96 protein-coding genes, 10 pseudogenes and 1 CRISPR repeat array (1 of these 107 running past the window's edge) are annotated in these 113,428 nt (G+C 71.0%); of the genes and pseudogenes, 48 read left to right on the forward strand and 58 right to left on the reverse strand.

Translation table 11 applies throughout. The features are described 5' to 3' along the window. Positions 1 to 806 precede the first annotated feature (806 nt). Positions 807 to 1,013 (reverse strand): hypothetical protein, encoded by a 207-nt coding sequence (locus ACIO1C_RS22090; RefSeq protein WP_401866081.1) that lies wholly within the window; start codon positions 1,011 to 1,013, stop codon positions 807 to 809. Between the two features lie 200 nt (positions 1,014 to 1,213). Continuing rightward, a complete protein-coding gene (locus ACIO1C_RS22095; protein ID WP_401866083.1) occupies positions 1,214 to 1,489 on the reverse strand; it encodes a hypothetical protein in 276 nt (91 codons plus the stop codon). 197 nt (positions 1,490 to 1,686) lie between these two features. Between ACIO1C_RS22095 and ACIO1C_RS22100 the strand changes: the two genes are divergently transcribed. Beyond that, positions 1,687 to 3,003, forward strand: coding sequence for a protein kinase (locus ACIO1C_RS22100; protein WP_401866356.1), 1,317 nt, complete (start codon positions 1,687 to 1,689; stop codon positions 3,001 to 3,003). Positions 3,004 to 3,033: 30 nt separating this feature from the next. On the opposite strand, the gene ACIO1C_RS22105 is transcribed toward ACIO1C_RS22100, so the two are convergent. The 11 genes from ACIO1C_RS22105 to ACIO1C_RS22155 form a co-directional block, all read right to left on the reverse strand. Beyond that, positions 3,034 to 3,852: a TrmH family RNA methyltransferase gene (locus tag ACIO1C_RS22105; protein ID WP_401866085.1), complete on the reverse strand. Its 819-nt coding sequence runs from the start codon at positions 3,850 to 3,852 to the stop codon at positions 3,034 to 3,036. A 112-nt stretch (positions 3,853 to 3,964) separates the two neighbouring features. Further along, positions 3,965 to 4,780 carry a polysaccharide deacetylase family protein gene (locus tag ACIO1C_RS22110; protein ID WP_401866087.1) on the reverse strand — a complete coding sequence of 272 codons (816 nt, stop codon included), beginning with the start codon at positions 4,778 to 4,780 and terminating at the stop codon, positions 3,965 to 3,967. A gap of 173 nt (positions 4,781 to 4,953) precedes the next feature. Continuing rightward, positions 4,954 to 6,168 (reverse strand): uroporphyrinogen-III C-methyltransferase, encoded by a 1,215-nt coding sequence (gene cobA, locus ACIO1C_RS22115; RefSeq protein ID WP_401866089.1) that lies wholly within the window; start codon positions 6,166 to 6,168, stop codon positions 4,954 to 4,956. A 754-nt stretch (positions 6,169 to 6,922) separates the two neighbouring features. Beyond that, on the reverse strand, positions 6,923 to 7,417 hold the full coding sequence (locus tag ACIO1C_RS22120; RefSeq protein WP_401866090.1) for a MarR family winged helix-turn-helix transcriptional regulator: 495 nt from the start codon (positions 7,415 to 7,417) through the stop codon (positions 6,923 to 6,925). 22 nt (positions 7,418 to 7,439) lie between these two features. Then, a complete protein-coding gene (gene cobT / locus ACIO1C_RS22125) occupies positions 7,440 to 11,006 on the reverse strand; it encodes a nicotinate-nucleotide--dimethylbenzimidazole phosphoribosyltransferase (RefSeq protein ID WP_401866092.1) in 3,567 nt (1,188 codons plus the stop codon). Between the two features lie 320 nt (positions 11,007 to 11,326). Beyond that, positions 11,327 to 12,547, reverse strand: a complete 1,221-nt coding sequence (cbiE, locus tag ACIO1C_RS22130) for a precorrin-6y C5,15-methyltransferase (decarboxylating) subunit CbiE (protein ID WP_401866094.1) — start codon at positions 12,545 to 12,547, stop codon at positions 11,327 to 11,329. 81 nt (positions 12,548 to 12,628) lie between these two features. Further along, entirely contained in the window at positions 12,629 to 13,273 is a 645-nt protein-coding gene (locus ACIO1C_RS22135; RefSeq protein WP_401866096.1) for a GNAT family N-acetyltransferase, read from the reverse strand. A 111-nt stretch (positions 13,274 to 13,384) separates the two neighbouring features. Further along, on the reverse strand, positions 13,385 to 14,245 hold the full coding sequence (locus ACIO1C_RS22140) for a MetQ/NlpA family ABC transporter substrate-binding protein (protein WP_401866098.1): 861 nt from the start codon (positions 14,243 to 14,245) through the stop codon (positions 13,385 to 13,387). A gap of 85 nt (positions 14,246 to 14,330) precedes the next feature. Next, positions 14,331 to 14,999: a methionine ABC transporter permease gene (locus tag ACIO1C_RS22145; protein WP_167034196.1), complete on the reverse strand. Its 669-nt coding sequence runs from the start codon at positions 14,997 to 14,999 to the stop codon at positions 14,331 to 14,333. Beyond that, positions 14,996 to 16,069, reverse strand: a complete 1,074-nt coding sequence (locus ACIO1C_RS22150) for a methionine ABC transporter ATP-binding protein (protein ID WP_401866100.1) — start codon at positions 16,067 to 16,069, stop codon at positions 14,996 to 14,998. Before ACIO1C_RS22150 ends, ACIO1C_RS22145 begins: the two co-directional genes overlap by 4 nt. Positions 16,070 to 16,528: 459 nt before the next feature. Beyond that, the gene (locus tag ACIO1C_RS22155) at positions 16,529 to 17,176 is read right to left on the reverse strand and encodes an HAD-IA family hydrolase (protein ID WP_401866358.1); all 648 of its coding nucleotides are present in this window, start codon (positions 17,174 to 17,176) and stop codon (positions 16,529 to 16,531) included. A 116-nt stretch (positions 17,177 to 17,292) separates the two neighbouring features. Between ACIO1C_RS22155 and ACIO1C_RS22160 the strand changes: the two genes are divergently transcribed. Together ACIO1C_RS22160 and ACIO1C_RS22165 are read left to right on the forward strand one after the other, a co-directional pair. After that, positions 17,293 to 17,652, forward strand: coding sequence for a hypothetical protein (locus ACIO1C_RS22160; protein WP_401866102.1), 360 nt, complete (start codon positions 17,293 to 17,295; stop codon positions 17,650 to 17,652). 93 nt (positions 17,653 to 17,745) lie between these two features. Continuing rightward, positions 17,746 to 18,120, forward strand: coding sequence for a hypothetical protein (locus ACIO1C_RS22165; RefSeq protein WP_401866360.1), 375 nt, complete (start codon positions 17,746 to 17,748; stop codon positions 18,118 to 18,120). Between the two features lie 73 nt (positions 18,121 to 18,193). Here the strand turns inward: ACIO1C_RS22165 and ACIO1C_RS22170 are convergent, their stop codons facing one another. Both ACIO1C_RS22170 and ACIO1C_RS22175 read right to left on the reverse strand, forming a co-directional pair. After that, entirely contained in the window at positions 18,194 to 18,697 is a 504-nt protein-coding gene (locus ACIO1C_RS22170; protein ID WP_327237484.1) for a GNAT family N-acetyltransferase, read from the reverse strand. Positions 18,698 to 18,734: 37 nt separating this feature from the next. Further along, positions 18,735 to 19,277, reverse strand: a complete 543-nt coding sequence (locus ACIO1C_RS22175; protein ID WP_401866104.1) for a sigma-70 family RNA polymerase sigma factor — start codon at positions 19,275 to 19,277, stop codon at positions 18,735 to 18,737. A gap of 490 nt (positions 19,278 to 19,767) precedes the next feature. On the opposite strand from ACIO1C_RS22175, the gene ACIO1C_RS22180 reads away from it, so the two are divergent. After that, the gene (locus ACIO1C_RS22180) at positions 19,768 to 21,042 is read left to right on the forward strand and encodes a cytochrome P450 (protein ID WP_401866106.1); all 1,275 of its coding nucleotides are present in this window, start codon (positions 19,768 to 19,770) and stop codon (positions 21,040 to 21,042) included. Positions 21,043 to 21,078: 36 nt separating this feature from the next. Here ACIO1C_RS22180 and ACIO1C_RS22185 read toward each other — a convergent pair whose 3' ends face one another. Further along, positions 21,079 to 22,230 (reverse strand): glycerophosphodiester phosphodiesterase, encoded by a 1,152-nt coding sequence (locus ACIO1C_RS22185; protein WP_401866108.1) that lies wholly within the window; start codon positions 22,228 to 22,230, stop codon positions 21,079 to 21,081. 251 nt (positions 22,231 to 22,481) lie between these two features. Here ACIO1C_RS22185 and ACIO1C_RS22190 point away from each other — a divergent pair, with 251 nt between their 5' ends. Beyond that, positions 22,482 to 23,153: a 1-acyl-sn-glycerol-3-phosphate acyltransferase gene (locus ACIO1C_RS22190; protein WP_167034189.1), complete on the forward strand. Its 672-nt coding sequence runs from the start codon at positions 22,482 to 22,484 to the stop codon at positions 23,151 to 23,153. Positions 23,154 to 23,381: 228 nt separating this feature from the next. Here ACIO1C_RS22190 and ACIO1C_RS22195 read toward each other — a convergent pair whose 3' ends face one another. Both ACIO1C_RS22195 and ACIO1C_RS22200 read right to left on the reverse strand, forming a co-directional pair. Next, positions 23,382 to 24,932 carry an MFS transporter gene (locus ACIO1C_RS22195; RefSeq protein WP_401866110.1) on the reverse strand — a complete coding sequence of 517 codons (1,551 nt, stop codon included), beginning with the start codon at positions 24,930 to 24,932 and terminating at the stop codon, positions 23,382 to 23,384. After that, positions 24,929 to 25,477, reverse strand: a complete 549-nt coding sequence (locus ACIO1C_RS22200) for a TetR/AcrR family transcriptional regulator (RefSeq protein ID WP_401866112.1) — start codon at positions 25,475 to 25,477, stop codon at positions 24,929 to 24,931. The genes ACIO1C_RS22195 and ACIO1C_RS22200 overlap by 4 nt, the downstream gene beginning before the upstream one ends. 88 nt (positions 25,478 to 25,565) lie before the next feature. Here ACIO1C_RS22200 and ACIO1C_RS22205 point away from each other — a divergent pair, with 88 nt between their 5' ends. Further along, positions 25,566 to 26,072, forward strand: coding sequence for an HAD domain-containing protein (locus ACIO1C_RS22205; protein WP_401866113.1), 507 nt, complete (start codon positions 25,566 to 25,568; stop codon positions 26,070 to 26,072). A 20-nt stretch (positions 26,073 to 26,092) separates the two neighbouring features. Here ACIO1C_RS22205 and argH read toward each other — a convergent pair whose 3' ends face one another. Together argH and ACIO1C_RS22215 are read right to left on the reverse strand one after the other, a co-directional pair. Next, positions 26,093 to 27,520 (reverse strand): argininosuccinate lyase, encoded by a 1,428-nt coding sequence (gene argH / locus ACIO1C_RS22210; protein ID WP_401866115.1) that lies wholly within the window; start codon positions 27,518 to 27,520, stop codon positions 26,093 to 26,095. Between the two features lie 104 nt (positions 27,521 to 27,624). Next, positions 27,625 to 28,818 (reverse strand): argininosuccinate synthase, encoded by a 1,194-nt coding sequence (locus tag ACIO1C_RS22215; RefSeq protein ID WP_327237475.1) that lies wholly within the window; start codon positions 28,816 to 28,818, stop codon positions 27,625 to 27,627. Positions 28,819 to 28,951: 133 nt separating this feature from the next. Here ACIO1C_RS22215 and ACIO1C_RS22220 point away from each other — a divergent pair, with 133 nt between their 5' ends. From ACIO1C_RS22220 to ACIO1C_RS22240, 5 genes are all read left to right on the forward strand, one after another. Continuing rightward, positions 28,952 to 29,533 (forward strand): pyridoxamine 5'-phosphate oxidase family protein, encoded by a 582-nt coding sequence (locus ACIO1C_RS22220; RefSeq protein ID WP_401866117.1) that lies wholly within the window; start codon positions 28,952 to 28,954, stop codon positions 29,531 to 29,533. 92 nt (positions 29,534 to 29,625) lie between these two features. Beyond that, entirely contained in the window at positions 29,626 to 30,363 is a 738-nt protein-coding gene (locus ACIO1C_RS22225) for a L,D-transpeptidase (RefSeq protein ID WP_401866119.1), read from the forward strand. An 84-nt stretch (positions 30,364 to 30,447) separates the two neighbouring features. Beyond that, positions 30,448 to 31,167, forward strand: a complete 720-nt coding sequence (locus ACIO1C_RS22230) for a GntR family transcriptional regulator (protein WP_401866121.1) — start codon at positions 30,448 to 30,450, stop codon at positions 31,165 to 31,167. A 37-nt stretch (positions 31,168 to 31,204) separates the two neighbouring features. Further along, positions 31,205 to 32,221 carry an ADP-ribosylglycohydrolase family protein gene (locus ACIO1C_RS22235; protein ID WP_401866123.1) on the forward strand — a complete coding sequence of 339 codons (1,017 nt, stop codon included), beginning with the start codon at positions 31,205 to 31,207 and terminating at the stop codon, positions 32,219 to 32,221. Beyond that, positions 32,218 to 33,273: a PfkB family carbohydrate kinase gene (locus ACIO1C_RS22240; RefSeq protein WP_401866125.1), complete on the forward strand. Its 1,056-nt coding sequence runs from the start codon at positions 32,218 to 32,220 to the stop codon at positions 33,271 to 33,273. Before ACIO1C_RS22235 ends, ACIO1C_RS22240 begins: the two co-directional genes overlap by 4 nt. Before the next feature lie 46 nt (positions 33,274 to 33,319). Here ACIO1C_RS22240 and ACIO1C_RS22245 read toward each other — a convergent pair whose 3' ends face one another. The 7 genes and pseudogenes from ACIO1C_RS22245 to argC all read right to left on the reverse strand — a co-directional run bounded on the left by ACIO1C_RS22245 (position 33,320) and on the right by argC (position 39,094). Continuing rightward, positions 33,320 to 33,472, reverse strand: a complete 153-nt coding sequence (locus ACIO1C_RS22245) for a hypothetical protein (RefSeq protein WP_401866127.1) — start codon at positions 33,470 to 33,472, stop codon at positions 33,320 to 33,322. Between the two features lie 181 nt (positions 33,473 to 33,653). Further along, positions 33,654 to 34,114: pseudogene (locus tag ACIO1C_RS22250) on the reverse strand (glycerophosphodiester phosphodiesterase family protein); the annotation flags it as partial. 62 nt (positions 34,115 to 34,176) lie between these two features. Beyond that, on the reverse strand, positions 34,177 to 34,713 hold the full coding sequence (locus ACIO1C_RS22255; protein ID WP_161307278.1) for an arginine repressor: 537 nt from the start codon (positions 34,711 to 34,713) through the stop codon (positions 34,177 to 34,179). After that, positions 34,710 to 35,878, reverse strand: a pseudogene (locus tag ACIO1C_RS22260) (acetylornithine transaminase). The gene ACIO1C_RS22255 and the pseudogene ACIO1C_RS22260 overlap by 4 nt, the downstream one beginning before the upstream one ends. A gap of 47 nt (positions 35,879 to 35,925) precedes the next feature. After that, positions 35,926 to 36,894: an acetylglutamate kinase gene (gene argB, locus ACIO1C_RS22265; protein WP_401866128.1), complete on the reverse strand. Its 969-nt coding sequence runs from the start codon at positions 36,892 to 36,894 to the stop codon at positions 35,926 to 35,928. After that, entirely contained in the window at positions 36,891 to 38,060 is a 1,170-nt protein-coding gene (gene argJ, locus ACIO1C_RS22270) for a bifunctional glutamate N-acetyltransferase/amino-acid acetyltransferase ArgJ (protein WP_401866130.1), read from the reverse strand. Before argJ ends, argB begins: the two co-directional genes overlap by 4 nt. Then, complete coding sequence (gene argC, locus ACIO1C_RS22275; RefSeq protein ID WP_401866132.1) at positions 38,057 to 39,094, reverse strand: N-acetyl-gamma-glutamyl-phosphate reductase; 1,038 nt, start codon at positions 39,092 to 39,094, stop codon at positions 38,057 to 38,059. Before argC ends, argJ begins: the two co-directional genes overlap by 4 nt. A 216-nt stretch (positions 39,095 to 39,310) precedes the next feature. Between argC and ACIO1C_RS22280 the strand changes: the two genes are divergently transcribed. The 3 genes from ACIO1C_RS22280 (at position 39,311) to recQ (ending at position 43,043) form a co-directional block, all read left to right on the forward strand. Continuing rightward, complete coding sequence (locus ACIO1C_RS22280) at positions 39,311 to 40,084, forward strand: 2-phosphosulfolactate phosphatase (protein WP_401866134.1); 774 nt, start codon at positions 39,311 to 39,313, stop codon at positions 40,082 to 40,084. Between the two features lie 32 nt (positions 40,085 to 40,116). Next, complete coding sequence (locus ACIO1C_RS22285) at positions 40,117 to 41,040, forward strand: GyrI-like domain-containing protein (RefSeq protein ID WP_401866135.1); 924 nt, start codon at positions 40,117 to 40,119, stop codon at positions 41,038 to 41,040. Between the two features lie 110 nt (positions 41,041 to 41,150). After that, on the forward strand, positions 41,151 to 43,043 hold the full coding sequence (recQ, locus tag ACIO1C_RS22290; RefSeq protein ID WP_401866137.1) for a DNA helicase RecQ: 1,893 nt from the start codon (positions 41,151 to 41,153) through the stop codon (positions 43,041 to 43,043). Positions 43,044 to 43,172: 129 nt separating this feature from the next. On the opposite strand, the gene ACIO1C_RS22295 is transcribed toward recQ, so the two are convergent. Together ACIO1C_RS22295 and ACIO1C_RS22300 are read right to left on the reverse strand one after the other, a co-directional pair. Next, positions 43,173 to 43,748 carry a histidine phosphatase family protein gene (locus ACIO1C_RS22295; RefSeq protein WP_401866139.1) on the reverse strand — a complete coding sequence of 192 codons (576 nt, stop codon included), beginning with the start codon at positions 43,746 to 43,748 and terminating at the stop codon, positions 43,173 to 43,175. A 132-nt stretch (positions 43,749 to 43,880) separates the two neighbouring features. Then, entirely contained in the window at positions 43,881 to 45,329 is a 1,449-nt protein-coding gene (locus ACIO1C_RS22300; RefSeq protein ID WP_401866141.1) for a PLP-dependent aminotransferase family protein, read from the reverse strand. Between ACIO1C_RS22300 and ACIO1C_RS22305 the strand changes: the two genes are divergently transcribed. Continuing rightward, positions 45,328 to 46,266, forward strand: coding sequence for a DMT family transporter (locus ACIO1C_RS22305; RefSeq protein ID WP_401866143.1), 939 nt, complete (start codon positions 45,328 to 45,330; stop codon positions 46,264 to 46,266). The genes ACIO1C_RS22300 and ACIO1C_RS22305 overlap by 2 nt on opposite strands. An 18-nt stretch (positions 46,267 to 46,284) precedes the next feature. Here ACIO1C_RS22305 and ACIO1C_RS22310 read toward each other — a convergent pair whose 3' ends face one another. Then, on the reverse strand, positions 46,285 to 47,508 hold the full coding sequence (locus ACIO1C_RS22310; RefSeq protein WP_401866362.1) for a glycoside hydrolase family 10 protein: 1,224 nt from the start codon (positions 47,506 to 47,508) through the stop codon (positions 46,285 to 46,287). Positions 47,509 to 47,879: 371 nt separating this feature from the next. On the opposite strand from ACIO1C_RS22310, the gene ACIO1C_RS22315 reads away from it, so the two are divergent. Both ACIO1C_RS22315 and ACIO1C_RS22320 read left to right on the forward strand, forming a co-directional pair. Continuing rightward, a complete protein-coding gene (locus ACIO1C_RS22315) occupies positions 47,880 to 48,737 on the forward strand; it encodes a 3-hydroxybutyryl-CoA dehydrogenase (RefSeq protein WP_401866364.1) in 858 nt (285 codons plus the stop codon). A gap of 889 nt (positions 48,738 to 49,626) precedes the next feature. Then, positions 49,627 to 50,550 carry a DUF5655 domain-containing protein gene (locus tag ACIO1C_RS22320; RefSeq protein ID WP_401866145.1) on the forward strand — a complete coding sequence of 308 codons (924 nt, stop codon included), beginning with the start codon at positions 49,627 to 49,629 and terminating at the stop codon, positions 50,548 to 50,550. 54 nt (positions 50,551 to 50,604) lie between these two features. Here ACIO1C_RS22320 and ACIO1C_RS22325 read toward each other — a convergent pair. Further along, positions 50,605 to 50,865: pseudogene (locus tag ACIO1C_RS22325) on the reverse strand (Tn3 family transposase); the annotation flags it as partial. Positions 50,866 to 51,013: 148 nt separating this feature from the next. On the opposite strand from ACIO1C_RS22325, the gene ACIO1C_RS22330 reads away from it, so the two are divergent. The 3 genes from ACIO1C_RS22330 (at position 51,014) to ACIO1C_RS22340 (ending at position 53,080) form a co-directional block, all read left to right on the forward strand. Next, positions 51,014 to 51,661 (forward strand): SIMPL domain-containing protein, encoded by a 648-nt coding sequence (locus ACIO1C_RS22330; RefSeq protein ID WP_401866365.1) that lies wholly within the window; start codon positions 51,014 to 51,016, stop codon positions 51,659 to 51,661. 733 nt (positions 51,662 to 52,394) lie between these two features. After that, a complete protein-coding gene (locus ACIO1C_RS22335) occupies positions 52,395 to 52,526 on the forward strand; it encodes a hypothetical protein (RefSeq protein ID WP_401866147.1) in 132 nt (43 codons plus the stop codon). Between the two features lie 155 nt (positions 52,527 to 52,681). Next, positions 52,682 to 53,080, forward strand: a complete 399-nt coding sequence (locus tag ACIO1C_RS22340) for an SH3 domain-containing protein (RefSeq protein WP_401866149.1) — start codon at positions 52,682 to 52,684, stop codon at positions 53,078 to 53,080. 181 nt (positions 53,081 to 53,261) lie between these two features. Here ACIO1C_RS22340 and ACIO1C_RS22345 read toward each other — a convergent pair whose 3' ends face one another. Then, positions 53,262 to 53,399, reverse strand: coding sequence for a hypothetical protein (locus tag ACIO1C_RS22345; RefSeq protein ID WP_401866151.1), 138 nt, complete (start codon positions 53,397 to 53,399; stop codon positions 53,262 to 53,264). A 461-nt stretch (positions 53,400 to 53,860) separates the two neighbouring features. Between ACIO1C_RS22345 and ACIO1C_RS22350 the strand changes: the two genes are divergently transcribed. Continuing rightward, positions 53,861 to 54,133 carry an esterase gene (locus ACIO1C_RS22350; RefSeq protein ID WP_401866152.1) on the forward strand — a complete coding sequence of 91 codons (273 nt, stop codon included), beginning with the start codon at positions 53,861 to 53,863 and terminating at the stop codon, positions 54,131 to 54,133. Positions 54,134 to 54,941: 808 nt separating this feature from the next. On the opposite strand, the gene cas2e is transcribed toward ACIO1C_RS22350, so the two are convergent. The 8 genes from cas2e to cas3 form a co-directional block, all read right to left on the reverse strand. Beyond that, positions 54,942 to 55,220, reverse strand: coding sequence for a type I-E CRISPR-associated endoribonuclease Cas2e (gene cas2e, locus ACIO1C_RS22355; RefSeq protein WP_401866154.1), 279 nt, complete (start codon positions 55,218 to 55,220; stop codon positions 54,942 to 54,944). After that, positions 55,217 to 56,329, reverse strand: coding sequence for a type I-E CRISPR-associated endonuclease Cas1e (cas1e, locus tag ACIO1C_RS22360; protein ID WP_401866156.1), 1,113 nt, complete (start codon positions 56,327 to 56,329; stop codon positions 55,217 to 55,219). Before cas1e ends, cas2e begins: the two co-directional genes overlap by 4 nt. Before the next feature lie 2 nt (positions 56,330 to 56,331). Further along, complete coding sequence (gene cas6e, locus ACIO1C_RS22365; RefSeq protein WP_401866367.1) at positions 56,332 to 57,159, reverse strand: type I-E CRISPR-associated protein Cas6/Cse3/CasE; 828 nt, start codon at positions 57,157 to 57,159, stop codon at positions 56,332 to 56,334. 5 nt (positions 57,160 to 57,164) lie between these two features. Beyond that, positions 57,165 to 58,016 (reverse strand): type I-E CRISPR-associated protein Cas5/CasD, encoded by an 852-nt coding sequence (cas5e, locus tag ACIO1C_RS22370; RefSeq protein ID WP_401866158.1) that lies wholly within the window; start codon positions 58,014 to 58,016, stop codon positions 57,165 to 57,167. Continuing rightward, positions 58,013 to 59,164, reverse strand: a complete 1,152-nt coding sequence (gene cas7e, locus ACIO1C_RS22375; protein ID WP_327233880.1) for a type I-E CRISPR-associated protein Cas7/Cse4/CasC — start codon at positions 59,162 to 59,164, stop codon at positions 58,013 to 58,015. The genes cas5e and cas7e overlap by 4 nt, the downstream gene beginning before the upstream one ends. A 155-nt stretch (positions 59,165 to 59,319) precedes the next feature. Further along, positions 59,320 to 59,904 carry a type I-E CRISPR-associated protein Cse2/CasB gene (gene casB, locus ACIO1C_RS22380; protein WP_327233881.1) on the reverse strand — a complete coding sequence of 195 codons (585 nt, stop codon included), beginning with the start codon at positions 59,902 to 59,904 and terminating at the stop codon, positions 59,320 to 59,322. 78 nt (positions 59,905 to 59,982) lie between these two features. Further along, positions 59,983 to 61,704 (reverse strand): type I-E CRISPR-associated protein Cse1/CasA, encoded by a 1,722-nt coding sequence (gene casA / locus ACIO1C_RS22385; RefSeq protein ID WP_401866160.1) that lies wholly within the window; start codon positions 61,702 to 61,704, stop codon positions 59,983 to 59,985. A gap of 219 nt (positions 61,705 to 61,923) precedes the next feature. After that, entirely contained in the window at positions 61,924 to 64,911 is a 2,988-nt protein-coding gene (gene cas3 / locus ACIO1C_RS22390) for a CRISPR-associated helicase Cas3' (RefSeq protein WP_401866162.1), read from the reverse strand. Between the two features lie 181 nt (positions 64,912 to 65,092). After that, positions 65,093 to 70,070: direct repeats of the CRISPR family, unit length 28 nt; unit sequence GTCGGCCCCGCGCCTGCGGGGGTTGTCC. A gap of 457 nt (positions 70,071 to 70,527) precedes the next feature. Here cas3 and ACIO1C_RS22395 point away from each other — a divergent pair. Both ACIO1C_RS22395 and ACIO1C_RS22400 read left to right on the forward strand, forming a co-directional pair. After that, a pseudogene (locus ACIO1C_RS22395) lies at positions 70,528 to 70,891 on the forward strand (ISAzo13 family transposase); the annotation flags it as partial. A 382-nt stretch (positions 70,892 to 71,273) separates the two neighbouring features. Continuing rightward, positions 71,274 to 71,375 (forward strand): annotated as a pseudogene (locus tag ACIO1C_RS22400) (thioredoxin-disulfide reductase); the annotation flags it as partial. Positions 71,376 to 71,621: 246 nt separating this feature from the next. On the opposite strand, the gene ACIO1C_RS22405 reads toward ACIO1C_RS22400, so the two are convergent. Then, a complete protein-coding gene (locus ACIO1C_RS22405) occupies positions 71,622 to 72,368 on the reverse strand; it encodes a DNA-methyltransferase (RefSeq protein ID WP_401866164.1) in 747 nt (248 codons plus the stop codon). Between the two features lie 577 nt (positions 72,369 to 72,945). On the opposite strand from ACIO1C_RS22405, the gene ACIO1C_RS22410 reads away from it, so the two are divergent. From ACIO1C_RS22410 to ACIO1C_RS22485, 16 genes and pseudogenes are all read left to right on the forward strand, one after another. Next, positions 72,946 to 74,091 (forward strand): C40 family peptidase, encoded by a 1,146-nt coding sequence (locus tag ACIO1C_RS22410; protein WP_401866166.1) that lies wholly within the window; start codon positions 72,946 to 72,948, stop codon positions 74,089 to 74,091. An 88-nt stretch (positions 74,092 to 74,179) separates the two neighbouring features. Next, positions 74,180 to 74,488 carry a DUF6112 family protein gene (locus ACIO1C_RS22415; RefSeq protein WP_401866168.1) on the forward strand — a complete coding sequence of 103 codons (309 nt, stop codon included), beginning with the start codon at positions 74,180 to 74,182 and terminating at the stop codon, positions 74,486 to 74,488. Further along, a complete protein-coding gene (locus tag ACIO1C_RS22420) occupies positions 74,488 to 75,177 on the forward strand; it encodes a hypothetical protein (RefSeq protein ID WP_401866170.1) in 690 nt (229 codons plus the stop codon). Before ACIO1C_RS22415 ends, ACIO1C_RS22420 begins: the two co-directional genes overlap by 1 nt. Before the next feature lie 27 nt (positions 75,178 to 75,204). Further along, positions 75,205 to 76,646, forward strand: a pseudogene (locus ACIO1C_RS22425) (ATP-binding protein). A gap of 56 nt (positions 76,647 to 76,702) precedes the next feature. After that, positions 76,703 to 78,175, forward strand: a complete 1,473-nt coding sequence (locus ACIO1C_RS22430) for an SCO6880 family protein (RefSeq protein ID WP_401866172.1) — start codon at positions 76,703 to 76,705, stop codon at positions 78,173 to 78,175. A gap of 34 nt (positions 78,176 to 78,209) precedes the next feature. Continuing rightward, on the forward strand, positions 78,210 to 78,662 hold the full coding sequence (locus ACIO1C_RS22435; RefSeq protein ID WP_401866174.1) for a DUF6238 family protein: 453 nt from the start codon (positions 78,210 to 78,212) through the stop codon (positions 78,660 to 78,662). Between the two features lie 26 nt (positions 78,663 to 78,688). After that, a pseudogene (locus ACIO1C_RS22440) lies at positions 78,689 to 80,180 on the forward strand (ATP-binding protein). A gap of 106 nt (positions 80,181 to 80,286) precedes the next feature. Further along, the gene (locus ACIO1C_RS22445; RefSeq protein ID WP_401866176.1) at positions 80,287 to 80,523 is read left to right on the forward strand and encodes a hypothetical protein; all 237 of its coding nucleotides are present in this window, start codon (positions 80,287 to 80,289) and stop codon (positions 80,521 to 80,523) included. Between the two features lie 10 nt (positions 80,524 to 80,533). Beyond that, positions 80,534 to 81,157, forward strand: coding sequence for a hypothetical protein (locus tag ACIO1C_RS22450; protein WP_401866178.1), 624 nt, complete (start codon positions 80,534 to 80,536; stop codon positions 81,155 to 81,157). Between the two features lie 594 nt (positions 81,158 to 81,751). Beyond that, the gene (locus tag ACIO1C_RS22455; RefSeq protein ID WP_401866180.1) at positions 81,752 to 82,522 is read left to right on the forward strand and encodes a hypothetical protein; all 771 of its coding nucleotides are present in this window, start codon (positions 81,752 to 81,754) and stop codon (positions 82,520 to 82,522) included. 88 nt (positions 82,523 to 82,610) lie between these two features. Next, entirely contained in the window at positions 82,611 to 83,360 is a 750-nt protein-coding gene (locus tag ACIO1C_RS22460) for a hypothetical protein (protein ID WP_401866182.1), read from the forward strand. Between the two features lie 269 nt (positions 83,361 to 83,629). Then, positions 83,630 to 83,851, forward strand: coding sequence for a hypothetical protein (locus ACIO1C_RS22465; RefSeq protein WP_401866369.1), 222 nt, complete (start codon positions 83,630 to 83,632; stop codon positions 83,849 to 83,851). Between the two features lie 195 nt (positions 83,852 to 84,046). Then, entirely contained in the window at positions 84,047 to 85,189 is a 1,143-nt protein-coding gene (locus ACIO1C_RS22470) for an AAA family ATPase (RefSeq protein ID WP_401866371.1), read from the forward strand. Further along, positions 85,186 to 86,985, forward strand: a complete 1,800-nt coding sequence (locus ACIO1C_RS22475) for a hypothetical protein (protein WP_401866184.1) — start codon at positions 85,186 to 85,188, stop codon at positions 86,983 to 86,985. Before ACIO1C_RS22470 ends, ACIO1C_RS22475 begins: the two co-directional genes overlap by 4 nt. Before the next feature lie 439 nt (positions 86,986 to 87,424). Further along, on the forward strand, positions 87,425 to 87,646 hold the full coding sequence (locus ACIO1C_RS22480; RefSeq protein ID WP_401866185.1) for a hypothetical protein: 222 nt from the start codon (positions 87,425 to 87,427) through the stop codon (positions 87,644 to 87,646). Positions 87,647 to 87,740: 94 nt separating this feature from the next. Beyond that, the gene (locus tag ACIO1C_RS22485; protein WP_401866187.1) at positions 87,741 to 88,001 is read left to right on the forward strand and encodes a hypothetical protein; all 261 of its coding nucleotides are present in this window, start codon (positions 87,741 to 87,743) and stop codon (positions 87,999 to 88,001) included. Positions 88,002 to 88,598: 597 nt separating this feature from the next. Here the strand turns inward: ACIO1C_RS22485 and ACIO1C_RS22490 are convergent. From ACIO1C_RS22490 to ACIO1C_RS22505, 4 genes and pseudogenes are all read right to left on the reverse strand, one after another. Beyond that, positions 88,599 to 89,342, reverse strand: coding sequence for a hypothetical protein (locus tag ACIO1C_RS22490; protein WP_401866189.1), 744 nt, complete (start codon positions 89,340 to 89,342; stop codon positions 88,599 to 88,601). Positions 89,343 to 89,360: 18 nt separating this feature from the next. Beyond that, positions 89,361 to 89,429 (reverse strand): annotated as a pseudogene (locus ACIO1C_RS22495) (hypothetical protein); the annotation flags it as partial. Positions 89,430 to 89,502: 73 nt separating this feature from the next. After that, on the reverse strand, positions 89,503 to 89,934 hold the full coding sequence (locus tag ACIO1C_RS22500; RefSeq protein WP_401866191.1) for a UvrD-helicase domain-containing protein: 432 nt from the start codon (positions 89,932 to 89,934) through the stop codon (positions 89,503 to 89,505). Further along, positions 89,934 to 90,557, reverse strand: coding sequence for a hypothetical protein (locus ACIO1C_RS22505; protein WP_401866192.1), 624 nt, complete (start codon positions 90,555 to 90,557; stop codon positions 89,934 to 89,936). The genes ACIO1C_RS22500 and ACIO1C_RS22505 overlap by 1 nt, the downstream gene beginning before the upstream one ends. Positions 90,558 to 90,671: 114 nt before the next feature. Between ACIO1C_RS22505 and ACIO1C_RS22510 the strand changes: the two genes are divergently transcribed. The 6 genes and pseudogenes from ACIO1C_RS22510 to ACIO1C_RS22535 form a co-directional block, all read left to right on the forward strand. Then, positions 90,672 to 91,073, forward strand: a complete 402-nt coding sequence (locus ACIO1C_RS22510; protein WP_401866194.1) for a hypothetical protein — start codon at positions 90,672 to 90,674, stop codon at positions 91,071 to 91,073. 63 nt (positions 91,074 to 91,136) lie between these two features. Next, entirely contained in the window at positions 91,137 to 92,150 is a 1,014-nt protein-coding gene (locus tag ACIO1C_RS22515; protein WP_401866196.1) for a hypothetical protein, read from the forward strand. A gap of 15 nt (positions 92,151 to 92,165) precedes the next feature. Then, positions 92,166 to 93,020, forward strand: a pseudogene (locus ACIO1C_RS22520) (transposase); the annotation flags it as partial. A gap of 175 nt (positions 93,021 to 93,195) precedes the next feature. Further along, on the forward strand, positions 93,196 to 93,453 hold the full coding sequence (locus tag ACIO1C_RS22525; protein WP_401866198.1) for a helix-turn-helix transcriptional regulator: 258 nt from the start codon (positions 93,196 to 93,198) through the stop codon (positions 93,451 to 93,453). A gap of 142 nt (positions 93,454 to 93,595) precedes the next feature. Beyond that, on the forward strand, positions 93,596 to 94,876 hold the full coding sequence (locus ACIO1C_RS22530) for a tyrosine-type recombinase/integrase (RefSeq protein WP_401866200.1): 1,281 nt from the start codon (positions 93,596 to 93,598) through the stop codon (positions 94,874 to 94,876). A gap of 81 nt (positions 94,877 to 94,957) precedes the next feature. Beyond that, a pseudogene (locus ACIO1C_RS22535) lies at positions 94,958 to 95,089 on the forward strand (3-hydroxyacyl-CoA dehydrogenase family protein); the annotation flags it as partial. 57 nt (positions 95,090 to 95,146) lie between these two features. Here the strand turns inward: ACIO1C_RS22535 and ACIO1C_RS22540 are convergent. The 10 genes from ACIO1C_RS22540 to infC form a co-directional block, all read right to left on the reverse strand. After that, positions 95,147 to 95,677 carry an NUDIX hydrolase gene (locus tag ACIO1C_RS22540; protein WP_401866202.1) on the reverse strand — a complete coding sequence of 177 codons (531 nt, stop codon included), beginning with the start codon at positions 95,675 to 95,677 and terminating at the stop codon, positions 95,147 to 95,149. A gap of 99 nt (positions 95,678 to 95,776) precedes the next feature. Then, entirely contained in the window at positions 95,777 to 97,114 is a 1,338-nt protein-coding gene (locus ACIO1C_RS22545) for a transcriptional regulator (RefSeq protein WP_401866204.1), read from the reverse strand. 363 nt (positions 97,115 to 97,477) lie between these two features. Continuing rightward, on the reverse strand, positions 97,478 to 98,584 hold the full coding sequence (locus tag ACIO1C_RS22550; RefSeq protein WP_401866206.1) for a PP2C family protein-serine/threonine phosphatase: 1,107 nt from the start codon (positions 98,582 to 98,584) through the stop codon (positions 97,478 to 97,480). A 185-nt stretch (positions 98,585 to 98,769) separates the two neighbouring features. Next, the gene (gene pheT / locus ACIO1C_RS22555) at positions 98,770 to 101,298 is read right to left on the reverse strand and encodes a phenylalanine--tRNA ligase subunit beta (RefSeq protein ID WP_401866208.1); all 2,529 of its coding nucleotides are present in this window, start codon (positions 101,296 to 101,298) and stop codon (positions 98,770 to 98,772) included. Continuing rightward, positions 101,298 to 102,428: a phenylalanine--tRNA ligase subunit alpha gene (gene pheS, locus ACIO1C_RS22560; protein WP_401866210.1), complete on the reverse strand. Its 1,131-nt coding sequence runs from the start codon at positions 102,426 to 102,428 to the stop codon at positions 101,298 to 101,300. The genes pheT and pheS overlap by 1 nt, the downstream gene beginning before the upstream one ends. 196 nt (positions 102,429 to 102,624) lie before the next feature. Further along, complete coding sequence (locus ACIO1C_RS22565; protein ID WP_401866212.1) at positions 102,625 to 103,797, reverse strand: ATP-binding protein; 1,173 nt, start codon at positions 103,795 to 103,797, stop codon at positions 102,625 to 102,627. Positions 103,798 to 103,881: 84 nt separating this feature from the next. Then, entirely contained in the window at positions 103,882 to 104,733 is an 852-nt protein-coding gene (locus ACIO1C_RS22570; protein WP_401866213.1) for a TrmH family RNA methyltransferase, read from the reverse strand. A gap of 184 nt (positions 104,734 to 104,917) precedes the next feature. Then, entirely contained in the window at positions 104,918 to 105,304 is a 387-nt protein-coding gene (gene rplT, locus ACIO1C_RS22575; protein WP_161307754.1) for a 50S ribosomal protein L20, read from the reverse strand. Between the two features lie 103 nt (positions 105,305 to 105,407). After that, positions 105,408 to 105,602, reverse strand: coding sequence for a 50S ribosomal protein L35 (gene rpmI / locus ACIO1C_RS22580; RefSeq protein WP_161307755.1), 195 nt, complete (start codon positions 105,600 to 105,602; stop codon positions 105,408 to 105,410). Positions 105,603 to 105,730: 128 nt separating this feature from the next. Further along, positions 105,731 to 106,435: a translation initiation factor IF-3 gene (gene infC / locus ACIO1C_RS22585; protein WP_356424911.1), complete on the reverse strand. Its 705-nt coding sequence runs from the start codon at positions 106,433 to 106,435 to the stop codon at positions 105,731 to 105,733. Positions 106,436 to 106,833: 398 nt separating this feature from the next. Between infC and ACIO1C_RS22590 the strand changes: the two genes are divergently transcribed. After that, complete coding sequence (locus ACIO1C_RS22590; RefSeq protein WP_401866216.1) at positions 106,834 to 107,226, forward strand: DUF1844 domain-containing protein; 393 nt, start codon at positions 106,834 to 106,836, stop codon at positions 107,224 to 107,226. Positions 107,227 to 107,369: 143 nt separating this feature from the next. Here the strand turns inward: ACIO1C_RS22590 and ACIO1C_RS22595 are convergent, their stop codons facing one another. Continuing rightward, entirely contained in the window at positions 107,370 to 108,119 is a 750-nt protein-coding gene (locus tag ACIO1C_RS22595; RefSeq protein WP_401866218.1) for an SseB family protein, read from the reverse strand. A gap of 83 nt (positions 108,120 to 108,202) precedes the next feature. Here ACIO1C_RS22595 and ACIO1C_RS22600 point away from each other — a divergent pair, with 83 nt between their 5' ends. Further along, positions 108,203 to 108,853, forward strand: a complete 651-nt coding sequence (locus tag ACIO1C_RS22600) for a serine hydrolase (protein ID WP_401866220.1) — start codon at positions 108,203 to 108,205, stop codon at positions 108,851 to 108,853. A gap of 164 nt (positions 108,854 to 109,017) precedes the next feature. Here ACIO1C_RS22600 and mycP read toward each other — a convergent pair whose 3' ends face one another. Then, positions 109,018 to 110,382, reverse strand: a complete 1,365-nt coding sequence (gene mycP / locus ACIO1C_RS22605) for a type VII secretion-associated serine protease mycosin (protein ID WP_401866222.1) — start codon at positions 110,380 to 110,382, stop codon at positions 109,018 to 109,020. Continuing rightward, positions 110,379 to 111,260: a hypothetical protein gene (locus tag ACIO1C_RS22610; protein ID WP_401866223.1), complete on the reverse strand. Its 882-nt coding sequence runs from the start codon at positions 111,258 to 111,260 to the stop codon at positions 110,379 to 110,381. The genes mycP and ACIO1C_RS22610 overlap by 4 nt, the downstream gene beginning before the upstream one ends. 1,483 nt (positions 111,261 to 112,743) lie before the next feature. Between ACIO1C_RS22610 and ACIO1C_RS22615 the strand changes: the two genes are divergently transcribed. Then, positions 112,744 to 113,428: the 5' portion of an amino acid deaminase/aldolase gene (locus tag ACIO1C_RS22615; protein WP_401866225.1), read on the forward strand. It continues 518 nt past the right edge of the window; the window shows 685 of its 1,203 coding nt (coding positions 1-685); the start codon lies at positions 112,744 to 112,746; its stop codon lies off the right edge, out of view.

A 113,428-nucleotide genomic window follows, 5' to 3' on the forward strand; every position in this document is an offset into this window, starting at 1 on the left:
CCGGGGCCGGGGCCGGGAGGCCCGAGGCCGGGGCCGGGGCCGGGAGGCCCGAGGCCGGGGCCGGGGCCGGGAGGCCCGAGGCCGGGGCCGGGGCCGGGAGGCCCGAGGCCGGGGCCGGGGCCGGGGCCGGGAGGCCCGAGGCCGGGGCCGGGGCCGGGAGGCCCGAGGCCGGGGCCGGGGCCGGGGCCGGGAGGCCCGTTCAACGCAACGGCCAAGAGGGTCCGACCATGACCGAGGCACCACCAGGGTCGAGGCGAAGATCCATGCCACCGGCCCGTCTGTGGCCGGGTCCGGGATGCGAAGCCCGGAGTCGTAGTCCGGCCCGCTCCTCGCCATAACCGGGGCCACCGCCGAGTACGTGCCCGGGGCCAAGGAGTCCGGCCCGTTCTCAGCGGGTCCGGGACGCGGAGCCTGGACTCGCAGTCAGGCGCGTTCGTGGCCGGAGCCAGGAAGCGCGGCTGTGACGGAGGCCACCGGCCCACTCCTCCGGCCCCTTCGTCGCCACGGTCACGAGGCCCGGCCATAACCGGGGCCACCGTCGGAGGCGCGTCCGGGGCTCGCGACCCGGCCCGTTCCTCACCGCGGTCAGCGGGCGCGGCCAGGAGCGAGGGCACCACCGGGGGCGGGGCCGGACGAGGCGCGGGCGGGGATCGTGGCCAGGTTCCCGATCGGGACCGGGCAGCGCGATGGCCGGTCAGCTCCCCAGCTGACCGGCCAAACGCTGCCGTCCGCCGCACCCCCGTCCCCACGGGGTTGTTGGCCGGATGTCCTTGACCCGGGCCGCTCTCCCGGGTCTGGGGCGCCGCTCAGCGCCCCAGCATCACGCCCACGGACGACGCTTGTGTGACCACTGCTTCCCAGCCGCCGAAGACGACCACGAGCAGAGCCGCCAGGGGGAGGACCATCGCCGTCGCCACCAGCGGGTGGCGCGTGCTGGACTGGCTTCCGCCGAACGCGGCGAAAGCCTTGCGTCCCTGCGTGCGGATCAATGCCCGCGATGCCGTGTCCGCCATGGTCCCTCTCCTGTCAGATTGGCAGCGGCGAGTGTCCGACCTCGGGGGACGAGTACTTGCACTCGCCGCTTGACCTCAACACTAGGGACGCGACAGCGCCCAGTCGTCATGCCCGCGTACCGATTGCCGGGCCTCCCGGAGGATGAGCCCGGTGGTGATCACGTACTCCCCTGGGTGGAGAAGGCATGTATGAGAACAGCTCAGGACTTGGGGTCTTCCCGGAGGGGACGTTCTTCCCGGAGGGAACGCTCCGACGCCTCCTCCCTCGGGACCGGCTGCTCCACGAGAGCGAGCACCCGCGTCGCCATGAACCTGGCAGTCCGGACCACCGTGCCGTTGCGGGTGACTTCGCTCACTTCCACCACCCCCCTGCGCACCGCCGTCTCGACCCGGCGGCCTGCCCGGCTTGCCACCACTTCGTACGTACGCGTCGTGTCCCCGGCGTCCACGACTATCTCCACCCGGTCACCCTTCACGATCCAATCCCCCTTCTGCGACGGACCTTTGAGATCTCGCGCGGGCCAAGGGACCCGGATCCGCCGTCCCCTGACCACTCTTCAAGTTTCCCACCCCGCACTGACAATCGGTCGGCCCGCGAGGGCGCGGCCTATGAGCGCGCCGGGGCGCGGGTACGTAAGCTGTGCCACGTCACACGGACGACCGGGCAGCGGGGATGGACATGGCGATGATGCGGCTCCGGCGCGAGGACCCGCGTGTCGTCGGTTCGTTCAGGCTTCACCGGCGGCTGGGCGCAGGCGGCATGGGTGTCGTCTATCTGGGGTCCGACCGGCGCGGCCAGCGGGTCGCGCTGAAGGTGATCCGGCCGGATCTGGCCGAGGATCAGGAGTTCCGGTCGCGGTTCGCCCGCGAGGTGTCCGCCGCGCGGCGGATCCGGGGCGGCTGTACGGCCCGGCTGGTGGCGGCGGACCTGGACGCGGAGCGGCCGTGGTTCGCGACGCAGTACGTGCCGGGGCCCTCGCTGCACGACAAGGTCAACGAGGAGGGCCCGCTGAGCGCCGCCGAGGTGGCCTCCGTGGGCGCGGCGCTCTCCGAGGGGCTGGTGGCCGTGCACGAGGCGGGGGTGGTGCACCGCGACCTCAAGCCGTCGAACATCCTGCTCTCCCCCAAGGGCCCCCGCATCATCGACTTCGGCATCGCCTGGGCGACCGGCGCGAGCACGCTGACGCATGTCGGTACGGCCGTCGGATCGCCGGGATTCCTGGCGCCCGAGCAGGTGCGGGGGGTGGCGGTGACACCGGCCACCGACGTGTTCTCGCTGGGCGCCACGCTGGCGTACGCGGCGACGGCCGACTCCCCGTTCGGGCAGGGCAGTTCGGAGGTCATGCTCTACCGGGTGGTGCACGAGGAGGCGCAGCTGTACGGGGTGCCGGACGCGCTCGCGCCGCTGGTACGGGCCTGCCTGGCCAAGGATCCGGAGGACCGGCCGAGCACGCTCCAACTGTCGATGCGGCTCAAGGAGATCGCGGCCAGGGAGGCGCAGGGCGTCGCCGAGACCAGGCCGCCGGCCCAGCGGGGCCGTACGGAGCAGGACATGGCGACGGGGCGGATGACCGAGCGCTACACGGAACGGATGGAACGGGGCCCCGAACGGGAACGGGCTCTGGACAGGGACAGGGACAGGGACCGCGAGCGGGAGTGGGAGCGCGGCTCGGACCGGGACCGCGACCGGGAGCGTGCGCCGGAGCGGGATCGGGAGCGGGAACGCGGGCCTCAGAGCCGTCCCTCGGGCTCCACGGCTTCCCGTTCCGGTGTCCCCCGGGGCGGGGCTCCCCGTACGAGCGGCCGGCGGCCCCCGCAGCAGCGCGACGGCGCCGGTGCGCGGACGAGCGGGCGCCAGAACACGGCGCCGCGGCCGACCTCGGGCAGTCGCCGCCCCGCCAATCCCCGGCTGCTGCGACAGCGCCTGATCGTGTTTGTGGTGGTGACGCTGATCGTCGCCCTGGGGATCGCGGCGGCGCAGCAGCTCTGAGCCGGGCCGCCCGGCCCGCGGGCCGGGCGCTCAGTTCGCCGGGCGGCCCGTCGTGACCGCGTAGAACGCGACCGCCGCCGCCGCGCCCACGTTCAGCGAGTCCACTCCGTGCGCCATGGGGATACGTACCCACGCGTCGGCAGTGTCCAGGGCCCGCGCCGACAGTCCGTCGCCCTCCGCGCCCAGCATCAGCGCGACCCGTTCCAGGCGGTGCGGAGCCGCCTCGTCCATCGGGACCGCCTTCTCGTGCGGGGTCAGCGCGAGCAGCCTGAACCCCGCCGCCCGTACGGTTTCCAGGGACCTGGGCCAGGCGTCCAGCCGTGCGTACGGTACGGCGAAGACCGCGCCCATCGAGACCTTCACGGACCGGCGGTAGAGCGGGTCGGCGCAGTCCGGTGAGAGCAGGACCGCGTCCATGCCGAGCGCCGCCGCGCTGCGGAAGATCGCGCCGATGTTGGTGTGGTCGTTGACCGCTTCCATGACCACGACGCGGCGGGCCGTACGGAGCACCTCGGCCGGCTCCGGGAGCGGCTTGCGTTGCATGGAGGCGAGGGCGCCGCGGTGGACGTGGTAGCCGGTGACGCGCTCGGCGAGGTCGGGCGTGACCGCGTACACGGGGGCCCGCGCGGCGTCGATCACGTCCCGCATGGGGTCGACCCACTTGGCGGACAGGAGCATGGACCGCATCGTGTAGCCGGCCTCGGTCGCGCGCCGGATGACTTTCTCGCCCTCGGCGATGAAGAGGCCTTCGGCGGGCTCGCGCCTGCGGCGCAGCTCCACGTCGGTCAGGCCGGTGTAGTCGTGCAGGCGGGGGTCGTCCGGGTCGTCGACGGTGATGAGTTCAGCCACGTGCTCATCCTGCCTTGGGGAGGGGGGATGGGTGGTCATGGGGGTGGCGGGGTGAGCGCGGGGGGCCGTGGGGGGCGTGGGGTTGTTGACGTCGGCGGACGCCCGGCCGGGTTCAGGGGCGGTAGATCTTGCCGGGCTCCGGTCGCGCCGGGGCGAGGAGTTGGGACACCGTGACCAGCGTGTAGCCGCGCCGCCTCAGCTGCTCGATGATGCCCGGTACGGCGGGGACGGTACCCGCGTAGCGGTCGTGCAGCAGGATGACGCCGTCGCGTCTCGCCCTGCCGAGGACACGCTCCGTGATCAGAGCGGTGTCGGTCGTCTCGTAGTCCTTGGCCGTGACGCTCCACAGCACCTGGGCCAGGCCCATCTCCCGCATGACCTTCGAGACCTTGTTGTCGGTACGGCCCTGCGGTGGGCGCATCAGGTCGGGCCGGTGGCCGGTGATCCGCTGGATCTCGTCCTGGACGGGCGCCACTTCGGCGCGGATCCCGGCCGGGTCGAGGCGGGTGAGCACCCGGTGGGACCAGGTGTGATTGGCGATCTCGTGCCCCTCGCGGGCCATCCGGGCCACGGTGCCGGGGTAGGTGTCCGTGTGGCCCTTGCCCTGGAGGAAGAAGGTCGCGTGGACCTTCTCCTTCTTCAGGATGTCCAGCAGCCGGGGTGTGGGGCGGCTGGGGCCGCCGTCGAAGGTGAGCGCGACGCAGTGCGCGGTACGGCAGTCCACGGGACGTATCTCCACGCCCTTGAAGTCGTGCGCGGCGGCTTTCCTGGCGGTGACGGGCGCGATGACGCCGTTCAGGCTGCCGCAACCGCTGAGGGCGAGGACGAGGACGACGGTGAGGACGACGGTGAGGGTGAGGGTGAGGGTGAGGGTCGTACAGAGGGCTACGGATCGTCCCGGGACGGGTCGGCGGAGGGAGACGTTCATGCCAAGGACGCTATGAATCAGCTGGTCAGCGGCGCTTCGGCAGAAGGTCGGTGAGGTGGGGCGCCGTACATACCAAGGGCGTTCACCGGTCCATACCTAGGTACAGGCGTATGGACCGGTGAACGCCACCGTTGGGCCCGGCCCGGTCCGGCCCGGCCCGGAAGGCCCCGGGGTCAGCCGAGGGCCACGACCTCTCCCACGACGATGACCGCCGGAGGCCGTACGTCATGGGTCCGTACGGCCTCCGCCACCGTCGCGAGCGTCGCGTCGACCCGGCGCTGGGCGGCGGTGGTGCCTTCCTGGACCAGCGCGACGGGGGTGTCGGGGGACTTGCCGTGTTCGATGAGGGCCTGGGCAATGGCGCCGATCTTGTCGACGGCCATCAGGAGGACAAGCGTGCCGCGGAGGCGGGCGATCGCGGCCCAGTCGACCAGGGAACGGGCGTCGTCGGGGGTGACGTGGCCGCTGACCACCGTGAACTCGTGGGCCACGCCACGGTGCGTGACGGGGATCCCGGCGGCGCCCGGGACGCTGATGGAGCTGGAGATCCCGGGGACCACCACGCAGGGGATGCCGACGGCGGCGAGCGCGTGGACCTCCTCCATACCGCGTCCGAAGACGAACGGGTCACCGCCCTTGAGGCGGACCACGGCCTTGCCCGCCTTGGCGTGCTCGATCAGCGCCTCGTTGATGGCCTCCTGGGCCATGGCACGGCCGTACGGGATCTTCGCCGCGTCTATCACCTCGACGTGCGGCGGCAGCTCGTCCAGGAGGTCGCGGGGGCCGAGGCGGTCGGCGATGACGACGTCCGCCTCGGAGAGGAGGCGGCGGCCGCGCACGGTGATCAGGTCCGGGTCGCCGGGTCCGCCGCCGACGAGGGCGACGCCGGGGGTGCGGGTGCGGTGGTGGGGCGCGGCGAGGGTGCCGTCGCGCAGGCCCTCGATGACGGCGTCGCGGACGGCGGCGGAGCGGCGCGGGTCGCGGCCGGTGAGCACGGCGACGGTGACGCCCTCGCTGCGGCCGGTGGCGGGGGTCCAGGCGGTGGCGGCCTCCGCGTCGTCGCTGCGGACGCACCAGACGCGGTGACGTTCCGCCTCGGCGGAGGCGCTGGCATTCGCGACGGGGTCGCTGGAGGCGACGAGGACGTACCAGGCGCCTGCGAGGTCGCCCTCCTCGTACCGGCGGCGCTCCCAGCGGATCTCGCCGGCCTCGGCCATGGCCTCGACGGACGCCTTCGCGGAGGGCGACACGAGCACGATGTCGGCGCCCGCCGCGATGAGCGCCGGCAGCCGGCGCTGGGCGACCTGCCCCCCGCCGACAACAACGACGCGCCGCCCTGACAGGCGGAGTCCGACGGGGTAGGCGGGGTGCTCGGCGTGCTCGGCCATGTCGGTAGGGACTCCTGAAGCGGCTGATGAGATGGGGTGACTCCCGGGAACCAGCTTACGGGGACCCCCGAAGCCGGATGAGGCCCCGGCCGGGTGGGTGGCGCGGTGCGCTGCGCTGGGCGGGCGTGACCGGAGCTGGGGGCGCTGGGCTGTGGTCCGCTGGGGTACGCCGCACCCGGCCCCCTCCTGGGGGGACGGTCACGACCGACCATCCCCCCACGTGCCCCACACAGACACCGGGGTCGCAGCCGGCCTCCCCGGCCGGGCCGACCAGACGGCCGGCTCGCTGACTGACCGGACCCATGGTCGGCCCAGCGCCCGGCGGCGGACGGGGGCGGACGGGGGCGGACGGCGGCGGACGGGGGCGGACCGCGTGCGACGGCCGCCCGGCCGACAGCCCGCTCGCGAGGCTCGCGGACCAGCGTTCCGGCGTGGCTCCCGCGGCCCGGCGTCGGCGCGTTGGCCGAGCCATGGCCGGGCCATGGGTCGGGCTTGCGGCCCCGCTCGGCGGGTGGTGGTCGGCCGGCTCGCGCCGCGGGCAAGTCAGTCGGCCGACTGACTTACCGGGGCCGGCTGACGTCCCGGTGATGGGCCGGTCAGCCAACCGTGCGGGTGGGTCTCGGCCGACGCTCGCCCTGGAGGGGCCTGTCTGACGGCCCGGGGCCGCTTCGGTGGGTCGTCGGCCGCATGTCGGAGCGGATCGCGGAGATCCACCTGGGCAGCGACCAGACGGGCACGGTCCCTGGAGACGTGGCTAGAATTCCGCGTCGCCCTCGACATTGGCGACCATCGTGCGCAGCACCTTGAGCGCGGCCACGTACTGCTCGTCGCTGATGCCCCGGTGGACCACGGCGCGCAGTTCGGTCACCAGTTCGCGCAGCCGCACCCTGGCGGCTTCTCCCGCGTCGGTGAGGTGTACGTACTCCCCCGCCTCGATGTGGAGCCAGCCGCGGTGTAGCAGCTGATCGATGACCCGGGCGATCTCGTGCGGGCCGTCCGCGAGGGGGGTCAGCTGGGTGACCACCTCCTCGCGGCTCGGCGCCGTCGGGCCGCCGTGTACGCGGTTGAGCACCCAGTACTGCGGCTGCGTGACATCGATCCTGGCCATGGCGTCACGCAGATGCCGGGTCACGGCCGCGTGGGCGAGCCCGCTCCAGTAGCCGACGGGCTGGGTGGCCAGCGCGTCGTCACTGGCGGCGGGATCGGCCGGCGCCTGATCGGTGGTGGTGGGGCCGGCCGACGGTTTCACGCTCACTACGCTCCAGGTCCGCTTACTTCTCTGTGACGCCCGCCGAGTCGAACGTCGCCACCTCGTGCATCGCCCGTGCCGCGCTCTGGACCACCGGGAGGGCCAGGAGCGCGCCCGTGCCCTCGCCCAGACGGAGGTCCAGGTCGATCAGGGGGCGCAGGCCCAGCTTGTTGAGGGCCGCCACGTGGCCGGGCTCCGCGCTGCGGTGGCCCGCGATGCAGGCCGCCAGGGCCTCCGGCGCGATCGCCCGCGCCACCAGCGCCGCCGCGCCCGCGCTCACCCCGTCCAGGATCACCGGCGTACGCAACGACGCGCCGCCCAGCAGGAACCCGACCAGCGCCGCGTGTTCCAGGCCGCCCACCGCCGCCAGGACGCCCACCGGGTCGGCCGGGTCCGGACGGTGGAGGTCGAGGCCACGCCGTACGACATCGATCTTCCGCGCGTGCGTCTCGTCGTTGATGCCGGTGCCCCGCCCGGTGACCTCCGCCGGGTCCTGGCCGGTGTACACGCAGATCAGCGCCGCCGACACCGTGGTGTTGGCGATGCCCATCTCCCCCGTCAGCAACGCCTTGTTGCCCGCCGCCACCAGATCGCGGGCCGTCTCGATGCCCACCTCGATCGCCGCGAGAACCTCCTCGCGGCTCAGCGCGGGGCCGGTCGTGAAGTCCGCCGTGCCCGCCCTTACCTTGCGGGGCAGCAGCCCCGGTGTGGCCGGAAGCTCGCCCACGACACCCACGTCGATGACACAGACCTCGGCGCCGACCTGGTTGGCGAACGCGTTGCACACCGCGCCCCCGCCGAGGAAGTTCGCGACCATCTGCGCGGTCACCTCCTGCGGCCACGGGGTCACCCCCTGGGCGTGCACCCCGTGGTCACCCGCGAAGATCGCCACCGCCGCCGGCTCCGGGATCGGCGGCGGGCACAGCCGCGACAGACCGCTGAGCTGCGCGGAGATGATCTCCAGCATGCCGAGCGCGCCGGCCGGCTTTGTCATCCGCTTCTGGCGCTCCCACGCCTCCCCCAGCGCCTTCGCGTCCAGCGGACGGATCGCCGCGACGGTCTCCTGGAGCAGATCCTGCGGCTCCCCGCCGGGCAGCGCGCGGCGGCCGTACGTCTCCTCGTGGACGACCCAGGACAGCGGGCGGCGCTTGGACCAGCCCGCCTGCATCAGTTCGGGCTCCTCCGGGAACTCGTCCACATATCCGACCACCAGATACGCCACGACCTCCAGGTGCTCGGGCAGGCCCAGCGCCCGTACCATCTCGCGCTCGTCGAAGAAGCTGACCCAGCCGACGCCGAGCCCTTCCGCGCGGGCCGCGAGCCAGAGGTTCTCCACCGCGAGCGCGGAGGAATACGGCGCCATCTGCGGCTGCGTGTGGCGGCCGAGCGTGTGCCGGCCGCCGCGCGTCGGGTCCGCGGTGACCACGATGTTCACCGGGGTTTCGAGGATGGCCTCGATCTTCAGTTCCTTGAACTGCTTCGCCCGGCCCTTGGGCAGCGACTTCGCGTATGCCTCGCGCTGGCGCTGCGCCAGTTCGTGCATGGAACGCCGGGTCTCCGCCGAGCGGATGACCACGAAGTCCCAGGGCTGGGAGTGGCCCACGCTCGGCGCGGTGTGCGCGGCCTCCAGGACGCGGAGCAGCACTTCGTGCGGGATCGGGTCGGAGCGGAAGCCGTTGCGGATGTCCCGGCGTTCGCGCATCACGCGCAGCACGGCGTCGCGCTCCGCGTCGTCGTAGCCGGAGGCCGCGGCGACGCTTTCGACCGCCGCTGGTACGGGCACCGCTTCGGCCTCGGGGGGCGTTGCTTCGTCTGTCTCCGGTACGGGGTGGACCTCGGCCCCGGGCTCGGGGGCGGTCTCGGGGGCGGTCTCGGGAATGAGGGCCGTGGGGAGCTCGGGCGCGGGCAGGGCGAGTTCGGCCTCGGGCTCGGGGGCGACTTCGGGCTCGGGCTCGGGTTCCGGGGTTGCCTCGGGGGTGGGCTCCGGCAGCGGCTCCGTGTCCGGCTCCGCCACCGGGGCGATGTCCGCCTCCGGTACCGGTACGGGTGCCGGCTCCACGACCGGTTCCTGTACGGCCTCCGGCTCCGCCACCGGCACGATCGCCTCCGGGGCCTCCGGGGTCTGTCCGGCCTGTTCCGCCACCACGGGCGTCTCTTCCGGCGCCTGCTCGGGGGCCGGCTCCGGCTCGGAAGCGGTCAGGGGCAGTTGCGCCTCGACCGGCACGAACTCCTCGACCGGTACGAACTCCTCCGCCGCGGACGCTTCCTGTACCGCTTCGACCGGTTCAGGCCGCGGCTCCACCGCTACCGGCTCGGGTGCTTGAACGACCGTTTCTGCCGGGGCCGCCGTTTCGGCGCTCCAGGGCGTGCCCGCCTGCGGCGGGATCTCGCTCAACTGGGGAACGGGGAGGGCCGGGGCCACCGCGGCGTCCTCACGCGGGATGTCCAGGTACTCGGGGCCCAACGTCGGGGTGGGCTGCGCGCGGTTCCGTACGCGGACCGCCCGGGACGGTGTCGCGGCGGGTCCCCGGTCGGCCAGGGAGCGCACCACCCCGCCGGAGGTGTCCGGCACGGGCGGGCCCAGGTGCAACGGCCGGCGCACGGGAGTCGGGGCGGGGGCGGGTGCTGTCCGGGCGGGAGCCGGCTCGGGCCGCGGGATCCGTACACCGGTGAGATCCACCGCACCGGAGTCCCGGCCGTCGGTCTCGTGCGCCTCCGGCTGGTTCAGGTTCAGGCCGCGTCCGAGGGATCCCTCGGACGCGGATTCCTGGCCGGTCGATGCCTCGCCCGTCGAGTCCTGGCCCGTCGAGTCCAGGCCTGTGGAGTCCAGGCCCGTCGGGCCCTGGTCCGTGGGCTCCTGCGCCGTCTGTTCCAGGCCGGTGGGCTCCTGGGTGACGGGCGCCTGGGCGGCCGTCACCTGGTCCGCCACCTGCTGCTCCACCAGCTCCTGGCCCGTGGACTCCTCGCCCGCCAGAACCTCGTCATGGGAAACCGGCACAGCCGGGGCCTGCTCCGCCCGCGGCGCCTCGAACGCCTCAGCCGCCGTGAACTCCGGAGCCTGGAACGCCTGCTCGGCCACGAAGCCCTGTTCGGCCGGGAACTCCCGCGGCGGCTCGTACACATCCGGGACCGGGTCCGGGACCGACGCCGGGACCGGCGCCGAAAGGGAAGGGGAAACCGGCTCCGCCAGCGGCGCCGGCTGTTCTATGGGCGGCGCCTGCTGCTCCACCCGCGACGGCTCGGGCGGAGCGACCGGCAGCGGGTCCCCCCACGCTCCCTGCGCGCTCGGCATGAGCAGCAGGTCCTCGTCCTCCACCACCGTCCCCGAGGGGCCCGGGTACGCCGGCTCCCCGTACGACGTGTCCTGGTACGGGGGTTCCTGGTACGGCGGCTCCTGGTACGAGAGCTCCTGATAGGCCGCCTCCGGATACACGGTGTCGCCGTACGACGGGTCGGGGCGCAGCGGGTCCGGGTACAACGCGTCCGGGTCCGGGTACGCGTACGCACTCGGCGCGGGGACGCCGTGCTGCTCCACCATGCCCGCGTTCTCCGGCAGTACCTCGCCCGGGACCTGGCCGGTGTCAGTCATGCGTACCCCTCGCCCATTGGTTGTGCTCCTACGGCCCTTCACCGGGGCGACGGCTCCGCAGATCGTCGGTGCTCCCCGCGCTTGTCATGGAACAACGAGCGCGGGCGTCGCGCGGCACGACTCGGCCCGCTGTGGGCTGCGCCACGTCGCGCTTCCCCCGGTTTCGCTGTACCACATCAAGGCCCAAAACGGGCCCCTTTTCCGGACATTGACGAACGAAGCGACGAACGCCCGGCTGCGGTACAACGATCGGCCAGCCTACCTCGGGTCTACGACAACCGGAGGCAGGGGGCGGAGCGGCCACGTGGTGCGCGGGGCCGTCAGGAGGTCGCGTCGGGGCGCTGTCCGGACACCAGGAAGACCACGGACCGCTCGCGTTCCGACCAGTCCGCGGTGTCGAGATCGACGGACTGGAGTAGCACACATTCCACCGTATATCCCCCGTCCCGCAAGGCAGTTCCGATGGCTTCCGCCTCGTCACGGTTGGCCGCGTGGGTCACGATCCGCTCGGGCCTGCGGTCGGCGACGGCGATGACGACGTCGATCCCGCCGCCCCCGATCCGTACGACATCGGGCTCGGGCAGGCGCTCCAGCACGTGGGGGGCGCGTCCTTGGACGACTTGGAGCTGAACACCGGCGCGCCGGGCCGCCGCCGCTGTGCTGGCGCACGCCCCCGGCTCCTCGTCCACGGCGATCACGGCGGCGCCGAAGCGGGCCGCCTCGGCGGCGAGCGCCCCGCTGCCGGAGCCGATGTCCCAGACGAGATCGCCGGTGCGGGCGCCGATCCGGGAGAGCTGGGCGGCGCGCAGCCAGGTCGACTCGCCCTCGTCGAGCTCTATGCCGTACTCCTCGGTGGGCAGCGCCCAGCCCCGCTCGGCCGGCGGGTAGGCGGGGTCGCGGCCCGCGATCCAGCCGCTGACCGGGGAGACGGCGGTCCCGATGCCGCCGATGACGATCACCACATTGGGGTCGCGCCACTCGTGGTCGGCCGCCTTGTCCGAGGTGAGGACGCTGACCTTCTCGCGGTCGGTGCCCAGTTCCTCGCAGATGACGAAGGTGCGGTGGACCCCTTCGAGGAGCAGGGCGAGTTCGGCGGGGCCCGCGCCCGGGGAGGTGAGGACGGCGACCTTGGTGTGCGCCCGGCACACGTTGACGGCGCGGCGCAGCGTACGGGCGTGGGCGACGACGATCTGGGCGTCCTCCCAGGGCATGCCGGCGCGGGCGAAGGCCGCGGCCACGGCGGAGACGGCGGGGACGACCTCGACCTCCAGGCCGTGCTCCGGGTCGCGCAACGTCCGTACGACACCGAAGAAGCCGGGGTCGCCGTCGGCGAGGACCACCGCGCCGCCGCGGTGTCCGGCGATCCGGCGTGCCGCCAGGTCGATACTGCCGAGCTGGACGCGCTCGGCGCCGGGGGGAATCTCGGGGAGGGCCAAGTGGTGGGCGGCTCCGGCGACCAGTGTCGCGGCGGAGAGGGCGGAGCTGCCGGCAGCGGTAAGGGGTGAGCCGTCCCAGCCGATCACCGTGACGCGGTCGGCCATCTTCTTCAAGTCTCCAGAAATGTGTCGCCGGGTGGCGGTCGGTCGGGGGCGGTGAGAGTCGGTCGGGGACGCGCGTGGTGGTCAGTTCCAGTCCGTGAAGGACGCGTATCCGCTGTCCGCCATCTGCTCCGCCACACCTTCCAGGTCCTCGGGAAGCAGGCTCCAGACGAGGAGGTCGGTGCGCACGTCCGTCCAGCCGCCGTCCTCGGTCTGCGTACGCGCTATCCACGCGCTGCGCAGCACGCCCTCGCTGATGCAGCCGATCTTCTGGGCGACCTGCTGGGAGGCGGTGTTGTCGGCGGCCGTACGCACCTCGATGCGCTCGAACTTCTGGTCGCGGAACAGCCATTGGGCGACGGCGAGCACCGATTCGGTGGCGTATCCCTCACCGCGGGCCCAGGGGGCGGTGACGTACTGCGCCTCGGTGGCGAGGGCGCGCCAGTTGGTGTGGTGGAGCCGCACGATGCCGACGAGCCGCTGTGTGAGGAACTCGGTGACGGCGAAGACGATGCCGCGTCCGCCGGTGCGCTCGGCGGGGGCGATGGTGTGGACCCACCGCTCGGCGTCCTCCTGGGTGTACGGGTGGGGCACGGACGTCCAGGCGGTGACCATCTCGTCGTTCATCATCTCGACGTGCGCGGGGATGTCCGACGGTTCGAAGGGGCGCAGCACCAACCGCTCCGTGCTGATGGACACGTCCGGAAAGGTAGTCATGCGCAGCTCCATGCCTCAGTCCGTCGTAAATGCACAGCATGCAGCATCGGGGGAGCCCCGCGCACGACCGGGGTGCGCGGGGCTCTTACCGGATTGACGGGGCGGGACGGAGGGCGCGCCCGGTTACGCGGCGGGGCCGAAGGCGGGGAGGACCGCGCCGTTCTTGTAGGTGTCCTCGATGTACTTCTTCACCTCGGGCGAGTTGAGGAGCTTCGCGAGCTTGAGCACCCGCGGGTCCTTCTCGTTGCCCTCCTTCACGGCGAGGAAGTTGGCGTACGGGTTGTTCTCGGTCTTCTCCAGGGCGATGGAGTCCTGGGCGGGGTTGAGGTCGGCCTCGATGGCGTAGTTGCCGTTGATGACGGCGGCGTCCACGTCGTTGAGGGCGCGGGGCAGGGTGGCGGCTTCCAGTTCCTTGAACGTGAGGCCCTTGTCGTCCTTGATGTCGGCCAGCGAACCGCTGCCGCCGACACCGTCCTTGAGCGTGATCACGCCGTTGTCGGCGAGGAGCTTGAGCGCGCGGCCCTCGTTGACGGTGTCGTTGGGGATCGCGATGCTCTGGCCGGCCTTGAGGCCGCTCAGCTCCTCGACCTTCTTGGAGTAGAGGGCGAGCGGCTCCAGGTGGACGTTGACGACCGGCACGATGTGGGTGCCGTTCTTCTTGTTGAAGTCGTCCAGATAGGGCTTGTTCTGGAAGTAGTTGGCGTCGACCTCGCCGCTCTCGGTGGCGGTGTTCGGCAGGACGTAGTCCGTGAACTCCTTGACGTCGAGCTGGAGTCCGGCCTTGGCCGCCAGGTTCTTCTTGATGAAGTTCAGGATGTCGGCGTGCGGCGTCGGGGACGCGGCGACGAGCAGGGGCTTGGACTCGTCGGCCTTGGCGCCGTCCGCGGCCTTGGGGGCCGGGTCGGACGACGTGCCGCAGGCGCTCAGGGTGAGGGCGAGGGCGGCGGTGGCGGCAGCGGCGGTGAGCTTGATGGAGGTGCGCACGAAGAGTGCCTCTTTCCGGTGTGCGGTGGTGAGGCCCGGACAAGGAGTGCGGGCCGTTACGGACAGTGCGGGTGTGGTGTGGCGCCTACGCGGTACGGACCCGGCGCGCCAGCAGTCGTACGGCCAGGTCGCCGATGAGCTGGATCACGGTGACGATCAGGACCAGCACCACGACGGTGGCGATCATGAAGCCGTTCTCGAAGCGCTGGAATCCGTAGGTGACGGCCTTGGAACCGAGGCCTTCGCCTCCCACCGCCCCGGCCATCGCCGAGTAGCCGATGAGCGCGATGACGGTGGTGGTGGTCCCGGAGACGATCGACGGCAGGGCCTGCGGCAGCAGGACCTTGCGGACGATGGTGGGGATGGAACCGCCCATGGCCTGGACGGCTTCGACCAGTCCGTGGTCGACCTCGCGGATCGCGGTCTCGACCAGGCGGGCGAAGAACGGGATGGCGCCGATCGCGAGCGGCACGATCATGGCGGTCGGCCCGATGAAGGTGCCGACGACAAAGGTGGTGAAGGGGATCAGGGCGATCAGCAGGATGATGAACGGCAGCGAGCGGCCGATGTTCACGATCACGCCGACGACCTTGTTCACCGGGGCGTTCTGGAGCAGTCCGCCCTTGTCGGTGAGGACGAGCAGGATGCCGAGGGGCAGTCCGCCGGCGACGGTGACGAGCCCGGACCACAGCACCATGTAGAGGGTGTCGATGGTCCCCTGGGACAGCAGGGGCTGCATCTCGGACCAGGTCACTTGGCACCTTCCTTGGTGAGACCGGGGTTCTGGGCGCCGCCGTCGGCCGCCGCCGCGGTGTCCCCGACGATCTCGACCTGGAGTCCCTGCTCGCGCAGGAAGCCGACGGGGACGACGTTCTCCTCGTACGCGCCGGGCAGTTCGATCCGCATCCGGCCGATCTGCCGGCCGCCGACGGTGTCCATCGCGGCGCCCAGGATCGAGATGTCGATGTTGTACGTACGGGAGAGCTGGGAGATCACCGGCCGGGTGGCGGCCTCGCCCTGGAAGGTGACGTCGACGACCGTACGGCCGGGGCCCGAGGCGTCGCCCCCCACCGGGAACAGCTCGCGGGCCAGCTCGGAGCCGGGGGTGGCGAGCAGTTCGCTCACCGTGCCCGACTCGACGATCCTGCCCTCGCGCATCAGCGCGGCCGAGTCACAGATCGTCTTGACGACCTCCATCTCGTGCGTGATGAGCAGCACGGTGAGGCCGAGTTGGCGGTTGAGGTCGCGCAGCAGCTGGAGGATCGAGCGGGTGGTCTCGGGGTCGAGGGCGCTGGTCGCCTCGTCGGAGAGCAGCACCTTGGGGTCGCCGGCCAGGGCGCGGGCGATGCCGACCCGCTGCTTCTGGCCGCCGGAGAGCTGCGCGGGGTAGGCCTTGGCCTTGTCGGCGAGGCCGACCAGGTCGAGGAGTTCGAGGGCGCGGCGGGAGCGTTCGCGGGCGGGGATGCCGAGGATCTCCAGGGGCAGTTCGACGTTGTCCTCGACCGTGCGGGAGGACAGCAGGTTGAAGTGCTGGAAGACCATGCCGATGGAACTGCGGGCCCGGCGCAGCTCCTTGCCGGCCCGGTGGCCCCGTCCCGCGAGCGCGGTGAGGTCCTGGCCGGCGACGGTCACGGTGCCGGAGGTGGGGCGTTCGAGGAGGTTGACGCAGCGGATGAGTGAGGACTTGCCGGCGCCGCTCTGTCCGACAACACCGAAGACCTCGCCCTCGCGGACGTGGAGGTCGACACCGTCGAGCGCGGTGATCTCCCGGCCGCGCCCGCGGGCGGACCGGTAGACCTTCGTCAGGCCCGTAGTAGTGATCACAGGGGGGTTCCGTCACAGTCGGGTGGCGCGGCGAAGGGTCCGCCGGCGCGGGGCATGGGCATGGTCAGGGGCAAGAGGGCACGGGCATGGGTCATGGCGACACGGCACGGCCGATGCGGTGGGTGACCGGGAGGCGGCGTGTGTGGGGGGCGTGCGCGGTCCGTACGAGGCCGTGCGGGCCCGCGAAGGCCCTCAGGTGGTACGGGAAACGGCGCGGCTGTTGTCCTCGCTTCGGGGCGCGAGGCTCAGGCAGGGGCCCTCAGTTGGCGCACATTCGACACAGACAACGAGCACCGGGCGTCGTGATCGCCTCGGTCGCGGGGGCGCGGTTGCTCGTCCTGGTCATGCGGTAAGTAAAGCAGACGTCAGTACTTCGCCAAGGGGGATGTCCGCATAGCGGACTCATCTGTCGCACCATGCGGACGCCCCACGGGTGGCGTCACGGATCGGGAGCCGGTCTCAGCCGGCGATACGGATCTCCACTCCCCCGGCCGTGACCTGGGCCGATACGGCGGAGAGGTCGTCGACGACCGCGTCGGCGACCAGTTCGGCGCGGAGGTGGGTTGTGGCCAAGGCCACGGTCCGCATACCGGCGGCCCGGGCGGCCGCGAGCCCCGCGGGCGCGTCCTCGAAGACCAGGCAGCGGGCCGGGTCCACGCCCAGGAGCCGGGCGGCCAGCAGGAACGGTTCGGGGTCGGGCTTGCCGCGGGTGACGTCGTCGGCCGTGACCAGCGTCTTGGGGCGCAGCCCGGCCGCGCCGAGGCGGGCGTCCGCGAGCCGCCGGGAGGCGGAGGTGACGACGGCCCAGCGCTCGCCGGGCAGGGAGGCGAGCAGGGCGGCAGCGCCCGGCACCAGGACGACCCCGTCGGCGGCGTCGTCGATCTCCAGCTGTTCGATACGGGCGACGGCGCCCGGCACCTGGGCGGCGGGGAGCAGGTCGGCGACTATCTCGGCGGCGGGGCGGCCGTGCAGCCCGTACCGCGCGAAGGCGTCCGCCGTGATGCCGTACTCCTCGACCCACCGGCCCCAGCAGCGCAGGACGGACTCCAGGGAGGAGACGAGCGTCCCGTCGTTGTCGAACAGCAGCGCCTCGGCGTCGAACCTCATGTCACTCCTCATGAAGGGGACAGTACGTGGCGCCCGGGGGTGCGTGCCGGGGTGAGCGCGGTGGACGGCCGGGGGTGGGCGCGGGCCGGTCATTCCGCCGTAATACGCTCGGGCCCATGCTTGTCGCCCTGACGGTCGCGGTCTCCGTGGCCGCGCTCGCCCTCGCCGCCTGGTGCGGTTTCGCCGCGTACCGGGACCAGCCGACCAAGGACTGGCACTTCATCGGCATGGCCATAGTGTCGGCGCTGGCGCTGATCCAGGTGGTGGTGGGGATCGTGCTGGTGGGGCGCGGCGAGCGGGCCTCGGACGGCTCGGTGCTGTTCTTCTCGTATCTGCTCGGGGCGCTGCTCGCGGTGCCCGCGGCCGGCTTCCTGTCCCTGACCGAGCGGACCCGCTGGGGTTCGGTGACGGTGTCGGCCGGGGCGGTCGTCCTGGCCGTGCTCGAAGTACGGCTCCACGACATCTGGGGTGGCTGAACCGTGAAGACCGTGAAGACACAGCCCGAGCCGGGGACACGGACCAAGCTCGTCAAGGGGCCCGGCCTGTTGCTGGTCTGGCTCTACGGCGTGATGACGGTGGGCGCGGTGTCCCGCTCCGTCTACCAGATCGCGACCGAGTACGACCGGGCCCCGCTGGCGTATCTGCTGTCCGCCGTCGCGGCCGTGGTGTACGTCTTCATCACCTACACGCTCGTACGCGGCGGCGAGACGGCGCGCAAGGTCGCGCTGGTGTGCTGCGGGGCGGAGTTGATGGGCGTGCTGACCGTCGGGCTCTGGACGCTCGCCGACTCCTCCGCGTTCGCGGACTCCACGGTGTGGTCGTCCTTCGGCATGGGGTACCTGTTCATTCCCGTGCTGCTGCCGGTCACGGGGATCCTGTGGCTGCGCAGGCCGCGGGTCGCGGAATCCCCCCGTACCGGCGGGGATTCCGCTCTCGCGTCGTGACAAGCCTCGACGGCCCGTCCCGTCAGCCTGTCCGTGGGTGGCCGCGCCGCTCTCAGGACGTCGGCCCCCGGGGTCAGGCGCTCGCGACGTACACCTCGGCGGCGGCCTCCTTCTCCAGCGTCACGAGGCGCAGGCGGGGGCCGATCTGCTCCGCCGAGACCGGCGCGTAGCCCCGGCTCCGGTACAGCCTCAGATTGCCCTCGCTGCGATGGCCGGTGAAGAGCCGGAAGCGCCGCGCGGCCGGTTCGGCCGCGAAGTGCAGTTCTATGGCGTCGAGCAGCCGGCCGCCGAGGCCGTGCCGCTGGAGACGCGGGTGGACGATGAGTTTGGCGATACGCGCGGTGCCCGACGCGTCGACGGTGCCGCGTACCGACGCCACCACCTCGTCGCCGAGGCGGGCCACCAGGCCGTGTCCCCGGTCGAGTTCGGCCCTCAGGTCGTCGAGGGTCTGGGTGAGTGGCTCGATGGTGTAGTCGCCGTAGAGCTCGGCCTCGTTCTGGTAACACAGATATTGCAGCTTCAGGATCTGTTCCGCGTCCTGCGCACTCGCCGCAGAGATGGTCACGCTCATGCCCATGTGTGCATGCCTCCCGCTCACCTGGTACGCCGATTGTCTACCGCCTCTTTCCCCCAAGTTCAGCGGTGCCAATCTCCGGTGTGAGCATTCTTCGCAGGCATCCCAGGCATCGGGAACGCATCGGCCCTAAACTCCCCTGTGAGATACCCAACTCCCCTGCGATTTCACGGTAGGTCGGGTCGTCGGGCGACAACATCGCAGCCAACAGGCGGGGACAGCGCCCCGGTGTACGGCCCACGGCGGAGCGGAGTGCGCGCCTCCGGTCGGCACGCAGTGCCGCGCGCTCGGGGTCGGACTCGGCGCCGGCGGCGGGCTGGGCGCGGGTGTAGGGGAGTTCGTGGGCGGCGGTACGGCGGCCGTGCCGCGCCTCGGCGCGCACGGCGGTACGGACCCAGCGGACGGTGTCGGGAGGCGGCCCCTCCCCCGCCATCCGCTCCAGCAGCCGCACCCACACCGCCTGTTCGAGGTCGCGCGCCTCAACGGCGGCGCCGGGCGCCTCGGCCCTGGCCTCGGCGGCGACGAGCGGCCGCAGGGCGTGGAAGAGGACTTCGCGGTCGGGGGCTGCGTCGGCGGTCTTCATGCTGCGCGGGACGTACGGGCGCGCGCCGCCGGTTGCCCCCGGGCCGGGCTGTCACCCGACCGGGGCACGCCGGGGCCGACGGGTGACGCGGGCGCAGGGCGGGGGCGGGGCGCCGGGCGCGGGCGCAGGGCGCGGCCACGCCCCGCGTGGCGCGGAGCAGACGCGTGATCGTGATCCTGTGAACGCACCCCGCGAACAACCCACCTGACCCGCCCTCACCTGGCGTCACAGCGCGTCCGGCGCGCGCTCGGGAGGCGATATTGCCCGATGTAAAAGTCCGTGTCACGATCGAAAAACTATTCGCCCTGATGGCAGTGAGGTGTTCATGAAACGGACACGGCGCCTGGTGGCTCACGTAGTGGGCCGCAAGCGGGTCAGCGGACGCTACATCTACTGGCCCTACCACACTCGGTAGCCCGACCGGCTCAGCGCAGAACGCCGATCGCGGGATCCCTCACGAGGGGTCCCGCGATTCACTTCAGGAGGGCGCATGGAGCAGCGCGAGAAGCCCGGACGGCCGCCGGGGCCGCGCGGGCACTGGCTGAGGGGCAACACCCGCGCGTACGAGACCGACCGGATCGGCTTCCTGCGCCGCTGCCACCGTCAGTACGGTGACGTCTTCTCCTACGACGACCACACGTGGTTCGTGATCAACCCGGAACTCGCCCACGAGGCACTCACCCGCACCGGCGACTCCTTCGTGACCGAGCTGGCGCCTTTCGACATGCGGCGGGATCTCGACCAGGCCTCCGCACACGCCATGTCGTGGATGTCCGAACGCAGGTCAGCGTGGCCGGGGCTCAACCGGACGGCGGCCGCCACCACCGACGACCTGACCGCCGCGATCCTCGACGCGGTCGTCGCCGACGGGGCCGGCCGTGACGTCGACGTACTCACCATGACGCGGACGCTCACCGCCCGGACGATCGCCGAGTACTGCTTCGGCGCGGACTCCGCCGGCATTCCCGAGCTGCTCCACGAGACCGTCCGCGCCACCCGGCCCTTCGCGGAGTCGTCGCGCGAGTTCCCCGCGTGGCTGCCGCTCCCCCGCCACCGGCGCTTCTTCCGGACCTACCGGCGCCTGGCCGAAACGCTGACCGGCCTGGTCCGGGAGCGGGGCGCGACGACGTCCGACGCGCCCCGGAGCGACCTGCTCGGCTTTCTCCTCGCCGCCGAACCGGCTCCGTCCACCGACGCCGTGGTGTCCACGCTGCACAGCGTCCTCATGGGCGGCCACGGCGTCCCCGCCGCCGCCCTCACCTCCGTCGTGTGGGAACTCACCCGCCGCCCCGGGCTCGTGAACGACCTCCGCGACGAGGCCGGCGGTCCGGCGGACGGCGGGACCCCGCTGGCCGAGGCCGTGGTCCGGGAGACGCTCCGGCTGTATCCGCCCGCGTGGCTGATGACCCGTACCGCCCGTACGGCGACCGCCCTGGGCGACTGGTCGCTCGACCCCGGTGACGACGTGCTGCTCAATCCCTACCTGATCCACCGGGACCCCCGGTGGTGGCCCCGGCCGGACGCGTTCGACCCCGGCCGGTGGCTGGACGGGCGGGCGGCGCCCGGCCCGGCCTACCTCCCGTTCGGTGCCGGCCCGCGGGTCTGCCTGGGCGCCGCGCTGACCATGCGGCAGCTGACGCTGGCCACCTCCCGGCTGGCCCACCGTTTCACCATCGAGTCGCCGAACGCCGCCTCGGTGGCACCGGAGTTCGTCGACCGGCTGGCCCCCGCGGGCCTCAGGGCCCGCTTCCTGCCGGCCCCGTAGGCGCCGAGTACCGGACCCCACCCGGCGCCGGCCGGTTCAGCGGGCGAGGAAGTCCTCGCGGGCCAGCAGGCCCGTGTCGGGGTTGTCGGTGAAGATGCCGTCGATGCCCTGCTCGAACCAGACCTGGAAGGCGCCGAAGGCGTCGCCGTACGCGTTCGGGTCCGTGCCGCGCCGGAAGTCGGCCGGCAGGAACGAGTTCTCGTTGCGCATCGTGTACGGGTGCAGGATCAGGTGCTTCGCGTGCGCGTCCCGTACCAGCGTCGTCGGCGTGCCGAGCCTGCCCGTGGCGTCCCTGGGGATGATCAGGTCCAGCGTCGGGCCGATGCCCTGCGCGAAGGACGCGATCCACTTGAGCCCGGTGGGCGTGACCAGGTCGGCGACCGTACGGGGGTCGTTGGCGACCTTGAAGTCCCAGGGGCGTGTCGCGGCGGCGTCGAGCAGGACCACGCGCCGCGTGCCGACCAGCTTCGCCATCTTCTGCATGCTGCTCGGCTCGAAGGACTGGAGCAGCAGCGGGGAGTCCTTGCGGTCCCGCCCGTACCGGCGCAGGAGCTTGGCGAGGCGGTCCTCCAGGGCGAGGCCGATGCCCCGGAAGTAGGTGGGGTGCTTGGTCTCGACGTACAGCCAGACGGGGCGGCCCCGGCGGCGGCCCTCGGCGTCGGCCCAGCGGAGGACCTCTTCGAAGGTGGGGATCTCCCAGTGGCCGTCGTACAGGGTGTTGCGCTGGCGGACGGCCGGGATGCGCTCCTTCGCGCGGAGCGTCTTGATCTCGGCGAGCGTGAAGTCCTCGGTGAACCAGCCGGTGATGCTCGTGCCGTCGACGACCTTGGTGGTCTTGCGGCCGGCGAACTCCGGGTGGTCGGAGACGTCGGTCGTGGCCGTGATGTCGTTCTCGTGACGGCACACCAGGTGGCCGTCCTTCGTGGGGACCAGGTCCTGCTCGATCACGTGCGCGCCGAGGTCGAGGGCGAGCTGGTACGAGCCGAGGGTGTGCTCGGGCCGGTAGCCGCTGGACCCGCGGTGGCCGACGATCGTCGGGACGGGCAGTTCCGCGCCGGACGAGCCGTGGCTGCGCTCGGTGGCCTGGGCGGCCGTGGCCGCCGTGGGCAGTGCCAGGGCCGCCGAGCCGAGCACCGCCGCTCCCAGTACGGTCCGCCGTCCGGGCGTGTGCCGCGCACCCTGTGTCATGAACGCTCCTTGGTGTGTTCCCGGGAATGTTCCCGCGGAGGTGATGTCCCTGATGTCCCGCACCTGTCAAGACCTGTCCAACGGGGCCCGAGCGTAGGCTTCCCTCCCCTCCGTACGGCAGATGGCACGCGAACGTGACGCGAACTCACGTCAACACTGGGTATCGAGTCGATGAACCCGATGTGCGGTGGGCCGTGACCGCGAGTATCGTCCTCACCTGCACAGAGACATCCACGACGCCGGAGGACCTGTTGTCCCGCTTCGCGCTCATCAAGGCAGTGCTCGGCCCGCTCGTGCGCCTGATGTTCCGTACCCGCGTGGAGGGCGCCGAGCACATTCCCGCGAGCGGGCCCGTGATCCTCGCGGGCAACCACCTGACGTTCATCGACTCGATGATCCTTCCGCTGGTCTGTGACCGGCAGGTCTTCTTCATCGGGAAGGACGAGTACGTCACGGGCAAGGGCCTCAAGGGCCGGCTGATGGCGTGGTTCTTCACCGGCGTCGGCATGATCCCGGTGGACCGCGACGGCGGGCACGGCGGGGTGGCGGCGCTGATGACGGGCCGCCGGCTGCTGGACGAGGGCAAGATCTTCGGCATCTACCCGGAGGGCACCCGCTCCCCCGACGGCCGTCTGTACCGGGGCCGTACGGGCATCGCGCGGCTGACCCTGGAGACGGGGGCGCCGGTGGTGCCGTTCGCGATGATCGGCACGGACAAGCTCCAGCCCGACGGCAAGGGCATGCCACGCTCGGGCAAGGTGACGGTCCGCTTCGGGAAGCCGATGGAGTTCTCCCGGTACGAGGGCATGGACCGCCACCGGTACGTGCTGCGGGCGGTGACGGACTCGGTGATGGCGGAGGTCATGGCGCTGTCGGGCCAGGAGTACGTGGACATGTACGCGAGCAAGGCGAAGGCGGCGTAGCCGCGTCTGCGGGGTGGGGGGTTGTCGCCCCCGCCCGGGGTGGCCGTGCGGGGGGTTGTCGCCCCCGCCCGGGGTGGCCGTGCGGCGTGTGCCCACGCCAGGCGGTGTACGGGTACGGGTGGGGGCGCCGCGAATCTCTTTGTGCGACGCCCGCCTCCGCGTGCGGTTCCGTCCTCAAACGCCGGACGGGCTGGGGTGGCCGCGCCCGTCCCGTGCGGCGGGTTTGTGTCAGCCGTCCAGCTTTTCGCCTCGCAGCAGGAAGAACGCCGCCACCGACGCGGCCAGCAGCACCACCGCGCCCGCGCCCGCCGCCAGGCGCATGCCCTCCACGAAGGCGTCCTGGGCCGCCCCCACCAGTGCCGTGGCGTGGGCGGGAGGGAGGGTGGACGCCGCGGCCGCCGCGCCGCCCAGGGACTCGTGCGCGGCCGTCGCCGCGTCCGCCGGCACCCCGGGCGGTGTGGCGAAGCCGCGGTAGACGCCCGTGACGATGGAGCCGAGGAGCGCGATCCCGAGCGCCGCGCCCAGTTCGTACGCGGTCTCGGACACCGCGGAGGCCGCGCCCGCCTGTTCCTCCGGGACGCCCGCGAGGATGACGTCCGCCGTGACGGTGAAGGAGAGGCCCGCGCCGACACCCACGACCAGCAGCACCGCGCCCAGCACCGGATAGCCCGTGGACTGGCTGAGCCCGGTCAGGGCCGCCAGCGCCAGCCCGATCGCCGCGAGGCCGCCGGCCACCACGGACCGTACCGAGTACCGGCGCGCGACCACACCCGCCAGCAGCCCTGCCGCCACCGCCCCCACGGCGGCGGGCAGTTCCGCCAGGCCCGCCTCCAACGGGGCCCGCCCCTGGACCAGTTGGAAGAACTGCGACAGGAAGAACACCAGACCCGACAGGCCCAGGATGGTCAGCAGGTCGGCCAGCACCGCCCCGGAGAAGCCCCGGCTGCGGAAGAGCCGCATGTCCAGCAGGGGCCTCGGCAGGGTGAGTTGGCGCCGTACGAACCAGAGGAGCGCGGCGGCGCCGACCAGACCGGCCGCCGCGGCCTCCCCGCGTATCCCGTGCGCGGCCGTCTCCTTCACCGCGTACACCACCCCGACGACGCCGACCAGGGACAGCACCACGCTGATCAGGTCCCAGGGGCCCGGGGAGGGGTCCTTGGACTCGGGCAGCAGTTTGACGCCGACGACCACCAGGACCGCCATCACCGGCAGGTTGATCAGGAAGACCGAGCCCCACCAGAAGTGCTCCAGCAGGAAGCCGCCCACCACGGGCCCGACGGCGGCGCCGGCCGAGGCCGTCGCGCCCCAGACGCCGACGGCCAGGCTGCGCTCCCTCGGGTCGGGGAAGATGTTGCGGATCAGCGCGAGAGTGGCCGGCATCAGGGTCGCGCCGGCCACGCCGAGCAGGGCCCGCGCCGCGATCATCATCTCCGGGCTCGTCGCGTACGCGGTCAGCACGGAGACACCGCCGAACGCGGTCGCGCCGATCAGCAGGAGCTTCTTGCGCCCGATGCGGTCGCCGAGGCTGCCCATCGAGACGAGGAGACCGGCGATGACAAACGAGTAGATGTCGCCGATCCAGAGCAACTGCGTGCCGGTGGGCCGGAGATCCTCGCTGAGGAACGGCGTGGCGAGGCCGAGGACCGTCGCGTCGACGGCCACGAGCAGGACGGCGAGGACGAGCACGGCCAGCGCGACCCAGCGGGCCGCGCGGGACAGCGGTTCGCCCGGTTTCGCCGGACCGGCCGGGGTCGTCGACAGGCGGGTGGTGGTGGTCATTTCTCCGTGCTCCGTCGTGCTCCGCCGAGCAGCAGCTCGGTGGTCATGTAGGTGAAGTCCTTGGCCGCGACCCGTCCGTCCTGGATGGACCAGGCGCAGGCCCCGATCAGCGCGTAGAGCGCCTCGGTCAGCCACGCGGGGCTGAGGTCGATCCGGAACTCGCCCCCCTCCTGGCCGCGCCGGAAGAGCGCGGAGACGCGGGCGTCGAGGCGGTTCCACCCCTCGTCGACCTCGCCCTCGAAGAGCTGGTTCTCGGTGACGAGGAAGGCGAGGAGCCCGGCGGCCGGTTCGACGGCCGCGACGAGGCGGCGCAGCGCCTCGGCCGCCCCGCCCTCGTCCAGCCGCGCGGTGTCGAGCGCCGTCTCGAACTCCTGGATGCCCAGCTCCTCCAGCGCCTTCACCAGCGCGTCCCGCCCGGCGAAGTGCCGGTGCAGGGTCGCCCGGCCGATCCCGGCGGCGCGGGCGACCTCGTCCATGGTGGCGGTCGCTTTACGGGTGAGCAGGGCGGCGGCGGTACGGAGCACCTGGTCACGGTCCACAGTCATGAGACGAGCATAACCCATATGAGACAATGATGTCTCACGGCCCGTAATCCTCTTCCCGCAACGGGGGCCCGTTCGCGATCATGGTGGGATGAAGCCATTGCTGCTCATCGACGTGGACGGGCCGCTCAATCCGTACGCGGCCAAGGCGGCCAGGCGGCCCGCCGGATACGCCACCCATCGCATGCGGCCGTCCGGCTGGACCGAGACCCGGGCACTGCGCGTCTGGCTCAACCCGGAGCACGGCGTGGAACTGCTCGCGCTCACCGAGTGGTTCGACCTCGTCTGGGCCACCACCTGGAAGGGCGAGGCGAACGAGTGGATAGGGCCGCACCTCGGGCTGCCCGAACTGCCGTACATCGACTGGCCCCAGATGCACGGAAGGGCCCCTCGCGGGACCTTCTGGAAGACGCAGTACATCCTGGAGTACACGGCGGGACGGCCGTTCGCCTGGGTCGACGACGACATCACGGCTTTCGACCACGAGTGGGTGGACGAAAAACACCTCGCCGCCGCCCTGTTGCTGCACATCGATCCCCGGATCGGTTTGATCCGACCGGACTTCGACGCGCTCGCGGACTGGGCGGCGGCGCTGTAGAACGAGGTGGCGGGCGTTGGCTAGCGCTTCGCCGTCGCCCACGCGTGCTGGATCACCAGGTCCGCCTTCAGCTCGGAGAGTTGCACGGCCACCGCCGACGGAGCCGTACCGCCCCGCCCGTTGCGGGACGCCAGCGAGCCCGGCACGTTGAGGACCGAGCGCACGTCCGGTGTGAGGTGCTCGGAGATCTTGGCGAACTGTTCGTCCGTGAGCTGGTCCAGCTCGATGCCCAGCGCCTCGCACTCCTTGACGCACTCCCCCGCGACCTCGTGGGCCACCCGGAACGGCACGTTCTGCCGGACCAGCCACTCGGCGATGTCCGTGGCGAGCGAGAAACCGGCCGGGGCCAGCTCCTCCATCCGCGTGCGGTGGACGGTCAGGGTCGCCATCATGCCGGTGAACGCCGGGAGCAGCACTTCCAGTTGGTCGCAGGAGTCAAAGACCGGCTCCTTGTCCTCCTGGAGGTCGCGGTTGTACGCGAGCGGCAGCGCCTTGAGCGTGGCCAGCAGGCCGGTCAGGTTGCCGATGAGCCGGCCGGACTTGCCGCGCGCCAGCTCCGCGATGTCCGGGTTCTTCTTCTGCGGCATGATCGACGAACCGGTGGAGAAGGCGTCGTGGAGGGTGACGAAGGAGAACTCCTTCGTGTTCCACAGGATGACCTCCTCCGCGATCCGCGAGAGGTTGACGCCGATCATCGCGGTGATGAAGGCGAACTCGGCGACGAAGTCACGGGAGGCCGTGCCGTCGATGGAGTTGCCCACCGAGCCCCGCTCGAAGCCCAGTTCGGCGGCGACCGCCTCCGGGTCGAGGCCGAGGGAGGAGCCGGCCAGCGCGCCGGAGCCGTACGGCGAGACCGCCGTGCGCTTGTCCCACTGCCGCAGCCGCTCGGCGTCCCGCGAGAGCGACTGCACGTGCGCGAGGACGTGGTGCGCGAAGAGGACGGGCTGGGCGTGCTGGAGGTGCGTACGGCCCGGCATCGCGACGGACTGGTGAGCCTCGGCGAGGCCGACCAGCGCGTTCTGGAGGTCCGTGATCAGGCCGCCGATGATCCGGGCGTGGTCGCGCAGGTACATCCGGAAGAGTGTGGCGACCTGGTCGTTGCGTGACCGGCCGGCGCGCAGCTTGCCGCCGAGGTCGGGGCCGAGGCGCTCCAGGAGGCCGCGCTCCAGGGCGGTGTGGACGTCCTCGTCGGCGACGGTCCCGGTGAACGAGCCGTCGGCGACGTCGGATTCGAGCCGGTCCAGACCGTCGAGCATCCGGGTCAGTTCGTCGGCGGTGAGCAGTCCCGCCTTGTGGAGGACGCGGGCGTGGGCGCGGGAGCCGGCGATGTCGTACGGGGCGAGCCGCCAGTCGAAGTGGACGGACGCCGACAACGCCGCCAGCGCCTCGGAGGGACCGTCTGCGAAACGGCCGCCCCAGAGCCGGACATCACCCTTGTTGCTGCTCACTGCTGCTCCTCAGAGGGATCGGGAAGTGCCACCGCCTCCCCGCCGCGGAGGAACGGGGAGGCGGATGCCGTGCGGAGTGTGGACGCCTTGGGAAGCGGGAGGGGTCAGACCAGGTCGCGCTTGGCGGCGATCTTCGACGAGAGGCCGAAGATCTCGATGAAGCCCTGCGCCTTGGACTGGTCGAACGTGTCGCCCGAGTCGTACGTGGCGAGGTTGAAGTCGTACAGCGACTCCTCGGACTTCCGGCCGGTGACCACGGCACGGCCGCCGTGCAGGGTCATCCGGATGTCGCCGGTGACGTGCTGGTTCGCCTCGTTGATGAAGCCGTCCAGGGCGCGCTTGAGCGGCGAGAACCACAGGCCGTCGTAGACCATCTCGCCCCAGCGCTGCTCGACCTGCCGCTTGTAGCGGGCCAGCTCGCGCTCGACGGTGACGTTCTCCAGCTCCTGGTGGGCGGTGATCAGGGCGATCGCGCCGGGGGCCTCGTACACCTCACGGGACTTGATGCCCACGAGCCGGTCCTCGACGATGTCGATCCGGCCGATGCCCTGGCCGCCGGCCCGCTCGTTGAGCTGCTGGATCGCCTGGAGAACGGTGACGGGCCTGCCGTCGATGGCGACCGGGACGCCCTCCTTGAAGGAGATGACGACCTCGTCGGCCTCGCGCGGGAGGGACGGGTTCTGCGTGTACTCGTAGATGTCCTCGATCGGCGCGTTCCAGATGTCCTCCAGGAAGCCCGTCTCGACGGCGCGCCCGAAGACGTTCTGGTCGATCGAGTACGGGGACTTCTTGGTGGTCGCGATCGGGAGGTTCGCCTTCTCGGCGAAGGCGATCGCCTTGTCCCGGGTCATCGCGTAGTCGCGGACCGGGGCGATGCACTTGAGGTCGGGGCCGAGCGCGGAGATGCCGGCCTCGAACCGCACCTGGTCGTTGCCCTTGCCGGTGCAGCCGTGGGCGACGATGCCGGCGCCGTGCTTGTGCGCGGCGGCCACGAGGTGCTTGACGATCGCGGGCCGGGAGAGGGCCGAGACCAGCGGGTAGCGATCCATGTAGAGGGCGTTGGCCTTGATCGCCGGGAGGCAGTACTCCTCGGCGAACTCGTCCTTCGCGTCCGCGACCTCGGCCTCGACCGCACCGCAGGCGAGCGCGCGCTTGCGGATGACGTCCAGGTCCTCGCCGCCCTGGCCGACGTCCACGGCAACGGCGATGACCTCGGCGCCCGTCTCCTCGGCGATCCATCCGATGGCGACGGAGGTGTCCAGGCCGCCCGAGTAGGCGAGTACGACGCGCTCGGTCACGGGTTTCTCCTTACGGTGCATTCACTGATGGGTATAACTATGCAGTGGACCGTATGGTTTGTCAAAGTGCCTTTTCAGGGCCACGGGTGGGTACGCCCTCCCCCGGAGCCGGGATGCCCGCGACAATCGTGGCATGGGAAAGCTCTACGAACGGATCGACGGCCGGATACGTACCTTCATCGAGGAACAGCCCGTCTTCTTCACCGCCACCGCACCTCTGGCGGCCGACGGGCACGTCAACCTCTCCCCCAAGGGGCGCGCGGGCAGCCTCGTCGTGCTCGACGAGGAGACGCTCGCCTATCTCGACTTCGGCGGCAGCGGCGCCGAGACCCTCGCGCACGTACGGGAGAACGGCCGCGTCACGCTGATGTGGTGCGCGTTCAGCGGCCCGCCGAAGGTGCTGCGGGTGCACGGCAGGGGCGAGGCGATCTTCCGGGACGATCCGCGCTGGGCGGAGTACATCCCGCGCTTCGCGGGCGCGGACGGGCCTTCGGCGCGGGCCGTGATCGTCGTCCACGCCGTGCGGATCAGTGACGCGTGCGGCTTCGCGGTGCCCTTCATGGACTACCGGGAGGAGCGCACGCAGCACGCGGAGCACTTCGGCCGGAAGACGGACGACGAGTTCGCCGCGTACTGCGCGAAGAAGGACCACGTGGGGGTGAGCCTGGACGGGCTGCCGGCGCTGCCGTTGCCGCTGCCCGCGCGGACCGCTTAGGGCGTGTCCGTACGGGGAGACGGGATCCCGTACGGGTGAGGGCGGCGGCTTCCGGGGGGCCGTCGGGGAGGCGGGCACGTACCGTCCTGAGCATGCGAAACGCCTCTCCGGACGGCCGGAAAGCCCTGGCCCTCGCCGCCGCACTGCTCGCCGTGACCGCCGCCACGGGCGCCGGGCCCGCGCCCGCTGTACGGGCCCCGGCGCCCCCGCTGCCCGCGCGCATGGCGGACACCGGCGGCGGCAGTCAGCTGATCACGGCGGAGGCGCCGGGCCTCCGGTCCACCACCGGCCGGCTGACCTGGTGGGACCTGCGCGACGGACGGTGGGTGGCCGCCGGGTCCGCGGACGCGCGCTTCGGGGCCAACGGGCTGGTCGAGGGAGGGCGCCGCGAGCAGGGCACCTCGACCACCCCGACCGGGCTCTTCGACCTGCCGTACGCCTTCGGGATCGCGGCGCCGCCCGCCGGTACGTCGTACCGCTACCGCCGGGTGACCGAGGCGTCCTGGTGGTGCGAGGACAACGCGTCACGGTCGTACAACCGCTGGGTCGAGGGGCTGCCGAAGGACTGCCGGGCGGGCGAGTCCGAGCGGCTGGCCGACTACCCGACCCAGTACGCCCGCGCCCTGGTGACCGGCTACAACTACGAGCGGCCGGTCCGCGGCCGGGGCGCCGGGATCTTCCTGCACGTGAACGGCAAGGGCGCGACGGCCGGCTGCGTGTCCGTACCGGCCGACGCGATGCGCCGCGTCCTGGCCTGGGCGGATCCGGACAGGAAGCCGCATCTGGCGGTGGGGACGCGGACGGGCGGGACGGCGATCACGGGCTACTGACCGGCACGTGTGCGGGGCGGTGCCGGGCCGCTCAGTGGCAGGGCGCTATGGACCGGAGGGACTCGTCCCCCTTAAGCTTCATACATGCCTGGACAGGTTCATAAGCATCACCGCATCGCCCGCGTCCTCGCCGACGAGATCCGCGCCGGGGTCCACTCCGACGGCAGCAGGCTCCCCGGCGAGCACGCGCTGACCCAGCGGTTCGCCGTGAGCCGTACGACCGTGCGCCAGGCGCTCCAGGTCCTCGGCGAGCAGGGGCTGATCTCGACGCACGCGGGCATAGGCTCGTTTGTCACCTTCGACGGGACGCCGCTCGACCACCCCCTCGGCTGGACCCACGCGCTGACCGGCCAGGACACCGAGCTGTCCACGGAGATCCACCTCTTCGAGGAGGTGACGGACCAGCGGCTGGCCGGTGAACTGGGCACGGAATCCAGCGCGTTCGTGGCGCTGGACCGCGTCCGGCGGCTCCCCGACGGGCAGGGTGTGTCGCTCGAACGCAGCAGGGTCCCCGCCGTCGGCGCGGTCGCCGGACTCCCGGAGCGGGGGCTCGACGACGGCTCGCTGAACCGGGCGCTCGTCGCCGCGGGACGGATACCGCACAGCGGCGACGGGCGGGTCGCGGTGCGCGCGCTCGACGCGGCGGACGCCGCCGTCCTGCGCCGCTCCCCCGGCACGTCGTTCCTGCACCTCGCCCAGGTCTTCCGGGCCGCCGACGGCTCGGTCGTCGAACAGATCACCAGCCTGCTCGACCCCGCCCGTTTCGAACTGCGCGTCCGCTCGGGCCGAGGAGGCCTCTCGTGAGCCGAGGAGAACCTCTTGTGAGCCGAGGAGACCTCTTGTGACCGGTCAGCTGGACCGCGCCCTGGGCGCGTACTACGGACTCGCCCTGGGCGACGCCCTCGGCATGCCCACGCAGATGATGTCCCGGGAGGAGGTCGTACGGGTCTACGGCACCGTCTCCGGCTTCGAGGCCGCCCGGCCCGACAACCCGGTCAGCGCGGGAATGCCGGCCGGCTCGGTCACCGACGACACCGACCAGGCCGTCCTCGTCGGCCGGCTGATCGACCAGGGCCAGGGACGGATCGATCCGCTGCGTTTCGCCCAGGAACTGCTGGCCTGGGAGGCGGAGATGCGGGCCAAGGGCTCGTTCGACCTGCTGGGCCCGTCCACCAAGGCCGCGCTGGACGCGGTGGCGCGGGGGGTGCCGCCGGAGGAGGCGGGGCGGTACGGCTCCACGAACGGCGCCGCGATGCGGGTCACGCCCGTCGGGATCGCCTTCCCGGCCGCGCCGACGGCCGACTTCCTCGACCGTGTGGTGGAGTCCTGCCAGGTCACCCATGACACGACCGTGGGCATCGCGGGCGCGGCGGCCGTGGCCGCGGCGGTGAGCACCGGGGTGGCCGGGGGGACGCTGGAGGAGGCCGTGGCAGCGGCGGTCGGGGCGGCCCGGGCGGGCGCCGGGCGCGGGCACTGGATCGCGGGGGCCGACATCGCGTCCCGGATCGAGTGGGCCCGCGCGCTGGTACGGGACCTGCCGGACGCGGCGGCGCTGGACCGGATCGTGGCCCTGGTCGGGACGAGCGTGGCCAGCCAGGAGTCGGTGCCGGCGGCCTTCGCGGTGGTGACGGTGGCGGGCGGCGACCCGTGGCGGGCCGCCCTGCTCGCGGCCAATCTGGGCGGGGACAGCGACACGATCGGCGCGATCGCGGGCGCGGTCGCGGGGTCGGTCGCGGGATTCGCGGCACTCCCGGCCGAGGCGGTCGCCACGCTCTGTACCGTCAACGACCTGGACCTGGAGCCGCTGGTCGTACGACTACTGGCAGTGCGGGGCGCGTACGAGGGGGCGGGACGTTGAGCGCCGGTCGGGCGGCCGGAGCACGTACCCCCGCCGTGCTGGACGGCCCCCGCGTCGTCCTCGCCGGGAACGTCATCGCCGATCTTGTCATCGAGATCCCCGCGCTGCCCGAGCGGGGCGGCGATGTCATCGGCACGCGTACGGAGCTGACGGCCGGCGGCGGTTTCAACACGCTCGTCGCGGCCCGCCGCCTCGGTACGGGATCCGTGTTCGCCGGGCTGCACGGCACCGGCCCGTACGGCGATCTCGTCCGCGAGGCGCTCGTCTCCGAGGACATCGGGGTGGTGCTGCCGGTCCGCGCGGACGGCGACACGGGCTTCACCGTGGCCCTGGTCGAGGCGGGCGGCGAACGTACCTTCGTCACCAGTTTCGGCGTGGACGCGGAGATGACGGAGGCCGATGTCGCGGCGGTAGCCGAGCAGTTGCGGCCCGGCGATCTGGTGCAGCTCTCCGGCTACGGGCTCGTCATGCCGGTGAACGGCCCGCTGCTGGCCCGCTTCACCGCGCTCATGCCCCCGGAGATCGTCGTCTGCCTCGACCCGGCGCCGCTGGTGGCCGACATCCCGGAGGCGGTGCTCGCCCCGGTGCTGGCCCGTACGGACTGGCTCAGTGCCAACGCCCGCGAGGCCCGGCTGATGTCGGGGCTCGCCGACCCCGGCGCGGCCGCGTCCGCGCTGCGCGAGCGGCTGGCTCCGGGCGGCGGGGTGCTCGTACGGGTGGACAAGGACGGCTGCTGGCTGGCGGCGCCGGGCGCGGGGCCGGAGGCGGAGCTGGAGCCGGTGCGGGTGCCGGTGCCGGTGCGGGTGCCGGGCTTCCCGGTGCGCGCCGTCGACAGCAACGGGGCGGGGGACGCGCACGTCGGCGCGTTCCTGGCGCTGCTGGCCCAGGGGTTCGACCCGCTGACGGCGGCCCGGGGGGCGAACGCGGCGGCGGCGTACGCGGTGACCCGCCGGGGCCCCGCGACCGCCCCGGACCGGGCGGAGTTGAGGGCGTTCCTGGGCGAGGACCCGCTGGCGGTACGGCTGTTCGGTACAAGTTCCGCCCAGCGGTGAACGGGTGTCCGGCGGACCGCGGCGGATCCGCCGGACACGGCTCGCGTCAGGCGCGGTCGAACTGGAAGTAGTCGATGTTGAAGTTCTGGTAGGCGGCGTCGTCCATCCGTACCACGAACTCGTGCGTGCCACGGGTGAGACGCTGCCCGCCCGCGACGGCCTGGAGCTCGAAGGCGTCCTGCGAGGTGGTGTTCCGCACGTCCAACGGGGTCGTCCACACCCTCGTACGTGCGCGCCACGCCGCCCTTGTTGTCGTCCTCCGTGTCGTGGTGGCCGACGTCCTTGCCCCCGAAGGAGTAGTCCTCGGCCTGCACCCTCACCGCTCCGGCCGGGACGACGGGCCACGGCGCGTGCCGGCGGCGCGCGTCCAGCCAGTCCAGCAGCTGTTCCTGGTTGTCGGTCTGGATCATCGAAGCGCCGTGCCGGTCGGTCACCGGGGCCCACCCCCGGGCCGGGTCGGTGAGCGACGCCTCGTCGGTGTAGCCGGCGGCCAGGCCGTACCCCATGGTGTTCATCCACACGCGCCCCAGCGCCTGCGCCTTGGCGGTCGCCGGCGCCTCGGCGAGCGTCGGCACACGGTCGTCGGTGAGCGCGGCCCGCGCGCCGCCGAGACCGGCCCGCAGCCGCAGGGCCCTGATCTGGTCGAGCGTCAGATCGGCCACCCGGCCGGTACCGCTGGTGGTGCGGTTCACCGTGTCGTCGTGCATGAGGACCAACTGGCCGTCCTGGTGCGCTGTACGTCGATCTCCACCACCTCGGCCCCCTTGTCGACCGCCAGGTCGACGGCCCGGAGTGAGTTCTCCGGCGCGCCCCGCCAGTAGCCGCGATGGGCGACCACCATGACCGGAGCGCCGGGCTTGTGGTTGAGGTACGAGGCGTGGATCCGCTCGACGGCCGCCCCGCTCAGCGGTCGTTCTGCGCCAGCTTCAGCAGGTGTTCCGCCAGCGCCTGCCCGCCCGCCGGGTCACGGCTGATCAGCATCAGCGTGTCGTCCCCCGCGATCGTGCCCAGGACGTCGCTCAGTTCGGCCTGGTCGATGGCCGACGCCAGGAACTGCGCCGCGCCCGGCGGCGTACGCAGGACCACCAGGTTCGCCGAGGCCTCGGCGGAGATGAGGAGTTCGCCGGAGAGGCGCCGCATCCGCTCCTCCTTGGCCGACTCCCCGAGCGGCGCGTGCGGCGTACGGTATCCGCCCTCGCTCGGCACGGCGTAGATCAGCTCACCACCGGTGTTGCGGATCTTCACCGCGCCCAGTTCGTCCAGGTCGCGCGAGAGCGTCGCCTGGGTGACGTTCAGCCCGTCGTCCGCGAGCAGTTTCGCCAGCTGGCTCTGTGAGCGCACCGGCTGCCGGTTCAGGATGTCGACGATCCGGCGGTGCCGGGCCGTCCGTGTCTGCGGCACGGACTGCCCGCCCTGCTCAGGTTCCTGGGCCTCGGTCATCGTTGTCTCATTTCCCCGGATCGTCCGTCCCCGTAGCCGTGTCGAGGACCCCGGGCAGGAGCTGGAGGAACCTGTCCACCTCGTCGTCGCCGATGATCAGTGGAGGCATCAGTCGTACGACGTCGGGGGCGGGCGCGTTCACCAGGAGACCGGCGTCCTGGGCCGCCCGCTGCACCTGCGGTGCGAGCGGCCCGGTGAGCACGATACCCAGGAGCAGGCCCGCGCCACGGACATGGGAGACCAGCGGGTGGCCCAGCCCCTCGATCCCGTCGCGCAGCCGCTCGCCGAGCCGCTTCACCTGGTCGAGGAGGCCGTCGGCGGCCAGCGTGTCGAGGACCGCGAGTCCGGCGGCGCAGGAGACGGGGTTGCCGCCGAACGTCGTACCGTGGTGGCCGGGCCGCAGCAGGTCCGCGGCCTCGCCGAACGCGAGGACCGCGCCGAGCGGCAGCCCGCCGCCCAGGCCCTTGGCGAGGGTGATGACGTCGGGCTCGACGCCCTGGTGGGCGAGGTGCTCGAACCAGTGGCCCGTCCGGCCGATCCCCGTCTGTACCTCGTCCAGCACGAGCAGCGTGCCGGTGGCGCGGGTGATCTCCCTGGCCGCCTCCAGGTAGCCCTTGGGCGGGACGACGACGCCGATCTCGCCCTGGATCGGCTCGATGATCACAAACGCGGTCTCCTCGGTGACCGCGGCCCGCAGCGCCTCCACGTCACCGAAGGGGACGTGGGTGACGTCGCCGGGCAGCGGGAGGAACGGGGTCCGCTTCGGCTCCTGGCCGGTGAGGGCGAGCGAGCCCATCGTCCGGCCGTGGAAGCCGCCGGTGGTGGCGACCATGTGCGTACGGCCCGTCAGCCGGCCGATCTTGAAGGCGGTTTCGTTGGCCTCGCCGCCGGAGTTGCAGAAGAACACCCGGCCGGGGCGGCCGGCGAGCTGGATCAGGCGTTCGGCGAGCGCGAGGGGCGGCTCGGCGACGAAGAGGTTGGAGACGTGGCCCAGCTGCGCGATCTGGCGGGAGACGGCCTCGACGACGGCCGGGTGGGCGTGGCCGAGCGCGTTGACGGCGATTCCGCCGACGAAGTCGGTGTACGGCGTGCCGTCGGCGTCCCAGACGGTGGTGCCCTCGCCCCGGACCAGGGACAGCCGCGGCGTCCCGTAGTTGTCCGCCATCACGCCTTGCCAGCGCTGTACGAGCTCCTCGTTGCCGGTCACCGTACTCACCGTGCTCCCCCTTCGTCCGCGACTGCGTGTGTGTCCTGATCTGTGATCGGGTCGTGCGGGGCGTCCGGCACGACCATCGTGCCGATGCCTTCGTCCGTGAAGATCTCCAGCAGGATCGAGTGCTGGACGCGCCCGTCGAGGACCCGGGCGGTGGTGACTCCGTTGCGTACGGCGTGCAGGCAGCCCTCCATCTTGGGCACCATGCCACTGGACAGCTCGGGCAGCAGTTTCTCCAGCTCGCTCGCGGTGAGCCTGCTGATGACGTCGTCGCTGTTCGGCCAGTCCTCGTAGAGGCCCTCGACGTCGGTGAGGACCATCAGCGTCTCGGCGCCGAGGGCGGCGGCGAGGGCCGCCGCGGCGGTGTCGGCGTTGACGTTGTAGACGTGGCCGTCGTCGGCGCTGCGGGCGATGGAGGAGATGACCGGGATCCGGCCGTCCCCGAGCAGCGCCTCGATGGCGCCGGTGTCGATGGCGGTGATCTCGCCGACCCGGCCGATGTCGATCAACTCGCCGTCGATCAGGGGGCGGTGCTGGACCGCGGTGATGGTGTGCGCGTCCTCGCCGGTCATGCCGACGGCGAGCGGGCCGTGCTGGTTGAGCAGGCCGACGAGCTCGCGCTGGACCTGTCCGGCGAGGACCATCCGTACGACGTCCATCGCTTCGGGTGTGGTGACCCGCAGGCCGGCCTTGAACTCGCTGACCAAGCCGTGCCGGTCGAGCTGGGCGCTGATCTGGGGGCCGCCGCCGTGTACGACGACCGGCTTGAGGCCGGCCTGGCGCAGGAAGACGACGTCCTGCGCGAAGGCCGCCTTGAGGTCCTCGTCGATCATGGCGTTGCCGCCGAACTTGATGACGACGGTCTTGCCGTGGTGCCGGGTGAGCCAGGGCAGTGCCTCGATGAGGATCTGCGCCTTGGGCAGGGCGTAGTGCTTGCGGGCCGTGGGGACGGCGGGCAGGTCGGTCATGAGCTGTACGCGCTGTTCTCGTGGACGTACTCGGCGGTGAGGTCGTTGGCCCAGATGACGGCGGAGTCCGCGCCGGCGGCGAGGTCGGCGGTGATGCGCACCTCGCGGTAGCGCATGTCGACCTGGTCGCGGTCCTCGCCGACGGAGCCGTTCTTGCAGACCCAGACGTCATTGATGGCGACGTTCAGCCGGTCGGGTTCAAAGACCGCGCCGGTCGTGCCGATGGCGGACAGCACCCGCCCCCAGTTGGGGTCCTCGCCGTGGAGGGCGCACTTGAGGAGGTTGTTGCGGGCGATGGAGCGGCCCACCTCGACGGCGTCGTCCTCGCTCGCGGCGTTGACGACCTCGATCCTGATGTCCTTGGACGCGCCCTCCGCGTCACCGATGAGCTGCCGGGCGAGGTCGGCGCAGACCGTACGGACCGCCTCGGCGAACTCGTCGTACGGGGGCGTCACCCCGGACGCGCCGGAGGCCAGCAGCAGCACGGTGTCGTTGGTGGACATGCAGCCGTCGGAGTCGACCCGGTCGAAGGTGGTACGGGTCGCGGCGCGCAGCGCGGTGTCCAGGGCGGGGCTCTCGACGTCGGCGTCGGTGGTGAGGACGACGAGCATGGTGGCGAGGCCGGGGGCGAGCATGCCCGCGCCCTTGGCCATGCCGCCGACGGTCCAGCCGTCGCCGCCCGCGACGGCGGTCTTGTGCACGGTGTCGGTGGTCTTGATGGCGATGGCGGCCTTCTCGCCGCCGTGCGGGGAGAGTTCGGCGGCGGCCTTCTCGATGCCGGGCAGGAGCTTGTCCATCGGCAGGAGCAGCCCGATGAGCCCGGTGGAGGCGACGGCGATCTCACCGGCGCCGTGCTCGGCGCCGCCCGCCGCGCTCAGCACCTCGGCGGCCTTCTCGGCGGTGGCGTGGGTGTCCTGGAAGCCCTGGGGTCCCGTACAGGCGTTGGCGCCGCCGGAGTTGAGGACGACGGCGGAGATCTCCCCGCCCCTGACGACCTGTTCGGACCAGAGGACGGGCGCGGCCTTGACGCGGTTGGAGGTGAAGACACCGGCGGCGGCGCGGCGCGGGCCGCGGTTGACCACGAGGGCCAGGTCCGGGTTGCCGTTCTCCTTGATCCCGGCGGCGATGCCCGCCGCCGTGAATCCCTGCGCTGCGGTGACGCTCAAGGTGCCACTCCGATCGTGGAGAGTCCGGTGTCCTCGGGGAGGCCGAGGGCGATGTTCATGCTCTGGAGGGCGCCGCCGGCCGTGCCCTTGGTGAGGTTGTCGATGGCGCTGATCGCGATGATGCGGTGCGCGTGTTCGTCGTACGTGACCTGGATCTGTACGGCGTTGGAACCGTAGACGGACGCGGTGGCGGGCCAGCGTCCCTCGGGGAGCAGGTGGACGAACGGCTCGTCCGCGAAGGCCTTCTCGTACGCGGCCCGTACGTCCCCGGCCGTGGTGCCGCGCCTGGCCCTGGCGGAGCAGGTGGCGAGGATGCCGCGGGGCATGGGGGCGAGGGTGGGGGTGAAGGAGACGGTCACGGGCTCGCCGGCGGCGGCGCTGAGGTTCTGGACGATCTCCGGGGTGTGCCGGTGCCCGCCGCCGACGCCGTACGGCGACATGGAGCCCATGACCTCGGAGCCCAGCAGGTGCGGCTTGGCGGCCTTGCCCGCGCCGGAGGTGCCGGACGCGGCGACGACGACGGCCTCGGGCTCGGCGAGCCCGGCTCCGTACGCGGGAAAGAGCGCGAGGGAGACGGCCGTGGGGTAGCAGCCGGGCACCGCGACACGCTTGGACCCCTCCAGCGCGGCGCGGGCGCCCGGCAGTTCGGGGAGCCCGTAGGGCCAGGTGCCGGCGTGGGGGGAGCCGTAGAACCTCTCCCAGTCGGCGGCGTTCTTGAGCCGGAAGTCGGCGCCGACGTCGATGACGAGGACCTCGTCCCCGAGCTGCTCGGCGACGGCGGCGGACTGCCCGTGCGGCAGCGCGAGAAAGACGACGTCGTGCCCGGCGAGCACCTCGGCGGAGGTCGCCTCCAGCACCCGGCCGGCCAGCGGCAGCAGGTGCGGTTGCAGGCCGCCGAGTGTCTGCCCGGCGTTGGAGTTACCGGTCAGGGCGCCGATACGGACCCCGGGATGCCCGAGGAGCAGCCGCAGCAACTCCCCGCCCGCGTACCCACTCGCCCCGGCCACCGCTACGCGTACCGTCTGTGCCACCATCGAAGAGCCCTCCTCTGCAATGGCATGACTATACGTTCCCCCGCAGCTTTATGCAATGCCGATCGGTGGCCGGGCGCTGTCGGTGGCCGCCGGCAGGATCGCCGGTGCGGGCCCTGTACGAGTATCGAGCCACCGCGTTCTCCGACGGTCGCACCGGCCCAAAACCCGGTGCGGCCGACCCCGGTCGAGGTCGGCCGCACCGGCGACAATGGCGCCATGGATCATCACTTCGTCGGCATACCGGAGTTGAGCGGGGTACCGCGCGTCGCGGTCGTCATCGACGTCATGCGCGCCTTCACCGTGGCCGCCTGGGCCTTCGCGCGTGGCGTCGAGAGGATCGTCCTCGCCTCGACGGAGAGTGAGGCGCTCGCCTTGAAGGAGAGCCACTCCGGCTGGCTGGCCCTGAAGGACGGGGCGCCGGCGGCGGGCTTCGACGCGGTGAACTCGCCCGGCCTGCTGCGGTCACGCGAGTTCGCCGGCCGCACGCTGGTGCAGAAGACGACGGCGGGAACCGTGGGCGCGCTGGCCGTGGCAAGCGCGCCCCTGGTCCTGTGCGCGAGCTTCGTGGTGGCCGGGCCGACCGCGCGGTTCCTGCGCGGCGAGGGCTCCGGTCCGGTGACGTTCGTGGTCACCGGCGAGGAGGGCCGGGCCGAGGAGGACCTGGCCTGCGCCGAGTACATCGGCCGGTGCATGGGAGGAGGCGAGGTCGACGTGGCCCCGTACCTCCACCGCGCGAGGACCTCGCGTGCCGCCGCGGACCTCGCCGGTGGGCTGCGGAGCGGCTACCACCCGGACGATGTCGACCTCTGCCTGGAGACCGACAGGTTCCCCTTCGCGATGGTGGCCCGCCAGGAGGACTCCTTGACGGTCCTCCGTCCCGTCGAGGTGCCACCGGAGGTACCCCGGCCCGGGCCGGACGGCGGCAGCCGGCGCCATACCCGACAGGAACGGGCACAGGATGTCGGGTCCGGCAGGGCGCGCGCCTCCTAGCGTGGTGGTCGTCAAGAGGAAGGGGACCGGACATGCTGGAGCGGCTGAACCGGGCCATGGAGCAGATCGAGGGCCTCGGCGGGGCCGTCGACGTCGCCGCGCTGGCGCGCACCGCGGCCACCTCCGAGTACCACCTGCGCCGGATGTTCTCCGCGCTCGCGGGCATGCCGCTCTCGGAGTACGTACGGCGCCGGCGGCTCACCGTCGCGGGCGCCGAGGTGCTCGGCGGGCGTGACTCCCTGCTGGAGATCGCGGTGCGGTACGGCTACGGCTCGGGCGAGGCGTTCGCGCGGGCGTTCCGTACCGTGCACGGCGTCGGGCCCGGCGAGGCCCGCCGTACCGGCGCCGCGCTCGTCTCTCAGCCCCGGTTGACCTTCCGCCTCACCGTCGAAGGAAGCAACAGCATGCGCTATCGCGTCGTGGACAGGCCGGACTTCACCGTCGTCGGCCTCAAGGCCCGGGTCCCTCTGGTGCACGTCGGGCCGAACCGGGCCATCATCGATTTTGTCCGCGGGATCGACCCGGGCGTGCGGGAGAGCCTGGAGAAACTGTCGGACCACGAACCCCATGGCACCGTCGCGGTCTGCGACGACCTGGACCCCGGCCGTGCCGAGGGCACCGAGCTGGACTACTACCACGGGGTGATCACCTCCGCGGCGGCCCCCGAGGGCACCACCACCCTCGCCGTCCCGGCCGGCACCTGGGCGGTTTTCACCACCTCGGGGCCGGTGCCGGAGGCGATCCAGCACCTGTGGCGGGACGTGTACGCGGAGTGGTTCCCCTCGAACCCGTACCGCACCCGCCCCGGTCCGGAGATCCTGCGCACCCGCCTGTCCCCGGACGGGACGGAGGCGGACGCCGAGCTGTGGCTTCCGGTGGAGCGGGAGGGGGAGCGCGAAGGGAAGAGGGAGCGGGAAGGGAAGAGGGAGCGGGAGGAGAAGAGTAAGCGGGGCTGATCGCTGATCGGCCTTACCGGATCGCTGCTCCCCGGCAGTTGTCCACAGGTGCGGGCCGGAGTTGTCCACAGGCCGGGAAGCGGGGTCGGCAATCCTCGTAGACTCGGCGAATGAGCACTCCCGGCACCGGTTCCGACATCGGCCCCCTCCTTGAGGTCGGCGGCCCTGAGATCAGCGACGCGGGGACGAGCGACGCCCTGCGGGTGCTGCACCGCGTCTTCGGCTATGACTCCTTCCGCGGGAGCCAGCAGGAGATCATCGACCACGTGGTCGACGGCGGTGACGCGCTCGTGCTGATGCCGACCGGCGGGGGCAAGTCGCTCTGCTACCAGATCCCCGCGCTGGTCCGCAAAGGGGTCGGTGTGGTGGTGTCGCCGCTCATCGCGCTCATGCAGGACCAGGTCGACGCGCTGCGGGCGCTCGGGGTGCGGGCCGGGTTCCTGAACTCGACGCAGGACCTGGACGAACGGCGCATGGTGGAGGCGGAGTTCCTCGCTGGGGAGCTGGACCTGCTCTACCTCGCCCCGGAGCGCCTGCGCGTGGAGGCGACCGTACGGCTGCTGGAGCGCGGCACGATCTCGCTGTTCGCGATCGACGAGGCGCACTGCGTGGCCCAGTGGGGCCACGACTTCCGCCCCGACTACCTCGCCCTGTCCGCGCTGCACGAGCGCTGGCCGGACGTACCGCGCATCGCGCTCACCGCGACCGCCACCGAGGCCACGCACACGGAGATCGCGTCCCGGCTCAAGCTCCAGGACGCGCGGCACTTCGTCGCGAGCTTCGACCGGCCCAACATCCAGTACCGCATCGCGCCGAAGAACGATCCCAAGAAGCAGCTGTTGCAGCTGCTGCGCGCCGAGCACCCCGGGGACGCGGGGATCGTCTACTGCCTGTCGCGCGCGTCGGTCGAGAAGACCGCCGAGTTCCTGGTGAAGAACGGCGTCAACGCGCTGCCGTACCACGCGGGTCTGGACTCCCGGACGCGCGCCGCGAACCAGTCGCGCTTCCTGCGGGAGGACGGGCTGGTCATGGTGGCGACGATCGCGTTCGGCATGGGCATCGACAAGCCGGACGTACGGTTCGTGGCCCACCTCGACCTGCCCAAGTCGGTCGAGGGGTACTACCAGGAGACCGGCCGCGCCGGGCGTGACGGGCTGCCGTCCACGGCCTGGCTGGCGTACGGGCTCCAGGACGTCGTCCAGCAGCGAAAGATGATCGAGACCTCGGAGGGCGACGACGCGCACCGGCGGCGGCTGGGCGAGCACGTCGACGCGATGCTCGCGCTGTGCGAGACGGTCGAGTGCCGCCGGGTGCGCCTGCTGGCGTACTTCGGCCAGGAGAGCACCGCGTGCGGGAACTGCGACACGTGCCTGACCCCGGCGGAGTCCTGGGACGGCACGGTGCCCGTGCAGAAGTTCCTCTCGACGGTGGTACGGCTCAAGCGGGAGCGCAACCAGAAGTTCGGCGCCGGGCAGATCACCGACATCCTGCTGGGCAAGAAGACCGCGAAGGTCATCCAGTTCGACCATGACGCGCTGAGCGTCTTCGGCATCGGCACCGAGCTGCGCGAGGCGGAATGGCGCGGTGTGGCCCGGCAGATGCTGGCGCAGGGCCTCGTCGCCGTCGAGGGCGAGTACGGGACGCTGGCGCTCACGGACGACAGCGCGGAGGTGCTGGGCGGGCGGCGGCCCGTCGTCCTGCGACGGGAGCCCGAGAGCGCCCCGCGCCCGGCGCGCGCGGAGAAGACGGCCAGGAACCGCGCGGCTCCGGTGGACCTGCCGGCCGAGGCGGTGCCGGTGTTCGAGTCGCTGCGTGCCTGGCGCGCCGCCTCGGCGAAGGAGCAGGGCGTGCCCGCGTACGTGATCTTCCATGACGCGACGCTGCGGGAGATCGCGGTGCTGTCCCCGTCGACGCTGGCGGAACTGGGCACGGTGAACGGGGTCGGGGAGAACAAGCTGGCGAAGTACGGGGAGCAGATCCTGGAGACGCTGGGCGCGGCCTGAGCGGGCGGTGGGATCCGTACGTCAGGAACGGCCCGTACGTCAGAGGCGGCCCATACGTCAGGGGCGGCCTGTACGTCAGAGGCGGCCCGTGCGTCAGAGGCGGCCTGTACGTCCCGGGCCCGTGTCACCTCACGGGCCCGCGTCCAGCCGCAGGTTCCAGCGGCCGGGGGCGCCGGTGAGGGTGACGGTGGAGAGCGGGCGGACGTCCAGGTACCAGTACGTACGCGGCGGTGCGTTCAGCGCGTAGACCACCGCCGCCCGTACGACCGCCGGTTCCGCCACCGCCACGATCGCCATGATGTCCTGCGCGGGCCTGGTGTCCAGCCAGCCGCCCACCCGGGAGATGAAGGCCAGCAGCGGTTCGCCGCCGTGCGGGGCGGCCCGGGGGTCGGCCAGCCAGGCGTCCACGGCGGCCGGTTCACGCGCAGCCGCCTCGGCGAAGGTGAGCCCGCGCCAGCGGCCCATGTCACAGTCCCGCAGGGCGGGCTGCGCCATCGGCGCGTAGCCCAGCGCGTCGCCGGTGGCACGGCTGCGCGGGGTGGGTGAGCAGTAGCGGAGATCGGCGGCGGCCAGCGGCACCAGGCTGTGCGCCACGAGCTGGATCTCGTGCCAGCCGATCCGGTCCAGAGGGCGGTCCTCGTCGAAGCGCTCGTCGTACAGGTCCGAGCTGCGCGCGGCGGCGACCAAGGTGACCTGAACACTCATGGCCGTGATCGTGGATCCGAACGGCGACCTGGTCAAGAGTCAGTCGAAGGCCGGTGGAGAAACGGTTCGGGATATGGGCGTGACATATGCGGTCCGCCCCCCTCCGGCCGACGGCCCGCCACCCTCCCGCCGTCAGGCCCGGACAACCCCGAGTGCCTCGTCACAGGCGGTACGGAGCCTCCGTACCCCCTCGTGGATCTCCGCGGGACCCGCCACCGCGGCGAAGCTGAGCCGCAGCCGCGCGGCCGGTGCCTCGGCGCTGAAGTACGGGCGGCCGGGCGTGACGGCCACCCCCGCGCGCAGGGCGGCGGAGACGACGGCCGGCTCGTCGGTGCCGTCGGGGAGCCGGACCCAGAGGTGGTGTCCGCCGGCGGGCAGGTGCGGTACGGCCAGCTCGGGCAGCTCCCGGCGCAGGGCGGTGGCCATGGTGTCCCTGCGGGTCTTCAAGGCCCCCGCGAGGGCCCGCAGGTGCCGGCTCCAGGCGGCGGATCCGACCAGTTCCAGGGCGGCTTCCTGGAGGGGGCGCGGTACGAAGAAGGTGTCGACGACGTGGATGGCACGCAGCCGTTCCAGGACGGGGCCCCGGGCCGCCAGCATGCCGACCCGCAGGCTCGCCGAGGACGCCTTGGTGAGGGAGCTGACGTGCACGACGACGCCGTCGGGGTCGTCGGCGGCGAGCGGCGCGGGCAGCGGCCCCGCGTCCTCGTGGACCAGCCGCCGGGCGAAGTCGTCCTCCACGACGAAGGCGCCGGCCTCCCGGGCGATCCTGAGCACCTGGGGCCTGCGCTCCGGTGAGAGCACGGCCCCGGTGGGGTTCTGGAAGAGCGGCTGGCAGATGAACACCCGTGCCCCGGTGGCCCGGAAGGCCTCGGCGAGCAGCTCGGGCCGTACGCCGTCGGAGTCCACCGGCACGGGCACGGGCCGCAGCCCTGCGGCACGGGCGATGGCGAGCATGCCGGGGTAGGTGGGCGACTCCACGAGGACGGGGGCGCCGGGCGGCGCGAGCGCCCGTACCGCGGTGGTCAGAGCGCTCTGACCGCCCGCCGTGACCAGTACCTCGGCGGCGGTGCAGCGGTCCCCGACCGAGCGGGCGAACCACTCGCGCAGTTCCGGAAGGCCCTCGACGGGCGGCCGTCCCCAGGCGCCGGGGCGGCGGCCGGCCCGTGCCAGGGCGGCGCCCATCGCCTGCTCGGGCTGGAGGGAGGGGTGCAGATAGCCGCCGTTGAACTCCACGACACCGGGCGCCGGCGCGGCGAGGGTGACCAGGACGGCGGAGGCGTCGACCGCCCGGGGGACGAGTTCGGCCTGGGCGTCGGCGCTCAGCGTGACCTCCTGCCAGGAGGTGTCACCGGCCGGCGGGGCCGTCGGGCGCGCGGCGGCACGGAAGGCACCGGCGCCGGGGCGGGTGACAACAAGCCCTTCCGCGGCGAGCCGGGCGAGGGCGCGCGAGACGGTCACCGGGGAGACGTGGTGGCGCTCGACCAGGACGCGACTGGACGGCAGTTTTCCACCAGGCGGGTAGCGGTTCAGCTCCTCACGCAGGACATCGGCCAATTCCCGCACACTGCTACGCTCTTGCATGACGGCACAGGATAGCGCTACTACGGACACATCGATAGCGGTGGGCGGCCCGCCCCTCCCCGCCCCCACACCCTCCGCCCGCTCCGGCACCCTCCTCGCCGTGCTGGGCGTCCTCGCCTTCTCGCTCACCTTCCCCTCCACGGCGTGGGGCCTGGAGAGCTTCGGCCCCTGGTCCCTGGTCGCCGTCCGCAGCACCCTCGCCGCGCTCCTCGCGGGCGGCTTCCTGCTCGCGCTGCGCGTCCCGGCGCCCGCGCGAAGGCACTGGGCCGGTCTCGCCGTGGTCGCGGGCGGGGTCGTGGTCGGCTTCCCGCTGCTGACGACCCTGGCCCTGGAGACCTCGACCAGCGCACACGCGGCCGTGGTGGTCGGGCTGCTGCCGCTGACCACGGCAGCCTTCGCGACCCTGCGGACAGGACGCCGCCCGTCCCGCGCGTTCTGGTGGGCCGCCGTGGCGGGCGCGGCCGTGGTCCTCGCCTTCGCGGTCCAGCAGAGCGGCGGCACCCTGTCCTCCGGCGACCTGTACCTCTTCGGCGCGCTGCTGGTGTGCGCGGCCGGCTACACGGAAGGCGGGCGGCTGGCCAGGGAGATGCCCGGCTGGCACGTGATCGGCTGGGCGCTGATCGGATGCCTGCCGCTCTCGGTGGCGGGCGCGGCGACCGCCCTGTCCTTCGAGCCGGTACGGCTGTCGCCCCACGGCGTGATCGGGATCGTCTGGGTGGCCTCGGTCTCGACGTTCTTCGGCCTGTACGTCTGGTACCGGGGCATGGCCTCGATCGGCATAGCCCGCGCCAGCCAACTCCAGCTCGCCCAACCCCTGCTCACCCTGGTCTGGGCCGTACTCCTCCTCGGCGAACACCTCCCCCCGGCAGCCATCGCGGCGGCGCTCGCGGTCCTCATCTGCATCGCCGTCACCCAACGCGCGGGCGCCCGCGGCTGAGCGCCCCGCCCCGCCCTCTCACCCCAGCAGTCGCGAGCGCTTGCCGTAGTGGTCCGTCACGAGGCGGGTCATCGCGCCGAGGGGGTCGGAGCGGACCTCCTTCGCGGCGAAGAAGCAGTGGCCGCCCACCCCCGGGAAGTCCTTCGCCAGCGTGAGGTGGCGGGACAGCTCCGCCGGGTCCTGCCAGGGGGCGGGTTGCGCCGGGTCGCCGGCCTTGTAGAGCGCCTCGCCGATGTAGAGGTCGACGCCGGTGCCCCGTACGACGCCGTCCCACCAGCGCACCAGCTTCGCGTAGTCGGCGGCGGCGAAGCCGATGTTCCAGTACAGCTGCGGGGCGATGTAGTCGATCCAGCCCTCCTTCACCCACTTCCGGGTGTCCGCGTGCAGGTCGTCGTACGTCTGCACACCGGCCCGGGTGTCGGAGCCGAGCGGGTCGGTGGCCGCGTTGCGCCACACGCCGAACGGGCTGATGCCGAACCGTACGTCCTTCTTGAGCTTCTTGATCTTCGCGGCGGTCTCGCGCACCAGCCGGTCCGTGTTGTCCCGCCGCCAGGCCGCCTTGTCCTTGAAGCCGGCGCCGTACCGTGCGTACGCCTCGTCGTCCTCGAACACCTGGCCCGCTACGGGATAGGGGTAGAAGTAGTCGTCCCAGTGCACGGCGTCGATGTCGTAGCGCCGCACGGCGTCCAGCATGGCGTCCTGCACGAAGGCCCTGACCTCGGGGAGGCCCGGGTTGTAGTACAGCTTTCCGCCGTACGGCAGCACCCAGTCGGGATGCACCCGGGCGGGGTGCTTCGCGGAGAGCTTCGACGGGTCGGTGTGCATGGCGACGCGGTACGGGTTGAACCAGGCGTGCAGCTCCAGACCGCGCGCGTGCGCCTCGCGCACCGCCGTACCCAGCGGGTCCCAGCCCGGGTCCTTGCCCTGCGTCCCGGTGAGGTACTGCGACCAGGGCTCGTACGGCGAGGGCCACAGGGCGTCGGCCGTGGGCCTGACCTGGAAGACGACGGCGTTCAGCTTGCGGTGGACGGCCGTGTCCAGATGCGCGATCAGTTCGGCGCGCTGCTGGGCGGCGGTGAGCCCGGGCTTGGAGGGCCAGTCGCGGTTCGTGACCGTCGCGACCCACACCCCGCGCAGGTCCCGGCGCGCGTAGCGGTGCCGCCCGTCGGGACCCACGGGCCCGCCCGCGAGCGCGTCCGAGGAGGTGAGCATCGTGGTCATCAGCGCCGCCGTGGCCGCCATGAATCCCCGTCTGCCGAAGGTGCCGATCCGGGGGGTCAGTGGTGGGGTGTTGTGGGGGGCGTTCTGTGGGGTGTTCTGTGGGGTGTTCTCCGGCGTGCGCCGCATCTGCTTCCGTCCCTTGCTTGTGGGGGGATTCCGGGGGGATTCAGCGGCCCGCCGCGGTGGGGAGCGGGCCGCCGTACGGGCTGAGCATGCCCGCCCCGGCCCGGCGTCCACACACCCGCGCGGAGTAACGTCTCGGTCCGGGGCGGGCGCCGGGATCACCCGGGCGACCTGCCGGAACCACCGACCCGGGACCCATCCGTCACCGATCCGGCACCGACCTGCGCGGATCGGCGCGGACCAGCGAAAGGCACGATGTGACCGACACCCTGACCGATATCGCCCGCGTGGGAGTGGTGGGCTGCGGCCAGATGGGCGCAGGCATCGCCGAGGTCGCCGCCCGCAGCGGCCTGGAGGTGAGGGTCGCCGAGACGACCGGCGAGGCCCTGGAGATCGGCAGGACCCGCCTGCACAGTTCGCTCGCCAAGGCCGCCGAGCGCGGCAAGATCACGCCGGAGGAACGGGACGCGACGCTCGGCCGGCTCAGTTTCACCACCGACCTCGGGGAGTTCGCGGACCGCGACCTCGTCATCGAGGCCGTCGTGGAGAACGAAAAGGTCAAGACGGAGATCTTCCAGGTGCTCGACCAGGTCGTGACCCGGCCCGACGCGATCCTGGCCTCCAACACCTCCTCCATCCCGCTCGTCAGGCTGGCCGTCGCGACCTCCCGCCCCGACCAGGTCATCGGGATCCACTTCTTCAACCCGGCCCCGGTGCAGAAGCTGGTCGAGCTGATCCCCGCCCTGACGACGTCCGACGAGACGCTCCGCCGCGCCGAGGCCGTGGTCGAGGGGGTGCTCGGCAAGCACGCGATCCGCGCCCAGGACCGCTCGGGCTTCGTGGTGAACGCCCTGCTGATCCCGTACCTGCTCTCCGCCGTCCGGATGTTCGAGTCGGGGATCGCCAGCCGTGAGGACATCGACAACGGCATGGAGCTGGGCTGCGCCCATCCGATGGGCCCGCTCAAGCTCGCCGACCTGATCGGCCTGGACACCGTGGCCTCGGTCGCGGACTCGATGTACGCCGAGTACAAGGAAGCGCTGTACGCCGCTCCCCCGCTGCTCCAGCGGATGGTGGACGCGGGGCGGCTGGGCCGTAAGACGAGGGCGGGCTTCTACACGTACTGACGGGCCCGGCGGGCTGCTCGACGGACGGTAGTAGGGGATCACCGGGGGCTCCGAGCCCGCGAAGTACGTGGTCAGGCGCTGTTTCAGTCCGTATGGCGCCTGACCCGTGACGCAGCCCCAACTCAGTGGTGGCCACATCAAGCGCCTCTTCACGTGGCCGGAGATCTGACGTCTCCGGTCTTTCAACTCTGTCGGAGCCTTCCGTCTCTGCACTGCGGAACGTCCCTCGAAGATCCCCCCGACAGAGCTGAAAGTCCCTGAAAAGTCCCTGGCTCTCCAGTTCGGGACCTACGCATTACAAGACCGTGAGCGATCATGTTGCGTGCTGCTTCGTCGTGCTGGCTGGTGCTGTTCTGCCTGATCAGAGCACATACAGCTTGTTTGCCTGTGCGGCCTCGTGCTACGTCGCCCAAAGGCATCCGGCCACCGGCTGGCCACCGGAGGCGACAAGAAGAGCTACAGCACGGGTTGTGCGTCTTCCACAGTGCCTTCAGTGATCGGTTCCACTCCCTACGGAAACGCGACCAAAGGTGTTCCAACCGTAGCCGGTAGGTGCCGCGTTGATGGGAGGCGGCCACCGCCCGCAGGCTCGCGCCCGCTGACTGACCGCTCCGCCGCCGGTTCTGACGACGCCGGTTGAGACCAAGGACTCCTCCTTCATTCCCTGACCTCGACTGAAGGCACGGCGCCAGTACTCGTCTTCCCCGGGCGGCTGGACGCTGACGCCCCCGAACTTGTCGCTGCTGCACCGCCAGGGCTCTCGTCACCGTGCGTCATGCTGGGCGAGTGTGGTGCACCATCCCAGGACAGGCAGCTCCTCCCCGGCCTGGAATACCCCTCCACCGGTTTCGATTGCTTCCCTTGTACTGATCGTGGAGGGGGGACGCTGATGGCCGACTTGATGATGTTCCGACAGGATGCCAACGGTCGGAATGTCGAGCTTCGGGGTTCAACGGTGGCGCTGGAGGCGGAGCTGCAGCGCCGGGTCGAGAGCGATATGGAGATGATGCTCGGCGTCCGTTTCCTGGCGTCGGAGTACCCGACGGGGCCGTGGCACCGGGGGCGGATCGACACCATGGGCTTGGACGAGAATGGCGCTCCGGTGGTCGTGGAGTACAAAGAGACGGCGGACAGCGGAGTCCTGCCCCAGGCCGCCTCGTACCTGTCCTGGCTGTGCACCGCACGTCACGAGTTCGAGGCGCTGGTCAAGGAACGGCTGGGTTCCGAGGCGGTCGAGGAGATCGACTGGCGTAACGCGCGGGCGGTGTGCATCGCGGGCGACTTCTCGCGCCATGACCGGGTGGCGGTGTACGAGAACCGCAGACGGATCGACCTGGTGCGCTACCGGGTCTTCGACGGGGGCCTGTTGAGCCTGCTGCTGATCGAGTCCTCACCCGCGTCTCCCAGCCCGGGTCCGGCACGCAGGCGCAGCCGGGTGGGGCAGCAGGCGGCCCTCGTCGGTGAGAGGTCTCGGGCTGTGCCGGACGGTGTTCCCGAGGGTCTGCGGGATCTGTACGGAGAGTTGGATGAGGCGTTGACCGCGTGGGGCGAGGTAGAGGTGGCTCAGCTTGCCCACTACATCGCGTACCGGCGGATGGTGAACCGCGCTTCGGTGCTCTTCCGTCCGTCGTACGGGGTGATCCTGGTGTATCTCACTCTCGACCCGGACACGGTCGAGCTGGAGGAAGGCTTCACCCGTGACATGCGCGGTATCGGCCACCTCGGGACGGGTGACCTGGAGGTACGGCTCTCGTCGGCGGCTGACCTGGATAAGGCGGGACCGCTGATCCGCCGCGCATTCGAGGCAGCCTGAGCTACGAAGCCGGGACGGTCGGTGGCCTGCTGCGGGGCCGCGGCGTCTCACACCTCAAGGAGCACGTCTTCGAGCTGTGCCGTGCTCGGCCAGATGCCGCCGACCACCGCGTGTCCACCGCGCTTCGGCCGTGGTCGGCGATAGTTTGTGTGTCTCCGGGCCCTGCCGGTTCCCGTCACGGTACGGCTGGTGGATGGTGCCGCGCTTGCCGTGGCACACGTCCCGGGCCGGCTTGTGGCGGGACTCCTGCCCAGTGAGCTGCCGGTTCATCTGCCGGCGGTAGGTGTCGTCGACCGGGTCGACCATCCGCAGCATTGCGTGGAATCTGTTTTGTCAACCCGGCGTGCTGGGGCGAGTTCACACTTCAGGCTGATGGGTGGTAGTGCGGTCGATCAGCGAGGCGATGCCGGGCGGCCCTGAAATCCGCACCTCGCGGATCGGCTAACCTGGTTGGATGGGCGGCATGAACGGTACTCAGTCCATAGGCACGCCTTGGGGTATATCCGTGTTCGGCACGGCGAGCGTGGATGCCACGCCGGATGTAGCCCGACTTCGCGTCGCCATCAAGCAGACGAGGCAGAAGCCGGGTGAGTCGTTCGAGGTCACGCGAGGCAGCGTCAACCAGATCCGGGAGGTGCTGCGCGGCCACGGAGTCCCCGACACTGCCGTGTCCACGTCGCGCCTAGACCTGAAGTCCTCATGGAATTTCGGCAATGAGCGCACGTTCCTCGGCTACGAGTGCACGGCCTCGTTCGTGATCGAGTTGCGGGAGCTGGACATCCTGGAGACCGTGCTCGTGGACGTTGTCGAGGCCGGGGCGAACCAGGTCGACGGTGTCGAGTTCGATGTGAGTACCAAGCAGGAACTTCGCGCCCAGGCGCGCGCGGCCGCGGTAGCCGCTGCCCGTGAGAAGGCGGCCCTGTATGCGGAGGCTGCCGATGTCCGGCTTGGCCCCGTCATCCACATCAAGGACGTGGACTCCGATCAGTTGCAGAACTCCTACCGCGGGCACCGCCAAGCCGGCGGGGCCGGGGGCGAGGGCGACCTCGCCCCCGGCAAGATCAGTGTCACCGCGGGCGTGGTGATCGGGTTCTCGATCATCAGCGGCTGACAACACGCACAGTGGCCCGGTGCCCGGCCACGAGCGCGGCCGGGCCACCATGCCTCCTGTTTGCGGAGTGGAAGGAAGGCTGGCCCCGAAGCCGGCCCGGTTGCCAGCCTGACCTGCAATCACTCTGCTTGACCTGCGAAAAAAGAAGCACATGCCGCACAGGCGGCCCCATAACCTGCGGCTACTCGTCAGCCATCGACCTCACTGGAGGTCCGTGCCTTACGTTCCCGGCCTCCCAGCTACCGTGCAGCAGGAGATCGCTCAGATCGAGATACCGACAGCCGCGAACTGGGCGGCCGCCGGTCTGTGGCCTGGAGCCGTGGCGGAAGCCCTGTCTGGATGGACAAACTCCTCCCGCGACCCTGCCCAACGTCACTTCCATCCCTGCGCGTGCTGTGGCCGCAGCAGCCGCGGACTGCTGGACGAAGTCCTCGCCATGCTCTCAGCCCCGGCTTCCCGCGCTCTTGAACGTCTGATCGAGCCGCTGGACGAGGACTTTCGGGCTCGCACCCTGCCGAACCCCTCGGCCTCGAAGGATCTCTCCTGGTGGGCGCGCCGAGTCTGAATCACTGACATGAGGTGCAGGCCCCACCGCAGGCACGGTCCGCCGTTGAAGCTGTGGCTCCGTCGGTCGTTCCCACGATCGGCAGCAGCTTGGTGGCGTCGGGGAGACCGATCTCGCGGGGCGTGGGCCCGCCCGGCACGATCGCGCGCGCAACGATGGGCGCGTGCGATGAGCAGGGGGCAGCGGGCGGCGGCGAGCATGCCGTGCTCCCTGCGGGCGTCCTACTGTGGGCGCAGGATGGACGGGTCCCTGCGGTGGATCATCATGGCCCTGGCGGATCCCGCCGTGCGGCTCGACTGAGCCTGTTCGGGCGCCGTGTCTGGGCTGCGCGCCCATCCGGGTGGGAGTCGGCTTTTCGCCCGTACGAACCGAGCCCCGCCGTGCTGGGTCTGTGTCATGAAGGTGTCGCGTCCGGGAAGCGCCCGGATACTCACTGACAACTTGGGGAAATCTCCATGAACTTACCGAAAACCGGGCACCGGATCGTCTCCGTGCTCGCCGGGGTCCTGCTGGCCGGGACGGCGCTGGCCACTCCCGCCGCCGCCGACACCCACCGGACAGGACCGGCCTCCATCACCACGCAGGCCGACCAGGACCAGACGGCTACCGTCTACCAGGGCCGGATCACCGTCAGACCGGGTGTCCTCGTGCGCAGGGACCCGAGCCTGGATTCCCCTCCGATCGGCTCGATCCCGTACGGCGCCGTCGTCGAGATCGTGTGCAAGGTCAACGGCGGGAATGTGCAGGGGAACTACATCTGGTACCGGCTGAGGGATGGTGGCTGGGTCCCCGCCCGGTGGGTCTCCGTCGGCGGGATCGAGGACTTCAACCCCGTCCCGTGGTGCACAACGTGACGCACTGAAACACCGCCCCCGCCGGGCCGACCACCGTCCCGCCGCACGAGGCTGCCCGCATGATCCGCAACCGGCGGGGGCACCGGTTCGCGGGGGCCGGCGACGCTGGCTCACCGTGTCTCCCCGGTGACGCTGTCACCAGGACTCGCCGGCAGAGACCCACCGGGCACTGAGTACCGTTTCAGCCCCGCGACCAGTCCAACGCGGTGGAAGCCCCGGCTTCGTAGGCGAGAGCGAGGGCGGCACGGTAGGCGGTGTGGAGCTGGTCCGCGCACGCGGGGCACACAAGGTGCTCCTCCCACCGGGGCTCCAGCGGCATCTGCCAGAGCGTCGAACAGCGCCAGCACATACGGCCGCGTCGATCGCCGCGGCCGCCCGCAGCCGGGCGGCGACTCCTCGAACGGTGTGGTCGCTGGGGTCAGTGGACACGGGTGCCGGACGAAAGCGTGCCATGCACGCCTAACGACCGAGCCGGGTGGCGGTGGCGCCGGCCACCGCCAAAGCCACCCCCTCGGCTACTCCGCCCGGTCCGACGCTCCGCCCGTCCTCCCGGCCGCCGGCGCCCTGCGTCCGCTGCGCGACCCGGACGGGCCAGAGCTGGATGAGGACGACGAAGGCGAGACGTGATCGCGCTGATCGTGGTTATGCGGTGCCCTCGATCTCGGGCCTAAGCCGGCAGGAGTGGGCGGGGCATCCGCCGCCCCCGGTGCAATCGCGCCATCCGCGGTGCGGGGGCGCGGCTCCGGAGCAGTCCGGTCCGGCTAGCGGCCTGTGGCGCTGATGCAGTCGGTGAGGCGGGCGATCGCTCGACGTCACCTGGCTCACCTCGAAACCCCGAAGCTCCCCTTCGGCCGCATCCGCCTTCACTGGGAGCCCGCCTCACCCGCCGGCTGGGACGTCACCGCCCACCTGGGCCTCGCCACCACCGAGGTACATCTCGCCACCTGGTCTGCCGTCCCGAACGACTGGCCGCGCCTGATCCGCCCGACCCTCCACGAGGTACTCGGCCTGTGCGCCGCCCTCGACCTCTCGAACCGCCTCGCCCAGGTATGACCGAACCGCAGAAGGCCGCCCCGCGCCGATCAGGCACGGGGCGGCCTTGCCGTGGGCCAGTCACGCTCATCACCTGACCAACGCGAAGAAACAGGCCAGTCAACGACCCGGAGGCGACGTCTGACTCGCCAAGCCCGCCGCACGAGTTCCCTTGGCCCCACAACACTGTCCTCCGGAAAGTCGTCGGAGATCCCGTGGCGTCGGGGGCACTCCTCGCGAGCCAGGATCGAGCCGCAGGTCGGCATACCAGTGGCAGGCTTGATTGCTACCGAGTGCAGGCGGTCGGAGCAGGACCTGTCGAGGCGACCTGTCCCCTCCCTACCTCACCGGATCGCTATCGCGAGATCTCGGCCACGCAGGCAACGACCGCAACAAGCAGGCCAAGTAGGCCAATCACAAGGTGCCAGACATCGAGACTCGGCCGGCCCGGAGGGCCCTCATCCGGAAAATCGTATTTCACTATCCTCACCCCTCACCGCACCTCACGATGAGGCGCTCTTCTTGCAAACGCTCCAATCGTTTCCCCGGTGCGGTTCACTCTTCTCGAACTGGCAATCGCCCTTGAACCCATGAGAAAAGCCGCCCGGTCCCAGGCGGGATTGAGCGGCCTTCCGAAAGCGACAAACATCCCCGCGGAGGCGGGGCCACATCGCGCACCTGGAGGTGCAGGTGACGATCGGAGCAGAATCATCCCCGCAAAGAGCAGCTGTGCGGGGCCGTGGACTTTCGTCCGGCATGGGTTTTTCAACGATATGGCAACCGAAGTGCCTGCGCCTGGCAGTACGAGTTACCTGACAACGGGGAATGATTAGCGGCGGTTGCGCGCCGAGAGAATGAGTCCGTCGAAATCGGTCGGGCGCCATCGGTCTCGGCCCGCCGTTCGAATCGCCCACCCTTGTTCGTTGGAGGCGGGTTCGACGAGGACTGCTTGACCGTCGCCGATGCGAGTGGCGAGGAGCTCCCAGAGTCGGTCGCGGACGCGGCGGTTGGGATTGCCTACGAATACGCCTGCGTTGACTTCTACCATCCAGCGGGTGAGGTGCCCGCGGAGGCCTTCGGGGGCTGCGATGAGAACGATGACGGTCACTTAGGCTGCTCCGGCTTGTTCTTGGGCTCTTCCGGAGAGGGCGGGCCTTCAAGGTCCGGTCCGATGATCGCAATGTGGTGATCACCCATGTCAGCGGCAATCAGGCTCGCTGAGTCCGAGCGCTGCGCTGTCTCGTCGGGTGTTGATTCGGCTTCAAGGATGTCGCTCGCTGGTCCTTCCGAGGCATCTGCTGCCCAGTTGACTCCGGCGGAGACCGTGCCGAGCCGCTCGTCCCAGAGCTCGCTGGTTTCCGGCGTGTCGAAATCGGTGCCGGGCGGGTTCAACAAGCTCTTGATGTCGGTCACGATGCGGCTGAGCAGCTTTCGTTCTGCGATCTGGTCGCGTAGGCCGACGCGGGCGTCACGTTCGTCCGTGAGGCCATTTGCGGCCAGGTCGAACGCGAGCGGGATGGTGTATTCCGTTTTGTAGAGGTCGGCGATGTCCAGGACGAAAGAAATGGCGGAGCCTGTGTGGACGAAGCCGAGTCCGGGGCTTGCGCCGAGTCCGACGATGACGGCGTGGCAGATGCCGTAGAGGGCGGCGTTGGCGGCGGAGAGCAGGCGGTTGAGGTCGTCACCGGCGGCAAAGGCGTCGCCTGCCTTGTAGACCCGTCCGTCCCAGGGGACGCCGGTGCGACGGGAGTGTTCTTTGTAGAGCTTGCGGAAACGTGCGCCTTCGCGGCCTCGAAGCTGCTGCATGGTGGCTCGCGAGACGTCTTCGCCGGGGAATCGCATGCCGTACATGGTGCGGGCGACGCCGAGACGTTCCTTGGGACGGGTCACGAGCCATGCTTGCCGGTGGAGCAGGCCGGCGCCGCGGCTGGGGCCCAGGCCTGCCGCGTACATCCGTACGCCTTGTTCGCCGACCCAGCAGACAGCGGTGCCTGAGTCTGCAAGGAGGCGGATCGCGCCGTGGGTGACGCGGGTGCCCGGCCCGAGCAGCATGACGGCGATCATGGCCGCGGGGATACGGACGGTTTCGCGTTTGTTGATGACGACCACGGCGTTCTCGTCGCGGTCGAGGTGGCTTCGTTCCACGTAGACGCTGGATACCCGGTCGACGATCCGGTGCAGGTCGTGTGGGTCGGCTTTCCACCAGACGTCAGCCACGACTAGTCCTCCCGTCCGGGGATGGGGGCAAGCGTGAGCAGCCCGCATCCGTACGCCTTGGATGGGCCGATTCCCTCAAGGAGACGGGCGGTGAACGCCTCGGGGTCGGTCACGCAGAGACGTCCCTCGAAGATCGCGCTGTGGAAGGTGACGTGGGGACCCTTGCCGTTCTTCTGGAAGGAGTGGCGGTGGCGGCCCGTGATGCGCACTTCGCGAGGCGCGTTGGCTTCCCGCCCGTCGTTCGCCGCCTCAGACTTGTCCGGGGCGTCCAGATGAGTAGCGGGGCTTTTACGTTGTTCAAGTCCGGGAGCGGCGGGGTCGGTACGGGAGACCGGGACCGCGAAGCCCCAGCGCTCGGTGCGGGTGAGGAACCAGTCGAGTTGGGCGGCGGCCGTGCGGTGGCCGAGGCGGAAGCCGCGTACGAGCTTGCGATCCGCGTTGGCCTCCAGGTGGGCGGTCTGGGTGGGGGTGGGTGTCCGAGGCGAGTTGGTGTTCTGCACCGGGCTGGCGGTCAGGCGGAAAGCGAACTCCCGGCCCGTCGCGATCTGGCCGAGGAGTGGGGCGTAATCGCGGACTGCTGCGTGGTCGCCTTCGGCGTTGGGCCAGCCGGCATGCTCGATGACGTGGGTCCAGTCGGGCTTGGACTGGGTGAGGGCGAACAGATGTGGCCGGTGCGGATTGTCCGCGTCCAGTCGCCACAGAGTGCGCTCTTTGGTCTGGTCGCCGGGGATGGCGCCCATGACGGCGCCGTGCATGGCGCGTGGGTTGGACAACAGTTTCCTGCTTTCGGCGCGGAGCGGGTTGATGCGGATGCGGGAGAGGTAGGTCAAGGTGCTCACCAGCCCAGGAGGGCGAAGGGGTCGTGGCCGGCTTCGTCGTCCGAGCCGTTGGTGGTGTCGTCCGGATTCGGGAAGGAGGTAGGGATACTCAGCCAGGTGTGCCGTACGCGTCGGCTGGTGAAGGTCCGCAGATGCGGGTCGAAGGAGACCGGGGCGTCGTGGAGGACGTCGTCGCCATCTGGGTCTTCGAGGGTCGCCGAGCGGTCGATGCGGGCTGGGTAGAGCGGGCGGTCGAGCTGCCGGTCGCGCCCGAGCTGGGCGGCGAACTGCTCGCCGGACTGCCGTGACACCTGCCAGCGCTCCTCACGCAGCGCGTCTTCGAGGGTGGCCTCGCGCAGCCCGAGAGAGACGGGCTGGGTCGGCGGACAGGAACGGCGGCCCAGTGCGAGCGGGAAGGCGGGTGCCCTGACGGCCTGGTCGAGGGTGTTCAGTAGGCCGTACGGGCCGGCGACGGCGGCGAGGAAGATCGCGTCCTGTAGGTAGTAGCGTGTCGTGATGTGGGTCAGTTTGACCGGCGAGGTCGGCTTCTGGATGCCTTTGGCCGTTACCCCGGCCTGAGGTAGTGGGCGGCCACGGTAGTCGCTGACGGTGTGGTAGTCCCGCAGCAAGGTTCCGGGCTGGTCGACACGGATCCCCAGCCTGAGGGGGAGAAGTTCGTCGAGGGGGTCCTCACGGGCGAGTCCGGCCGCAGCGGCCAGGAGCCCGATCACCCCGGATTTGGTGGGTTCGGCACCCGTCTCACGGCGGTTGAAGGCGCTGCGCGTACCCCATGCCTGAACTGGCCCCGCGAGACGCAGCAGCAGGACGGCCTCGCCGTCGGAGGGGGACTCGGGCTGGAAGGATGTCATCGGGCTGCCTGCTTGAGGGTGTCGACGAGGTGTACGCGCAGGTCGCTGAGCAGTTGCGGGAAAGCGCGGGTCTCACCGAAGGTGCTCGTGAGCAGTTCGGCCGTATCGCTGGAGTCGGCGAAGGTATGACACAAACCGGTGAATTCTGGTGTGTCACCCCAGGCGCGGACCGCTTTGGCGTGTTCACGTGCCAGGTTTCGGGCGGATGCTGCGGCAATGCCCGAGGACGCCGCGACCGGCTCCTCGAAGGCGGAGACAAGATTGACGGGCTGGTCGGTTCGCACAACGACGACAACCATGCTGGGAAGGGTGCGGTGGGCGAAGGAGTTGGCGTAACCGGTGGGCATGGAGCGCGCGAAGGATGTCACGAATTCCTCGACGGCGGTGACAGCTGCTTCCTCGTCCGTGAGGTTGTGCAGGAGTTGGTGCAGCCCGACGGTGGCGTAGCGATAGAGGGTGGCGGAGTTGAAGCCGATATTTCCGATCATGCCGGCTCCGGTCTCTTCCTCTTTCTGCTCGTCGTCGACCGCGGTGAAGTAGTCGAATTCCAACTCGACCGCATGGGTTGACAGTGCATGGGCGACCTGTGTTGCCGCGTCGACGTTGAGTGCAGGAATGTCTGCCACCATGCGCCCGAACAGTGCGACGTCCATGGGGTGACCGGCGTTGAACTGCTCCCGTACGGGGATCTTTGTGATCTCGTCGGCGAGTTCGGTGTCCTCCAGTTCGGAGAGCTGCACCGCACGGTCCCGTACCAACGCGGCGACGGCGTCGAGCTGACGCCGGCCGTAGAAGAAGAGGTACGCGGTGTCGCCTTCTTTCTTGCCCGCGCTGATTTTCAGCTGTGCCAGGAGGGCGGCGGCCAGGCGGGCTGCGGCTTCGGTCTCCAGATCTGTGCCTTCGACGATCCGTTCCGTTAGCGCGGTGCTGATGCGGCGGGTGCGAGTGGCGAGGTCCTGCTTCGGGATTCGCTCGGCGAAGTGAGTACGGGTGGAGCGCTTCCATGCTTGTGAGGAAACCCGCGAGCGGCGCACTCCACCGAAGTATGCGTCTTTGGGATTGCCTTGATCGTCCCGGTTGAGGTTGGCCGGCGGTACCGTCTGCAGGATGTGAATATCGATGTAGGTACGGGCTTTGGGCGGTGTCATAGTGGTCCCTCCGGTCGATCAGTTGGCGTCTGGGCGCTTCGGCGGTTTCTGCTGACGCGCTGTGGCAACGTGGCTGCGGATTGGGCAGCCGTTTTTGTCAGGAAAGCGGGAACTATCGGACGGCATGGGCGACAGGAGTCCGAGTCGCTGCTTCGTCACCGGTTTCCGCGTTCAACGACCTGGTAAGCGAGACCCCATTCACGCCTCACCCGGTTTCGGACGACAGGAGAATCCCAGCGCTGGATATCCGTGAGTAGCTGGTCGTAGTCGAGTGGCTGCTCCACGGAGCGCAGTTGGGTGATGAGTCCTCGCAATCGGTAGACCAGTGCGGCCACAGTGGTGGTTTGCACGGTGGCGGCGACGTGCCCGTCCAGAGCTGCCTCGCTGTATCGACCGCTGCGGCGCAGGGCGCGAAGTGCTGCTCCCGCGCTGACGCCACGTCTATGCATGGGGCGGTTCTGGCTCTGTTGGTGGAGGCCGTAGAGGGCGAGGGCGGCATGTTCTGCTTCGAGTTCGGGCGTGACCCGGCCGTCAGTCGGAGTGGTGTAGTAAGGCCAGAGTTGGGACACGGTGAACGCCGTTTGTCCCAGGCCGGCCCGCAGGTCGCTCAGTTCCTCTCCGGGGGTGTGCATCTTGGCGCCGCTGGCATGGTCGATGCGCCAGTTGCCGTGACTGTCGACGTGCCGGTTCCAGTACCGAGGGCGCGTCGGCGCAGGGGCGGGTAGTGGGAGGGTGGACACAGCGGTCCTTTCAACGGAAAGACGCTCGAACGTGGGTGATGATGTTGCGGAGTCCTGTCAGCTTCCGGACGGGGTGGTTCAACGGTCCTTGCGTGCTGCGGCTCGGCGGGTAAGAATCGCGTCCAGGCGTTCCCGGAAGTCGGCCTCGGCCGTGCTGAGCCGGTACACGGTTTCCTTGCCGTCTTTGGTCACGGTCCGCCCGGTGAAAAGCCCTGGGGCAGCGGTGGAGAAAATGTGCTCCGCCACCTTCCACGTTTCCTTCCCGGCTTTCTGCTCCCATGCTTCAAGGCCACGTTCCGAGAGGTCGAAGTCCTCGCCGACTTTCCGGAGGCCTGTCAGAAGCCGGCGGACCATGGGGTCGAGAGCGTGCAGCAGCGTGTCGCCGGGGCGTTGTCCCTTGTCCCAGGGGATCGGCTCGCTACCCCCTGCTCTTCGCAGGTCGCCGGAAAGGTGGTTGACAGCTGTGGCGAGCTTCTCGGCCTGGTCGGTGGCCTCCAGAAGAGTGCCGTAGACGATTCCGTCAGGGTCCAGCGCCGTGAGCGGCAGCGGCATCTCGTCGAAGAAAATGTCCTCGATCACCGCTGACTGGTTGCCGTAGGCGATACCTGTCAGCTCGACTTGTAGCGGATACGCCGGTGGCATCCGTTTCCAGACCTCGGCGAGCTGACGAAGCAGCTGGCTGGATTGGAAGCCGGAGCGCTTCGTCGTCGCGTGGAGTTCTTCCGTACGGCTGCCGACAGCCAGGAACGCCTCTAGTCCACGCCATGCCGCACGTCCGGGTCGATGCCTGCGCGGGTGCACCGAAGAAGTCCCTGTGCTCTTGGCGTTCTTCCTACCGCGAGGGGTGAGGCGCTCGGTGACCCACGCTGTGTGCGGCTCGGTGTCATGCGGAGTGGTGGTCAGCCGATCGCCGGCGGCCACGACAACCCGACTGACACGTAGCCCTGATGGCGTCTCTTCGGCGATCAGCCGGATACGGCGCGACTGCCAGGTCCATAGGTCCAGCAGGCCGCGAGCGGCCCGGGACTGCCAGGCAGACGTGGCACACGAGAGGGTTACTCCGATGTCGCCCTGCGTCTCCCGGCGGCGCCACTGCGGGCGGTCGTCCGACAAGGGTGCCTGTCCGAAGGGAATGTTCAGCAGCAATGTCTCGTAAACGGTGCGCCCTCGGAGCAAGGTGACGCCGAGTTGCCCTAGAGGGCCCACCGGATTGCCGGTCGTCTTGCCGGACTTCACGCGCGGGTCGCCGACCACCCCGGTCTTGATGGCCGCGGTGTCCCAGCAGTGTGTGTGCAACAGCCAGCGAGCGGCCTGCGCGGGAGTCAGCTCCAGTGGATCGCCCTCGGTGCGGGACGAGAACAGCGGCACATTGTTACCTGTGGCCGCCGTTGCCACCAGGAGGGCAGATCCCTTCGTCTCGTCTTTCGCCGTACGAAGCCCGGCAACCTGCGCGAATGGTGCGACGGGATCGAACAGATCGAAGAGCTGGTGATGGTCGTCCAGATAAGCGGTCAGAATCTTCCGCTGCTCGGGCGAAAAGCGCCCCGCCTTGAACATTTCTGTCCACGCGGTGCTGTTGCGCGGGCAGCCTAGGGCGTCCACGACGACGGGGAGTAGGAGTTGACGGAAGATCGCCGGCTTCTGTGTCGGCAGATCGACCACGAGATCCTGGAATTCCTGCGCGTCCAGAATCAGCCGGCGTAGGCCGACCGCGTTCGCCCCGCCATCCGGCGGACTGTCTCTTTGTGCCCCGGCCGCCGGACGTACGGGCATCCACGGCTCGTCCTGCAAATTGAACAACTCGGTTTCCCCACAAGCTTTTACGTACTGCACCAACGAAGAACAAGCGTGGCACACTCCCCCCGCCCAGGGCGTGCGAATGAGAAGATGAATGACTGCCCCCGCACCTCTACCGAGTTCCGCCGGCGGGGGGCGCTCCCCTTTTCCGTCTGCCCGGCGGATGGGCCCCGCTTGACCCGGGACTTTAGGGTGGTGAGGAGCCGGTCCTCGCCACCCCTTTCAGGTCCAGGTGCGTGCGTCGGCGGCCCTGCTCTGCACGACCAACCCCAACTCATCGTCGTAGTGCACCCCCCGCTCCGCGAGCATCGTTCTGCGCTGCGAGTCGAGGATGAGAGCCAGGTTGTGCCCCAGCCTCGTATGCCCCAGCCAGCCGGGCAGGGGCGACAGCTTCTGGACGGCTTCGGCGGAAACCCCGACCGGGAGTCTCACCGTCCCGCCGAGCACCTCATCCAGCAGCGCGTCAGCGACATCGCCGTTGGCACTCAGGCTTCTGCCTGTCAAGGTCCGGTATGTATGGCCATCGTGGGTCACGAGGATGACTTCCGTACTGGCCTCACCGTCGCGTACGACGGCATCAAGGTCGGTGTCTCTCCCTCCACCTGGGACGGATGCATAGTGCAGGCCCGCGAGCGTGACGCCCTCTTTGTCCCCACGTCGCGTCAGGAGATAGCCGGCAGCCTTTTCAGCCCGCTCGCGCTGCTTCGCCTCCCACTCCAGACGCTCCCTCTGAGCGTCTTCTCGCCAGGACATCGGAACTATGGCATCGGCCGCTCCGTATACCGCCGCGACAAGCTCCGGCACCTGTCCGGGGACACTCCAGCCTTCCTTGCCCACCACATCTTTGAACACCGCCGCTGCGCTACGAACAAGAAGGTGCCGGCCGTAGATGAACTCGGACGCGCTGAGGAACTGCGGCGCGCGGTCTCGGCCTGGCGCCGGATCCGTAGTGAAGTCCGCGTAGATGCCATCTGGTACGGCCTGCTTGCCGAAGCCAGTGATCACCACGTGCGGCTCTTTGAGCCGCACGGGGCGGAAAACGCCGTCATGGCGGTGAAGGCGTCCAATCCGCTGGAGCAGAAGGTCGATCGGGGCGAAGTCCGTGACAAGAAGGTCCGCGTCGACGTCGAAGGACTGCTCAGCCAGTTGCGTCGCGACCACGATCAACCGGGAGGGCCGTGAGCTGGTCCCGTCGGGCTGTGGAGCGCCGAGAAGACGAAGGCAGCGCTCGGTGCGGTCTGCCCGTGCCCCCACCGCGATCCGGCCGTGCAGCAGCACCACGTCGTCACCGAACTCCTTGCGCAGGGTGCTGTAGAGCGTCTGGGCACGGTGCACGGTGTTACGGATGACCAGTGCACATCCCCCGTCGGCGAGTGCGACACCGAGATACGCGCAGACCGACGCGTCGGCCATTGCCTGCGCGCCGTCCCGCGCCTCGTGGGTGGCGATCGGGCCGGGAATGGTCTCCGGCATGAGTTCAAGGGTCACGTTCAGGTCCTCACGCCAACTGGAACAGGCCGTGACATCGAACCGCGGCCCCGCACTGTCGGCGGCCATCCACGCAGCTGTCACCGACGGGTAGCCACGCGGCTCGGGAAGCTCCTCCGCGGTGAACTCCTCGCGAGAGGCGGCGCCGGCCAGGTAGGCGTCGACAAGCTCCTGACGCTGCTGTGGCGGCAGGGTCGCGGACAGCAGAACCACCGGCACCTGGGCCTGGCCGAGCCAGCGCACTCCCTCCACGAGGAACTGAGACATGTACACATCTGCGGCGTGTACCTCGTCCAGCACCACGACCTTGCCTGCCAGACCGGCCATCCGCAGCATCACGTGCTTGGTCCGTGCTGCGGCGAACAGCAATTGATCGATCGTTCCCACCACGAACGGGCACAGCAAGCCACGCTTGGCCCCGAGGAACCACTCGGCAGGCCCACGTGACACCTGCTCAGCAGGGCTTCCACGCAGAGCGAAGACGCCGTCTCCGTAAAGGTCGTCGTCCTCACACTCGCCGTACTCGTCGATCCCTCCGAACGTGGCTCCCACCCCGTCCGCACCACCTTCCAACAAACAGCGCCACTCCTTGTTGAACATCCGTTTGCCGTGGAGCAGCGCGACCTGCGAGGCGAGTTCTTCATCGATGGCCCCGACCCAGTTCCGGACTTGCCCGAACATCGGGTCGCTGGTGGCCTGCGTCGGCATGCCCACGAACACACCGTCCGCGCCGAACCTCGCGGCCAGGATCTCGGCCGCCATCAGCGCAGCCTTGGTCTTGCCCTCCCCCATGGGTGCCTCAACCACCAGAAGGCCAGGCGCTTCCATGCGACGGGCAGCCTCCATGACCAGTGTCTGGGAAGGGCGAGGCTCATGCCCGAACCGGTCGCGGAACGACTCCGGACCGGGCTCGTCCAACCGCCCCCAACCGCCTCGCAACCCGAGCTCCTCCCAGGCTCGTCCGGCCCGCTTCCTCGCTCCGCCGAAACTCACATCCGACAGCTTGTCAACGCCCGGGAAATGCCGCTCGTCGCTCGCGATCCAGTCCGCCATCACGATCAAACCGCTCAGATGCAGCTGCGCGGCACGCGAGGGGACCCTGGAGGGCTCGACGTCGGTCAGGTCATCGAAGCCAAGCTCCGTGGTGAAGCGCTCCACCAAGGACCACTGCGCCTCGGCCCAAGGAGGTCGGCCGGCCAACTCTCCTCGCCCCTTGCGGGGCGGTTCCGTAGCGCCATGACCGGGGAACGCACCGTGGTGCCCAGCAACCAGCGGCCACACCCACTCCACATGCTCATCGCACCAACCGGCCTGCGGAAGCACGGCACGCAACACATACGCCCCCGCGCGATCGTGCCGCCACTTATTCTTCGAAACCGTGCCTTCGTGCCAGCCCAACCCGGCCGCACGCACAGCCAGCGCACCCTTTGGCCACATGGACTGAAAAGCGGGCGTAGCCTTCCCACAGTCATGAATGCCACATAACCACATGAACAGGAAACGCCCCCTGCCCGCGCCCCCGGCGATCGCGTCCAACATCCGCCGGGTGGACGGCGAAACGAAACCGTCCCAGAGACGCTCCGCCACAGCCGCCGTGTCCAGAAGGTGCGACAACAGGAGATTCATCCTGCCGCCGGCCTTCTCCTCAGACTTCCCCCACAGCACTCCGAGAACATCGAGGCTGCAGCGCCTTCCACCGGCTCGCAAATCGCTGTCGGTCACGCCGTCCTCCACCTTTGTAAGCTGGCTTCGGAGACTAGACGACACCACTGACAACGACCCAAGATTGCCCCTCATGACTCCTTCCAGCCCCTTCGCCAACAGAGTGTCTAAGCCGCCCGAAGCCAGATCGCAACTGAACGAAAACGTCGCAATCACCGGATAAGATCGCAGGTCAGAAAGCGTCGGCCCCGCGCCTGCGGGGGTTGTCCCTGCTCGGTAACCTGCGCCGGGGCGGGGGCCGGGTCGGCCCCGCGCCTGCGGGGGTTGTCCCCCCTGGGGCTGGTTCCAGGGGCTGCTGCTGCCGTCGGCCCCGCGCCTGCGGGGGTTGTCCCCGGCCGCGCGGTGTCCGCCGCCGTGTCCCGGGGTCGGCCCCGCGCCTGCGGGGGTTGTCCCTGGGCATTTGGTGACCTCGCAGGCTCTCAGTGGTCGGCCCCGCGCCTGCGGGGGTTGTCCGTGCTCGGCGCAGATTTCCAGGGTGCCCAGGACGTCGGCCCCGCGCCTGCGGGGGTTGTCCTCAGCCTACCGTCCGTGTTGTCCACCGGATCCCGGTCGGCCCCGCGCCTGCGGGGGTTGTCCGCCCTCGAAGCAGTCGCGCAGGGCACTGCGGTGGTCGGCCCCGCGCCTGCGGGGGTTGTCCCCGCCCCAGCTGGATCGCCGTCTCGCTGGCCCCGTCGGCCCCGCGCCTGCGGGGGTTGTCCGATCCGCGTCGACTCGGGTTTCAGGTACCCGCTGTCGGCCCCGCGCCTGCGGGGGTTGTCCTCGTGCGGGCCGCTACCGACATGTAAGGAGTACGTCGGCCCCGCGCCTGCGGGGGTTGTCCCTGCCTGCGTCGGGGACGTGCACAGCGCAGACGGTCGGCCCCGCGCCTGCGGGGGTTGTCCCCGCTGGGCCTGGCTCTCCGCCTCGCAGATCCGGTCGGCCCCGCGCCTGCGGGGGTTGTCCTGAGCGTCCGGTCACCGGGCCCCGCCCCCCCGAGTCGGCCCCGCGCCTGCGGGGGTTGTCCGGCGGGCGTCCCGTCCGTGGCGGTTGATGTGGCGTCGGCCCCGCGCCTGCGGGGGTTGTCCGCCGACGGCGTCCCCGGCCGGGGACGCCGCGGTGTCGGCCCCGCGCCTGCGGGGGTTGTCCCGGCTGCGCCCGGTCCTGCGCCTGGCGCACCGGGTCGGCCCCGCGCCTGCGGGGGTTGTCCCTCCTCGACGGCGCCCACGACCGCGTGCGCGGAGTCGGCCCCGCGCCTGCGGGGGTTGTCCCTGGATCGACGTCGAACGCGGCCGGGCGCTGCTGTCGGCCCCGCGCCTGCGGGGGTTGTCCGCTTCAGCGCGGCGGCGGGTCAGACACCCGAGGGTCGGCCCCGCGCCTGCGGGGGTTGTCCGTGGCGGGGGATCGGGGTGACCTCGATGCTGCCGTCGGCCCCGCGCCTGCGGGGGTTGTCCGTGGGCGACGCGGCCGGCCGCCTCGGGCAGGCTGTCGGCCCCGCGCCTGCGGGGGTTGTCCCCCGGTGGGCGCCCACTCGTCCACGCCCAGGCCGTCGGCCCCGCGCCTGCGGGGGTTGTCCCTGCTGGACCAGCCTCTACCCCAATGCCCCCGAGTCGGCCCCGCGCCTGCGGGGGTTGTCCTTCAGAGACCGCCGTGATGCTGACCGCGAGGCCGTCGGCCCCGCGCCTGCGGGGGTTGTCCCGGGCGAAGGGGCCCTCCGGCTGGAGAGGGCCCGTCGGCCCCGCGCCTGCGGGGGTTGTCCGGCTGAGCTGCACATCGGGCAGGCCCGCGCCCGGTCGGCCCCGCGCCTGCGGGGGTTGTCCCACGGTATTCCGGTGACTGATTTGGAACCCGTCGTCGGCCCCGCGCCTGCGGGGGTTGTCCGACGCCCGCCTGCGGGGTCGCCAAGGGTGAACGGTCGGCCCCGCGCCTGCGGGGGTTGTCCTGTGAGCATCTTGTGGATGCCGTGCTCGTGTGCGTCGGCCCCGCGCCTGCGGGGGTTGTCCTCCCCAGAGCCCCGGATACGACGATCGCGAGAAGTCGGCCCCGCGCCTGCGGGGGTTGTCCGCCTTGGGACAGCTGCGGGAAGCTGAGTGACCGGTCGGCCCCGCGCCTGCGGGGGTTGTCCTGCCCGCCGACAAGCCCCACTCCCGGGCCAAACGTCGGCCCCGCGCCTGCGGGGGTTGTCCCCGCTGTTCTACGAGGCGCTGGGCTACGCCCGGGTCGGCCCCGCGCCTGCGGGGGTTGTCCAATGGCGGCCGGGGCGGCAGCGGTGGGTCTGGCGTCGGCCCCGCGCCTGCGGGGGTTGTCCCGCCGCGCGTCAGGCCATAGAGACCCAGTCCGGGTCGGCCCCGCGCCTGCGGGGGTTGTCCGGCCGAGGCCGCCGCCGTCGCCCTGAAGGCGATGTCGGCCCCGCGCCTGCGGGGGTTGTCCGCAGGCCCATCGCCTGGTCGCGTTCGCCGCTCTGTCGGCCCCGCGCCTGCGGGGGTTGTCCCGCATCAGGAAGGGAAACTGCGTGGTGGTCATGGTCGGCCCCGCGCCTGCGGGGGTTGTCCCCCATGCTCCTCGCGTTGCGCACCTGGCTGTCAGTCGGCCCCGCGCCTGCGGGGGTTGTCCCATGGCGCCGCCGTACGTACGGAGCCAGGCGTGGTCGGCCCCGCGCCTGCGGGGGTTGTCCCCTCGGGCTCCACCGGCCGCAGGTACTCGACTCGTCGGCCCCGCGCCTGCGGGGGTTGTCCGCACGATTGATGACCTTGGGGACGATGTGACGGGTCGGCCCCGCGCCTGCGGGGGTTGTCCGATCAGGACCAGCCCGGCAATCGTCGTCAGCACGTCGGCCCCGCGCCTGCGGGGGTTGTCCTAGGCGCGCTCGGTGACCGTCAGTTCGTCATAGGTCGGCCCCGCGCCTGCGGGGGTTGTCCCCAGGACTCACCCTTCATCGCGCCCGGCTGGTAGTCGGCCCCGCGCCTGCGGGGGTTGTCCCCATCCGGCCCGTTTGATGCTTGGATCAACACAGTCGGCCCCGCGCCTGCGGGGGTTGTCCGCGGTACCGCTCCGACGCGTGCCGGAAGGCCGTGTCGGCCCCGCGCCTGCGGGGGTTGTCCCCGTGGCGAGTGCCTGGTCGTTGGTCGGGGGAAGTCGGCCCCGCGCCTGCGGGGGTTGTCCGGACTGCGGGCTGAGCGTCCTGGCGGGCGGCGTGTCGGCCCCGCGCCTGCGGGGGTTGTCCTCGACACAGTGACGAAACCCCAGCCACCTCCCGTCGGCCCCGCGCCTGCGGGGGTTGTCCCTCGGGCGGTGGCTCGACGGGGATGGGTGCCTGGTCGGCCCCGCGCCTGCGGGGGTTGTCCCAGCGTGTTCGTGGTCCGGCGGGATGCCTCGGTGTCGGCCCCGCGCCTGCGGGGGTTGTCCGTTCCTGAACTCCCAGCGCCTCGACCCCCTGACGTCGGCCCCGCGCCTGCGGGGGTTGTCCGCCGAGTTGGCCCGACCGTAGAGCCATGCCTCAGTCGGCCCCGCGCCTGCGGGGGTTGTCCCCCGCGGCAAGGGGCGGGCCGCCCCGGGAAGGGGTCGGCCCCGCGCCTGCGGGGGTTGTCCGCTGCCGAGCTGCGGCCTGTGCGCTGGCCTGCCGTCGGCCCCGCGCCTGCGGGGGTTGTCCCCGCTGCTGCGGGGGTTGTCCCCGCTGCTGCGCCGACTCGACCGTGTCGCTTCCGTCGGCCCCGCGCCTGCGGGGGTTGTCCCCCAGCGCCTGTCGGGGCTGCCGTGGCCCGAACCGTCGGCCCCGCGCCTGCGGGGGTTGTCCCCGGGTCACGGTGCCGTACGAGCTGCCCGCCGGGTCGGCCCCGCGCCTGCGGGGGTTGTCCCCACACCCAGGCATTCCCAACGAGTCGGCACCGGTCGGCCCCGCGCCTGCGGGGGTTGTCCCGGCCGTTCACGTCGCCACCCTCGCCCGCAAGGGTCGGCCCCGCGCCTGCGGGGGTTGTCCCTAGAGGAACGGGTGTGCCGCACCGTGCCCGCTGTCGGCCCCGCGCCTGCGGGGGTTGTCCGTGCTGGACCAGCCTGCCGGCGGGGATGCTCTGGTCGGCCCCGCGCCTGCGGGGGTTGTCCGATCCGGGGCGGTCCGTTCTCCTCCGCCCCGGGGTCGGCCCCGCGCCTGCGGGGGTTGTCCGGCCTGGCCGCCGCTGACATCTCCGTGGACTGAGTCGGCCCCGCGCCTGCGGGGGTTGTCCGCCCTGCGCGGTGACCGCCACGGGCTCGGGCCGGTCGGCCCCGCGCCTGCGGGGGTTGTCCCGCCCTCAGCCCCGTGATCGGCTGGATCGTCGGGTCGGCCCCGCGCCTGCGGGGGTTGTCCCTGCGGGGAGGCCGGCCGAGCCCAGCGTCTCGAGTCGGCCCCGCGCCTGCGGGGGTTGTCCCCTGATCACCGCCGCCGCCACCGCCGGGATCCGGTCGGCCCCGCGCCTGCGGGGGTTGTCCGCGAGGGTCGGTGGGCCCAGGCGTGGGAGGGCGGTCGGCCCCGCGCCTGCGGGGGTTGTCCGTCTGTCCCGCATCGCGTCGGAGGTCTGAGGACGTCGGCCCCGCGCCTGCGGGGGTTGTCCGGGGCGGGGGTATACCGGCCCGGGGCTCCAGCGTCGGCCCCGCGCCTGCGAGGGTTGTCCCTCCTCCGGACCCAGGCCGTACAGAGCATCCTCGTCGGCCCCGCACGCCTACGGGGTTGTCCCACGTTCCTGCCGACGTTCAAGGACATGGCGTCGTCGGCCCCGCGCCTGCGGGGGTTGTCCCTGCCGGCAGCGCGCCTACGAGGCTCGCCGTACGTCGGCCCCGCGCCTGCAGGAGTTGGCCGTCGAGTGATCGCGGTCAGCGAGTCGGCCCCCGCTCCTGCAGGGATTGTCCGCGGTACCACGTGCTGCTGTGGGAGTCGGTCCTGTCGGCCCCGCGCCTGCGGGGGTTGTCCCCCGGTCGACCTCGAAATGCCGGACCTCCTCCAGTCGCCCCCGCATCTAAGGGGGCTGTCCGTGCTCCGCCTGACCGGCCCCCGTTCCGTGCAAGTCGGCTCCGCTCCTGCGGGGGTTGTCCGGTGAACGTCACGCACCGGCCACACGTCGGTATCGGCCCCGCGTCTGCGGGGGTTGTCCCCATGGCGTGGTGGAGTACCGGCCGGACTCGTAGTCGCCCCGCGCCCACTGAGGTTGTCCGGAGCACAGACCGCGTGGCCTCCCGTACAGTCGGCCCCGCGCTCAAGGGGGCCCTGACCGGCTGACCACTCGCCATCTACTGCTCGGCGGTTCAACACCAGCAGGAGCGGTCCATCCCAAGCGGAAATCTTCTCGGCCTCACACCTGCAGGGCACCAGTTGCCTCCAGTCCTGCCTGGCCACCGAGTCGCTAACCCGCATCCGCAGGGGTCGTCCCGCCGATCTCCATCACCAAACCGAAGCGCTTTGGCTTCCGCCATGCCCGCCTGGTTAATTTCCAAAAAAGCTGGATGCTTTCTTTCTGCATGCTCCTAAGGCTCGCAGAGAATCAAGGTGTTGCTTCCAGTGGTTCGGCTCGTTAGTGTGGTAGGCGCATATCTGGCGAGGTCCGTGATCAACTCGTCCTGAAGTTCGCGGTGTTGTTCCCGCATCTGGACGAGCGGCGGCGTCGCCTGCTGATGGGGGCGGAGGCGCGGATCCTGGGGCACGGCGGGATCCGCGTGGTCGCCCAGGCGGCCGAGGTCGGCGAGATGACCGTCCGCAAGGGCGTGGACGAGTTGGAAGCGGGGGCGGAACCGCTGGGCCGGGTACGCCGCTCCGGTGGCGGGCGCAAGCGGGCAGCCGAGGTGGATCCGGGACTGCGGCCCGCACTGTTGGCGCTGGTCGAGCCCGGCATGCGCGGAGATCCGATGTCGCCGCTCCGGTGGACGACGAAGTCCACCCGGGACTCGCCGACCAGCTCACCAGGCAGGGCCATCGCGTGTCGGCGAATCTATTGCCGAACTGCTGCGGCAAGTGGGGTTCAGCTTCGGCTCGGCGGCCGGCCCGAGCCGGTCCAAGACCAGTTTGCCGTCCTTCACCAACGGCCCCTACGGCACACCGCACGTCTCCGGCACGGTGTACCGCGGAGAGGTTGGATATGTGTTCAGTTGTTGCCACCACCAGGTCACTCGGCTCGGTCGAGCCGTACGGCCCGATCCGCCGGGGCCATGACGATCCACCACAGCGACCATCCCCGTACGGTCCGAGCGCCAGGAGCCACACGGACACCGGCTCCGGTGGGACGAGCGGGGAACACATGGGCCGGTGTCCCCGGCAGGGGCGGATGCCGGCCGCACGGTCCCACAACTCCCGCACCCCGGGCTGTTCCCGTACGTGGCCGACGGCCAAATGGTCCGGCATGCGCGGGAGAGCCTGCGAGAGCGGGGCAACCGACCTGAACAACCAGGGCTACCTCAAGGTCGACGCCCCGACCACGCGCACCAGCCTGCCGGGGGTGTTCGCCGCCGGCGACGTCGTCGATCATCCGCGCCCACGTGACCCGCCGCGCCGTTTTCACCCAGCGCAGGAGGTACACGCTCCAACACGACAACTGCGGATGACCTGAAGCACCCGCGGGAGGCAGCGGGAGTGCTCCTGCGTGCTGTGGCGTGAGGGCAGCCTACGGCCCGACGAGAAGAAGAACGGCGGCTGGCGCATCGGATATTCGGGTGCGCCAGCCGCCGTTTCGCTGTGTCTACGGTCGGTCGGCCCGGTCTGGCGCCTCTCATGCTCACGCCTCCGGTCCGGCCAGGACGAAGTCGTCCTGGGTCAGTTCCGCTCGGAGCCTGTCCTGGGCGACGCCGGCGTAGTGGTCGGACAGTTCGACGCCGAGGAAGTGGCGTCCTTCGCGAAGGGCGGCGACTCCGGTGGAGCCGCTGCCGGTGAACGGGTCGAGGACGGTTCCGCCTTCGGGGCAGATCTGTACGAGCTGCCGCATGATCTCGACCGGTTTCTGGGTGATGTGTACCCGGTCCTTGCGGGGTTGGGAGGCGACGAAGTAGCCGGGCAGGTACAGGTTCCGGCTGCGGTCGAGGCTGCCCTTGACACCCCAGGTGATGAACTCGGATGCCTGCTTGAAGCCTCCCTTGCGGGGACGGCTGGCGGGCTTAATCCAGGGGATCGTGCCGGACCAGGTCCAGCCGGCCATCTGCAGGGCGTCGGACGTCGTCGGTTCCTGGCGCCAGTCGGCGAACACCATGGCGATGGAGTGTTCGGTGGAGGCCCGGTACGCCTCGGTGAGCAGGGCTGTCAGCCAGGACCGGTAGACGCGCTGGTCGCGGTTCTCTCCGGGGAAGTTCTGCAGGTCGTGGGCACTGTTGCTGGTGACGTACTTGGCGCGTGCGGTGCGGCCGGTGCGGTCGGAGCTGGTGCGTCCGCCGGAATTGTACGGCGGGTCGGTGATGACGGCGTGGACGCTCTCGTCCGGGAGGGTTTTGAGGACGGTGAGGGCATCGCCTCGGTGCAGCGTGTAACTCATGTACGGGCCTCTTTCAGGGCTCGACGGCAGAAGGTCCCGTTCCGGGCAGTGTGCAACAGCCTTTGCCCGGAGCGGGATCGCAGGGGACGTTAACCCCGATTTCCGTCCGCACCTGTGTCCCGTGTCGTCCTCCGGCACCGGGGGCCAGGAGTCGTTTGGTGCGGCCGGAATCCCCGCCTACTGTCCTGCCGTGTCACCGGGACGGAGCGTCGCTTCACCCCTGCTGACCTGTGCCGATCCGTGCTGGCTCGTCCAAAGGGACTGCGGGGAAAAGCCATTGACCCTGCGTTCCCGACCCTGTGAGGAGACCGGGTGTACCGCCTGAGATTACGAGCGCGGCCGGCTGCCGCGCGTGACCCGAGACCGGCATCCGGGAGCCGCCAACTCCCTTGATACCGGGCCGCTCTGAGAGCGGGCGCACATCGGCGCGGTGCCGACGGCCTTCTACGAGATGTCGGCACCGCGCTCCCCACGAACCCCAAGGAGCCGCTGCGATGCAGCAAGCCCTCACACCTCCACGCCGTACGACGACACCGTCGGGCGGCCGGGGCCGCCCCCTCGGTGAGCGGCTGCGGCGATGAAGAAAACCACCGGAGCCCTCGTCGCTCTCTGCGCGGCCGGTCCGCTCCTGATGGCCGTTCCGGTCCTGGCCATCGGTTCCGCGACCGCTTCGGCTTCCTGCTCGGTCGGCGGCGCACAGGCTGTGGATACCGCAGCCGTCGCCGCCCAGGTGAAAGCGATCCTGGACGGCGGCACCAAGGGGACTGTGTCCGTTGCGGGGTTGGACGATCCGGCCGATCAAATACCTAACGCGAAGACGATCCAAGCCACCGGCGTCGCGATGCACATCCCCGCCCGGGGGCAGGTCGTGGCCCTGGCTACGGCGTTGCAGGAGAGTGGTCTGCGGAACCTGGCCTACGGCGACCGTGATTCGCTGGGCTTGTTCCAGCAGCGTCCGTCGCAGGGCTGGGGCACCGCGAACGAGATCCTCGACCCGGTCCACGCCTCGACCATGTTCTACGAAGCGCTGGAACGGGTCTCGGGCTGGCAGTCCCTGTCCGTCACCCAGGCCGCCCAGGCGGTGCAGAAGTCCGGCTTTCCCGAGGCTTACGCCGCGTGGGAGCCTCTGGCCACCGCGTTGCAGCAGGCCATCAAGCCCCTGCTGGCGCAGGCCGGTGGCGCGTCGCCTGGTCCTGCGCCGTCCAGGTCGGCCGGCACCAAAACCCCTGGACCCGGTACCGCGGGCGGTTGTACGGCCGGCGGGGACGGGACCGATTTCGGGGTCATTCCGCCTGGTGCGGTGCCGGCCGGATACGAGATCCCGGCCGACGCGCCACCGAAGGTCCAGACGGCGATCCGCTGGGCGCTGGGGCAGCTCGACACCCCGTATCAGTGGGGCGGGAGCTGCACCGACTCCCACGGTCTCGACCCCATGGGCCGGTGTGACTGTTCCTCCCTGATGCAGCAGTCGTACAGGGCCGCCGGGGTCGCCCTGACGCGCACGACGTACACCCAGGTCAAGGAAGGCAAGGCGGTACCCGCCGATGCTCTGATGCCGGGTGATCTTGTGTTCACCGAGGGAACGGCCGAAGTCCCCGAGCACGTCGGCATGTTCATCGGCCAGGGGCTGATCGTCAACGCCCCGCACACCGGTGACGTGGTGCGTATCGCGACCCTCTCGTCCTGGAAATCGCAGATCCTCGCGGTCCGCCGAGTCCTCTGACCGGCCCCCTCCTCCCCTCCCCCTTTTCTCGCATCGTCGCTTCGCCCTCGCGGGCTTCAGCGCGTCCTACATCGAACTGGAGTACGTAATGTTTCTCGCTGACAAGGTCGTGCAGCTCGCCTACGACCCTGGCATCAAGCCGAACGAGGGCGGCTTGCCGGGCCTGGACGTCCTCAAGCAGGTGATGGGGTCCATCAACCTCTTCGGCATCATCGCCGTGGTCGGCGCGCTCGCCGTCAGCGCGGGTGTCTGGGCCTGGGGCCACCACTCCGGTGGTCACCAAGCCGAGGCCAGCGGCAAGAAGGGGGTGCTCGTCAGCGCCGGCGCGGCCCTCCTGCTGGGTGCCGCGAACGGCGTCGTCGCGTTCTTCAGCACGCTCGGAACGCAGGTCCACTGATGCCCTCCCCCACCCCGACCACCAGCGGCGCGCCCCGAGTACGCCACCGAGCGCTGCTCGGCACCGCCGCCCTGGTCGTGCTCGTCGCCCTCGCCGGCCTGGCCGCCTACCTCACCCGCGACAGCAGGGAACCCACTACACCCCCGGCGACGCAGGCCAGTTCGCCCTCCCCCTCCTTCACCGTGCATCCGCCGTCCGGGTCAGCCTCATCAAGCACACCCCCTCCCACCCTCCCGGTTCCGCCGAGCACGCACGATCCGGTCGTGTTCGGGAAGGCAGCCGCAGCGGCGCTGTGGTCCTACGACACCCGCGCGTACGCCCAGCCGGAACTGCTGGGCGCCCTGCACGGGTGGCTCACCCCCGAGGCCAAGTACGCGGACCGCGCCTCGGTCGACGCCGTCGTTCCCTCGCCCGTGCTGTGGAGGGAGATGGCCGCGAACGGCCAATTCGCCACCGCCACCGTGAACGAGGGCCACTTCCCCGACTCGTTCACCCAGGCCCTTCAGGCGGACCCCGGAACGATCACGCAGGCGTACCTCTATGCCGTGACCGTCTCCGGCAAGCAGTCCATCGCATGGAACGGCTCCCCGGCCGGTGGGGCGGAGAGCCGCGTCGTCACGCTCGCGGTCCAGTGCCGCCCTTCCCATCCCTGCGCCCTGGCCGGCGTCCTGCCGTCCGTGGCCCCCTGACACCCGATCCGGAAAGGAGGTACCGCCATGGCAGTCTGTGACTTGCCGCTGATGGACAAGGTCTGCGGTGCTGTCGACTTCGCTTCCAACCCCGCCGGGGCCATCACCGACGGCATCGGAGCGTGGATCGCGAAGTCGGCGGGCGAACTCGCCGCCAGCGCCGCGGATCTCGCCGCGAACGCGGTCAACGAGACCACCGCCATCGATCTCAACGCGGGGTGGTTCCGGGACAACTACGAACTGCTCTTGCCCATCGGCCTGGCGCTGACCGTCGGCACGTTCTGCATCCAGTTGGTGTTCGCCGCCTGGCGCCGCGACGAACGCTCCCTGGCCCAGGCCGCGATCGGCACCATGACCGGCGTCCTGTTCAGCTTCTGCGCCATCGCCTTCACCTCCGTCGCCATCACCGTGGTCGACGCCCTGTCCGACGGCCTGTTCCAAGCGGCCAACAGCTCGGTCGACGACGCGATCCGCCGAGTCGTGAAGGTCAACGAACTCGGAGCCATGTACGGACTGGGCTGGGGCGTGCCTTCGCTGGTCGCTCTGGGATGCGCGATCGGGGCGTTCCTGTACTGGGGTGTGATGCTCGCCCGGAAGGTTGGCGTGCTGGTCCTGGTCGCCCTTGCCGTCTTCGCCGGATCCGGCGGCGGGTGGGAAGTCGCCAAACGGTGGCGGCGCGGGTGGATCGAGGCCACCGCCACCCTGGTCGTCTCGAAACTCCTGATGACCGTCGTCTTCCTCATCGGCGTCTCGGCGATGGGCAAGTCGGACGCCCACGACGGCATGGCCGCCCTGTCCGACGCGATGGCCGGCATCGTCGTGATGGTGCTGGTCCTGCTCTGCCCCTACGCCACTTACAAGTTCGTCCACTGGGCGAGCGACGGTGGCGGCCACGACGACCTGCACCGCACCGGCGTCGCCGGGATCGCCGTTACAGCCGGGGCCGCGAAGACCGCGGCCGGCCTGGCGATGCAGGTCGGCACGGGCACCCCCGCTCCGCAGGGCCCGAGCCAGGTCCCCGGCGCGGACGCCGACGGCGTCGCCACCGGCATCAACCCATCCGGCGGCAACCTCAGCAAGGAGGGCATCGACGGCGGCCCCCCGAAGCCGCGTACCACCTTCCGGTACGGCGAAGACCCCAACCCCCTGGTGACAAGGGCACGGCCCTCATCCAGCGCCCCGGCATCCCGGCGCTCATCACCCGGCCCGGCGAGGGCGAATCGGGAGGCGCCGAGCACGAAGCGGGCGGCCAGTCCGTTGCCGCTCCGACTGGGGGCGGCAGCATGACCCGGGCTGGTGCCGCGGCGCCGCCGTCCGGCACGGGGCCTTCGGCGACCGGTTCCCCGACGCAGACGAACTGGGTCTATCCCAGCCAGCGCCTCAGGGTTCCTGACCCATCACATCCGGGGGCGGGTTGCAGCAGCAGCCGGCCCCGCACCACCGATCACCACAACGGAGCCCCGCCATGACCTCCGGAAGAACGCCGCGTGCCCCGCCTTGCCCACTCCCACCGTCTGGAACCACCATGTCCAACAAGCACCAGGCCGAAGCCACCACGGCCGGCGTGAAGTTTCCGCACCGCTCGCGGCGCGGCGTCCTGCTCGGCCTGACCACCTCGCAACTGATCGCCGTCAGCCTCACCGGCCTGCTCCTGCTCGCCGTGATCCTCACCCGCGGCGTGGTCGGCGCCCTCGAACTCATCCCGCTCTGGGCCGCCATCGCCCTCCTCGTCTTCATCCGCTACCGAGGCCGCGCCCTGGCCGACTGGGCTCCGATCGTCACCCGGTACACCCTGCGCCGAATGCGGGGCCAGTTGATCTGGCTCGCCCAACCTTCTCGCCGCCCGATCCGCGAAGGGCTGCTCCACCTGCCCGGCACGGCGGCGAGCCTGCGCGTGGTCACCGCGCCCGACCGCCGATACGGCGCGGTCCACAACCCCCACACCGGCACCCTGACCGCCGTCGTCAAGGTCTCCTCCCGCGCCTACGCGCTGCTCGACCCGGGCACCCAGAACGCCAACGTCAACGGATGGGGACGTGCACTGGCCGCGCTCGCCCGGACCGGGCAGGTCGCCCGGATTCAGGTGATCGAGCGCACCGTCCCCGACTCGAGTGACGCGCTACGCCGGTACTGGGAGGAGCACGGCCGGCCGCATGCCCCCGTGGCGGGTTCGATCTACAGCGAGCTGATCGCCTCGGCCGGTCCGGCGGCGGCACCGCACGAGGCATACGTCACGGTGGCACTGGACGCCAAGGGCGCCCGCAGGTTGATCAACCAGGCCGGAGGCGGCCTGACCGGCGCCTTCGCCGTGCTGGCGCAGCTGACCTCGACCTTCGACCAGGCCGCACGCACCGCCGGGCTCAACCCCACCGGCTGGCTCACCGCCCGCGAGATCGCGGCCGTCGTACGGACCGCGTACGACCCCAAGGCCCTTGCCACGCTGGACCGTTGGTCCACCGCAGGTCATCCGGAGGCTGATCCCGCCGCTGCCGGTCCCGTCGTGGTCGTGGAGAAGGCCGACCACATCGCGACCGACTCGGCCGTCCACGCCACGTACTGGGTGGAGAACTGGCCCCGCACCGAAACCTCGGCCGGCTTCCTCCACCAGCTCCTGTTCACTGCCGGGGTCCGGCGCACCCTGTCGCTCTCCTACGAGCCGAAGGGACTGGACGCCGCCCTACGCGACGTCCAGCGGAAGAAGTCCAGCGTGATCGCCGATGCCGCCGAGCGAGCACGGCGGGGTCAGGTCGACTCCGAGGCGGACTCGATCGAGTACCAGGACATCAAGTCACGCGAGCGCCAGCTCATCGCGGGTCACGCGGATGTCGCTCTGACGGGGCTGCTGACCGTCTCGGCGGACTCCGAGGAAGAACTCCGTTCCGCCTGCGCGGTCGTGGAGACCGCGGCCGTCGGCGCGCAGCTCGACCTCCGGTCGCTGACCTGGCAGCAAGCGGAGGCGTTCACCGCCACCGCCATGCCGCTCGCCCTCGCCGCGTGATGCCGGCCTTCCTCCCCTGAAAGAGCCGCCCCCCATGTCCCGCACCGCCAGTCCGCCCGCGCAGGACTTCGTGCCCTTCGCCACCGCCGCGCTCGATTTCCACCGCGCGCTCAACATTCCCGCAGGGCCTCTCGTGACCACCCGCGCCGAGCTGGATGCTCTGCACGCCCATCTCGTCTCGCTGTACGGCCTGTTCGACGCCCACGCCACCCGCACCGGACAGCTCGTCGGCATCGAGGGCGACCACCTCTGCAACACCCGCACCCGCATCTGGCAGGCAGCCGAACACCTCCACGCCGCGTACCACGCGGCACCCCGGCCCGACTCCGGCCAGGTACCCGACCACGAGACATGTCGGGCGGGCCTGCCCGAAGGAGCCCCGGAGCTCACCATCTGCCAGCGCCACCAGCGCACCGCGCATCTGGTGCGGCGCCGCACCACCCCGGCCGATCTCCACTCGCCCTTCACGGGCCTCGTCCGCCGCTGATCGGCCTTCCGTACGGAGAAACGTCCATGTCCCGCATCCGCGCCACCGCCTCCCACCTGTTCGTCCCCCGCAAGGCATCCCGCGCCGAGCAACGTGCCGCCCGCGCCGGCTTCACCGAAGCACGCCGTCAGGCCCGCCGCGCCGGAGCCCCGCCGAAACAGCGCGCCGAGGCGCACCTCGACCCGGAGCTGCGTCCGGTCTACCCGCCGTCCGGGCGCCCGGGTTCCTCCTCGGCTCGGGGCGGCAAGCTCAGGCTGCCCGCCCACCGCATGACCACCGCCACCGTCAGCGGCGCCTATCCGTTTCTCGCCGAGGGCGGCCTGGGGGCGGAGGGGATCTTCATCGGCCGAGACGTCCACGCGGAAGCCGCTTTCTGCTACGACCCGTTCTCGCTCTACAACAGTGGTCGGATCGAGGGCTTCACCAACCCCAACGCGGTCCTGGCCGGGATCATCGGCATGGGCAAAAGCGCGCTCGCCAAGTCGATCGCCACCCGTGCGATCGCCCACGGATACCGGATCTACGTGCCCTGTGATCCCAAAGGCGAGTGGACGGCGGTCGCCCAGGCGCTCGGCGGCTACAGCATCGCGCTCGGCCCCGGACTGCCCGGCAGGTTGAACCCCCTGGATGCCCCGGCCCGGCCCGCCGCGGTGAGCGAGGGCGACTGGTCGGCCGAGGTTCGGAAGCGGCGCCTCCTGCTTCTGGCGGGCCTGGCCCGCACGGTGCTCAAGCGGGATCTCCTCCCGATGGAGCACACCGCTCTGGACCTCGCTCTCGACCTGGTCGTCGCCGAGGCCACTGCCAGCGGTACGGTGCCGCTGCTCGGCGAGATCGCCCACGTGCTCGGCTCGCCCGCACGCCTCGACCAGGCCCTCGGCGACCAGGCCGGACGCATGGGGCCCGCGGCGCAGGACCTCGCCCACGCCCTGCGCCGACTGGTTCACGGCGACCTGAGCGGCATGTTCGACGCCCCCTCGACGGTGGCCTTCGATCCGACCGCCCCGATACTGTCCATCGACCTCTCCCGCCTCGGCGGATCCGGCGACGACACCGCCCTGGTCCTGCGCCTCGGCGTGGATGGAGTCCGCGCTCGCGAACCCCGAGGGCGGCAGGCGCTGGGTGATCTACGACGAGGCCTGGCGCCTGATGCGGCACGTCGGCCTCCTCGAACGCATGCAGTCCCAGTGGAAGTTGTCCCGCGGTCTCGGCATCGCCAACCTCATGATCATCCACCGCCTCAGCGACCTGCTCAGCGCGGGCGACGCCGGCTCACGCGGCCGGGTCCTGGCCGAAGGACTCCTCGCCGACTGCTCCACCCGGATCATCTACCGCCAGGAATCCGACCAACTCGCCGCCGCAGCCTCCCTCCTGGGCCTGACCGGCGTCGAAACCCAGGCCGTCTCCGCCCTGACCAAAGGCCGGGGACTGTGGAAAGTCGCGGGCCGCAGCTTCATCACCCAGCACCTGCTCCACCCAACCGAACGGGAACTGTTCGACACCGACGCCCGCATGCACTGATCGACCGGAAAGCGGATTGGAGATCACTGTGCCCACGTTCCTTCATCTCGTCGTTGTCGAGGGTGCTCAGCACGGCCCATATCTCGGTGCGTCGGAGCGACCCACGATGACCAGCTACAACACGCTGTCCTTCACCCGGCAGACGATGGAGCGGATCGTCACCGACCTCCACACGGATGCCGGCCGTGACCTGACCGGCTCCTGGAGCGGCGACACACTGACCCTCACCACGACCCCGGACCACGACGGCGACGGCTTCACCTACACCGTCACACCGAAACGCCGAAGGCAACTACACCATCAAGGCCCCGTGGCCATGGGACACATGGAACCGGAACCCTGAACAGAACCCAGTGAACGACACATACGCGCTCGGCGCCATGAAACCCGACGAACCGCTCGGCCCGACGACATGGTCGGACGCCGCCCGAGCGGCGTGGCAGCGTGGACAGGCCGAGGCGGCGAGTCTCCTCCGAAGCACACCTGCGGCGAGGTCCCCCACCGACCACGCCGAGATCGCGCGAACCGCTCTACGGTCGTTGGCCAAGGAGGTCAAGGCCGCTGCGGATCTACGCGAAGTAGCGGAGCTGACCGGGGCGTTCTTCGACCTCGACCGCGGAGCCGCCGGCGCATTCACCTCGGTGGTGGAAGCCGTGGCTCATCACTTCGAGTCCCGGGTCGTCGAGTTCGAGGACACCGACCCCGCATATGTCCAGCGGCACCGCCTGGCCGCCATCGCCGAGGCACTCACCGACACCACCGACGGCCTACACACCACGCCGCGCGCCTTCAGCCTCCTCGACCCGCAACCGCCAGAAAACCCCGACTCCACCACCCGGCAGAAGCAGGCCCTCGCCGCCTCCCCCTCGCTCGCCTCACACACGCGAACCGAGCGGCCGGTCACGACGCCGACGGCCAGGGATACACCGACGGGCTCCTCCACAGCGCCCCCACGTCAACCGGGGCGCCGGATCTGACTGACCGGGTCGGCATCCCGTCGGCAGAGCAGGACAGTACGACGGCAGTTCCGCCGCCCCTCCGTCCGCCGCCCATCCCAGCCGCCGAGCACCGCTCGAGCTGCTCTTGTACCGCAGGATTCCGGGCAGACCAAACCGGCATTCAGCTCGATCCTGATCTCCCCACCACGTTGCGGTTCCCACCCCGCACATCATCCCCGTGACCGCCGAGCGCGAACGGTCAGAAAGACACCCGCATGGAAAACGATCAGATCACCGTCCTCATCTCACGGTGGGGCAACCGGGTTACTGCCCGCACCAGCGCCACCCCCCTGCACGAACACTCCGCAGGCACTCCCGACACTGACCACGGTTACGCCTGGCTCACCGTGCCGATGCGGCAGCGCGGCGTGCAGTGCACCGTCGAGTACGGCCTCAGCGACTACATCGTCAAAGCGGCCCTCCCCGACCACAGCTCCCTGATCATCTCCCCGCCCCAGGAACCGGCCACCGACCATCCACCGGGCTACCCGGAGAGCTGGCTCGTCACCCGAGAACCCCTTCGACCTCCCAGCCCACCAGATCGTCTACAACTCCGAGCCCGGCGGCCCTCATGTGCACAACGGTGGCGACACGGCCCCGCTCCTGGCCGCCATCGACGCCCGGCTGGACCAGCTCGGCCTGCCACCACGAGCATGGTCCGGCCCGCTCGAACCCCTCAACGCGGCCGACGGCGTGCTCCACCGTGCCGGCTTCGTCTCCGAAGTGACCCACCGAGGACGCTTCCACCACCTACCCGCCGGGATGACCGATCCCGTGGAGCAGCGCCACGCGGTGACCACAGCCGTTGACATACTCCAGGTGGAAGGATTCTCCTTCAGCTGCGAGGCGGACCTGCTCGATCCCAGCCTGCCGGTCCGCTCCGATCACCAGGTGCGCCTGGGTGACGGGCTCAGCAGCCTCACCCGCTCCATCGCCCAGGCCGGCCACACCAGTGAGGCCGTCGCCGCCCTCAGCGAACTGACCGCTCCCGGCGACGGTGTCCTGGACCGTCTCACCGAAGCTCTCGACGAAACAGCCAACTGGTGGGACGGACTCGACTCGCCGACCGATCCCGTATGCGCCGCAAAGCTTCGCCGCATCAACGGGCAGTTGGGCGTTGTCGTCCTGGAGATCCGGCGCCTGCGCGACAACCTGGCCGACCGCCACACCCACCACCCCCAGCACGGCCAGTCCGGCCCGACCGCGGCCAGGGAGCCGCGTGTCGCCGCCGCTCTGGCCTTCTCACCGACCGCACGGCGCACAACTCCCCCACCACCATCTCCAAGCCCGGCCGCCACAGCCGCCGTCCCCAAGTCCCGGCCCTCAACGGCCCCAGGCCGCTGACCCACAGAAATGACCGCCATGACACGCACTCGCAGATCTACTGCGTTCGCCCCTCCCCCTGCCGCCTCGCTCACTGAACGGATCCACCATGTCCACGTCCGAAAACCCGCTTCCCGACGTCGCGGTCGGCCACCACCCTGACTTCGGCATCGTGGCCACCAACCCGAAGGACCGGGCCGCCAGCGCCTGGATGCTCCGCAACCTCGACTTCCACCCCGTCCCCGGCCACCCCTCCCTGTACGCCCTCGCCAAGCAGGAGCGCGACGGCCAGGAACGTGCCCTGCGCGCGGTCGCCCGGCTCCGCGAAGCGACGTATCACGTCGATGCCGACATCGCCTTCGATCCGTCGCTCGTCGACTCCCGCGAGCAGCCCGCTCACCGGATGCCGGAGCCTGTCGCGCCGGACGTGGCCTTCGCCGTAGACCCCCAGCTCGGCATGATCGCCGCTGCCACCGACGGCGTGCCGCTCGCGCAGCAACTCCTGGCCGAACATGGCTGGAGGCCCCACCCGCAACTGGACATCCACACGCTGCCGCCAGCCACCGACCGCAACGAGGGGCTCAACACCGTCGCCCGGGCCACCGTGGCGATGAACCGCGCCGGCCTGCGGGTCGCCGCTCAGCCCGCTCTCGCCCTGGACGCCATCGCGCGCAGGATCCCGGCCCCGGCAGTAGCCCTCCCGGAAACGGAGGCGACGCACAGCCTTCCCGGCGTTGATCACGCGGCACTGTCCGCGAGTCCCGCCGCCCTTCCGAGCACGCCGCCGGTTTCCTCCCCGGTCACCACCGTGCCAGCCGGCGCGGTCGACCCACGCGTCGCCTATTCCCGAACCCACTGACCCCGCCCCACGCAAGGAACAACTGCCATGGCGGTTGTTGGTACGCCCGGCTATCAGAACGTGCGGAGAGGCGAGTCAGATAGCTGCGGGGGGGGGTGCGGCCCGGCCTGGAGCATGTCGGTAGTCATTGACCATCGTTCGTGGTCCAGACGCGCACCGTTGATGTGCCGGAAGCTCCGGGCCCGCCTCGCCTTCGCCCAACACCCGACCGCTCTCCCGCCACCACCGATAGGAGATCCGCCTTGCCCGAAGCACCAGCAGAGCCGTTCATGACGATCCGGCACACCATCACCGGCGAGATCACCACCACCGGCTACAACGCCGCCGCCCGGCGGATCCTGCTCCAGGCCGGCTTCGAAGAGACGCCAGGCTGCGCCCGCCGAGCGACGGAACCCGGTACGGAGCGGACGCACGGGCCTGCTCGGCAGCCAGCGGACTGCTCGTCGCCGGCCGTCCCCTGCACCTGGACCGAGCCCTCGGTCGGCCGGTGAGCGCCGACGGTACGCCCCGGTTGGCCCGGTCGCCGATGTCGGCACAGTCCGTGATCCGCTCCGAGAGCGGCCGGCCTCTCCAGCGCATCGCCAACCCCGCCCGCACCCGTACCTGTTGAAAGGGGCCTCGTTGTGACCACACCCGGAACGCCTACCAGTCCAGCGCGCACCAAGGGCGGCGAACTGAGGGCCAAGGTGGCCCGACTGCTGGCCGACCGGCCGGCGGACACGCTCACCATCGGGGACATGGCCAGGCGGCTGGGCCACTCCCACGGCGCCGTCCGCAACGCCGCCCTCACCCTGGTGCGACGCGGCGAGGCCGACCAGGGCGGAACCGGACAGCCGGAGTTCCGCGCGAACGCGAAAACCGCCGCGGCCGCGCAGAGCGCTGTGATCAGCCCACCGGGCACCCACTCTCCCCGCGCCCAGGCGGCCACGGCCCGCACGACCCTCACCGCCGCAACCACGCCCAGGCAGACCGGCCCGATCCGCCGCCCGGGGGGCCAGCTCTACCACCCTCGGGAGCTGGCCGATCTGCCCGACGTCGCAGCGCTGAATCGCCTGCGCGACGCCGACGTGCCGGTGCTGCTCTACGGCCCTCCGGGCACCGGAAAGACATCGCTGGTGGAGGCCGCGTTCCCGGACCTGCTCACCGTCGCTGGTGACGGCGACACCACGGTCGGCGACTTGATCGGCGAGTACACGCAGGCTGACAGCGGAGGTTACGTCTTCCAGTACGGTCCGCTGGTCACCGCGATGACCGAGGGCCGCGCCCTGCTGATCGACGATGCCACCTTGATCTCACCGAAGGTCCTGGCGGCGCTGTATCCCGCGATGGACGGGCGCAGGCAGATCCAGGTCAAGGCCCACAAGGGCGAGACCATCAAGGCCGAGCCGGGCTTCTACGTGGTGGCGGGCCACAATCCCGGCGTCCACGGGGCGGTGTTGACAGAGGCGCTCGCGAGCCGGTTCAGCGTGCAGATCCAGATCGGCACGGACTATGACCTCGCCCTGGCCTTGAGGATCGATGCACGGGTGGTCTGGGTCGCCCGACACCTCGCCCACCAGGTCGAACTCGGCGAGCTGGGCTGGGCCCCCCAACTGCGGGAACTGCTCAGCTACCAGAAGACCGAGGCTGTCCTCGGCACCAAGGCCGCGCTCGCGAACCTGGTCGGCATCGCTCCTGTGGAGGATCGCGACGCCGTCGCCGCTGCCGTCATCAAGGCTGTCGGCGTCAAGGAGGTCGCTCCCCTCACCCTCGGCAAGCAGCTTTCCGCCTCGGCCGTCCGGCAGCCCCCGGGCCACGCCGGCTCCGCGCACCGGGGCCACGCGCGATGAGCGCCCACCACCACGTCCAGTCCCCCGCCACCACGCCGGACGACGGCGCCGATCTCGCGCGCTGGGACGACGACGGCGCCCCGCCCGCGCAACCCCCTTCCTCCCCGGACGCGTGGCTGCGCGTGGGAGCCGAACTCGGCGACCGGCTGGTCGACCTCTCCGGCCGCCAGGACCTCCTCGTCACCTGCCGCCCCGGCACGCGCAGCGGCGCACCGGCCGCGTTCTTCCCCACTCTGGGCGAGGTCGAGTTCGATGCCGGCCTGTTCGCCCCGCTGAAGCCCCACGAGATCCATCCGCGGATCGTGGGCGACGAGGAGCGGTATCCCGCCGCCTGGGGAGTGTTCGTCCACGAGGCCGCGCACGCGGCCCACTCCGTCTGGACACAGCCTGCCGGAGCGGACCCCCGTGTCGTCGAGGCCGCGCTCCTACTGGAGGAGAGCCGTGTCGAAGGCGCACACCTGATCAGGCGGCCCACGGACCGCACGTACCTGCGCACCAGTGCCCGAACCCTGGTCATGCCCGACATCGCCCACCCCACCTTCCAGGGCATCGAGCACGCCGCCGCCGTGGCGGCCCTGGTCCTCGGCCGCCGTGACGTCGGCATCCTGGACGCCGGCGAGACCCTGGCCGTCGCTGATCTGTGCGAGAAGGTGCTGGGCGCAGACCTGCTGGCCACACTCACCCGCATCTGGACCGCAGCCCACCGGTGCGCCGACCACGACGCCACGACCATGCTCGCGCACGCTCAAGAATGGTGCGACGCTCTGGACACCGCGGCCCCCGCCCTGCCCGTGCCGGAAAACCTCACCGATCTGCTGTCCGGCGCCGTGGGGCTCGTCATGGACAACACGGCAGCCACCGACGCCGCCGACCTCGCGGCACAGGCCGCAGCGGCCAACGCCAAGACCGTGCAGTCCAAGGCGCAGGCTCAGGACCGCGCCCAGCGGGCCGGCCAGCGACGCAAAGCCGCCGCCACCGCCAAGTCGGTCTTCAACGCCCGAGGCACCACCGTCACCCCCGACGGCACACCGGCGCCCTACGGCAACCCGGTCACCGGCACCCGCAGGCCCACCGCCGCCGAGCAGAGTGCCGCCGCGCGCCTGAGCCGCGCCCTGCGTGCCGCCGCCTACCGCGAGCGGACCGAGGAACGGACCACGAGCCCCACCCCGCCAGGCCGCCTCAACATGCGCGCCGCCCTCGCCCGCGACGCTCAGCGCGCGGCCGAATCGGTCCCCACCGCGGAACCCTTCACCCACACCTGCCGCCGGAACACCCCCACCCCACCGCTGCGTGTGGGTATCGCCGTCGACGTCTCTGCCTCCATGCGTGCCGCCTGCGCGCCCGTCGCATCCGCCGCCTGGATCGTGGCACGCGCAGCAGCCCTGACCGACCCCGACTCCCTTACCGCCACCATCGCCTACGACACGCATCTGACCGCATTGACCCGGCCCACCCACCGAGCACCAGAGCGCGTGACAACGTTCGGTGCCAACGGCAGCAGTCACAACCTCGCCAACGCCCTGGACGCGCTCGACCACGGCCTTGAACTCAGCCGCCCCGGCGCCGGCCGCCTCCTCGTGATCGTCACCGACGCCCGGTACAGCAGCGACGAAACCGCCGAGGCCGTCACCCGCGTCAAGCAGCTCACGGCCGCCGGCTGCGCCGTACTCCAGCTCACCCTCACCGCGCAGTCCCACCACCTGCCGGGGACCACCTTGCTGCACCTACCCCAACCCTCCAGCGCCCCCGCCGCCATCGCCACGGCGGCCACAAACGCCATCCGCAGGACACGCTGAAACGACGCAGAAGGCGGAAGCGTCCCCGAGACCACCGCCAAGCACCCCAGGCCACCTCCGCCCGCCGCATGAACCGTGCATCTGATGCACAACCCTCCGCAACGACGCAGGCCACCACCCCAACCACCAACGAAAGGCACCAGATTTGAAGCCCCAGACCAGCAGCCCGACCTCGAACGTAACGCCCATCAAACGGAATTCCCCGGGGGTCAAGAGGATCTGGTCCATCACCCACGCCTGCGGACACCTCGCCGAGCGTGACCTCTCCGACCGCGCAGCCGATCAGCGTGCCGGATTCGCTCGCTGGCTGGCCGAGCGCCCCTGCACCGATTGCTGGAGGGCAACCCATCAAGCGGATGCCGCCAGCACAAGGGAGTGGCTGGAGGCCAAACGTGCCGAGGAGCAAGCGGAGTCCGAGGCCTGGTCCGTGCGATACCGGATGCCGCCCCTTGAAGGGAGCGAACGGGCGGCAGCCTGGGCAGTGCGCTGCCGCCACCAGCTCCTGGCAGCCGCCTACACCGCCCTGGTCCTCGAAGGCCAGACGACCGAAGCCGAATGGGCGGCCGTCGAGGACACGGCCCGCACGGTCACCCGCGCCGGCTGGTGGATCGACCAGCGCTCCTCCGAACCCGACGAGCTGACCGAGCTGCTCGGGCCGTAACCGACGCCGACCGGCTGGTGGAAAACCCGTACTTCTGACCACCCCACACCACCGCGCGGAGCACCGGCCCGCCCTGCACCGATACGGATCCGTCATGCCCGAATACCTGCGCTGCTCTAGCTGCGGTGACCTGCCGGAGCCGCTCATCTGCCTCGGCCACAGACCCGACGGCACGCCCTCTACCGACACACCTGCGGCAATGCTCGCGCTTGAAGCCGAGCTCGGCCTTGCCGATGACGCGCGCCGCCGGGCCACCAGTGCCGTGCTCACCGAAGCCCAGACCCTCGCGATGCTGCGCGCCATGGCCGACGACCCCGAACTGGGCACCGGCAACGGTTCCGAAGCGATCAAGTAGGCCCACGCCGACTTCCGCCGCCGACTGGACTGGCACACTTTCCGAGCCTCGCACCCTCCGGCCGGACATCGCCCTGAACAGCATCTATGCCGGTCAAACTTCGATGACATCGCTCAAAGTTCGGTGGCACAGGACAAGGAGCCTCTGGCCCGGCGGAAACCGCGCACCGGTGTCCGTTGACATCGAACTCAGTCGTTTTGCCATCGAACCGAGTAGTGTCGTATCCCGGCGCCCGGAACTGGAGCTGCAATTGGGGTGTTAAGTCTGAGCCTGGGGGACAGCTGCCTCGGCTTCGATAGCTAGCTCAGGGCAGCCACGAGCGGCGCACACAGGGGATGCGATTGCTCCGGGACGACGAGGCGGGCGTGCTTCCGGGCCCGTGTCATGACGACGTACAACAGTTTCGATCCGTTAGGGAAAGGCTCCCCCTCGTAGCCGTAGAACTCTTCCGAGCCTAGGAGCAGGATGGTGGTGTCGGCCTCGCGTCCCTTGGTCTGGTGAAGGTTCATGACTTGGATGGGGAAGCGGCGGGTGGTGTGTGAGCCCACGAGGATCTCGTCGCGCGCACGTAGCAACCGGTCAGTGGCGGCTTCGATATCAAGCTCGTCTCCTAGCGAGCGCAGCGTGGCTCGGGTCAAGTGCGCGGCTTGAATCCAGGTCTTCTGGCCGCGGTGGGTACCGATTCTGCGGTAAGCGTTCGCGACAACGTCGGCAAGTTGGTCGGGATGGCCGGGCGGCGGCTCGCAGGTCTTTGGCCAACCGTTCAAATGCCCTGCCCAGAACGGGATTGTCGGAGGGGTTAAGCATCTGCCGGGCAAGCGGAGGCATCTTGCTTCCACCTTGCGTGGCCGAAACGTACACGGCGAGACTACGCAAAACGGGCGCGCTGTCCCCGAGGGCAAACTGCACCATGGCCAGTTGGGCGGGGAGAGCTTCGCCATACGCCTCGGTGAAACCCACCTGCTCATGGGCCAGACCGTCGGCGGTCAGCGCGTCGGAGAGTTCAGTCGTGGCGGCGTTGGTATGGGTGAAGATGCTGACCGTATCGCCTTGACAGCGCGCTTGGCGGGCGAGTTCCAGGACGTGGCGGTGACCGATACCGTCCTCGATCCGGGTGATGGACAGCCGCCCAGCATCAGCTGCTGCTCGGATAGCCGGGTCGTCGAAGTCTCGTCTGCGGGCAGCTTCAGCTGCTGCTGGAAGCATGCCGCTCGGGTCGCGGAAGCTGGCCGCCGGCAGCCGGACCTCGACGGCGCTGGGCAGAGCCATCGCTGTACCGATGCGGGCGGTGGCGTCGACGCCCTTCTTGAACGTGTAGATGCACTGGTTGGCGTCACCCAACAGAATCCTGCGCGCGGGCGGCGCGATGAGCTGGAGAAAGTCCCACTCGCTGGCGTCGGTGTCTTGGAATTCGTCGCAGATGACGATGCCGTACCGACCGCGCTAGTGGGCCTGCACTTTCGGGAGGGCAAGCAATCCGGTTGCGGCGGGAATCAGCTCGTCATAGGTAAGGCCGGGCGGGCCCCCCAACCAGGCTGTTCGCCTTGCTCAGCACCGTCAGCGGCGGCGGATACCCGTGATGCGGGCCGAAGCTCCTGATGACGCGCCAGGCGAACCCGTGGAAGGTCGAGACTTCCAAGCGCGGCCGGAACGGCCCGATGACCGCGGCTGCACGGTCGATGATCTGTGCCACTGCAGTGCGGGAGAACGATAGGAACAAGGCGCGCTCTGGGGCGGGCAACCTCGTCCTGACTCCGTCACGCGCTGCGGCCCGCCGGGCTATCGCGAGTTCCTCGTCTGACCGTTCGAGGTGCCGCCGAGCTGCGGCGACGGCAGTTGTCGTCTTGCCCGTGCCCGCACCTCCCAGGACAACCACGACCGGAGCAGCACTGGTGATGACGTCAATTTGTTTGTCTTTCGGGGCGTACGTCATCACTGCTCCGTCTGCGGCCGAGCGACCTCGGGGAGGTCGACGAGCTTGGGGCCGGAGTATGCGGCGTTCGCGGCCTGGGCGATTGCGTCGAGGGCCGCCGCCAGCACGGGCGGGTGAACCACCACTTCGCTCAGCGGGTGCTCAGGCGTTTGTATGTGGCCAGGCGCAGGCTGCAATTCGCTGTAGAGGGCTTCCAGGAGGGGTTCGTGAAGGCCCTTTTTGTTTAGCACCTTGCATAGTTGAGTCACTGCGGACTCGCTGGAGTCAGCGGCCAGAGGGTCGGGCACGCCGTAGTCCATGAGCAGGGCGCTGACCACGGCGACCGTGGCGAGGTCGAGGCCTGCGACCATGGCCCGTTCGATCGCCCCAGGTGGCAGGCGGACCACGACGTCACAGGCAGCTTGGACTGCGGCCGTTTGCTCAACGCTCTGCGGTGTTTCCTTGTCCCGGTCGATCACGCCGATCACGCGGAATCCGAGCTGCTGGGCGAGTTCTGCGATGCGGGGGATCTGGTCGATGCCGCCGTCGCCGCCGGTGCCTGCGGCGACGAGGCGGACGCCGTGAGCAGAGAGCGGGAGCTTGCTCGGCGGGTATCGGCGGTCGGCCATGCTCAGAACGGCCACGTCGTGCGGCCCCTCGGTGATCGCGACTACCGGTGGACGAACACCTCTCCGAGGTACAAACGGTACAGGGGAAGCGCCATCATCGACTGGTTCAGTGAACGCACCGGATTGTGCGTGCTCGACGACCGCGTGGAGAGCTACCGCTGCAACCAAGCGATTTGCGACTTCGCCGATGATCTGTACCCGAAACTTCCTCGCACGATCTCGAAGAACACTCAGATCACCGGACACGACGGGATCTTCGACATTAAGCAGTCGGAGGTCCAGGACTACGTCGAGAAGTACTCGCCGGTTGTGCTGCGCTGGAACAAGACGGCGTATACCTGTGACCTCGACGCGCTGAACATGGGCGCTTCAAAGGGCAGCACTTTCGACCGGGTACTCATCTTCCCTACGAAGCCTATGATCGCCTACTACGACACCCGTGACGGCGGCCAGTTCAAGGATAAAGCGAAGGCGATTTTCTACGTGGCGGTGACGCGGGCGAAGTACAGCACGACCTTCGTGATGCCGTAAGAGGTCGTCTGATACCCCTGAAACCTGCTGGAGCTCGTTGTGTCTCACGACTACTGTTGATCCATGACGGACAACCAGCGCGCACCCTTCGCGAGACGAACGCCGCTTGATCCCTACAGCACACGTGCGCCGCATCTCGTCGGTATCGTTGACACGAACACTCTTCTGTCGAGCGTCGACAACGACTGTCGAAATGCAGGCTGGAGTTCACGGCTGCGCCGGATGACGGCGAGTGGCGCGACCGTGCTCTACGCAGCCGACCACGTACTCGATGAGGTATACGAGCACCTGCCGAGAATCGCCCAATCCAGCACAGTACCGCTCGCCACCCTCCGCGCTCGCTTTGAAGACGAGTACCTCCCCACACTGCGGTTCGTCACCGTGTCGGATATGGATGCCCCCGATCCCCAGGTGCTTGCCATCACCGACCCAGTCGACGTACCAACCGGCAAGCTCGCCAAGCTCATTGCGCCGTGCGTCGTGTTCTCGGATGACAAGCATCTCAAGAAGCCAGGGTTCGCTCCGAAGCGGCGGCTCGACGCAGCAGAGGCAGCTGTCAATGTGGCCGAGGGGTTCGGCAAGCAGGCCGTGACCATGAACGCTGCCGCACTGCCGATCCAAGGCATGGCCGGGCTGATCACGTTCTCGGGGCGCAAGGTCGGCATCTCCCCATGGGTACTTGCCGGTGTCGTGCTCGGTGCGGGCGCGCTCCTCTTGAAGAAGCCGGAGCGGCGGAAGGCTGCCGCTCAGATTGCAGGAAAAATCGCCGAGGAGTTCGGCAACCAACTTGCCGTCGCCATGGCACAGGAGCAACGAGGTATCGAGGGGCTTCGTGACGTCATCCTGCCCGAGCCAATGACGCCGAACATCCGACAGCAGGTGGCGATCACTTTGGCGCGGCAAAACCTACCGTTGCTTGCTGCCGAGGTACAGGAGCTGATCCAACTGCACTTCCCAGATGAGCCGGAGGCCAGCATCAAGGACGTTCGGGCCGTGCTAGTAGAAGGGACGGAGTTCGTCCGGGTGGAGCGGCACCGATGGCAGCTCGGGCGCGAGGTAGCTCCGCAGGCGGCTTGAAGGCGGCGACTCTTGGGGCCGGTAGCCTCCGATCCGACCGTCTCCCGGCTCGTCGACGCTCTCGCCGCGTCCGGTCCAAGGGCTCTTGCGACGATCCGGGGCACCCGTTTCGAAGTACGGACGCCGGTCTGGAAGTTAGCCGGTGCGGACGGTCCGGCCGCCGACGGCAGTGTGATCGTGGACATCGACGGCGTGCTGGGCCTGACGCACTCCGAGAAGCAGGGCACTACCGCGACCTGGAAGAAGACCATCGGCCATCCCCCGCTCGTCGCGTTCGTCGACCACGGCCAGGCCGGGTCCGGGGACCCAGTAGCCGTACTGCTGCGGCCCGGCAACGCGGGCCCCAACACCGCGAGCGACACATCGCGACCGCCCGACTCGCCCTGGCCCAACTGTAAAATCTCCTGCGGCGGGGCCGGCAGACCTTGATCCGCACCGATTCCGCCGACGGCCCCCACGCCTTCCTCGACTGGCTCTCCCACTGGGGCCGGTGGCTGTCGTATTCCGTCGGAATGACCATCACCGACGCCATTCACCAGGCCGTGCTGAAGATACCGAAGAAGGCATGGACGCCGGCCTACGACGCGGGCGGCACCGAGCGGTCCGGCGGCCTGGGTCGCGGAGATCACCGACATGCCTGACCTGAGCACCTGGCCGAAGGGGACGCGGCTGGTCGTCCGCAAGGAACGGCCGCGCCCCGGCGTCCAGTTGCGCTTCACCGACCTCGACGGACTACGGCTGACCTGCTTCGCGACTAGCACCAAGAGCGGCCCGCTAGCTGACCTCGAACTGCGTCACCGCAGACGGGCCCGCTGCGAGGACCGCATCCGCAATGCCCGCGACACCGGTCTGCGCAACCTACCCCTGCGCAGCCAAGGGCCGACTTTCCTTGCCAAAAAGGAAGCCCGGCCTATCACTCTGACGCAACCCGACCAGGCGCTTTCATCACGCGAGGTCGGGCGCTTATCACAAATTCGCAGCGCGTCCAAACCTGGACCTTTCCTGCATTCTTGCGGAGAGCCATCCGGTCGGCGCGGGAGAATCCATGGACACCAGCACCACACAGCCCGAAACGGCGTTCCTCAACCTGCCGAGCGCCGCGGTCTATCTGGGCATCTCCCCGAACACCCTCTACGTGTGGCGACATCGCCGACAGGGACCGCCCAGCTTCCGGATGGGCCGGCGCGTCATGTACAGGGTCTCCGCGCTCAATGAGTGGGTGGCTCAACAGGAACAAGCCGACTCTCGGTCCAACCCTGCCGTGAATCCGCTCAACTGCAAGCCGCGGCGTCGCACACCGTGACGCCCTCAGCCGCAATGAGTACCGACGCCGAATCGACATCAAATTCGTTCCCTGCACCGGGATATGACCTACCTCGAAGAAGCGTTCCGAACGACATCTTGCTCGGAACGATACATTCGCACAGGTAGGAGACCAGACCCCAATGTCAGGCTACATAGAGGACCGCTGGGTCAAGAAACGACCAGACAAGGCGACCGGAAAGCGCGAGCGCACCACAATGTGGGGGAAAGGGAAACGCTACCGCGTCAAAGGCATACCCGGAGTCCAAGATCGCTCCTTCGACACTAGCGAAGACGCCAAGCAATGGCTCGCTGCGGCCCGGACAGGCAGGAACCGGGGAGACTTCGTCGATCCACGGAGTGGCGCAATCTTGCTCGTCGACTACATCGAGGACCACTGGTGGCCCAGCCGCACCGATGAACCCTCCACCGCCGCGCCGATGCGAAGTCGGGTCTGGAACCACATCATCCCGCTTCTCGGGTCATACGCCCTGGGCGAGATCGATGCCTCGGCTCTGCGAACCTTCAAGGCAGGGCTGCTCTCACGCGTTGAAGAGTCGACCGCCGAGGTCATCTGGATCCACTTGTCCACCATCCTCAACGCTGCGGTGGACGACAAACGCCTGGCGAGGAACCCCATCGCCGTACAGCGCACGGTGAAGCGCCCTAAGCCCGTCGCGAAGAAGGCGAAGGCCTGGACTCGGCCAACTGCTAACGCTGTGCGGGACGGGCTCCAAGGCCGCTATCGGCTTGCCGTAGACCTCGGATTGGGCCTCGGACTTCGGCAAGGAGAGGCGTTCGGTCTCGGTGAGGAGGACTTCGACTTCGCGGCGCAGGTGGTCCACGTACGGCGCCAGCTCCGGTGGGACGGGAAAGGACGGCCTTATTTCTCCCTCCCCAAGGGTCGCAAGACACGTGACGTGCCTCTCTCCCCCAACCTCGCTCAGCGAGTGCAGGATCACCTCCTACGGTTCCCAGCGGTCAAGTCCACCCTGCCGTGGAGGAACCCCGAGGTCCCGACGACCGACCTCGAAGAGCGTCAGCGCAGGCCGATTACGGTGGGACTGGTGCTGAGCAGTTCGCACGGGCTCCGGATCAACCCCGGGACCTGGAACAAGCGCAGCTGGAAACCTGCGCTCGTGGCGGCCGGACTCCTCCAGGTGATCGGCGAGAAAGTGGAAGAACGCGGAGCCCAGATTCACCGCAGCCCGATCTTCGACCGTTCGCGGCCTGATATGTATCACGTCCTGCGGCACACCTACGCAAGCGTCCAGTTGGAGGCAGGCGAGTCCATCGTGAGCCTGTCCACGTGGCTTGGGCGCTCCTCCCCGAAAGTCACACTCGACTACTACGCTCACTTCATGCCAGGCGCGGGCAAGCGTGGCTTGGCCGCCATGGATCCGTGGTTCGCTCAAGATCAATAGCGAAAAGTCCCTCAAAAGTCCCTGCCGGTGCTTTGACTCACCCCAAATCGGCAGAAGCCGCAGGTCACAAAGACCCTCCAGGTCGCCGCCCACCTGTACGCGGAGTACAAGGAAGCGCTGTACGCCGCTCCCCCGCTGCTCCAGCGGATGGTGGACGCGGGGCGGCTGGGCCGTAAGACGGGCGCGGGCTTCTGCCCGTACGCCGCCGTCTGACCCGAACCGCCGCGCGTGCCCGCCCTGCGCGTGTACCCGCCGTACGCCCGTCTCCCGTCAGCCCAGCCGTATGTGACGGAGCATCAGCAGCCCGGCCGCCATGTTGGCGGCCGGGACCTCGCCCCGCGCGATCATGTCCGGTACGAGTTTGAGGGGCACCCACTCGCGGCACGACGACTCGAAGTCGTCCTCGGGCGGACCGGTGTACGTGGCCTCCTCCGCCCAGTAGAGATGGTGGCGCGCGTCGGTGAGGCCGTTCGACGGCTCGACCGTGAGCAGATGGCGCAGCGGTCCCGGCCGCCAGCCCGTCTCCTCCTCCATCTCCCGGGCGGCCGCGCGTTCGAGGTCCTCGCCGTCCTCGACCACCCCGGCGGCCAGCTCCCAGCCCCAGCTGTCGGTGATGAAGCGGTGGCGCCTGAGCAGCAGCACCTCGTTGGCCTCGTTGACGACCGTGGCGGCCGCGACCGGGCGGAGCCGGATGAGGAAGTGGTCCAGGTGGCGGCCGTCGGGAAGTTCGACGTCCGCGAGGTTGACCTGGAACCAGCGATTCTCATACACAGTTTGTTCGCTCAGTTTCGTCCACTGCACGTTTCTGCCACCTTCCGACGCGTTGATGGCAACATCGCAGCAGACCTCACCGCTGAATCTCAGCAACACGTCGTCCGCGCAGGGGGCTTACGAGGGGGCTTACAGGGGCACACGGAGCGCTTCGTCGATCAGCGCGGCCGCCTCCCCGGCATCGCTGGAACCGCTGGACACCAACTCCCCGCGCACCGCGCGCAGCCGGTCCCTGAGCCGCTGGGACTCCATGCCCTTCGCACGTTCGGCCATCTCGGCGGCGGTTCTGGCGGCCCGGTCGGGCTCGCCCTGCCGCAGCTCGATGTGGCTGAGCATGGCGAGGCGGTGGATCCTGCCCCGGTCGTGCGCCGGTGTGCCGACGGCGGCCGTCGCGTGCGCCCGCGCCGCCGCCAGATCGCCGAGACTGAGCAGCGCCTCGGCCACCTGGACGTTCACCAGGCCCGGCTGGACGTAACCCGTCTCGTCCGGTTCGTGCCCCGGCCGGATGCGCTCGGCCTCGCTCTCCGCGCGCCGGATGCGGTCCAACGCGTTGCCGCCGTCGCCGAGATGGGCGTACGACTTGGCCTGCATCGCGTAGAGGTCGGCGGTGAGCGCGGGCGTGATCCGCGGCCCGGCGGCCCGCAGGGCGGCCTCCGCGAAGGCGACGGCCTGGCGGTACTCCCCCATGTGCAGCGACTGGTTGACGAGCAGCGCGATCACATAGGCGCCGAGTCCCCGGTCGCCACTGGCCTTCGCGAGCCGCAGCGCCTGGTGGAAGTAGCGCTGGGCGAGGCCGTGGGCGTCGGAGTCGTACGCGCAGATGCCCGCCACCGCGACCAGTCCGCCCGTGGCGCGGTGCAGTTGCCGGCCCAGCGTGTCGCCGTACGCGCCGCGCAGCAGCGGCGCGGTCTCGGCGTTGAGGAAGCCGACGACCCGGGCGCGGGTGGCGACGCCGCCGGATCTTCGGTACATCAACTCGTAGTGCGCCCGGGCCGACTTGAGCAGCTCGACGTCGGCCGGGCCGACCCTGGTCCGGCCCGTGCGCGAGACGTCGGTGTCCTCGGGAGGGTTCTCCCACTCCCAGACGGGCATGACGGCGGGCGTCCCGGTGACGGCGGGGGCGGCCGCCAGATGGGGCCGCTGCTGTTCGTCGGAGCGCCAGAGCGCGGCGGCCCGTTCGACGAACCCGGAGAGCGGGGTGCCGGCCGGCCGGTACGCGCCGGGCACACCGAGGCCGATGTCGTCGAGGGTCAGCGGGCGGCACAGCCGGTCGCCCAGGACCGTACAGATCAGGTCGGGCACCTGGCCGCGTGGCCGCTGCCCCTTCAACCACCGCGCCACGGCGGTGTGTTCGTACCGCAGGGCAAGTCCCCTGGCCGCACCGGCGCGGTTGATCCGGGCGGCGAGACCGGCGTGGGAGATGCCCGCCTCGTCCAACAGCGAGTCGAGCAGAGTGTTGGGCTGCATGTGCCCCTCCGGTGACTGGCAGGCCCACACTAGGGCTTGTGCGGTGGGACAGGGGATGGTGTGTACGGGGGAAATCACACGGGGTGTGAACGGAACGCGCGCATCCGGGGCGCGCGCACGCTGCCGCCGGAGCGCGCGGCACGGTTGACTCGGTGGTCTCGCAAGAGGCGGCCGGGCCGCCGGCTCCCCCTCGTACAGTGCGGCGGCCCGTCACCGCGTCGTCCGTCCCGCCGACCTGCCCGACACTCCGCGGCGGGGCGGACGGCGCGCCGGCCGCGGCTCGCACCGAGCCGACAGGGCCGTCGGGGCCACCGGGGCCATCGGGGCCATCGGGGGCATCAGGACCGTGTCCGTCCGGGCCGCTCACCGGCGGGAGGGTTCTGTACGGACGCGGCGCGGCGCCGTTTCGCCGGGCTGCGCCGGGACGCGCGTACGGTCGCCGCGGTCGTTGCGCAGCACGAGCAGCGCCACGTCGTCGGTGATCCGCCCACCGGTGTGCCGCAGCAGCGCCGTGTGCACCTGCCGCGCCACGTGCGCCGGCGAGACGGGCACCCCGGGCGGCCTGCCCGCCAGGGACCGTACGAGCGCGTCCTTGAGGCCGAAGAAGCGTCCTGCCGAGTCGCGGGCATCCTCCGCCCCGTCCGTGTGCAGGAACAGCGCCTCCCCCGGCAGCAGCCGCCCGCACGGGTGCGGCGCGAGGTCGTCGGGCAACGGAAAGGCGCCCAGCGGCGGCAGCGGCTCGGCGGCGGACATCGGTACGGCGCCCTGCCCGAGCCGATAGGGCCAGGGATGGCCGCAGTTGAGGGCGCGTACGTCCGAGTCGGCGCCGATCTCCAGCAGCAGGACCGTGACGAACTCCTCGGCGGCCGGGTTCTCCGGCTCCCGCCCGCCCGCCACCGGGTGCTCCTGGCGCGCCAGGTCCCGCAGTCGGCGCTGGTACGCGCGGTCGAGCCGGCGCAGTACCCCGTCGAGACCCGCCTCGTCGTGCGCGGCCTCCCGGAAGCTGCCGAGGACCGAGGCCACCGCGCCGATGGCGGACAGCCCGTGCCCCCGTACGTCCCCGATGACGATCCGCACGCCGTACGGGGTGGCCACCGCCTCGTACAGGTCGCCGCCGACGTCGGCGCCGTGCGAGACCGAGAGCCTGCGGGCGGCCAGGGTCAGCCCGTCGATCCCCGGGGGCAGCGGCCTGAGCAGCACGTCCTGGGTGGCGCGCGCGACCGCCCGCGCCTCGCGCAACTCCCGGACGGGGCCCCGCCGTACACCGGTGAGCAGATAACCCACGGCCATGAGGAACGCCGCGCAGGTCACCGTGCGGCGGACCAGGCCGTCGCCCTCCTCCTCCAGCGGACTGGTCAGCTCCCAGAGGACGACCAGCACCAGCCAGAGGCCCAGCACCACACATTCGACAACACGCCGCGGGACGGCCGCGATCGCCCGCCCGTCCCCCGCTGCCCTGGTACGGATCATGCCGTCGGGCCTCCTCGGCCGGTCCGGACGTCCCTCGACCGTCGTGGCCGCATCGATTGTGTCGATCACTCCCGCCCGTCCGCGACCTCGTCCCGACTTCTCACCCGAATGAGTGAGCGGCGTCTCCGGACGACTGAGGGGCGCTTCCGGAGATCCGGAAGCGCCCCTCATCGTTCATGCAGGCGTCACGCGCCGCGCAGCACCGCTCCGGTCCGCTCGGCCGCCAGGGCCACCGCCGCGTCGCGGGCGGCCGTGGCCTCCTCGACGGTCAGCGTGCGGTCCGGCGCCCGGAAGCGCAGGGCGTACGCGAGGGACTTGCGGCCCTCGCCGATCTGCTCGCCGGTGAAGACGTCGAACAGCCGCAGGGACTCCAGCAGTTCACCCGCGCCCTGGTGGAGGGCCTCCTCCACCGCCGTGGCCGGCACGTCGTGCGCGACGACCAGGGCGACGTCCTGGGTGGCGACCGGGAACGTGGAGATCCGCGGTGCCTGGACGGGGCCCTCTCCCGCCCGCTCCAGGAGGTCCAGTTCGACCTCCATGGCGCAGGTGCGGTCCGGCACGCCGAGCGCCTTGACGACCCTCGGGTGCAGCTCTCCCGCGTGGCCGACGAGCGTCTCCTCACCGTCCACGGTGGCGAAGAGCGCCGCGCACCGGCCGGGGTGCCACGGCTCGTGCTGCCCGGCGCGGACGGTCAGTTCGACGCCGGCCTCCCGTGCGACGGTACGGGCCGCCTCGACCGCGTCCGCCCAGTCGGCCGGGCGCCCCGCACCCCACCAGCCGGCCTGCTCACGGGCACCGGCCAGGACCACGGCGGCGCGGCGCGGCTGGCGCGGCAGCGCGGCGTCGAGCCCGGCGAGGTCCTCGTCGGAGGGCCGCCGGTCGACGGGCAGCCGTACCGGCACGGTCTCGTGGCCGGTCGGCCGGAAGACCAGTCCGGTCTCGAACAGCGCCAGGTCGTGCGAGCCGCGTCCGTCGTTGCGGCGCAGGGCCGCCAGGAGGCCCGGCAGCAGCGTCGTGCGCAGCGCCGGCTCCTCGTCGGAGAGCGGGTTGACCAGCTTGACCGTACGGCGGCGGGCGTCGTCGGCCGGCAGCCCGAGGGCGTCCAGGACGGCGTCGCCGATGAACGGGTAGTTCAGCGCCTCGACGTACCCGGCGCCGGCCAGCACCCGGCCGACCCTGCGGTGCAGGCGCTGCCGCTCGGTGAGGCCCCGGCCCGAGGGCGGGGTCGGCAGCGTGGAGGGGAGGTTCTCGTACCCCTCCAGGCGGATGACCTCCTCGGCGAGGTCGTTGGGCGCGCCGAGGTCGGGGCGCCAGGACGGGACGGTGACGACCAGTTCGTCCTGGCCCTGGACGGCACAGCCGACTTCCTGGAGCCGCCGTACGACGGTCTCGCGCCCGTACTCCATGCCCGCCACCCGGTCGGGGTGGCCCGCGGGCATGACGATCGTGTGCGGCGCGTACGGCGCGACGATCTCGGTGACCCCGGCGCCCGCGGACCCGCCGGCGAGCAGGACCAGCAGGTCGACGGTCCGCTGCGCGGCGGCGGCCGCGGCCCGCGGGTCGACGCCGCGCTCGAAGCGCTTGGACGCCTCCGAGGCCAGCTTGTGGCGGCGCGCGGTGCGGGCGATGGAGATCGGGTCGAAGTGCGCGGCCTCGATGACGACCTCGGTGGTGCCGTGCACCTCACCGGTCTCGGGGTCGACGGCGACATCGGCGATCTCGGTGTCGGCGCCGCCCATGACCCCGGCGAGGCCGATGGCCCCCCGGTCGTCGGTGATGACGAGGTCCTCGGGGTCGAGGACCCGCTCGGCGCCGTCGAGCGTGGTGATCTTCTCGCCGGGCAGGGCGCGGCGGACCCCGAGGGGCCCTTCGATCCGGGAGCGGTCGTACGCGTGCAGGGGCTGGCCGACCTCCAGCATCACGTAGTTGGTGATGTCGACGGCCAGCGAGATCGGTCGCATGCCGGCCTTCTGGAGCCGGCGCGTCAGCCAGATGGGGCTGCGGGCCTCGGGGTCGAGGCCGGTGACCGTACGGGCCGTGAAGCGGTCGGAGCCCCTCGGGTCGGAGATCTTCACGGGGTGGCCGAAGGCGTTCGGCGCGGGCACGTCGAGCAGGGCCGGGTCGCGCAGGGCCAGGCCGTACGCGGTGGCGGTCTCGCGGGCGACACCGCGCAGCGAGAGGCAGTAGCCGCGGTCCGGGGTGACGGCGATGTCGAGGACCTCGTCGACCAGCTCCAGGAGCGCGATCGCGTCCGTGCCCGCCTCGTGCTCGGGGGGCAGGACGATGATGCCGCCGGAGCCGTCGTCGCCCATGCCCAGCTCGTCGCCGGAGCAGATCATGCCGTGCGAGGTCCTGCCGTACGTCTTGCGCGCGGCGATCGCGAAGTCCCCGGGCAGGACCGCGCCCGGCAGGACCACGACGACCTTGTCGCCGACGGAGAAGTTCCGGGCGCCGCAGACGATCTCCTGCGGCTCACCGGTGCCGTTGGCGGTGCCGACGTCGACGGTGCAGAAGCGGATGGGCTTCTTGAAGCCCTCCAGCTCCTCGATGGTGAGGACCTTGCCGACGACCAGGGGGCCCTTGAGGCCGGCGCCGAGCTGTTCGACGGCCTCCACCTCCAGGCCGGCCGACACGAGCCGGGCCTGGACGTCACGGCCGGTCTCCGTCGCCGGCAGGTCGACGTACTCCCGCAGCCAGGAAAGCGGGACGCGCATCAGATCTCCATCCCGAACGGCCGGGTGAACCGGACGTCCGACTCAACCATGTCTCGCATGTCTTCGACGTGGTGGCGGAACATCAGCATCCGTTCGATGCCGAACCCGAAGGCGAATCCGCTGTACTTCTCGGGGTCGACGCCACAGGCGACGAGCACCTTCGGGTTGACCATGCCGCAGCCGCCGAGCTCGATCCAGCCCTCGCTGCCGCAGGTGCGGCAGGGCCGGTCGGGGTTGCCGACGGACGTGCCGCGGCAGACGTAGCAGAGCATGTCCATCTCGGCGGACGGCTCGGTGAAGGGGAAGTAGTTCGGCCGCAGCCGGGTCTTCATGTCCGAGCCGAAGAGCGCCTGGACCATGTGGTCGAGGGTGCCCTTGAGGTCGGCCATGGTGAGGCCCTCGTCCACGGCGAGCAGCTCGATCTGGTGGAAGACCGGGGTGTGCGTGGCGTCCAGCTCGTCCGTGCGGTAGACCCGCCCCGGGCAGACCACGTACACGGGCGGCTCGCGGTCGAGCAGGGTGCGGGCCTGGACGGGTGAGGTGTGCGTACGGAGCAGCACACCGGACTCGTCGCCGGGCCTCTGGTCGCCGGGCCCCTGCACGAAGAAGGTGTCCTGGGTCTGGCGGGCCGGGTGGTCGGGCAGGAAGTTCAGGGCGTCGAAGTTGAACCACTCCGCCTCGACCTCGGGGCCCTCGGCGACCTCGTAGCCCATGGCCACGAAGACGTCCGCGACCCGCTCCATGAGCGTGGTCAGCGGGTGCCGGGCGCCGGGCGGTACCCGGTCGTACGGCAGCGTGACGTCCACCGCCTCCTCGACCAGGACCCGGCTGTCGCGCTCGGCCTCCAGCTCGGTCTGGCGGGCGGCGAGGGCCTTGCTCACGGCGCCGCGGGCCTGGCCCACGCGCTTGCCCGCCTCGGCCTTGGCCTGCGGCGGCAGAGCGCCGATCTCACGGTTGGCGAGGGCGAGCGGCGAGGTCCCGGAGGTGTGCGCGGTCTTCGCGTGAGCGAGCGCGTCCAGACCGTCCGCGGCGGCGAAGGCGGCGAGCGCCTCGTCCCGCATGCGCTCGATCTGTTCCGGTTTCAGCGCCTCGACCTCGACTGGGTCGTACGACTTGTTGGGTGCCGACATCTCTTCCCGTACTTCCGTTTGGCTGGCGAAACGACCCTGCTCGATCGCTGAAGGCGCCGAAGGTGCCAGTGGTCGAGTCTAAAGGGCGTGTGGAGGTCGCGGATCCCTCAGGCCCGTGCGTCCGCTCCCTCGGGCCTGTCTGTCCGCTGCGGTCGGCCCGTCCGTCCGTCCGCTCGGGTGGGGCCCGTCCCTCCGCTCAGGTCAGATAGGCCGGAGCGGCGACGGGCAGGACGAATCGGAACTGGGCGCCGCCGCCGGGGCCGCGGCCGACGGTGATCGTCCCGCCGTGCGCCTCGACGATGCCCTTGACGATGTAGAGGCCGAGACCCGTACCGCCGCGCTTGCTGCCCCGCCAGAAACGGGTGAAGACGCGGCCCATCGACTCCTCGGGGATACCGGGACCCTCGTCGCACACGGTGACGGCGGTGCCCTTCACGGTGCCCCTCCCGTCCTCGATGTGCCCGATCTCGGCGGCTGCCACCTCAATGGTGACGGTTCCCTCGCCGTGACGCACGGCGTTTTCCAGCAGGTTGCCGAGGATCTGGTCGATCTTGTCGGGGTCGGCCCACAGATCGGGCAGCGGTCGCTGTATCCGTACGAGGAAGCGGTCCGGGGACTGGCCCGCGGCCGTGTGCGACTGGACGTGGCGGCCGACGGCCGCGCCGATGTCGACCGGCTGGCGGCGGACCTCCAGGCGCCCCGAGTCGATGCGGGAGATGTCGAGGAGTTCGGCGATGAGCCGGGTGACCCGGTTGGCGTCGGCGTCGACCGTCTCCAGCATCAGCCGCTTCTGGTCGTCGGTGAAGCGCTCCCACTTGGCGAGCAGCGTCGCCGTGAAGCCCTTGACGGAGGTCAGGGGGGAGCGCAGTTCATGGGCGACGGTGGCGATCAGCTCCGCGTGGCTGCGTTCGGTACGGCGCCGGGCCTCGGTGCCCCGGATGCAGATGACGAGCTTCTGGACGGGCCCGAGCGGGCGGACGCGTACGTACCGCGCGGAGACGAGGACCTCCCGCCCGCCCGGGAGCAGTAAATTCCGCTCGGGCTGCCCGACCCGGGTGGCCAGTCCCCCGTACGGATCGGTCAGCGTCCACCACCGGCGGCCCTCCAGGTCCTCCAGCGGCAGCGCGCGCTCCAGCGGCTGCCCGAGGGCGTCCGCGAGCGGTACGGCGGTGATCCGCGCGGCGGCGGCGTTGAAGCAGGTCACCCGGCCATGCTCGTCGGCGACGACGAGCCCGTCGGGGAGGTCGTCGGGGTCGACCGGCCGCATGCCGCCTCCGGTGGCCGGGTCCGGGTCGCCACCGGCTCCGGCGTCCGGGCCGCGCAGGACAGGTCCCTGGACCGTGACAGGTCTGCTGGTCCCGGCCGTCATCCCCGTAATCCCGCCTCTTCCACATAGCTCAGTGGGTCTGCGAAGGCGCAACAGTACTAGCCATACGTGACGGAGCGGACCCCCTCAGCGCCTGTTCCCGGCGCTGTTCCCGGACCGTTGCGCACGCGCCGACGCGTAGAGGCATACGGCCGCGGCGGTCGCGAGGTTCAGGCTCTCGGCCTTTCCGTGGATCGGGACCCGTACGACGGCGTCCGCGAGGGCGCGCGTCTCGGCCGGCAGGCCCCAGGCCTCGTTCCCGAAGACCCAGGCCGTGGGCCCGCCCATGGTGCCGGCGTCCAGCTCGTCGTCCAGGTCGTCGTCGCCCGCGCCGTCGGCGGCCAGGATCCGTACCCCGGCGTCCTTGAGCCCCCGTACGGCCTCCTCGACGGGCACGCCGACGGCCACCGGCAGGTGGAAGAGCGAGCCGACGGACGCGCGGACGGACTTGGGGTTGTACAGGTCCACGGAGGCGTCGGTGAGGACCACGGCGTCGGCGCCCGCGGCGTCCGCGCAGCGCAGCACCGTACCGGCGTTCCCGGGGTCGCGCACGTGCGCGAGCACGGCGACGAGGCGGGGCCGGGCGCGCAGGACGTCCTCGAACGGCGAGTCGAGGAAGCGGCAGACGCCGAGCAGCCCCTGGGGGGTGACGGTCTGCGACACCTCGGCGAGCACGGTGTCGGGCGCGAGGTGCACGCGGGCGCCGGTCTCCCTGGCGCCGTCGACGATGTCCGCGTACCGCTCGGCGGCCTCCACCGTGGTGAACAGCTCCAGGAGCGTCGGCTCCCCGTCGGCGCCCCGGTGGGCGACCGCTTCCCGTACGGCCTGGGGTCCCTCGGCGATGAACCGGCGCTCCTTGATCCGGAAGGCACGCCGGGCGAGCCGTTTGGCGGCCAGGACGCGCGGGGACCGCGGGGAGATCAGCTCGGGGGTGCCCATGGGCGGCGGCTCACTCACTTGTGGGGCCGGGACGTGTCGTACCGGACTGCTGGACATGTCGTACCGGACTGCTGGCTGAGGGCTTGCTGAGGCCCGTCATGTACGGACCGGCGGGGAGAACACACCGGACCCGCAGGCGCGCTGCCTGCGGGTCCGGTGGGAAGTACATGCGGCCTGAGGGAGATCAGGCGGCGGCCTTCGGGGCGTTGACGTCACTCGGGAGGGCCTTCTGGGCGACCTCGACGAGCGTGGCGAACGCGTTGGCGTCGTTGACCGCGAGCTCGGCGAGGATCTTGCGGTCCACCTCGACGTTGGCGGCCTTCAGACCCTGGATGAAGCGGTTGTACGTGATGCCGTTGGCGCGGGCCGCGGCGTTGATCCGCTGGATCCACAGCTGACGGAAGTCACCCTTGCGCTTCTTGCGGTCGTTGTAGTTGTAGACGAGGGAGTGGGTGACCTGCTCCTTGGCCTTGCGGTACAGGCGCGAGCGCTGGCCGCGGTAACCGCTGGCCGCCTCGAGGATTGCCCGGCGCTTCTTGTGGGCGTTGACTGCCCGCTTGACGCGTGCCACGTGTTAACTCCTTGTAGCGGGGCCGTGGTTCGGTGTCACACGGCCCGGAAACGAATGGGTCCCGGTCCTGAGGTCGCGCCCCCGGTCACCGGGGGTCGCGACGTCACTTGCCGAGAAGCTTCTTGATCTTCTTGGCGTCGCCCGGGGCCAGCTCGACGATGCCGGTGAGGCGCCGCGTCACCCGCGAGGACTTGTGCTCGAGCAGGTGGCGCTTACCGGCGCGCTCGCGCATGACCTTGCCGGATCCGGTGATCTTGAAGCGCTTGCTGGCACCGCTGTGCGTCTTGTTCTTCGGCATGGCGCCGTTCTCTCCTCGTCAGTGGCGCCCCCTGCCGGCTGGATTCTCAGCCGGCGCGCGGGAGCGTCAGATCTCTGGTGTGTGGTTCCTGGACGGAGCCGTGGGCCGCCTGGATGGCAGCCCGTGGATCACGCTTCGGACGATGCCTCGGCCGGGGCCTCGGCTTCGGCGGCGGCGGCTTCGGCACGAGCGTCGGCGGCGTCCGGGGACTCGTCGACGTGCTCGTCGGGCGCGTAACCCGCACGCTCCGCCTTGCGGGCGGCCTGGGCCTCGCGCGCCTCGGCCATGGCCTCGGTCTTCTTCTTGTGCGGGCCGAGAACCATGATCATGTTCCGGCCGTCCTGCTTCGGGTTCGACTCGATGAAGCCGAGCTCCTCCACGTCCGACGCGAGCCGCTGGAGCAGTCGGAAGCCCAGTTCGGGGCGGGACTGCTCACGACCACGGAACATGATCGTGATCTTGACCTTGTCGCCCTGCTTCAGGAACCTGACGACGTGACCCTTTTTGGTGTCATAGTCATGCGGGTCGATCTTCGGGCGGAGCTTCATCTCCTTGATGACCGTGTGCGCCTGGTTCTTGCGCGCCTCACGGGCCTTCATGGCCGACTCGTACTTGAACTTCCCGTAGTCCATGAGCTTGCACACGGGCGGACGTGCGGTCGCCGCGACCTCAACCAGGTCGAGGTCGTACTCCTGTGCCAACTCCAGGGCCTTGGCAAGCGGCACAATGCCCACCTGCTCGCCGCTGGGGCCGACAAGTCGGACCTCGGGAACGCGAATCCGGTCGTTAATGCGGGGCTCGGCGCTGATGGATCCTCCTCGGTAGCACCACACGACTGTCTGGCAGACAGCCGCGTAAGGTCTATTGACTCTTACTTGAGACCAACCGTGGCGGAACGCGAAAAATGCCCCGGACGGGACACAGGCGGAAGCTCCTCGCACTACCGGAGCACCGCCGCGTCTACCGCGGGGCGCGCATCGGGCGGCTCCATCGTCCGTACGGAACGATGGGCACCACCTGACCGGTGACCCGCCGCCCGAGAGGGGCAGCCAGGTGGGAGATCGGAGCCTCCACTTGTGGGCCGGGCATGTGAATGTCCGGCCGGTCGTCACATCAGGTTAGCACCTTCCCGCTGCGGGGAGCCAACCGTGGGGGTGGGGCGGGGGGCTGGGCGGGCGGCGGCGGGGGTGGGGCGGTCGGGGCCTGTCGGGGCGGGCCTATCGTGTGGGGCATGAGCGACGCGCCCTCCCCCCAGCAGTCCCCGCAGTCCCCTCAGGCCCCGCAGGAGTCCCCCGACTTCGACGCCATGACCCGCGACATCGCGGAAGTCCCCGCCGTCGAGGTGATCGTCACGGTCGCGGTGAACCTGATGAGCGCGGCGGCCGTGAAGCTCGGCCTGACCGAGGACGGCGACGACCACAAGGACCTGGACGAGGCGCGCAAGCTGGTCCACGCGCTGGCCGGGCTGCTGGACGCGAGCACGACGGAGATCAGCTCGTTCCACGCGGCGCCGCTGCGGGACGGGCTCAAGTCGCTCCAGCTGGCGTTCCGCGAGGCGTCGGTGGTGCGGGACGAGCCGGGGCAGGGGCCGGGCGAGAAGTACACGGGCCCGGTCTACGGCTGAGGGTCGCGCGGCTCTCGGATCCACCGCACGGCCGTCCGCCGACCTGTGGCGACGGCCGTCCGCCGACCTGTCCCGACGGCCGTCCACCGACTCACCAAGACGCAAGACGTACGGGACTCATCACGTACGAGCCGTCCACCGACTCACCGAGACGTACGGGACTCATCACGGACGAACAGGGGCTCGCCCGGTGGCGTGGCCTCGGCCGGCAGCAGTGCCAGGTCGAGTCCGCGTACCAGGCGGGCCCTCAGTACGTCGTCGGCGGCGAGCGCCCCGGCGACGCGGCGGGCGGTGTCGGCGGGGGGCGCGGCCGGGTCCAGGACGAGCGCCAGCGTGCCGTCCGCCGTACCCGGCCCGAGGTGGGCCCGGAGGACGGCGGGCTCGGCGGCGACCACACCACGTACCGCCGCCGTGACGGCGGGGTCGTCGAGGGGGTCGGTGCTGGTACGGCCCTCGGCGGCGGCGAGGAGCGCGGCCCCGGTGAGCTGGTACGGCACGGGCCCCGCGAGGTCGAGCACCACCGTGTCGGCCCGCTCGTGCGCGGCCGCCTGGAGCGCCTGGCGCAGGGGTACGGCGACGGGGCGGGCGGCCGGGTCCCAGCGGGCCAGCGCCGCGACGGAGGTGAAGGCCGGCAGCGCGCGGCGGTCGCCCGCCCGGAGCGTCGGCACGGCCATGTCGCTGGTCTTCTCGCGCCGCAGACCGTTCTCGTCCTCCTCGGTCTCGCCGAGGACGGCGACGATGGGGACGAGCAGCCGGGCGGTCCTGAGCGCCGCCAGCACGGCCCCTTCGGCGGACCGGTCCGCCGACCACGCGGCGAGGGCGGAGACCAACGCGGGATCGGCGGTGCCGTCGTCGTCGGAGAAGCCGGAGTCGGGGATGTTCTTGAGCGCCACAGGTCGAGCGTAGTGCCCGGCCTCGGGCCGGGTTCCGGCGCCGTACCTCCCAGGGGGAGCCGGGCGGGACGTACCGTCGTCGGGTGAATCTCTCGGTAGCGGTGTACGACATGGCGACCGGACGCGAGGCGACGAGCGACGCGGACCGCGCGTACGTCAGCGCCAGCGTCGTGAAGGTGGGCGTGCTGGCGGCGCTGCTGCTGCGGGCGCAGGACGCGGCCAGGTGGCTGACGGCGGAGGAGGAGGGGATGGCCGCCGCCATGATCGAACAAAGCGACAACGACGCGGCGACGGCGCTGCGCACGGCGGTCGGAGGCGTGGCGGCCCTGGACGCGGCGCACGCCCGGCTGGGTCTGACGCGGACGGAGGGGGCGGCGGCGTGGGGGCTGACGCGAACGACCGCGCGCGATCAGCTGACGCTGTTGAGGGCGGTGTTCGAGGACGGCGCCGCGTCACCGCTGGACGCGCGGTCCCGGCGGTATGTGGCGGGACTGATGGAGCGGGTGGTACCGGGCCAGGACTGGGGGGTGTCGGCGGCGGACGGGGGCAGCGGGGACCGGGCCCTGAAGAACGGCTGGCTGCCGAGAACCGACTCCGGCCTGTGGGTGATCCACTCGGTGGGCCGGGCACGGAGCTGCCTGGTGGCGGTCCTGTCGGACGGCCATCCCACGATGGAGGCGGGAATCGCCGCGGTGGAGGAGGCGGCGGTGAGGGGGGCGGGGGCGGTGGCCTGAGCGTTGCCGTTGCCCTGGTGGGCGCGGGGCCGCCTGGCCGGGGTTGGTGGCGGGTCGGCGGGCTCGTCCGGACCCGGACAGCGGGGCGGGTGGGGCTGCGTGCCGGCGCTGAGCGCGGGGGCACTCTGGCGCTCGGCGCGGTGCGCCAAGTCGCCCGGCCGGGGTCAGCGCGGGCGGCCGGGGCGTTTTGTTCCGACGCCCCGCCACAGCACCACCGCGCCTGCCAGCAGCAGCGCGCCCACTCCCCCGGCGACCGGGGCGAGGCCCACGCCCTCGCCGGGGTCCTCGCGGGGGACGTCCGGGCCGCTGCCGAAGTACTGCTTCCGGTAGCCGCCGCCCGCGCCGCTCTTCGTTTCCGTACCGGACAGCTTCGCGCCGGCCTCGACGGCGGCGGCGGGATCGACGAAGCCGTATCCCTTCGCGTCGTCGCGGCCGTTCGCGGGGGCGTCGCGGGCGGTGTCGGCGAGGAGTTTCTTGATCTGCGCGGGGGTGAGGTCGGGGTGTGCGGAGCGTACGAGTGCGACGGCGCCGGAGACGAACGCGGCGGCGGCGCTGGTGCCCCAGCCTTCGTAGTACTTCCGGTCGGGGTCCGCGATGACGATGTCGACGCCGGGGGCGCTGACGGTGGCGTACCAGCGGCGGGTGGAGAAGGCCGCGTGGGTGCCGAAGCGGTCGACGGCGGCGACGGCGATGACGCCGGGGTAGGCCGCGGGGTACGAGATGTGGTCGCCCTTCTCACCGCCGTTGCCGGCCGAGGCGACGACGACCGCGCCCTTGCCCAGGGCGTACTGGACGGCCGCGTCCTCCGCCGCTTCGGGGTGGGCGGACTTGCTGTCGTCGCCGAGGGAGAGGTTGATGACGTCGGCACCGTTGTCGGCGGCCCAGCGGATGCCCTCGGCGAGGGCGCCGCCCTTGGACGTACGGGCCTTCTCGCGGGCCGGGTCGCTGCCTTCGAGGATGACGCGGACGGGCAGGATCTTGGCCTGCGGCGCGATGCCGAGGACGCCCTCGGAGCGGTCGGGCCCGTGGCCGTGACCGGCGATGATTCCCGCCATGGCGGTGCCGTGCCGGGCCCAGGCGGGTTCACCCTCGCTCGCGCCGAAGCCGACGAGGTCGCGGCCGGGCAGTACCTGTCCGGACAGGTCGGGATGACTGCCGTCGACACCGGTGTCGAGCACGGCGACGGTGACGCCGTTCCCCTGGGAGGTACGCCAGGCCTGATCGGTGTGCAGCGCTTCGAGGGCCCACTGCTGTTCCCGGAGCGAGTCGGCGTGGGCGGGGGTGGCGGGGAGAACGGCGAAGCAGGCGGCGGCGAGGACGACGAGGAGACGGCGGCGCAGGGGGGAGGTGGCGCGACAGGGGGCGGGGGCGCCGGCCGCCTGGGCGGTCTCCCGGTCCGCGCGGACCGGGAGCGATGCGCCACTGCCGGGCGCGGCCGGGGCGGCGGGGTCCCGGTCCGTACGGGCCGTGAGCGGTGTGCCGGGGCGAGGTGTCGTCCGGGCGGTGTCCCGGTTCGTTGGGTGCCTCATCGGGGGGCCGCCGTTGCCGTCGAGGCCGCTGTTCGCAGGCCTTGTTCGATACGGGTCGCGATCCCCTTCGCCTCGAATCCGAGGCCGGCCTCCGCCGCCGCGGTCTTCGCGCCGGTGACGGTCGCCGCCTTCGCCGGCTGCGGGTCGGTGACCGTACGTCCGTCGGCGAAGCCGGAGACGGCGTAGCCGACGACCGGCACCCCGTCCACGACCTCCAGCGTCCAGGAGGCGCGTTGCCCCTCGCCGAAGCCGGCGGCGGGCGTGCCCTCGACGGAGAAGGTGTGCGGGATGTGATCGGTCCGCTCGGCGAGCCGCCCGGTGGTGAGGCGGGCTTCGAGGGCGGTCAGGGCGGGGCCCTCGCCCTCGGTGAAGACCAGCCCGACGGTGGTGAGGCTGCTGCCGGTGGAGTCGGCGTAGGTGGCACGCAGCACGCGTGTGCAGCCCACCGGGCGCAGGGTTTTGACGAGGGGCGGTGGCAGCGCGTCGGCGCAGGCGCTGTCCGGCGCGACGGCGACGCGCGTCCACGTACGGTCCGCGCGGCCGGGCCCGGCGCCGTCGCCCTTGAGGGTCCGGGGGAAGAGCGTGTCGACGGGAACGCTGTGCCACAGGGCGCGCGCGGTGGTGTAGGCGTCGGGTACGACGGGTTCGGCGGCGGAGTCCCCGGTCAGCCAACTGCCGGTGACGGCGCCGCCGATGAGCCCGAGGCCGAGCACCACACAGGCGACCGCGGCGGCTGCCCTGACGGGAGGGCGGGACGGTACGGGCCGCAGGCGGGTGGTCGTCTCACTGGGCGATTCGGGCGGGGGCGCGGTTGCCCAGGCGTGGTGCGGGGTGAAGCCCAGGTCCGGGGGTACGGGGGGCAGCCGGACGGCTCCCACAGCCGCTACGGGAGAGTCGTGACGCTCACCGGGAAACGCGGCCCGTCCCTCGAAGCCGGCCCGGCCGGGGTGGGGCGCGACGTCCGGCGCGTGGCTGGGCCGAGGCGGAATGCTCCCCGGCACGGGCCGCACCGGCGCCACGAAGCCGCTCGCGCGACGATCGGCCCCGGTCCCGGCGGGGGCGGACCCGGCCCCAGGCGGAACGCCGCCAAGACCACCACGAGAACGCGATTCCCCGGCCCGGCCCGCCCCGTGGTCACCGGCGACCGGTGAAGAACCAGCCGTCTGCCGCCGCTCGCCGGGAAACGGAGGCGGCCCACCCGCCCGGGACCGCTCGGGCCGCGAAAGGCGACCGTCCATCCCACCGGAAGCCACACCGGACACGGACCCGTGCGCGCCGTGGGCACCCGAAACACCGGGCTGTCCCGGTCCCTGCGCACCGGCCGGGCGGGGGGCGGAGGACGGAGGCGGCCCGGACGGTCGGACGGGTACGGCCCCGGAAGGGCGGCCTCCCACACCACCGGGAGCCACGCCGGACACCGCGCGGTGCCCGCCGCCCTGGGGGCCCGAAGCATCACCCGGCCCCGGCCCCTGAACCTGACCGGACGACGGGGGCGGCCCGGCAGGACGCAGCCGGCCGGGCCGGGCAGAACGAGTGTCCGCGACGACGCCGGGACCGGGACCCGCGGACGTCCTGGCCCCCTGGCCCCCGCCCGGCTGAGGGCCGGACGGCCGCACACCGCCGGGGCCGGAAGAACTGTTGTCCGCAGCAGCGCGGAGACCCAGATCTGACGGCCGTCCGGCCTCGTGGGCCGCGCCTCGCTGCGGGTCGGACAGCCGCACGCCGTCGTCGCCGGAAGGACGGCCCACCGGGGCCGCGCCCGCGCCCGGACTCGTCCGCGATATGGGCACTTGGGCCGCCCCCGGCTGCGAGGCGGACAGCCGCGTGTCGTGGGGGCCCTCGCCCCGCTCCGCGCCGGACGGGCGCCGGACGTTGGGGGCTGGGAGGCCGCCGTCCGTCGCCCCGGGGGGCGGGCCCTCAGGGGCGCTCGGGTGCCGGCCCGGGGACGGTGGCGTGGCGGCCTTTCGTGTCGGGGTCGCGGGCGATTCGTCCGCGCGTGGGGCCGGGGCCTCCGGCGCCGTCCGGTCGTCGGGTCGCGGCGGTGGTGTCGGTGGTATGCGGGGTGCGTTCACCGGCGGCGGGGCGTGGGGTGGGCGCGGTGGGACGGGAGCGCGTTGTGCCTCGGTGCTCATCCGGCCCCCATGTCCTCTTCCGGTGCGCGGCTGGTCGCATGCCGATCGGCCTTGCGGGACAGGCCCGTTCATCGCCGCGTGGGCGTCACTCTACGGGCTGGCGCGGGCCCGGCGGGAACAGGAAGGCGGGCCGAGGGGGTGCTGGGAGGGTGCCCGGGGGGCTGCCCGGGGGGTTCTGCCCAGAACATCCCCCCTACCGATCGGTAATCCGGTCTGGCAAGCTCGGCGCATGAATCCGCGCGCCACTGACCGGGCCCGGTACGACCGGGCCACCGCCCCTCTCGACGCGCCGCTCGCGCTCGTCGATCTCGACGCGTTCGACGCCAACGCCGACGACCTCCTGCGCCGCGCCGGCGGCAAACCCATCAGGGTCGCGAGCAAGTCGGTGCGCTGCCGGGCGCTGCTCGAACGGGTGCTCGCCCGGGACGGCTTCGCGGGGATCATGTCGTTCACACTCGCCGAATCACTGTGGCTGGCACGCGCCGGGTTCGAGGACGTCCTCCTCGCCTACCCGTCCGCCGACCGCGCCGCGTACGCGCAACTCGCCGCCGATCCCAAGCTCGCCGCCGCCGTCACCGTCATGATCGACGATCCGGCCCACCTGGAGCTCATCGACGCGGCCCGCGACGGCGGCACCGAGGAGATCAGGGTCTGCCTCGAACTGGACACCTCCCTGCGGATGCTGGGCGGCCGCGTGCGCATCGGCGCCCTCCGCTCGCCGCTCCGCGAGCCCGCCCAACTGGCCGAGCTGGCCAGGTCCGTCGTACGCCGGCCGGGCTTCCGGCTGGTCGGCCTGATGGCGTACGAGGGTCATGTGGCCGGCGTCGGCGACTCCGTGGCCGGCCGGCCGTTCCGCTCCCGGGCCGTGCGGCTCATGCAGTCCGCCGCCCGCAAGGAACTGGCCGAGCGCCGCG

The organism is Streptomyces sp. NPDC087420 (genome assembly GCF_044744165.1).
Classification (GTDB): domain Bacteria; phylum Actinomycetota; class Actinomycetes; order Streptomycetales; family Streptomycetaceae; genus Streptomyces.

Coding starts and splice junctions, on each gene's coding strand:
- ACIO1C_RS22305 (WP_401866143.1), top strand. CDS start 45,328: ATGACGGCACAGGATAGCGCTACTACGGACACATCGATAGCGGTGGGC.
- ACIO1C_RS22435 (WP_401866174.1), top strand. CDS start 78,210: ATGTCCCGCACCGCCAGTCCGCCCGCGCAGGACTTCGTGCCCTTCGCC.
- ACIO1C_RS22200 (WP_401866112.1), bottom strand. CDS start 25,477: ATGACTGTGGACCGTGACCAGGTGCTCCGTACCGCCGCCGCCCTGCTC.
- ACIO1C_RS22320 (WP_401866145.1), top strand. CDS start 49,627: ATGGCCGACTTGATGATGTTCCGACAGGATGCCAACGGTCGGAATGTC.
- ACIO1C_RS22530 (WP_401866200.1), top strand. CDS start 93,596: ATGTCAGGCTACATAGAGGACCGCTGGGTCAAGAAACGACCAGACAAG.
- argB (WP_401866128.1), bottom strand. CDS start 36,894: ATGACCGACCTGCCCGCCGTCCCCACGGCCCGCAAGCACTACGCCCTG.
- rpmI (WP_161307755.1), bottom strand. CDS start 105,602: ATGCCGAAGAACAAGACGCACAGCGGTGCCAGCAAGCGCTTCAAGATC.
- ACIO1C_RS22255 (WP_161307278.1), bottom strand. CDS start 34,713: ATGACCGAGGCCCAGGAACCTGAGCAGGGCGGGCAGTCCGTGCCGCAG.
- ACIO1C_RS22300 (WP_401866141.1), bottom strand. CDS start 45,329: ATGCAAGAGCGTAGCAGTGTGCGGGAATTGGCCGATGTCCTGCGTGAG.
- ACIO1C_RS22340 (WP_401866149.1), top strand. CDS start 52,682: ATGAACTTACCGAAAACCGGGCACCGGATCGTCTCCGTGCTCGCCGGG.
- ACIO1C_RS22460 (WP_401866182.1), top strand. CDS start 82,611: ATGTCCACGTCCGAAAACCCGCTTCCCGACGTCGCGGTCGGCCACCAC.
- ACIO1C_RS22220 (WP_401866117.1), top strand. CDS start 28,952: ATGGGAAAGCTCTACGAACGGATCGACGGCCGGATACGTACCTTCATC.
- ACIO1C_RS22525 (WP_401866198.1), top strand. CDS start 93,196: ATGGACACCAGCACCACACAGCCCGAAACGGCGTTCCTCAACCTGCCG.
- ACIO1C_RS22310 (WP_401866362.1), bottom strand. CDS start 47,508: ATGGCGGCCACGGCGGCGCTGATGACCACGATGCTCACCTCCTCGGAC.
- ACIO1C_RS22465 (WP_401866369.1), top strand. CDS start 83,630: ATGACGATCCGGCACACCATCACCGGCGAGATCACCACCACCGGCTAC.
- ACIO1C_RS22155 (WP_401866358.1), bottom strand. CDS start 17,176: ATGAGGTTCGACGCCGAGGCGCTGCTGTTCGACAACGACGGGACGCTC.
- ACIO1C_RS22565 (WP_401866212.1), bottom strand. CDS start 103,797: ATGACGGCCGGGACCAGCAGACCTGTCACGGTCCAGGGACCTGTCCTG.
- cas7e (WP_327233880.1), bottom strand. CDS start 59,164: ATGACACCGCCCAAAGCCCGTACCTACATCGATATTCACATCCTGCAG.
- pheT (WP_401866208.1), bottom strand. CDS start 101,298: ATGCGCGTCCCGCTTTCCTGGCTGCGGGAGTACGTCGACCTGCCGGCG.
- ACIO1C_RS22185 (WP_401866108.1), bottom strand. CDS start 22,230: ATGACACAGGGTGCGCGGCACACGCCCGGACGGCGGACCGTACTGGGA.
- ACIO1C_RS22335 (WP_401866147.1), top strand. CDS start 52,395: ATGAGCAGGGGGCAGCGGGCGGCGGCGAGCATGCCGTGCTCCCTGCGG.
- ACIO1C_RS22545 (WP_401866204.1), bottom strand. CDS start 97,114: ATGCAGCCCAACACTCTGCTCGACTCGCTGTTGGACGAGGCGGGCATC.
- mycP (WP_401866222.1), bottom strand. CDS start 110,382: ATGAGGCACCCAACGAACCGGGACACCGCCCGGACGACACCTCGCCCC.
- ACIO1C_RS22430 (WP_401866172.1), top strand. CDS start 76,703: ATGTCCAACAAGCACCAGGCCGAAGCCACCACGGCCGGCGTGAAGTTT.
- ACIO1C_RS22175 (WP_401866104.1), bottom strand. CDS start 19,277: ATGAAGACCGCCGACGCAGCCCCCGACCGCGAAGTCCTCTTCCACGCC.
- ACIO1C_RS22420 (WP_401866170.1), top strand. CDS start 74,488: ATGCCCTCCCCCACCCCGACCACCAGCGGCGCGCCCCGAGTACGCCAC.
- cobA (WP_401866089.1), bottom strand. CDS start 6,168: ATGGCCGAGCACGCCGAGCACCCCGCCTACCCCGTCGGACTCCGCCTG.
- ACIO1C_RS22280 (WP_401866134.1), top strand. CDS start 39,311: ATGGATCATCACTTCGTCGGCATACCGGAGTTGAGCGGGGTACCGCGC.
- ACIO1C_RS22350 (WP_401866152.1), top strand. CDS start 53,861: ATGCAGTCGGTGAGGCGGGCGATCGCTCGACGTCACCTGGCTCACCTC.
- ACIO1C_RS22100 (WP_401866356.1), top strand. CDS start 1,687: ATGGACATGGCGATGATGCGGCTCCGGCGCGAGGACCCGCGTGTCGTC.
- ACIO1C_RS22475 (WP_401866184.1), top strand. CDS start 85,186: ATGAGCGCCCACCACCACGTCCAGTCCCCCGCCACCACGCCGGACGAC.
- argC (WP_401866132.1), bottom strand. CDS start 39,094: ATGGTGGCACAGACGGTACGCGTAGCGGTGGCCGGGGCGAGTGGGTAC.
- ACIO1C_RS22165 (WP_401866360.1), top strand. CDS start 17,746: ATGACGGTGGGCGCGGTGTCCCGCTCCGTCTACCAGATCGCGACCGAG.
- ACIO1C_RS22485 (WP_401866187.1), top strand. CDS start 87,741: ATGCCCGAATACCTGCGCTGCTCTAGCTGCGGTGACCTGCCGGAGCCG.
- ACIO1C_RS22550 (WP_401866206.1), bottom strand. CDS start 98,584: ATGATCCGTACCAGGGCAGCGGGGGACGGGCGGGCGATCGCGGCCGTC.
- ACIO1C_RS22205 (WP_401866113.1), top strand. CDS start 25,566: ATGAAGCCATTGCTGCTCATCGACGTGGACGGGCCGCTCAATCCGTAC.
- ACIO1C_RS22180 (WP_401866106.1), top strand. CDS start 19,768: ATGGAGCAGCGCGAGAAGCCCGGACGGCCGCCGGGGCCGCGCGGGCAC.
- ACIO1C_RS22330 (WP_401866365.1), top strand. CDS start 51,014: ATGAACGGTACTCAGTCCATAGGCACGCCTTGGGGTATATCCGTGTTC.
- ACIO1C_RS22090 (WP_401866081.1), bottom strand. CDS start 1,013: ATGGCGGACACGGCATCGCGGGCATTGATCCGCACGCAGGGACGCAAG.
- ACIO1C_RS22590 (WP_401866216.1), top strand. CDS start 106,834: ATGAGCGACGCGCCCTCCCCCCAGCAGTCCCCGCAGTCCCCTCAGGCC.
- ACIO1C_RS22170 (WP_327237484.1), bottom strand. CDS start 18,697: ATGGGCATGAGCGTGACCATCTCTGCGGCGAGTGCGCAGGACGCGGAA.
- ACIO1C_RS22445 (WP_401866176.1), top strand. CDS start 80,287: ATGACCAGCTACAACACGCTGTCCTTCACCCGGCAGACGATGGAGCGG.
- recQ (WP_401866137.1), top strand. CDS start 41,151: ATGAGCACTCCCGGCACCGGTTCCGACATCGGCCCCCTCCTTGAGGTC.
- ACIO1C_RS22345 (WP_401866151.1), bottom strand. CDS start 53,399: ATGCCGCTGGAGCCCCGGTGGGAGGAGCACCTTGTGTGCCCCGCGTGC.
- cobT (WP_401866092.1), bottom strand. CDS start 11,006: ATGACTGACACCGGCCAGGTCCCGGGCGAGGTACTGCCGGAGAACGCG.
- ACIO1C_RS22410 (WP_401866166.1), top strand. CDS start 72,946: ATGAAGAAAACCACCGGAGCCCTCGTCGCTCTCTGCGCGGCCGGTCCG.
- ACIO1C_RS22135 (WP_401866096.1), bottom strand. CDS start 13,273: ATGGAGCTGCGCATGACTACCTTTCCGGACGTGTCCATCAGCACGGAG.
- cas5e (WP_401866158.1), bottom strand. CDS start 58,016: ATGACATCCTTCCAGCCCGAGTCCCCCTCCGACGGCGAGGCCGTCCTG.
- ACIO1C_RS22295 (WP_401866139.1), bottom strand. CDS start 43,748: ATGAGTGTTCAGGTCACCTTGGTCGCCGCCGCGCGCAGCTCGGACCTG.
- pheS (WP_401866210.1), bottom strand. CDS start 102,428: ATGTCGGCACCCAACAAGTCGTACGACCCAGTCGAGGTCGAGGCGCTG.
- ACIO1C_RS22225 (WP_401866119.1), top strand. CDS start 29,626: ATGCGAAACGCCTCTCCGGACGGCCGGAAAGCCCTGGCCCTCGCCGCC.
- ACIO1C_RS22500 (WP_401866191.1), bottom strand. CDS start 89,934: ATGACGTACGCCCCGAAAGACAAACAAATTGACGTCATCACCAGTGCT.
- ACIO1C_RS22480 (WP_401866185.1), top strand. CDS start 87,425: ATGCCGCCCCTTGAAGGGAGCGAACGGGCGGCAGCCTGGGCAGTGCGC.
- cbiE (WP_401866094.1), bottom strand. CDS start 12,547: ATGGCCGACCGCGTCACGGTGATCGGCTGGGACGGCTCACCCCTTACC.
- ACIO1C_RS22415 (WP_401866168.1), top strand. CDS start 74,180: ATGTTTCTCGCTGACAAGGTCGTGCAGCTCGCCTACGACCCTGGCATC.
- ACIO1C_RS22515 (WP_401866196.1), top strand. CDS start 91,137: ATGACGGACAACCAGCGCGCACCCTTCGCGAGACGAACGCCGCTTGAT.
- ACIO1C_RS22195 (WP_401866110.1), bottom strand. CDS start 24,932: ATGACCACCACCACCCGCCTGTCGACGACCCCGGCCGGTCCGGCGAAA.
- ACIO1C_RS22570 (WP_401866213.1), bottom strand. CDS start 104,733: ATGGGCACCCCCGAGCTGATCTCCCCGCGGTCCCCGCGCGTCCTGGCC.
- ACIO1C_RS22110 (WP_401866087.1), bottom strand. CDS start 4,780: ATGAACGTCTCCCTCCGCCGACCCGTCCCGGGACGATCCGTAGCCCTC.
- ACIO1C_RS22285 (WP_401866135.1), top strand. CDS start 40,117: ATGCTGGAGCGGCTGAACCGGGCCATGGAGCAGATCGAGGGCCTCGGC.
- ACIO1C_RS22405 (WP_401866164.1), bottom strand. CDS start 72,368: ATGAGTTACACGCTGCACCGAGGCGATGCCCTCACCGTCCTCAAAACC.
- ACIO1C_RS22230 (WP_401866121.1), top strand. CDS start 30,448: ATGCCTGGACAGGTTCATAAGCATCACCGCATCGCCCGCGTCCTCGCC.
- ACIO1C_RS22160 (WP_401866102.1), top strand. CDS start 17,293: ATGCTTGTCGCCCTGACGGTCGCGGTCTCCGTGGCCGCGCTCGCCCTC.